Here is a 113,233-nt window from a genome sequence, read left to right as displayed (position 1 = left end):
ATCGACACGTTCAATATCCGCCACGACAGCGCCTATCCCGATCAGGTGACCCGCACGACCCCGCGCGCCGCACTGACGCTGCGCATGCCAATGACCCGCCGCGAGGCGTCGGGCGCAACCCAGTTGCTGGAACCCATCGCGCAGATCGGGTGGACGCATGTCTCCGACAATGATGTTCCTATCGACGAAAGTACGTTTCAGGAGTTTGACCAGGGTAACCTGCTATCCCTGTCCCGATTCCCTGCCGAGGACAGGCGCGAAGATGGGGTCAGCGGCGTTGTTGGGGTGAATTGGGCGCGTTATGGCTCCAGGGGCTGGCAAGCGCGTGCCACGATCGGTCAGGTCTTTCGTGCGGATGCTGATCCCGACTTTAACCTTACATCGGGCCTTCAGGGCACATCGTCCGATGTGTTGATCGCCGGACAACTTGAAACGCCCAACGGGTGGTCTCTGGCCGGACGAGGTTTGGTGAACGGAGATTTCAGCTTTGCCAAGGCCGAGCTGCGTGCTGCATGGCAAAAGGAAACAACGGCCCTCAGCGGAAGCTATGTCTGGCAAGAACCCGATCCCGCAGAAAATGTCGACGATGAGATTTCTGAGATCTGGTTGCGCGGGCGGTACGACATCGATCAGAACTGGCAAACCCGTGCTCAGGCGCGGTATGACCTGAGCGAATCTGAACCGATCAGATATGGGTTGGGTATCACGTACCGGAACGAGTGTGTTCAGGTTAACATGTCGGTCAGCAGGCGCTATACCTCGTCATCAAGTATTGAGCCTTCGACCGAATTCGGCTTTACCGTAGCTCTGACAGGATATTCTGTCGAAGGTGGCGGCAAACAGTACAAGAGAAGATGCAGTTGATAACAGGTTTTTCACGTTTCTTTCGTTCCAGCCATATCGGGCTGGTTGCTCCGGCACTGGTTGCAGTTTCGATTGCCATAGCACCTGTAAAGGCAGTGGCGCAGAACCTGTTCTCGCCTGCCATAAAGGTTAATCAAGACATCGTGACCTGGTATGAGCTGGAACAGCGCCTGCAATTCCTGTCGATTCTGGGTGTTCCCGGCGCAACCGAGGAAGACGTGCGCAAAGCTCTGATAGACGACCGCCTGCGCAAACAGGCGATGCGCGACGCTGGAATCGTGGTCGCCCCCGAAGACGTTCAGGTTGGAATTGACCAATTTGCAGCCCGCGGTCAGCTTTCGAGCGACGAATTCCTGCAGCTTCTGGCGGATGCCGGTGTTGACCGTGAGACAGTTCGGGATTTCATCAAGGATCAGATTTCCTGGCGTGAATTCGTCAGCGCGCGTTTTCTGTCGCAGGCGAGACCATCGGAAGACGAGATCAATCGCGCACTTGGACAATCTGGAAGTGGCGGCCTGCAAGTTCTTCTTTCGGAAATCATTATTCCTGTGAACCAACAAAACCTGCCACAGGTTCAACTGCTGGCCGAAGAGATCGCCTTGATCGAGGGCTATGATTCCTTTTCAACCGCCGCAACACAGTACTCGGCGGCCGGAACTCGCACCAATGGGGGGCGCCTTGACTGGTTGAACTTGACCGATCTGCCCCCGGCGCTGCAGCCGGTCATCATCGGGCTCAAAAATGGTGACGTCACCCAGCCCATTCCTCTGCCCAATGCCGTTGCACTGTTTCAGATGCGCGGTTTGCGTGAGACCGCTGCGAGTACGCCCACCTATTCCGAGATCGACTATGCTGTCTATTACATGCCCGGTGGTCGTAGTGCGGAAACACTGGCCGCAGCCGAAAAGCTGAAAGAAGAAATAGACACTTGCGATGATCTGTACGGTATCGTGCAAAACAAGCCAGCAGAAGTCTTAGAGCGGAATGTCAGCAAACCGTCGGAAATCCCGCGCGATATCGCATTGGAACTGGCCAAACTGGACCTGAACGAAGTTTCAACCACGTTGACCCGCAACAACGGCCAAACACTGGCTTTTGTGATGTTGTGCACACGTACCCGCAACCTTGGCGAAGAGACAACGCGTGCAGATGTCGCCAATGCTCTGACCCAGCAAAGGCTGCAAACACTTGCAGAAAGCCTGTTGGGGCAAATGCGTGCCGACGCAACTATTGTTGAACAATGAAGCCAATCGCGCTCAGCTGCGGCGATCCGGCCGGAATTGGGCCCGAGATCGCCGCAAAAGCCTGGGCCAGCCTTAGAACTGCCTGCCCTTTCTTCTATATTGGCGATGCCGCGCATTTGCCGCCCGAGACACCGTCGGTACAGATCAGCGACGCCTCTCAGGCGGTCGAGATTTGTGGCTCTGCCCTGCCCGTACTGCAACTGGACTTTCCAGCCCTTAACCGGCCTGGGCACCCTAATCCAGCCAACGCCAGATCAGTTGTCACTGCCATTGAAACCGGCGTGGCGCTGGTTCAGTCCGGTTCTGCATCGGCGCTATGTACCGCACCGATCCACAAGAAAGCACTTATCGACGGGGCAGGTTTCTCATTCCCCGGCCATACTGAATTTCTGGGCGCCTTGGCTGGGTCCCAACGTGTTGTGATGATGCTGGCGAGCGACCAGCTGCGCGTTGTACCAGCAACCATCCACATCCCGCTCTCACGCGTTCCTTGCGAGCTTACGCCCGAGCTTTTGCGGGAAACCATCGAAATCACCGCCCAGGGACTACAATCACAGTTCGGTATTGCCACCCCGCGGATAGCCGTCGCGGGCCTCAACCCGCATGCCGGTGAAGGCGGCAAGATGGGGCAAGAAGAACTGGACTGGATTGCGCCGCTGATCACAGAGCTGCCCCGCAAAGAGTATACCGTAACCGGCCCGCACCCCGCGGATACATTGTTCCACGCCGCAGCGCGCGCGCGCTATGACGCCGCCATCGCCATGTATCACGATCAGGCTCTGATTCCGATCAAGACGCTGGATTTCGATCGCGGTGTGAACGTCACACTAGGCCTTCCATTTATCCGAACCTCACCCGATCACGGGACTGCACTGGACATTGCGGGGCAAGGCCTTGCAAACCCGACCAGCCTGATCGAAGCGCTGAAACTTGCCCAGCAGATGGCACAAAGCTCTTGATCCTTCAGCGGGCTGTAAATATCCCGGCCAGAGGTAAAAATTCTCTGGCGCTCTCCTATCAAACCGCGCCACGGTGATCGGATCATGAGCACTATCGACAACCTTCCCCCTCTGCGCGAGGTTATCGCCTCGCATCAACTCTCGGCTCGCAAGTCGCTAGGCCAGAACTTTTTGTTGGATCTGAACCTGACCGCCAAGATCGCGCGGCAGGCCGGAGATCTTGCGGAATGCGATGTTCTGGAAATCGGCCCCGGCCCCGGCGGGCTGACCCGTGGGCTACTTTCAGAAGGTGCGCGCAAGGTTGTTGCAGTTGAAAAGGACACCCGCTGTATCGCTGCCCTAAACGACATCGCCGCCGCCTATCCCGGCAAGCTTGAGGTCATCAACGGTGACGCGCTTGAGATTGATCCGCTTACGCATCTGACCCCTCCGATCCGTGTGGCGGCGAACCTGCCCTATAACGTCGGCACCGAATTGCTGGTCCGCTGGCTGACCCCGCCGCAATGGCCTCCGTTCTGGCAAAGCCTGACCCTGATGTTTCAGCGCGAAGTGGCGGAACGGATCGTCGCCCAGCCCGGCGGAAAAGCCTATGGCCGCTTGGCCATCCTTGCCCAATGGCGGGCCGACGCGCGCATCGCCATGTCACTGCCACCCGGCGCGTTCACCCCGCCCCCCAAGGTTTCAAGCGCTGTGGTCCACCTGACCGCCCTGCCGCAACCACGATATCCGGCTGACTCTGCCACCCTGTCCCGCGTGGTTGCCGCCGCATTTAATCAGCGCCGCAAGATGCTGCGGGCTTCACTGAAAGGCGTCGCACCCGATATCGAAGACCGCCTGATAGCCGCCGGGATCAAACCCACCGAACGTGCGGAACAAGTGCCTTTAGAAGCGTTCTGCGCATTGGCCCGCGAAGTCAAAAGATCCTGAAAAAAACCCTGCAGTCTAACAGATCGCAGGGTTTTTCTTTTCTATACTGGCTGATTTACTCTGCCGCTTCAGGCGTATCACCGTTGCCGGAGGGCGTGTCCTCAGTCGCAGCAGGTGCGGCTTTGGGCTTGCGCGCCCGAGGCCGACGGGCCGGTTTTTCTTTTTTCTCGGCCTCTTCAGGGCTTTTGCTTTCAGGCGTTTCTACAAGCCCGGATTCCGGAGCAGCTGCGTCAGCGGCAAACCCCATCACATCAGGTTGAGGTGCCTCAGCGGGATCCGACTGGCGGACGGTTTCGCGTTCCTGACGCTCGGCACGCTCACGATCTCGTTCAGCCTGGCGTTCGCGATTCTGACGCTCTTGCTCCTCACGGCGTGCATCCATTTCACGCTGAGCTTCGCTAAGCAAACGCAGGTAATGTTCGGCGTGCTGCTGAAAGTTTTCGGCAGCTACACGGTCGTTAGACAACTGAGCATCGCGTGCAAGCTGATTATATTTATCAATAATCTGTTGCGGCGTGCCACGCACTTTGCCCTCTGGGCCCGAACTGTCGAAAACTCGGTTTACGACGTTGCCGCCAGAAGGACGATTGCGGTTATTCTTTGCCCGAGAGCGGGATTTGGAAGATCTCATCTACTTTAGTCAGCCTTGTCGTTCGCTGCCGATCAGTTCGCGTCTTGCACTGCTCAAGGGCTTAGCTATGACACGATGTCGGCTTTTTTGGGCTTGGCGTCAGGGGCCCGCTGTAACAGCGTCAACCTCTCTGACTACACCTGAGTAAACACGTCCAGAGCGTGCAGACAAGAGGTTTGTCCCAATTTTTGTACCTTTTTTATATCAATCGGCGCATTTCGGCCTCAGAACGTTCCGTCATGAAGGCATTCTGGCGAAAACGACGCGGTCGCGACCATCCAGATCGGGAATGATCCGTACGTCTACCAATCCTGCTGCGTCGAACAAAGATGCGACGCTCTGCCCTTGCTCAGGTCCGATTTCGACAAGTAACCGACCATGAGGCAATAGAAAATCCGGGGCGGCGGCAGCAATCCTGCGGTAGGCCCCCAAGCCGTCACCTTCGTCTGTCAATGCCATCCGCGGCTCATGGTCCCGCACTTCAGGTGCCAGGGTGTCCATTTCCGGAAGGGAAATATAGGGCGGGTTTGAAACAATCAGGTCAAATTTTGCTTCAATGTTTCCAAACCAATCGGATTGCTTAATTTCGATCCGGTTCTGAACATCGTGTTGCACGGCATTTGCACTGGCCTGTAGGCAGGCCGCCTCGCTCAGATCCACACCAATACCCGATGCACTGGTGCGTTCGGCCAGCAATGTGATCAGGATGCACCCCGATCCAACCCCCAGATCGAGGACATAGTCAAAGGGTTCGCTCAGCGCGGCCTCGATCAGAACCTCTGTTTCCGGGCGTGGATCCAGCACGTCCCGGCTAACTTTGAACCGACGGCCGTAAAACTCACGTTCCCCCAACAGGTGAGAAACGGGCACACGAATGGCCCGAAGCGAGATCAGTTGCTCGTATCGTTCAGCAATATCCGGTAAAAGCTCTTCGGGTGTAATCAGTGTCACGCGACTTGCTTCGATCCGGGCGGCGTGGGCGAGTAGAACCCGCGCATCCCGCGCCGGATCAGCCACACCAGCCGCACGCAATCTTGCCGTAGCGGCCACCATGGCCTGAGCCGCTGTCTGGCCGCCGGTCATTGCGCCATCTCGGCCAGGAGACGCGCCTGATCATCCGCGGTCAATGCGTCGATTACCTCATCCAGATCGCCCTGCATCACCTGATCCAACTTGTACAGCGTCAGATTGATCCTGTGGTCCGTCATGCGGCCTTGCGGGAAATTATAGGTCCTGATCCGTTCCGACCGGTCGCCAGACCCGACCTGGTTCGCCCGATCTGCCGAGCGTTCGCTGTCAATCCGCTGACGCTCCTGATCATAGAGTCGGGTCTTCAGAACCTGCATCGCGATCTCGCGATTGCGGTGTTGGGATTTCTCGGAGCTGGTCACCACAAGCCCGGTGGGCAAGTGTGTAATCCGCACGGCCGAATCGGTGGTGTTCACGTGCTGCCCACCCGCACCCGAGCTGCGCATCGTGTCGATACGGATATCATTGGCGTCGATCTGAATATCGACATCCTCGGCCTCGGGCAGAACCGCCACGGTCGCCGCCGAGGTATGAATGCGCCCGCCACTTTCGGTCTCCGGCACCCGCTGCACCCGGTGAACGCCAGATTCGTATTTCAAACGGGCAAAGACGTTGTCGCCTTTGATATGGGCAACCACCTCTTTGATGCCGCCCAGATCGGACGCCTGCTCTTCGAGGATCTCGAATTTCCAGCCGCGCGCTTCGGAATACCGCTGATACATGCGCAGCAGGTCGCCTGCAAAAAGCGCGGCCTCATCACCGCCGGTTCCAGGGCGGATTTCCAACATGGCCGGGCGCGCATCAGCGGCATCTCTAGGCAACAAGGCCAGTTGCAGGGCATGTTCGGCACCGGGGATGCGCGCCTGCAGCTCGGGGATTTCCTCTTCGGCCAGCTCCCTCATATCGGGATCGGCCAGCATCACCTCGGCCTCGGCAAGGTCAGTGACCAGCTGGCGCCATGCCATGATCTGATCGACCACGGGCTTGAGGTCCGAATATTCCTTGGCCAGCACAGCAATATCGCCGCCCAAAGCACCATCTGCCATGGCTGCTTCGAGGTATTGGAATCGCTGAGCTATCTGTTCAAGGCGTTCTTCGGGGATCATCCGGGCGGTGTCTCTTAATCCGGGGCTATGGTCAAGGGCTGTCCGTATGCTAAGCTGCCCCGCATGAGACGGTTGGTTCTGGTTCTATCGCTTTTTGCGACGCCCGTGATGGCCGATGTCGTCGGTCCCGGCGGCAAGGTACAGGACTGCTATTGCACTGACAAATCCGGGTCACGCGTTGAATTGGGCGAGATGATCTGCCTGCAGGTCGACGGTCGCATTTTCACTGCACAATGTCAGATGTCACTGAACGTTCCGATGTGGCGCGAGGTACAGGAAGGATGCCTGTCCTCAGCGCTGCATCCGCGCGAGCCAGCCATCAACGCGGTTTCGGTTTACCCCAAAATCTGAGCGACCAAAGCGCAACCTGCCATAGATGCGCAGTGTATCGCCGTTCTGCTGGGCGGTTGTGTAATCTGGAAAACCTATCACTTTGGTACGGGTGATATAGGTGACCATCCCGTCATCAACTGACCCGGCCAGAACCTTTGTACGTGGTGAGGCCATTGCGATTTCGTTCAACTGCGCCAACCCGTCCGGCCCCGTTTCAAGTACTCGCACGACGCCACCACGGAGGTCCCTGTTCGCGTCGCCGACGGGGGTATTGTGCCAGATGGCGGGATCAGACGGCGCAAGCCGTATATACGCCCCCACAAGGACAATCAGACCCGCAATCAGCCACAGCGTCATTTTCATCTTTTCACTCTGTTAGATTGCGGAACCATATGCAGTTCCGCATAGCAAACAAGAGACTGCCGTGATCCCTACCGTGACGTCACGCCTGGCAATATGCACAGCAGTTCAAACAGCAGATTGGCAGCGGTCAGCGCCGTATTGCCAGAGGGATCATACGGCGGAGAAACCTCGACCAGATCACACCCAACCACATTTGTCCCGCCCAGGGCATGGATCAGTTGCAGCGCCTGCGGTGTGGTTAACCCGGCGATCTCGGGCGTGCCGGTTCCGGGGGCGAAAGACGGGTCCAGACTGTCAATGTCATAGGTGATATAGACCGGATGATCCCCGATCTCATTGCGTATCTGCGCGCCCATGACCGTCAGGTTCTGCTGCCAAAGCTCCCATGCGGGGTATTGGCGAAAGCCCCACCCTTTGGCCTCGGTAAAGTCCGATGCCGCATAGCCAGAGCCTCGGATGCCGATCTGAAAGGTTTTGTCCGGCACGATCAGCCCTTCTTCATAGGCGCGCCGGAAAACGGTGCCGTGGGTTTCCTTTTCGCCAAACATCTCATCATTTACATCCGCATGGGCATCCACATGGACCAGCGCCACAGGCCCGTGTTTCGCAGCTATAGCCCGCAGGATCGGCAAGGTGATCGAGTGATCGCCCCCCATCGCCACAGGTGTCACACCCTGCGCCAGAATCGCGTCATAGCTCTCCTTGATGATCCTCAGACTGTCGGACAGCGAAAAGGTGTTGATCGCCAGATCTCCGATATCCGCGATTTGCAAGCTGTCGAAGGGGGCCGCAAAGGTGGCCATATTGTAAGGCCGCAGCATCGCACTTTCGCTGCGGATCTGTTTCGGTCCGAACCGTGTCCCCGACCGCCAAGAGGTGCCGATATCCATCGGTATGCCTATTACGGCCACATCCAATCCGGCCAATGTATCCGCCTGCGGCAGGCGCATGAACGTGTTTGGGCCGGAAAAACGCGCCAGATCGTTACCGCTGATTGGTTGGTTGAATTGTGTCATGCCGTTATGTCTTCCGTCCTGCCTGCTGCTAACCTGATACCGGAAAGATGGCTAACCAAAGGTTAAGGCTTCAGCTTGTTCCATCCCAGCAGGCAAATGATTTGGGTCGCCACATGTGCGCCTGCAATCGCTGTCGCACCTGAGGTGTCATAGGGCGGCGAAACCTCGACCACGTCCCCGCCTTTGATGTTAATCCCAGCAATGTCGCGCAGGATGATCTGGGCCTGAATCGAACTCAGTCCACCCCAGACCGGCGTTCCCGTGCCAGGCGCAAAGGCCGGGTCCAGACCGTCGATATCGAAGCTCAGGTAAACCGGGTTGTCACCAAGAATGCCTTTGATCTTTTGCGCCACGGCGGCGGGACCGGACTCGTACACCTCCCGAGCGTCAATGATGTTGACCCCCAAAGTATCTTCGTTCGTCGTACGAATACCCACTTGAACGGAACGCTTAGGGTCCACAATCCCTGATTTGACCGCCTTGTAGAACATGGTCCCATGATCCACGCGGGACATGTCGTCGTCAGCCCATGTATCCGTATGCGCATCAAATTGCAGCAAGGACATCGGCCCGTATTTCTCGGCATAGGCCTTCAGGATCGGAAAGCTGATATAGTGGTCCCCACCAAGCGTCACCGAGGCCACGTCAGCGTTGAGAATTGTGCGAATGTGGTCCGTCAATGTGTCCGGAAAGGCAGGTATATTGGCGTAGTCATAAGCCATGTCCCCATAATCCACGATTGCCAATTCGCTTAGCGCATCAAACGGCCAGCCATAAGGCTCATCCGGGGATTGCAACGTGCTGGCCTCGCGGATGGCGCGTGGCCCAAGACGCGTACCGGGGCGGTTCGTCACCGCCTGATCAAATGGCACGCCGGTTACGGCGATATCAATCCCGGTCAGATCCTTGGTATACAAGCGGCGCAAAAATGACATCGCCCCCCCGAAAGTATTCTCGTACGAGACGCCTTTCAGTTCAGGATTGGTAAACGCCTCGTCGACGAAATTCTTTGAATCTTCCAGTGCCATGTCTTTCTCCTGTCAGCCCAAAGGCTGGGCCTTTTCGACGATCCGCGCAAAGAAAGACGCCCCAACCGGCGCGATGTCGTCGTTGAAGTTGTATTTCGGATGATGCAATCCGGCCCCCTCGCCTTGCCCCAGAAACAGGTAAGCGCCGGGGCGCGACTGCAGCATGTATGAAAAATCCTCGGCCCCCATCATCGCGTCGACATTGGTCATCACGCGATCTGCACCGGCAACATCACGCGCGATTTCTGCGGCAAAATCAGTCTTGTCGGCGTCATTGATTGTTGCAGGATAGTTGACCTCATAGTCCAGCCGCGCTTCGACACCATAGGATTGGGCTTGTCCTTGTACGATCTGTTCCATCCGCTCCATCACCATTTTCTGCACAGTCGGATCAAAAGTGCGCACAGTGCCGTTGATAAAGGCGGTATCGGGGATCACGTTGTTCACGGTGCCGGTATGGATTTGCGTGACCGAGATCACCAGACTGTCCAAAGCATAGTTGTTACGACTGACGATGGTCTGAATCGCCTGGGCGATACCGCAGGTCGCCATCACCGGATCCCGGGTTTCATGCGGCATGGCACCATGGCCACCAAGGCCCTGAATGTGAACTTCGAACGTATCAACAGCAGCCATGATCGGCCCGGGGGTTGTCTGAAAGGATCCTTCGGGAATTCCAGGCGCATTGTGCAATGCATAGATTTGGGAAATGTCGAACCGGTCCATAATCCCCTCTTCGACCATGACGCCCGCGCCACCGCCCTCTTCTTCGGCCGGTTGAAAGATCAGCGCCACGCGGCCACGAAAGTTCCGCGTTTCCGCCAGATAGCGTGCCGCGCCCAACAGCATCGTGGTGTGCCCGTCATGGCCACAGGCATGCATGTTCCCCGGCTTGGTCGATTGGTAGGCGACCCCTGTTTCCTCGGGGATCGGCAGAGCATCCATATCGGCGCGCAAACCAATCGTCGGCCCCTCACCCTGCCCGTTGATGATCGCAACGATCCCCGTGGTGGCGATGCCCTCATGCAGCTCGTCGACACCGAACTCACGCAGCCGGTCGGCAACAAATGCCGCGGTTTCGTGGCATTCAAAGGCAAGCTCGGGGATCGTATGCAGATGCTGGCGCCATGCGGCCATATCGGCAGAGAAATCGGCAATTCGGTTGACGACGGGCATCTGGGGTGGACTCCTGATCGGGACTGCGGAATGGATGCATCTGACACCGGAACGAAAGGGTTCGCAATGGCCGAAAATCCTCTGATCTATGACAGCGATGCGGGTATCGAGCGCCTTTTGGAAATCATGCGCCGTCTGCGCGACCCTCGAACCGGCTGCCCATGGGATATCGAGCAGGATTTCGGCACGGTCGCTCCTTATACGATCGAAGAGGCTTATGAGGTCGCTGATGCCATCGAACGTGAGGCTTATGATGAGCTGAAGGGCGAACTTGGGGATCTGCTGTTCCAGTCTGTCTTTCATGCACAAATGGCCGAAGAAGCCGGGCATTTCACCTTTCAGGACGTGGTGCGCACCATGTCGGACAAGATGGTCGCCCGGCACCCGCATGTCTTTGGCGACGAACCCCGCGACAAATCGGCAGAGCAGCAAACACTGGACTGGGAAGCCATCAAAGCGGCCGAACGTGCTGGTAAAGAACAACAAGGCGCGTTGGACGGTGTCGCCGCCAACCTGCCCGCCCTGCTGCGTGCTCTCAAATTGCAGAAACGTGCCGCCCGCGTTGGATTCGACTGGCCCGATGCCAGCCATGTGCTGGCCAAGATTACCGAAGAGGCTGCCGAGCTCGAAGAGGCACGCGACCGCATGGATGCGGATGCGTTAGAGGATGAGTTCGGCGATCTGCTATTCGTTATGGTCAATTTGGGCCGCCATCTTGGGGTCGAGCCCGAAACCGCCCTGCGCCGGACCAACGCCAAGTTCACCCGCCGGTTCGAACAGGTCGAGTCGCGCCTGGCTGCACGGGGAAAAACCCCAACGGAAAGCACGTTGGAAGAGATGGACGCGCTTTGGGACGAGGTGAAGATCGAAGAACATCGGGCCAATGGCAAACTCCCGCCGGCAAAGGCCAAGGCCGGAACGTAAAACCGCTAGACAAGCTCTCGGACACTTGCGAGTGTCCCACCTTCACGACCTCCGGAGACGATCATGCCCGCTCGCAAAATCATAATAGACACCGATCCGGGACAGGACGATGCCGTCGCCATTCTGCTGGCGCTTGCCAGCCCCGACGAAATTGAGGTTTTGGGCATTACCGCAGTCGCTGGCAACGTACCCTTAGAGCTAACCGCCAAAAACGCGCGTATTGTCTGCGAATTAGCTGGCCATACCCAGACCCCCGTCTATGCCGGATGCGACCGCCCATTAGAGCGCCCCCTGATCACAGCAGAGCATGTGCATGGCAAAACTGGCTTGGATGGGCCGGTTCTGCCGGATCCGCAGATGCCGCTGTCCGAAGGACATGCCGTCGATTTCATCATCGACACGTTGCGCGCGCAAGAACCAGGCTCCGTTACGCTCTGTCCCCTTGGGCCATTGACCAACATCGCCACAGCGTTCCGCAAAGCGCCTGACATCGTGGACCGGGTTCAAGAGATCGTTTTGATGGGAGGGGCATATTTCGAAGTTGGAAACATCACCCCAACCGCCGAATTTAACATTTACGTCGATCCAGAAGCCGCTGATATTGTGTTCAAATCTGGACGCCCCATTGTGGTGATGTCGCTTGATGTCACGCATAAAGCTCTGGTGACCAAGACGCGCAACGATGCCTTCCGTGCAATAGGAAACAAGGCCGGTGTCGCGGTGGCCGAGATGACCGATTTCTTTGAAAGGTTCGACAAGAACAAATACGGCTCGGAAGGTGCTCCGTTACACGACCCTTGCGTGACAGCCTATCTTATCAAACCCGAACTGTTTACCGGGCGGCTGGTGAATGTCGAGGTAGAGACCCAATCAAAGCTGACCTTGGGCATGACCGTTGCCGATTGGTGGGGTGTTACCGACAGAAAACCCAACGCCCTGTTTATCGGAGAAATTGACGCTGGCGGGTTTTTTGAACTGCTCACGGATCGGCTGGCCCGACTATGAGCGCCGCACTTCGCCTTGCCCGCCCCGAGGATCTGGAACGTCTGGTTGGTTTGGTCGCCGCCTTTCACGCCGAAGAAGGCATTACCCAGGATGCCGATCAGACGCGCAATGCGCTTGCCCCTCTTCTCGAGGGAATACCTTTTGGGTGCATCTACCTGATTGGCCCCGGTCGCGCACCCTTGGGCTATGTCATCCTGACCTTTGGGTGGTCGGTTGAATTCGGCGGCATGGATGGATTCGTGGATGAGATCTATATTCGTCCCGCCGTGCGAGGGCGTGGAATTGCCTCTGAAGTCTTGCTGGATTTGCCCAAGGCGTTGGCAAACGCGGGGCTCACAGCTTTGCATCTTGAAGTCGATCGTACAAACGAGACTGCGCAGAAACTGTATCTACGTACAGGTTTCAAGCCTCGTGACCGCTATATGCTGATGAGCAAAACCCTTTGATCCATTTCTGTGTGGCTGAACAACAAGGCCACCCGCGAAAGATTGACAGACCCTACCGGGCCTCACCGCGACGGATGTAAACCGGAGCTTCAAGGTTTGCCACCGGATCGTCAGGGGACACTGCCGTGCCGGTGATCGGATATGTTCCAGGCTCTGAGCAAGCAACCAGAAATACAGTGCTGAGTGCAGACGCTACCAGAAGAAGTTTCGAACCATTCATAGTGTTCCCCTTATCTGTTATTTCAATATGATACGAATGCGCACTACAGAACAAAAAGGAAAAAGTTCACACATCAGGGCCGCCAGCGCAGGACCCCTATATAAGCCATTAATATATCTAGATAATACTATTCATAACCTCCCAAGTTTCTTCTGACCCAATCATGCTAAAGTGCCGGTTTGAGATTTAGACATGGGCAAAACCTGCAATCCAACACAATAAAGCCCGGCCCATTTCCACAGGCCAGGCAATCAAAATTCAGGCTTACAGGTTTCAGCGCTTGAGGATTGAGGCCCCTGCGTATTCGGCAATCTCACCCAGAGATTCTTCGATACGGATCAGTTGATTATACTTGGCTAACCGATCTGACCGTGCCAGTGATCCGGTTTTGATCTGACCGCAATTCGTGGCCACTGCCAGATCGGCAATCGTGGCATCTTCGGTCTCGCCCGAGCGGTGCGACATCACATTGGTATAGCGTGCGCGATGGGCCATATCGACGGCGCGCAGCGTCTCGGTCAGCGATCCGATCTGGTTCACCTTGACCAGCATCGAGTTGGCACAGCCGCGTTCAATCCCTTCCGCAAGTCGCACGGGGTTGGTGACGAACAGATCGTCGCCCACCAGTTGCACCTTGTCGCCGATGGCGTCGGTCAGGGCCTTCCAGCCGTCCCAATCATCCTCGGACATACCGTCTTCGATTGAGATGATCGGATAGTCGTTGACCAGCGCCGCCAGATAGTCGGCATTTTCTTCCGAGGTCAGGCTCTTGCCCTCACCGGACAAGACGTATTTGCCATCTTTGTAATATTCGGTCGCGGCGCAGTCCAAAGCCAGATGGATTTCCTCACCCGGCTTGTAGCCCGCCTTTTCGATGGATTTCAGAATGAAATCCAGTGCCTCGCGCGTACTGGCGATGTTGGGGGCAAAGCCGCCCTCGTCGCCGACACCTGTGGCAAGACCTGCCGACGACAGCTCTTTCTTCAGAGTGTGGAACACCTCGGACCCCATGCGCACCGCGTCGCGGATATTCGCGGCCGAGGTCGGCATGATCATAAATTCCTGAATGTCGATCGGGTTGTCGGCATGTTCGCCACCGTTGATGATGTTCATCATCGGCACGGGCAGGATACGGGCCGAGGTGCCGCCGACATAGCGAAACAGCGGCTGTGTGGTGAAATCCGCTGCCGCCTTGGCCGTTGCCAGCGAAACGCCCAGGATGGCGTTTGCGCCCAGACGGCCTTTGTTCTCGGTGCCGTCCAGTTCGATCATAGTCTGGTCGATCGCCACCTGCTCGGTCGCGTCGAACCCAACCAGTTCTTCGGCGATCTCACCATTTACGGCGGCAACCGCTTCGAGCACGCCCTTGCCCATATAGCGCGATTTGTCGCCATCACGCTTTTCGACCGCCTCATAGGCGCCGGTCGAGGCACCCGACGGGACGGCGGCACGGCCCATGGTGCCGTCTTCCAGGATCACGTCCACTTCGACGGTCGGGTTGCCCCGGCTGTCCAGAATTTCGCGTGCATGGATGTCGATGATGGTGCTCATGAGGCCCGTCCCTGTGGCTGCAATCAGTTGCCAGCCTCATATCAGTATAGGGCAAAAAGTAAACCACTCACGTTATCGCTAACACAGGTCTGAGAGCGTGTTTGCGCAAACCTGCGACGATCCGTCAGGCCGCGACAGCCAGTGACCGCGCCAGACGCCGTTCGCGCAGGAAGGTATAGAGCCCCGACCCCAGGATCAGCGATGCACCGGCAACCGTCATCATATCCGGGCGTTCCCCGAACATCAGCATTCCGGCCGCGATAGAAAACACCAGCCGGGTGTATCGGAACGGGGTCAGGGCCGAAGCATCGCCAATCCGCATTGCGCTGACAATCCCGTAATACCCCAGAACACCAAATCCAATCGCGCCCAGGAACGGCCCGAATTGCGCCTGGTTCAGTGCAACGACCGGCTGGCCGGCCATTGAGATCAGCACAAGACCGGCAATGGTAACCGCTCCATAGGCCTGCATCGCAACTACTGCCGAGGCCACACGCACATCCAGCCTGCGTGTGATCAGATCGCGGGCGGCAATAGCCACAACGCTGGCCACGACGAAAAGGGTTTCTGGCTGGAACCCGTCCAACCCCGGTCGGATGATCAAGAGAACACCGATGAAACCGACGCCGATTGCGCTCCATCGCCGCCATCCAACCTGCTCGCCCAGGAACAACGCCGCCCCCATTGTAACGACCAAAGGCATTGCCTGAAACACCGCGGCAACCGTTGACAAATCGACCAGAGACAGCGCGGTCACAAAAGCCACGGCCCCGAACCCCTCGCAGAGCGCACGTATCAGGGGCAAAGTCTGCCACGCGGCAGCATCAAAGATGCGTTTGCGTGTGAACACCGCCATACCAACAAAGACCAGACCACAGGAAAGGCCCAAAAGAACCATGATCTGTCCTGTTGGCACTGTGACCGACAGGTGCTTGATGAACATATCTTCAAGTGCAAAGGCCGCCATTGCGCCGACGACCAGCAAAATGCCGTTCACGTTGTTCATAGTTTTGTCCGTAGAATATTGCGGCGCGTTCAGCCGGTCATATCCAAGCAAAAGCCGATGCTGGGCGGTCAGGCAAGCAATATCCGCCTGGGAATCATGAATTCCCGTGCGCAGGCCGTTCGTTTTTTGTGATGGATCAGTCGTGGTCTAGCGGAACGCCATACAGTTCCAGCCGGTGCCCTTTCAGCTTGTAGCCCAGCTTAGCTGCAATCTTTTCCTGTAGCGCTTCGATTTCAGGGTCTACAAATTCGATGACTTCACCTGACTGCATGTCGATCAAGTGATCATGATGGTCCCGTTCGGCATCCTCGTACCGCGCGCGACCATCACCGAATTCCAGACGCTCTAGAATCCCGGCCTCTTCGAACAGTTTGACGGTCCGATAGACGGTGGCGATGGAAATACCAGAATCAACCTGCGAGGCGCGCGAATAGAGCTCTTCGACATCGGGATGATCATCGCTTTGTTGCAGCACCTGTGCAATCGTGCGGCGCTGTCCTGTCATACGCAGGCCTTTGGCTTCGCAACGGGCGATGATCGTGTCGGACATAGGAACCCTCGGCATATATTCGGTTCTCTGTATTAAACCGTATGCGTGATCGGCGCTACAGGGGATTTACCGGCTAAGCTACAAGGCGTAGATCGGCCCAGATTGGCAAGTGATCCGAGGCGATATGCGCGGGTCGCACCGAATGCACGCCATGCAAAACAGCCTCAAGCCCCGCGCCGAGCGCGATCCGATCCAGCGCGCCCAGCGGCTGTGCCGCTGGAAAGCTGGGGAATGGTGGAAGAAAGTGCATATCCGGGGCCAGGTGATCCAGAACCGGCTGTCGGGACCATTCATTGAAATCCCCCGCCCAGACAGTTGGCAAATCCTCAAGATTCGCATCGCACCGTCTGAGGTGGGTGATTTGCTGACGGCGTGAGGCGGGCAAGAGCCCCAGATGCATGCCCATCACCCGAAGCGGACCGATTGGTGTGTCAAACTCGACCCTGACAGCTCCACGCGGTTCCAGCCCCGGTAATTCGTGATGCCCGGTCTGCCGGACACGGATCGCATCACCCCGCCAGATCACTGCATTCCCATGCCACCCCAAGCTGCCAGCCCCACCCAAATCAACGATCTGCCATCCCGCTTCGTCCAGCATGAAATGCGGCAGGGCCGCAGGGCGCGGAGGCAATCGTTTGTCGGCCTCTTGCAAGACGACAATATCTGCCTGCAGGCTTTCGATGACCTGAAGAATCCTCTGGGGCTGTCGACGCAGATCCAGTCCGACACATTTCTGAATATTATAGCTGGCGATGCGCAGGATTGCGGTCTGAGACATGGGTTCCTGAAAGTCCGTTTGAGATCGCAGGATTGCGCTGCTCATCGTTGATTGCAAGCCGGCTTCACCAAAGCAAGCGCATGGCGAAACACCGACGTAGCTGACTGCGAAAACAGGTGTGAGGAACTCATGTACCGCAGAAGGTCGCCTGAACAACCTCATCCTGTGCCGGTGGCCGTGTCAGATCCAAAGCGCCGGGTTGATCCTCATAGGGCCGGGACAGCACATTGTTCAGCCGGTGGAATGGGTCAAAATCCCCCTGCACCGCCGCCTGGATCATCTGTTCGACCCGGTGGTTGCGCGGGATAAAGGCCGGATTGGCCTTGTTAATCACCTCAGCAGGTTTTTTTTCACGAGACAGCCGCGACCGCCAACCGTCTGCCCATTGATCAAAGGCCTGCGGATCGGTGAATTGATCCCGCGCCTGATCGCCGCCCAGCGCCCGGAAGGTATTGGTGAAATCCGCCTGGTTCTGCGCCATGCAATTCAGCAAGTCCGAGATCATCTCAAGATCGCCGTCTTCCTGCGTCACAAGACCGATCTTGGCCCGGAACTTTGTAAGCCAGTGCTGCTGTATCAGGTCGGGCATCGCATGGACGATCTCGGTAGCCTCAGCAACGGCGGCCTCTTTATCCTCGAACTGCTGGATCAGCGCGGTCGCCAGCTGCGCTGCATTCCAAACGGCGATTTCGGGCTGGTTGGAATAGGCATAGCGACCCATGCGGTCGATCGAACTGTAGACGGTATTGGGATGATAGTTATCCATGAAGGCGCAAGGGCCGTAATCAATGGTTTCGCCTGAGATCGAGCAGTTGTCAGTATTCATCACCCCATGGATGAATCCCACACTCATCCATGCGGCAATCAACTGCGATTGTGCGTCGACAACAGCGCGCAAAAGACCCATCGGGCCGTCGGCCTGCGGGTAATGTCGCTGGATGGCATAATCTGTCAGTCGACGCAGACTGTCCAACTGTCCACGCGCGGCGAAGATCTGAAAGCTACCTACGCGCAGGTGGCTTTGTGCGACACGGGTCAGGATCGCACCAGGCATTGGACCTTCTCGAAAAATGGCCTCGCCAGTCTCAACGGCGGCCAGCGCCCTTGTGGTCGGGATGCCCAGTGCGTGCATCGCCTCGGACACCACATACTCGCGCAGCACCGGACCCAGCCATGCACGTCCGTCACCCTGTCGGGAAAACGGCGTCGGGCCTGATCCCTTCAACTGGATATCCCGTCGAACGCCATCCGTCCCAACTGTCTCGCCCAGCAAAACCGCGCGCCCGTCCCCAAGCTGGGGGTTATAATTTCCGAACTGATGCCCTGAATAGAGCTGTGCAATCGGTTCTGCCCCCTCTGGCAGGGCGTTGCCGGAAAAGGCCTCGGCCATTTCATGCACCTCGCCGGGCGTGATTCTCAGAATCTGCGCAAGATCGGAGTTGAAAGCAATCAAGCGAGGCGCACGAACCGGCACCGGCGCTTGCCGCGCATAAAAGCTGTTTGGCAAACGGGCGTAACTGTTGTCGAAGGGGATCATCAGAGTCATGTTCCAAACATATTCCTGATCGGGACGAATACCATAGCGGATCGTCCAATCCCGTGCATAATCGCCCTGAAACGACCGAGGCCCCATGACCGCACAAGAGATCATTCAACATCTGAATCTGCAACGCCACCCCGAAGGCGGCTGGTTCCGAGAAACCTGGCGCGCCGATAACCAGGAGAGCCGCGCCACCGGGACCTGCATCTATTTCCTGCTGCCCGAGGGTGAGGCCAGCCATTGGCACCGCGTCGATGCGACCGAGATCTGGCTGTATCACGCGGGGGCGCCCTTGGTGCTGTCGCTCAGCGCAACCGAAACTGGCCCGGCGACCGACCACATGCTGACCCCGGACCTGTCGCAAGGCGCGCCACAACTGATCGTGCCCAAGGATCACTGGCAGGCCGCGCGCAGCACCGGGGCCTACACGCTGGTCTCTTGCACCGTGTCCCCGGGGTTTGAGTTTGACGGGTTCGAGCTCGCCGCTCCAGGGTTCGACATCCCCCGAGGCTGACCGATGGATCACCGCGCCCTCATCGCATCACTCCCGGCCGAGGCCAAAGACCGGCTGCAGATGCGGTCTGACGCGGCGGGTCTGAGGCACTTGGTGCTGTATCTATTGGTGTTGTTCACAACCAGCACAGGCATCGCCGTGCAAATCCCGCTCTGGCCGCTGCTGATCCTGCCGCAAGGCGTGCTGCTGGTGTTTCTGTTCACCCTCAGCCATGAATGCACCCACAAAACGCCGTTTAGGACCGGCTGGATGAATGACGCGGTTGGGCATCTTGTCTCAATCCCAATCGCCCTGCCCTTTACCTGGTTTCGATACTATCACCTTGCGCATCACAAATGGACCAGCCACCTGGACAAAGATCCAGAGCTGGGTGGTAAACCGCGCCCCGACAGCTGGCCCGGCCTGATGATCTATCTGAGTGGTTGGCCTTATTGGTCTGGGATGACGAGCGTTCTGATCAGTAACGCAATGGGCCGGATCGAGGCGCCCTATTTGCCGCATCGCCAACATAAGGCCATGCGGATTGAGGCCCGTGTCCTGCTGGCCATTTACGCGCTTGCAGGGGCAAGCCTGCTGGTGTCTCCTTTGGTGGTCAGCTTATGGCTGTTGCCGGTCTTGGTGGCACAGCCCGTTCTTCGGCTGTACCTGCTTGCGGAACACGGCCTCTGCCCGCCGGTGGCGAATATGCTTGAAAACTCGCGCACTACGTTCACCAACCGATTGGTCCGATTTCTGGCCTGGAACAGGCCCTATCACGCAGAACACCACGCCTTTCCAAACGTGCCGTTTCACCAGCTGCCAACGCTGCATGACTGGACCAAAGCACATCTGAAATCGACTTCTGAGGGGTATTCAGAATTTACGTCAGACTACGTTCGCTCGATGGAACGCTGACCATCCCGCCCCCGACCAGTGCCTTGACCCCGGTGGTGCCGGGGCAAGAGGTCGGCAGCCCGCGCGCGACACGGACAGCAAGATAGGCAAAGGCCTGTGCTTCCAGCATATCTCCATCCAGACCAACCGCTTCGACCGGCTCCACCGGACAATCCAGCGAAACGCGCAGCATCTCCATCAGGACCGGGTTATGCCGTCCCCCTCCTGTCACCAACACACGCGACGGTGGTTCCGGGCAATGCTCGATCCCTTGCGCAACTCCGGCGGCGCACATGCCGGTAAGCGTGGCAACTGCATCAGCATCTGATAATTCCTGGACTAGGCGGATCATCTCGGCAAAGTCGTTCCGGTCCAGCGATTTCGGCGGCATCCTGTTAAAGAAGGGCTCTGCAAGAAACAACTCAAGCGCCCCGGCCTCGACCCTGCCGCCGCGCGCAATCGCGCCGTCGCGATCCATGGGCAGACCCAGACGTTCCTGCATCAGATCATCAACCGGTGCATTGGCCGGACCGGTGTCAAAAGCCAACAGCGCACCTGGTATTTCAGGGCCATCAAACCTGGGATCTACATAGGTCAGGTTCCCGACCCCGCCCAGGTTCAGAAAACAAAGCGGTTGGTTGGCCTCAATCCACTTGGCACAGGCAAAGTGGTAAAAGGGCGCAAGCGGAGCGCCCTCGCCCCCCATCGCCACATCATCGCTGCGGAAATCCCAAACGACGGGGACACCCAAGGCCTGCGTCAGGCCATCGCCGTCACCCACCTGCAACGTACCGCGCCCGCTTGGTTCATGCGCTAGGGTCTGACCGTGAAATCCGATCAGGTCAATCTCATCGAAGTCGGCCAGTATTTCGGCATGGGCAAGCGTGACCAATTCCGCCGCGGTATCCACATCATGGCCATGCCACTGCCCCAATGCAGCACGAAGCGTTTTCCGCTCTGCATCTGAATAGGCGCGGTATCCGGTGGGCCCAAAGCCAAGAATTCTGTAACCGTCCGTTTTGATCACCGCCGCGTCCACGCCATCCAGCGAGGTCCCCGACATTGCACCCAATGCAGTCAATACGCCTGATTTGCTAATTGCCCGACCCACGCCAGCCCTCTTTCGCCTGTTCGCGCCCGTTCTGTCGTCGCGTTGCCCACAACCTGCACGTTAACGCAAACCCAAGGCAAGCCAGATCACATAAGCCGCGTGTTTTTCTTGGATAAGGTGCCTTTTCCTTGTCATCCCCACCGCCTATACACTGCCCCGCAACATTAACCCAAAGGGCACGATATGACCTACCACCCCAAATCGGATTTCATCGCCACGATGATCGAGCGCGGCTTTCTGGCTGACTGCACCGATTATCAGGGCCTTGACGAGGCGCTGATCAGCGGGTGTCAGTCGGCGTATATCGGGTTTGATGCAACGGCAAAGTCCCTACATGTGGGCAGCCTGATCCAGATCATGATGCTTCGCTGGTTCCAGAAAACAGGTCATAAGCCGATCACCCTGATGGGCGGCGGCACCACGAAGGTGGGCGATCCGTCCTTCCGGTCAGATGAGCGCCCCCTACTGGGCCCGGACCAGATCAACGCCAATATCGCAGGCATCAGAAAGGTGTTTGCCGCCTATATCGACTATGATAGCGGCGCAGAAAACGCAGCACTGATGCTGAACAACGAAGAGTGGCTGGACGACCTAAATTACCTCGACTTCCTGCGCGACATCGGCCGGCATTTCTCGGTCAACCGGATGTTGGCCTTTGAATCGGTGAAATCCCGGCTGGACCGCGAGCAATCGCTGTCCTTCCTCGAATTCAATTACATGATCCTGCAGGCCTATGACTTCCTTGAACTGAACCGTCGCTATGGCTGTGTCCTACAGCTTGGCGGTAGCGATCAGTGGGGCAATATCGTCAACGGTATCGACCTGACCCGTCGCGTGTTGGATAACGAGATTTATGGCCTGACCTCACCCCTGCTGACCACCAGCGATGGCAAGAAGATGGGCAAATCGCAAGACGGTGCGGTCTGGCTGAATGCCGAGATGCGCTCACCCTATGAGTTCTGGCAGTTTTGGCGCAACACCACCGACGCGGATGTCGGCCGGTTCCTGAAGCTGTACACCGAACTGCCTGTGGATGAGTGTGACCGCCTTGGCGCATTGCAGGGGTCCGAGATCAACGAGGCCAAGATCCGCCTGGCAAACGAGGTCACCTCCTTGCTGCACGGGGCCCAGGCTGCGGCAAACGCCGAGGCCACCGCTCGCGAAGTGTTCGAAAAAGGTGGCGTCGGGGACGATCTGCCGACCCTAACGGTCGGCGAAGCAGACTTGCCGATATCCATCGTGCAACTGATCGTACAGTCTGGCCTGGCGAAATCTGGCAAAGAGGCCAAGCGCCTGATTGCAGAAAACGGCGCCAAACTGGACGACGCTTCATTAACAGACGCGGGACTGATGATCGACGCAGGCGCCTTGTCCTCGCCCATCAAACTGAGTGCGGGCAAGAAGAGGCACGCGCTGGTTCAGTTGGGATAACTAAGACCTCTGAAAGAAAAACGGCCACCTAATTGGGTGGCCGTTTCTGTTTCGGTACGGACATATCTGCCAAGTGTGGGCTTATCCCTTGCCCCCTTTGCCGCCGCCATGTCCATGACCGCCGCCACCATTACCGTGGCCGCCGCCATTCCCTTGGCCGCCGCCGCCGTTACCGTGGCCTCCGCCGTGGCCGTTGTTACCTCCACCGTTTCCGGTGCCGGGGCCAGAGCCGCCGTTATTGCCCCCGCCATTGCCGGGGTTCCCAGCGTTTCCATTGCCATTTCCGGGGCCGTTCCCGCCTTTACCTGGACCATTGCCCCCTTTGCCGGGACCATTGCCATTTCCGGGTTTGCCGGGGCCATCGCCACCACCATTGCCGGGATCATCACCTGGGTTGTCGTCACCGGGATCATCCCCACCACCGTTACCCGGATCATCGCCCGGGTTATCGCCACCCGGATCATCTCCGCCGCCGTTGCCGGGACCGTTACCGCCTGACCCTCCGGACCCGGTTCCACCGCCGCCAACCGGCGTGAGCGGTGAACTTGGGTCCGAGCTGCGGTCTTCACCTGCATTTGCCGCGCTTACGATCGATGCTGTCGGAAAGTCGGTCAACAAGGCAGCCAACCCCGGGCATTGCGCGGATGTGTTTTGCAATGTGGTTTCGAAATCCGCACGTTTCTGCAAGCGCTCTAGAAAGCTGGGGGTTACCTGCGTGCACTCACACATGGTCGCATAATCGCCGCTGTTTGCAGCATCCCGCGCCGTTTTCCAGTTGCAGACCTCTGGTGCAGCGGCCGCACTTCCAGCCGCCATAATCCCCAGAAACGGAGCGGCTACCAAAGCGGAAAGCCCTGATTTGGTTCCAATTCGCATAGTTTGTCCTCCTCAAATGCGCCACCCAGACGCTCGATTGCGTTCAGTGTCGATTTGAGATTCCAACATTAAGAACGCCTGAAGCTGACCTGAGAAAGCCTTGAGGAAGGGCCGCCTGCCCGACGCCCCCCTATGGACACTGTCCCTTGGCTGATATTAAATGAACGTATGTTCATATCTTTTGGAAGGAGATCCAGATGCACCTGTCGACCACCGCAGCCATTGTCACCGGAGGCGCCTCGGGGCTGGGTGAGGCAACGGCCCGCTTTTTTGCAGAAAACAATGCACAGGTAACCATTCTGGACCGGGATGCAGACCGAGGCAGCCAGGTCGCAACAGAAATTGGCGGGCATTTCGCCCAGACGGATGTAACCGATGAAACATCCGTGGCCGCGGCCATCGCCCATGCCCGCAAGAAGATGGGAGCAATCAACGCGGCAGTGAATTGCGCCGGGATCGCGGTTGGCATGAAAACCGTAGGCAGGGATGGCCCGCACCCGCTTGATGCATTTCAGCGCACGATCGACATCAACCTTGTGGGTACATTCAACGTTTCACGCCTTGCAGCCGCGGAAATGGCAAAGAACGACCCAGAACCGGATGGCGCGCGCGGTGTCATCATCAATACAGCCTCAATCGCGGCCTTTGATGGGCAAAAGGGTCAGGCTGCCTATGCGGCTTCGAAAGGTGGTGTGGTAGGTATGACCCTGCCCATGGCACGGGATCTGGCCTCGTCCGGAATCCGCGTGATGACCATCGCACCCGGAATCTTTATGACTCCGATGCTGGCCGGTCTGCCCGAAGAGGTGCAGCAACAACTGGCCTCTGACGTTCCCAACCCTGTGCGCCTTGGCGACCCCCGCGAATACGGGCGACTGGCCGGGTTCATCGTCGAAATGGGTTATCTGAACGGCGAGGTCATCCGTATCGACGGCGCGCTGCGAATGCGCTGAGCGTGGCTGATCACCTACCGATGAAAACGGCTCACTCAAATGAACTGTGGTCGGATAGCCGGCCACAGCGCGAAAGCTGATCTAGGCGCCCTCGGCCTTTTCCTCGAGGATCAGCCACTCTTCCTCGGCTGCGGCCAGCTTTTCTTGCCGCTCGACCAAAGCCTCGGTCGCTTTCTGAAACTTAACAGGTTCACGGCTGAAAAGCTCAGGATCGGACATCAGCTCTTCAAGCTTTCCGATTTCCGCCTCAAGCCGCTCAATCTCGGCAGGCAATTTCTCAAGACGGTGTTTCTCTGAGAATGATAGCCCCAGTTTCGGTTGCGCCTCATGCTTTACCTTTGGCTTGTAAGATTTTGTTTTTACTTCTTTCTTATCAGACACCTCGCCGCGCTGAGCGAGGTAGTCCGACCACCCCCCGGCATAGACGGTTGCACGGCCGTTACCCTCCATCGCGATGGTCGTTGCGGCCACACGGTCCAAGAAATCCCGGTCGTGACTGACCAGCAAAACGGTGCCGTCATAATCGTCCAGCAGTTCCTGCAACAGATCCAGTGTTTCCACATCCAGATCGTTGGTCGGCTCGTCCAATACCAGCAGGTTCGACTGTTTGGCCATCAGCTTTGCCAGCAGCAAACGGGCTTTTTCCCCACCTGACAGTGACTTAACGGCTGCTCTGGCCTGCCCCTCGTCAAACAGAAACTCCTTGAGGTAGCCGACCACATGCTTGGGTTGGCCACCGACCATCACCTGATCCGCCTTGCCGGAAACACGCATCTCGGGGTCGCCGGTCAGGCTGTCCCAAAGGCTCATTTCAGGGTCGAGCTGCGCGCGGGTCTGGTCGAAAACCGCAATCTCAAGATTGGTGCCCAGCGTGACCGACCCCTCATCCGGGTTCTCTTGTCCCAACAACATTTTCAGTAATGTTGTCTTGCCGACGCCGTTTGGGCCAACAAAGGCCACGCGGTCGCCCCGCTGTACCAACAGGTCAAAGTCGCGCACGATCTGATGATCACCAAAAGACTTGGATAGGCCTTTGGCTTCAAACACTTTTCGCCCTGATTTTGGTCCAGCCTCAAGGGTCATCGCGGCCGAACCCTGACGTTTTATCTGTGCGGCTTTTTCAGATCGAAGGTCCTGCAAGGCGCGGACCCGACCCTGGTTGCGCTTGCGACGGGCGCTGATGCCTTCGACGGCCCATCGCGCCTCGGACTTGATCAGACGGTTCAGCTTATGGCGTTGCTGGTCCTCTTCCTCCCAGATCTTGTCGCGCCAAGCCTCGAATGCCGTAAACCCTTGCTCCTGCCGTCGGACCGCCCCACGATCGATCCATAGCGTCGCGCGGGTCAAAGCGCGCAGAAAGGCACGGTCGTGTGAGATCAGCACATAGGCCGTCCGTGTCGATCCTAGCTCACGCTCGAGCCAGGCGATGGCTTCGATATCAAGATGGTTGGTCGGCTCGTCCAGCAGCATCAAATCCGGGGCTTCGGCCATCAGCTTGGCCAGCGCGGCACGGCGGCGTTCACCGCCCGAGGCCGTCTCAACAGCGCGCGCCGGGTCGAATTTCAGCCCTTCGCCTGCGCGTTCGACTTTGTAAAGCTCACCCGGCTCTAACCCGCTGGAGGCATAGTCGCCGAGCGTAGAAAACCCTTCCATTCCGGGGTCTTGCTCCATGTAACCGACTGACTTACCCGGGGGAATTACAATCTCGCCCTTGTCCGCTTCCACCAAACCGGCCATCACCTTCATCAAGGTTGACTTGCCGGATCCGTTCCGCCCAACCAGAGCGACGCGGTCGCCTGGTTGAACCACCAGATCAAGGTCTGAAAAAACCGGATCGCCCCCGAAAGTCAGGGAAATGCCGGACATCTGCAATAAAGGAATTCTTGCCATGCCCGCCAGCTACCCCCGCAGCGTCGAGCCGTCAACGGCGATTACCCGGCAACGGCCCGCAGCAAACGTTTACGTGCGGGCGGAATCGCGCAGATTTCGAGGCCGGTAAAGACATGCAAAGTGTTCATGTGACGGTCAACGACTGCGTGGTCACTGACCCAGCCGCCCATCATCAGGTAAGTACGCAGCAAAGGGGGCATGCGCATCATGGCTTTTTTGGCATCCGGGCGCCGACGCAATCTCGCGGCGAACCGGAAAACATCTGGGGCCTTGACCCGTGGCAACCAGCGTTTCGGGGCCAGATGGCGATGTTTCAACATCGCAAAAGCATCAAGATATTCCGCCGTGTCTGTACCCGCAAACGATGAGCAGCCAAACAGCATCTCAACATTATTCTGATCGACAAATGCAGTCATCGCCCCCCAGGCAACACGCAGAATGTCTGGGTCGTTTCGACCAGGATGCACGCAAAAGCGCCCCATCTCGACCATACGCCCCTTAAACCCTTCAAGTGCCGAGAGGTCATAGAACTGGGCGGAATAGCTTTGGCCAATCTCGGCCCCGCGCTCCATCATCAACATGCGAAAGCAGCACACGAGTTTACCGTTGGCACGCATATCCTCGACCAGAATATGCGTACAACGGCTGTCGAACTCATCCTGATCAGGCTGATCAGTCCCGAAAGCCAGTGTTCGAAGACACTGCGCCGCCGCAACATCCTGCGGTGTTTGCGCCTGACGCGCACGGTACCGGCCCTTGCCGAGCAATAGTGCCATGGTCGCATCCTCCTGGGTTGCTGACCTGTTTCGTCTTGCAGGGTCAATAACACAGGATTTGTGACCGCCCTGTGAAGTTGACAAGACGTGACTATGAATTAGTTGGTCGCGCCAGGAATGTTTGCCGGGTTGAAGTTGCCGATATTGCCAAGCAGCTGCCGCAGGAACCCACGGTTCTGAACTGAGGATTCGGTAATACGACGATCCAGCGTCACGACGGTTCCATCCTCAAGGCCAAAGCGTTCAATATTGCGCACAACACCCCGGTCATCGAAGCTGATCGCCACAAGCTCGCGCGAGACGATTTTCGGTCGTTTCGGACCATAATGACGAACGCGTGATGTCACATAATAAAAGCCGGAATCGCGAACGACGCCTGAAGTACTGGGCGCGCCAACGGATTCGAGTACGCTTTCACGTGTATCTACACCCACCTGAATTTCGGCCAGGTCCTCGGCTGTGGGGACATATCCGTGTTTCTTGAAGACCGGAGCACACGCACCAGCAGCGGTCAGACAGGCCGCAAATACGAGCGTTCTGGACGCTGGTTTCAACCTGCTCATAACTTTCAACATTCACACCCTCTTGCCTTGGGACCGTGCGGCCCCTATCCGATTACATCAAACCGCCACCCCGGTTCAACACACGAAAGGGCCACGTATGAGCAACCAGACATCTTTAAGGGTCGCCGACCTGCCTCAGAACGCACCGACGCCCTTTGAAATTCGCCCTGACGCACAGGAGTTGGATGTCTTAAAGAACGAGTTGAGCCTGCTTGGGCTACGTAAGCTGAGTTTTGTCGGCGAGGTGCGTGCGCATGGAAAGCGTGATTGGGCGCTTTCAGGAAAACTGGGGGCAACCGTGATTCAACCCTGTGTCGTGACGCTGACACCGGTTACCACGCGGATCGACATTCCGGTGACCCGGATGTTTCTGTCAGATTGGACAAACCCTGACGAGGAAGAGTTCGAAATCCCGGAAGGTGACGAATCTGAGCCGCTAGGGACCGAAATCGTTCTGACCGAGGTCATGTCCGAAGCGCTGGCGCTTGCCCTGCCCCAGTATCCCCGGAAAGAAGGTGCCGAATTGGAACAGGCGGGCTTTACCGAACCCGGCAAACAGGCAATAACGGATGAAGATGTCAAACCCTTTGCGGGCTTGGCCGGGCTGCGCGATGCACTGAAAAAAGACGAGTGACACGGGCCTGAAATCCTGTCATAGCAGGCGCTCAGAAAAATCGCTTGAACATGCTGAGAATCGCAGTATTTTCGCGCGCTCATCGGAATTTGGGTTGGACATCGCGGGGCCCGTCCCCTAAACGCGCGTCAAACCACGAGAAAAACGAAGAATGAAACCTGGCCCGCAGCGAATCTGCCGGCCCTTAGTAGACAAAGGTTGAGACCATGGCTGTCCAACAGAACAAAGTTTCCAAGTCGCGTCGCAACAACCGCCGCGCGCACGACGCTCTGGTTGCTGCAAACCCGAACGAATGCGCCAACTGTGGTGAGCTGAAGCGCCCGCACCACGTCTGCGCGTCCTGCGGCCACTATGATGACCGCGAAGTCGTCGCTCAGGCCGACGAAATCGACCTGGACGAAGACGCGGCCTAAGCCCTAAAAGCGCAGGCCAAGCATGACAGAACAGCCCACGCACGCCGGACGGATTACCATCTCGGTTGACGCAATGGGCGGAGATTCGGGGCCCGCTGCTGTTGTGGCGGGGATCGCCAAATCGGCGGATAAGAACCCCGATATCGCGTTCATCTTGCACGGGCCTGAGGCCATGTTGCGCAAACTTGTCGCAAAACGGCGTGTCCTGAACGGGCGCGTCGTTTTTCGTGATTGTCCCGATGTGGTCACGATGGAGGACAAGCCCAGCCAGGTCGTCCGGCACGGTAAGCAAACTTCGATGTGGTCCACACTGGAGTCAGTACGTCAGGGTGAAGCCCATGGCGCGGTCTCCTGTGGCAACACCGGCGCATTGATGGCCCTGTCGATGATGCGTCTACGTAAGCTGCCGGGGGTAAACCGCCCGGCAATCGCTATTTTGTGGCCCTCGCGCAATCCGCAGGGTTTCAATGTAATGCTGGACGTAGGCGCCGATGTGCGCGCGGACGCCAAGGACCTGCTGCAATATGCTTTGATGGGTGCCTCTTATGCCCGAAACGGCATGGCGTTGGAACGTCCACGGATCGGCCTTTTGAATGTGGGCACCGAGGAACATAAAGGGCGCGCCGAGCTAAAAGAAGCGCATGGCATGATCTCGGATTTTGCGGATCAGGCCAGCTTTGACTTTGTGGGTTTTGTCGAAGGCAGCGACATCCCGGGAGACAAAGCCGATGTCATTATAACAGACGGGTTTACAGGCAACGTCGCCATCAAGACCGGAGAAGGCACAGCCAGCCTGATCGGAGATCTTCTGCGCGAGGCGTTCAAATATTCTCCGCTCTCACGACTGGCCTCGATCCTTGCAATCACATCTTTGCAGCGGTTGAAGAAACGAATTGATCCTCGGCGCGTGAATGGTGGGGTTTTCCTTGGCCTGAACGGAACCGTCGTCAAATCACATGGTGGTGCAGACTCGACCGGCGTGTCAGCCGCTGTAAAGCTGGCCTTTACCTTGGCCGAGTCCGGCTTCGCCGAAAAATTGGCAGCACGGGTTGCATCGACAGCCGAGCTTGCACAAGATGCCGCAGACACGCCGTCGAAGGCCGGTGAATAACAAAAAAGGCAGTACCCCAGCATGGCAGGCCGTTCAATTATAGTTGGTGTCGGGCACTATTTGCCAGAGCGCATCGTCCCGAATTCCGAGTTCGAAGAAACGCTCGATACGTCTGATGAGTGGATACGGACACGTTCCGGGATCGAACGCCGGCATTTTGCAGCGGAAGACGAAACCACTTCGATTATGGCCACAAAGGCTGCCAGTGCCGCACTGGCCGATGCGGGTCTGGAGGCAGATGATATTGATGCGATTATTCTTGCAACATCGACCGCTGACCTGACGTTTCCCTCTGCCGCAACAATGGTTCAATCGCAGCTTGGCATGACCAAAGGCTTCGCCTTTGACGTACAGGCGGTTTGCGCCGGATTCGTCTATGCCATGACCAATGCCAATGCGCTGATCGTGTCAGGCCAGGCCAAACGCGTGCTGGTCATCGGCGCCGAGACGTTCTCTCGTATCATGGACTGGACCGACCGGTCGACCTGCGTGTTGTTCGGCGACGGCGCCGGAGCGATAATCCTTGAACAGCATGAGGGCGCGGGAACCTCGGACGATCGGGGCATTCTGGCAACCGACCTGAACTCGGACGGGCGCTATAAGGACCTGCTCTATGTGGATGGAGGCGTCTCGACCCAGTCCACAGGCTATCTGCGGATGAAAGGAAACCAGCTGTTTCGGCAGGCAGTTGAACGTCTGACCTCTACCGCAGAAACCTGTCTAGAGAAGGCAGGGCTAAGCCATGAAGATGTGGATTGGATCGTACCGCATCAGGCAAACATTAGAATCATTCAGGGCACAGCCAAGAAATTGGGCGTTCCTATGGAACACGTTGTCGTTACCCTGCAGGACCACGGAAATACCTCGGCCGCATCGATTCCCTTGGCAATGTCTGTTGCTAAACAGCGTGGGCAGTTCAAACAGGGTGATCTGCTGGTCACAGAGGCAATCGGAGGTGGATTGGCCTGGGGCTCAGTCCTCTTGCGGTGGTAACAAGCGCAATTCAGCTTACACACTCGCCCGCAATTCATTGATATTGACAGCGAATTTGCCCTGACCCTATGCTCTGATAGCAACAGGGGAATTGGCATGAGCGACAAAACACTGACCCGAATGGATCTGAGCGAGGCCGTATTTCGTGAAGTTGGCCTTTCACGCAATGAAAGCGCGCAACTGGTCGAGAGCGTTCTGAACCATATGTCCGACGCCTTGGTGCGCGGCGAACAGGTGAAGATCTCGTCTTTTGGAACGTTCAGTGTTCGGGACAAGACAGCTCGTATCGGCCGCAATCCCAAGACAGGCGAAGAGGTTCCAATTCAGCCTCGCCGTGTTCTCACCTTCCGCCCGTCGCATCTGATGAAAGATCGCGTCGCCGCAGGGAACCGCAAATAAGATCAGGACGGCACGAATATGAGCAAGTCCCCAGACGCCTTTCGCACCATCAGTGAAGTTGCGGACTGGTTGGGTGTGCAGCCGCATGTTCTGCGATTCTGGGAAAGCCGCTTCAATCAGGTGAAACCGGTAAAACGGGCCGGTGGGCGCCGATATTATCGCCCCAACGATATGCGCCTGTTGGGCGGCATCAAGAAGCTTTTGCATGAGGATGGGATCACCATCAAAGGCGTACAGCGCATCTTGCGTGAACAGGGCGTGGCGCATGTTTCTTCAGTGTCCCAGGGCCTGGATGAAATGGCGATTCTTGAACCCGCACCCGATGCAAATGTCGTAGTGCCATTCACGGCCAAGCCAGCCCCCCCGCATGAGCAGATACATCTAGATCTTGGCGACGCGCAAAAACCCGAACCGACCCCTGCCCCCGCTCCGCCAAAAGCTGAGCCTGCGGCCCAAGCCCAGCCGTCTTATCCCGACGCCTCGCCCTTGTTGGGTGGGATCGCGACATTGGCCTGGACCCGGGACGCATTCGATGACCAGTTGCTCAGCCAGATCGCGCCCATCGCGCAAGAGCTGCGCAGCGTGTTGAACCGAATAGAAAACCGATCGGCGGGATAAGAAAAAAGGCGATGATTTCCTCTTGCCCCCGCCGGGAAAGTCTTTATGAACACCTCAACGTCGGGCTATGGCGCAGCCTGGTAGCGCGTCCGTCTGGGGGACGGAAGGTCGCAGGTTCGAGTCCTGCTAGCCCGACCAAATCACACCGACGTTTATGGCACACAGGCCAGATCCCGCTCTGGCATCAGGGGGGATCGGAATGACCGGCGTATGCCCGAACCAGCAGATAGAGGCGATGATCGCGCGCGGTGAGATTACCGCAAGTCCAGAGGCCATCCCCGCCCAGATTCAACCCGCCAGCCTTGATTTGCGTTTAGGTACAGTTGCTTACCGGGTACGTGCCTCGTTTCTGGCAGGCGAAGGTCGCACCGTAGCCGAACGTTTGTCGGAATTTGAGATGCACCGCATCGATATCTCTGAAGGTGCTGTGCTGGAAAAGGGCTGTGTCTATCTAGTGCCGTTGATGGAATCGCTGGCCCTGCCCCAGGGGCTGAGCGCGGCCGCCAATGCAAAAAGCTCGACCGGGCGGCTGGATCTTCTGACGCGCACGATCACCGATGGCGGGACCGAGTTTGACCGGGTGCCTGCAGGCTATACCGGCCCTTTGTATGCCGAGATCTGCCCCCGCTCATTCTCGGTTCTGGTGCGTCCGGGAATGCGGCTGAACCAAATCAGGTTCCGGCAGGGACAGGCCGTGCTGAGCGATACCGATCTAAGCGCCCTGCACGCCGAATCCCCGCTGGTCGATGGCCCCGCTGTCATTCAAGACGGGCTCGGGTTCTCGGTGGACCTGCGGCTGCCCGACACTGATTTGGTGGGCTACCGCGCCAAACCTCATACCGGTGTCATTGATCTGGACCGGATTGGCGAATACGACCCGCAGGAATATTGGGAAGAGGTGCGTACCACCGATGGGCGCATCATCCTCGACCCCGGTGCGTTTTACATTCTGGTCAGCCGCGAGGCGGTGCATATCCCGCCGATGTATGCGGCTGAAATGGCCCCCTATCTGGCGATGGTCGGGGAATTCCGGGTGCACTATGCCGGTTTCTTCGATCCCGGTTTTGGCCATGCCGCCGCAGGTGGCGAAGGATCACGCGGAGTGTTGGAAGTCCGCTGTCACGAGGCCCCATTTGTGTTGGAGCACGGCCAAGTCGTCGGACGGCTGGTGTACGAGCGGATGTCAGAAATGCCCACGCAGCTTTATGGTGCGGGCATCGCCTCGAACTATCAGGGACAAGGATTGAAACTGTCCAAGCATTTCAAAACGGTAACCTGATCAGAACCGGATAAACCGGCGCATCTGATTGGCCACTCGCTGGGCTTGACGCATGTTCTGACGATGGCGGTTTCCGTCAGCCTGCAACTGATCAGAGGCACCTGAGCTCTCGTGCGGCGGCTGCTCTTGCCCCGACTTCTGGCCCACGCGGCTGGCCATGTCGAACCCCTTGTCCACCCCTTTGGTGACAAGCCGCCGCATGACCTGTCGCACAATCATGTCAATGATACGATTGGCATTCATTGCTCAACTCCGATTTCCAGGCTTCTAAATAGTCGATTTGTGCGGCAACAAAAGGGCCACGTGATCACTCGTCCTCGAACAGTTCGGTTTGATCTTCGTCTTCCTGCCCCTCTCCCAGTGGGATCGTTCCCGGAGGCGGTCTGTTCTCCAGCAAACCGGCAGCGCGCAATTCTTTCAACCCCGGTAAATCGCGGGCGTTCTCCAGCCCAAAGTGATCCAGAAACTGCGGAGTCACCACGAAAGTCACCGGACGGCCCGGCGTCATGCGACGACGACCCAGTCTGATCCACTCCATCTCCAACAGTTGGTCGATGGTCCCGCGCGAGACCGATACGCCGCGAATTTCTTCGATCTCGGCACGTGTACAGGGTTGGTGATATGCCACAATCGCCAGCGTTTCGATCGCGGCCCGGCTGAGCTTGCGGGTCTCAACCGTTTCTTTTTGCATCAGAAAACCCAAGTCTGGGGCAGTGCGAATGGCCCAGGATTCACCAACCTGAACCACACGAACACCACGCCCTTCATAGCGTTTCTTAAGCATTTCCACCGCCTGTGACGCGTCGCTGCCATGGGGCATCCGCACTTCAAGATCGGCAATCGTCACCGGCTCGGCACTGGCGAATAACACGGCCTCAACCATGCGTTCCTGCTCGGCCATAGGCGGGGCTTCGAACAGGGTGCCGGTACCTTCTTCCTGAGGCGCGTCAGTCACGGGATTGGGTCCTCTTGCGTAGTTGTATCGGAGCAAAAGTTTCGCTCTGCTGTATTTCCATATGCCCTTCTTTCACCAACTCAAGTGAGGCCGCAAAAGTAGCCGCCGTCGCGGACCGCCTGCGCACCGGATCGGCATCCCAGCCTTCGGGCAGATAGGTCTCCATATCCGTCCAGGCTCCTGCAAAGCCGATCAGCGGGCGCATACGTTCCAGCGCCTGTTCCATCGTGAATACGGCGTCACGGTCCATGACAAAGGGGCGGAATTCATCACGGGTGCGAATGCGGGCATAGCCCTGCATCAGGTCCAGCAGAGTGGCGGAATAGGTCACGGTGCGGATGCGCGTGACATCCTCGCCCTGCCCGCGTTTGAAGAAATCGCGCCCCAGCTGATCGCGCCCCATCAAACGGGCGGCGGCATCACGCATGGCCTGAAGCCGCTCTAGCTGAAACGCCAGATGCGCGGCCAGTTCTTCGCCAGAGGGGCCTTCGTCATTCGGATCCGGAGGCAGCAGCAAGCGCGATTTCAGAAAGGCCAGCCATGCCGCCATCACCAGATAGTCGGCGGCCAGTTCGATCCGCAGCGCCCGTGCCTTTTCAACAAAGGACAAGTATTGCTGCGCCAGCGCCAGAACCGATATTTTGCGCAGATCAACCTTTTGCGTGCGGGACAGCATCAGCAGCACATCGAGCGGACCTTCAAACCCGTCGACGTCTACGATCAATGCCTCTGCCGCAAGGCGATCCGCGACCGAGACGGGGTCTTCGCTAAAAAGATTATCCGACATACACCTGCCCGCCCATTAGGCGAGAAAGTTCGGCTTCGGCGGCTTGGATGTCAAGTTCCTGCGGGGCTTTGCGCATCGCCAACGCGCGTTCAGCGCGTTTCTGTGCCTGATCGGACATGTTTCCGGCAGCGCTCAGCACTTTGGTGCGGTCCTCAAATGAACCGTTGCAGTACAAAACCACATCGCACCCGGCGGCCAGCGCCCGAGTTCCAATCTCTTCCGGACTTCCGCTGAGGGCCTTCATCGAAATATCGTCCGTCATAATCAGCCCGCCAAACCCGATCGTTTTGCGGATCAGGCTGATCATGGTCCGAGAAATCGTAGCAGGTTGAGGGTCAATCCGGTCATAGACCAGATGCGCCGTCATCCCCATTGGCAGATCGTTCAAATCCCGAAACGGGCCGAAATCTGCTTCGGTCAGCTCCTCTTGCGTCAGATCGACATGGGGCAGGTCATGATGGCTGTCCAGCGTGGACAAACCATGACCCGGCATGTGTTTGAGCACCGGCAATACACCGCCATCCAAATGCCCCTCGGCAGCCGCACGACCGATCCGAGAAACTATTTTGGGATCAGATCCATAGCAGCGGTTTCTAAGGAACGGATGCGTCTCGTTCCGGGCCAGATCCACCATGGGGGCGCAGTTGCTGTCGATCCCAAGCTCGAACAGTTCATTCGCAATCAGGCGATAGCGCAGATACATAGCACGTTCGGCCTGCTCTCCGCTCTGGGCCACGTGATCCAACGGCGGCATCCATTCCCGTGCCAGCGGTGTGCGCAGTCGTTGCACGCGTCCACCCTCTTGATCAACAGTGATCGGGCAGTTACGCCCCACAGCCTCGCGGAAATCGTCGCATAGGGCGCGCACCTGGTCCGCAGACTCGATATTGCGGGCAAAAAGAATGAACCCGAATGGGTTCATCTCTTGGAACAGTTTTTTCTCGTCAGACGTCAGGCGCAGACCTTCAGCGTCCGTAATGACTGCGCCGAAATTCACCGCGCGGCAACCGGAATGCAATCAGCGCCTTCGGCCTGCAAAGCGGCACAGAATTGGCGCGAGTCGCTCAGATCGTCAAACCCCAGAACCCGAAGACGATAGAAGGTTCGCCCACCGCTTGAGGTTTTCTGTATAACACGCTGTTTTCCATCCATATAATCCCCGAATCGTCCATTCATGCGATCCCATTCCGAGCGCGCGACGTCCGAATTTTCATAGGCGCCAAGCTGGGCCATACGGGTGCCCTTGGTCAGAGTTTCAGGATCCACATCCAAGCCGACCGCAGCTTTGACCGCCGCGTTGATCGCGTCTTCGGTAGTGCTGTTTGACGTAATCGCGCTGCGCACACCACCAGCTGGACGCAGGACCGGGCGCAGCGACCGGCGCACACCTGGCAAAGCTGCCAGTTCTGGGTCCGGTTGCGATGCAGCCAGATCGGCCGGATCAATAGCAGGCTCTTCCTCGGGGATGGTCAAAGAGGCCAACTGAAAACTTTGCTCGCCAACCTGATCGGAATTTTCCGCCTCTCCCGCCAGTTCAGCAACCAGTGTATCAACCGCGCCCTGGCGCATCTGTGTGGCCGTCCGGTCAGAGACGTTTTCCTGGATCACATGTACGGCAGGTATCGGTTGCAACGGTGCCACCGGAGTATCTTCATCTGTCAGGGAAACCGGGCGCGGTGCAAGGATCAGCCGATCAGCAGGCGGCGCTGCTGTGCCCACTGCCGCAACCGTGTTCACGGCCAAACCCTGATGATCCGCAGGGGTGCCACCCGGGCTATCCGGCTGAATACGCATTGGTCCATCTAAGGACCGAACAACCGGTACGCCACTGACATCGCGCATTACCAAATTGTAACCCCAAACACCGATGCCAGCGACCAGCGCCAAAGATGCAACAGCACCCAGAGCACTAACAATACGACCCAAACCCGCGGAATGGGGCGTTTCGTCATATCCGTGCAAGTCATTAGGGAAGTCATACCCATCCTGAGGATGAGCTTGATTCGTATAATGCATCTGCTCGGGGCGCATTTGCCCCGGGTAATCGTAACTTGCCATGTCCGCCTCACCGCCCGTTTAGCGCCGAAAATAAGGCGCGCGGGTCATTTCTTGCCTACCTCGTACCGGCGGTTCGGACGGTGTTGTTCACCGCATCTCCTGCGCCGGGGTAACGCCAAGAATACCCAAGCCTGCTGAAATCACAACAGAAACGGACCGGGCCAGTGCGATTTTTGACTGGCTTGTGGCAACATCGCCATCCTGAATAAACCGCAGCTGGGTTTCATCGTTGCCCTTGTTCCAAAGCGCGTGGAAATCCCCTGCAAGTTCATACAGATAGAAGGCAACGCGGTGGGGTTCATTGGTACGTGCGGCGATCTCAACCAGACGCGGCCATTCGGCCAGCTTCTTGGCAACAGTCAGCTCAGAGGCATGGTCGATCTTACCCAGATCGGCGCTTTTAAGCGCTGGGTCCTGCGCGTCGATCCCGGCCTCAGCTGCACGGCGCAGAACACTCATCACGCGGGCATGGGCATATTGGACGTAGAAAACGGGGTTCTCGCGGCTTTGTTCCAACACCTTGTCAAAGTCAAAATCCAGGGCAGCGTCATTCTTGCGGGTCAGCATCACGAAGCGGGTCACATCCGGGCCAACCTGATCGACCACATCACGCAATGTGACGAAGTTCCCTGCCCGCTTGGACATCTTGAACGGCTCGCCGTTCTTCCACAGTTTCACCAACTGGGTTAGCTTGATATCCAGCGGTACCTTGCCGTCGGACAGAGCGGATACTGCGGCCTTCATCCGTTTGACATAGCCACCGTGGTCAGCGCCGAACACATCGATCAACGCGTCAAACCCACGGGTCACTTTGTCATAGTGATAGGCGATATCCGGGGCAAAATAGGTCCAGCTCCCGTCCGATTTCTTGACCGGGCGATCCACGTCGTCGCCATGCTCGGTCGATTTGAACAGGGTCTGCTCACGTGGTTCCCAATCTTCGGGCTTTTTGCCCTTGGGCGGTTCCAGCACGCCCTCATAGATCAGGCCCTTGTCGGTCAGGGATTGCAACGCAGCTTCAATCCGACCCGTGCCATAGAGCGACTTTTCCGAGAAGAACACATCCATCTCAACGCCCAGCGCCTTCAGGTCGGCACGGATCAGGTCCATCATCGCTTCTGTCGAAAACTCGCGCAGATCCTCCAGCCAGTCGCTTTCCGGCTTGTCGATCAGGCTGTCACCGTATTTCTCTTTCAACGCCTCGCCAATCGGGATCAGATAGTCGCCAGGATACAGGCCCTCGGCGATCTCGGGGCTCAGCCCGTTGGCCTCGCGGTACCGTTCATAGGCCGAGCGCGCCAGCACATCGACCTGCGCACCGCCATCGTTGATATAGTATTCACGGGTCACGATATGGCCGGAATAGGCCAGCAAGCTTGCCAGCGCATCGCCAAACACCGCGCCCCGCGTATGACCCACATGCAAGGGGCCGGTCGGGTTGGCCGAGACGTATTCCACGTTCACCTTCTGCCCATGCCCCATGGTCGAGCGGCCATAATCCGTGCCCTGTTGCAGCACCGCAGCCAGAACACCCTGCCAGACTGATGGCGCCAACCGCAGGTTCAAGAACCCCGGCCCGGCAACCTCTGCACTTGTGATCCGATCATCCTCTGCCAGCTTTCCAGCCAGCGCATCGGCAATGTCGCGCGGCTTCATCTTGGCGGGCTTTGCCAGCACCATCGCCGCATTCGTTGCCATATCGCCATGCGCCGCATCACGTGGAGGCTCGACCGCCACGTTGTCAAAGCTCAACCCTTCGGGCAGCACGCCTTCGGACTGCATCTGTGCCAACGCGTCCAGCACGAGGCTGCGGATCTCGGAAAACAGGTTCATTTCGAATGTCCTTTTGCTTGCCCGGCGGTTTACCACGCAACACCGCAAGGTCAATGGAGGCATTCAATTTGCGCTTGGATAAAGACCCCTCCCCGCTAAGGTCTGTCAGATACACCTAAACGGAGAATCCCATGCGTTTTGCCCTGCCCCTTGGTCTGATCTTGTCGACCGCCCTTCCGGCTTTTGCTGAAATGCCTGCCCCGCAAGGCCATGTGCTGGTCACCCTTGGCGGCGCGGTTGGGGAAACCAACCTGCCAGCGCGCGGCGAGAATGACGGCGGCTTGCTGGGATATCTGGAGGTCACCCATGACGGGGCAGCTGGCTTTGACGCGACATTGCTGGATAGTTTGGATCAGGTCGAGATCACAATTCCCTACGGCCCCGAGGACAACCAGCGCGACATCACCTTTAGCGGCCCGCTTTTGTCTGATGTGATGGTCATGGCCGGTGCCGAAGGTAAAACGGCCAAACCAATGGCAATGGACGGGTACCAGGCAGAAATTCCCTGGCAAAGCATTTCGACCTATCAGCCCATCCTTGCGACCCACGCCGACGGCGCCCCCATGGGGATCGGAGGATATGGCCCAACGATGATCGTTTTCCCGCCAACCGACGAAGCTGAGGCAGCACAGGATCAGGCAGGTCAACAGGTATGGGCCTTGGCCTATATCGGAGTCGAATGATCTGCTGATATCGGGCGCCCTGTCAATCTTTCATGATCCTGTAGCGCAAACCTGTCGGTCATCCCGGCGATATAGTCCGATACGATCCGGGCTAAGGCAGTCTCATCCTCAGCCTCTTCAATGTCCGCGTGCCAGCGCGCGGGCATCTGCTTAGGATCGCCAAGGTAGATTGGAAACAAATCCTCGACCACTTTGCTGACCTCGGCGCGCACCGTCATCACCGACGGCGCCCTGTACATCCGCGAAAACAGGAAAGCGCGAATTTCCTTCAGTTGCGCCCAAAGGCCTGTTGAGAACTGAATGACCGGATAGCCAAGATGCCGGATCTCTTCGACGCTCTGGGCACCGGACCCTGCGATCAGAGCCCGAGACGTGTCGATCACGTCCGACACCATAACCCCAAACACCCGCCGCAATGCCTCATGCCGACGGCGATAGGGGTCGAGGCCCGGGTACTTGCGATCCACCTCCGCATAACAGTCGCCCACGATCGGCAGTCGCTGAATGTCCTCGTCGCTGAACAACTCCGCCCTCAGCCCGTCCAACAGGTCATGATTGTTATAGGCGATGTCGTCAGACAAGGCCGCCACCTGCGCCTCTGCGCTTGCGTGCGTGTGCAGTTCAAGATTAAACGCCGCATTGCACTCCGCCAGCGCCCAAGGCAGTTCCCCTTCCACCGGTCCGTTATGTTTTGCAATGCCTTCCAGGGTTTCCCACGTAAGGTTGCACCCATCGAACTCGGCATAATGACGCTCAAGCCGGGTCACGATCCGGATGGCCTGCGCGTTATGATCGAACCCACCATACGGCTGCATGATCTCGTGCAAAGCATCCTCGCCAGTATGTCCGAACGGCGTGTGGCCAAGATCATGAGCCAGGGCAACCGCTTCGGTCAGTTCTGGATTCAAACCCAAGGCCCCGGCAATCGTCCGCGCCACCTGCGCGACCTCAATCGAATGGGTCAACCGGGTCCGATAGCTATCCCCTTCGTGCTCAACAAAAACTTGGGTCTTGTGCTTGAGCCGCCGAAAGGCGCTGGCATGAATGATCCGATCCCGGTCGCGCTGAAAGCATGACCGGAAACTGCTTTCTTCCTCTGGCACCAACCGCCCTCTTGCGCGGTCGGGATTCGAGGCAAAACCTGCTCTGTCCAACGGTCTGTCCTTGTCGCCTGTCCTTGGGCTTTCTATATGGTAGAGTGGTTAAGAAATAAACCTTTGGAGTTTGGCATGAATCTGCCCCCGACAGTTACAGAACGCGCCTTTGACCGCCTTGCCGAGATCGGCGCGGCCGATCAGGGTCAAGCCCTGCGTGTCGCTGTCGAAGGCGGCGGGTGTTCGGGCTTTCAGTACGAAATTGCATTGGACAAACCCAAAGACGACGATTTGGTTCTTGAGGGTAAGGGGCAGAAGGTCATTGTCGACGCAATCTCACTGCCGTTTCTTGAAAATGCGGTGATTGATTTCACGCAAGAACTGATCGGCGCACGCTTTGTGATCGAAAACCCAAACGCCACCTCCTCCTGCGGCTGCGGCACTTCGTTTTCAATGTGATCACCCGTGGGGGTTTCACCCCCACACCCCCAAGGTGTATCTAGCCGGATGAAGCAGGGATCCGCTCTCCGATTTCTAGACCGGAGAGCTTCACTTGGCGCGGTCATCGGCGCCTCCGCCTGTACCGCCAGCTGATTTTCGGAGATTCTGGTTAACGGTCCGTTTCTTCATCTGGCTAAAAATACCTCGGAGCGCGAGGCAGCGCCTCGCAAACCCGTTCTCCGCCTTGCCGTTGGGCACGTTCTGAGCGATAGGTTGCCAAGGACTGTCGGAGGGCCGCGCATGAAAATCGCCACATTCAACATCAACGGCATCAAGGCGCGGGCCGAAGCATTGCCGCGTTGGCTGGATGATGCACAACCCGATGTTGTGCTGCTGCAAGAGATCAAGTCTGTCGACGATAACTTCCCCAGAGAGATCTTTGAGGCGCGCGGGTACAACGTGGAAACGCACGGTCAGAAAAGCTTTAACGGCGTTGCCATTCTGTCGAAGCTACCGCTTGAGGATGTCTCACGTGGGTTGCCCGGTGATGATGAGGACGAACAGGCCCGCTGGATCGAGGCCACGGTCGTCGGCAAACAGGCGCTGCGTATCTGTGGGCTCTATCTGCCAAACGGCAACCCCACCCCAGGGCCAAAATACGACTACAAACTTGCCTGGATGGAGCGGCTCTATCATCGGGCCCGCGACCTGATGAACAGTGAAGAACCCGCTCTGATGGCAGGTGATTACAACATCATTCCCCAGGCCGAAGACGCAGCGCGTCCCGATGCCTGGCGCGAGGATGCATTGTTTCGCCCTGAAAGTCGGGCCGCATTTCGGAAAATTCTGAATCTCGGCTTCACCGAGGCCTTTCGCGCTGGCACGCAAGGTCCGGAACATTATTCATTCTGGGATTATCAAGCGGGTGCGTGGAACCGAAATGACGGGATTCGTATTGATCATTTCCTTCTGACCCCTCAGGCCGCTGACCTGTTGCGCGATTGCAAAATCGATTCCGAAATTCGGGGGCACGAAAAACCGTCAGATCATGTTCCGGTTTGGGTCGATCTCGATCTGTAATCGGCTAAGCCGTGGCATCGAACTCATAGATCCAATCATATTTTCGGCCCAACCGCGATCCAATTGCCATCAACGCCAGTTGCGCCCCGACACGCATAGGGCCACGTAGATGGAAGTTGCGCGCGTTGGCTCCAGCGGCAGCGACCACCCGAGTTGCCCGCTGGCGACGGGTCGCTTCATAGGCGGCCAGTGCTTGCGAAACGCCGGATTGTTCTTCGAAAGACCGCCCCAGAGTCCAGGCATCTTCTAGTGCAAGGCAAGCACCTTGGGCCATGAAAGGCAGCGTCGGATGAGCTGCGTCGCCCAAAAGCGCCACACGCCCATTCTGCCAGCATTCAGCAACAGGGCGCAGGAACAATGCCCAGATATTCGGGTCCTGAACCTCTTGCAAAATCTCTTTGACCAAGCCGCCAAAACCTGCAAATCGCACCTTCAGCTCTTCGGGGTCACCGCGCAGACGCCAGCCTTCTTCCTGCCAGTCAGACCGCTCTTCGATTGCCACGATGTTCATCAAGGTCTGATCGCGCAAAGGATACGTTACTACATGCCGTCCCGGCCCCATGGTTAGCACAGCGCAAGGGTTCTTGTTGCGTCGGTCCCATGGAATCGTCGCGCGCCAGGCAACCTGATGTGTGAATTTCGGTGTTTCCCTGCCAGTCAGGTCAGCACGAATTGCACTTTGGCCGCCGTCCGCGGCGACTGCACAATCAACCCGAAATCTCGCCCCCGTATCGAGGGTAATTTCGGCCTCGGACGGGTGCTTTCGCACCCGTTCCACACGCGCACCAAGGTGAAACTCTACCCCTTTTTGAACCGCCGCTTTGTAGAGAAGATCAAGCAGGTCAGCGCGATGGTAATAATAGGTAGGCCCGGCAGAGGGTGGCACGATTTTGCAGACTAGCCGCCCTGCCCGGTAATCACGAAGGACCGTTCCATGGGACAAAAGCCCAGCCTCGGGCGTGTCCGCAACAACCTTCAGCGCACGCAGCACAGCCATCCCGTTGGCGCTGATCTGAAGGCCCGCGCCAACCTCGGTCAATTCTGATGCCTGCTCAAACACGGTCACCACGGCGCCGCGCTGTCGCAGGGTCAAAGCAGCCGCGAGGCCGCCAATGCCACCTCCGACTATGCCGAATTTCGATCCGCTGATGTTCATGTCACCGGCTTAACGCAAAAACGCCGGAGCAAAAGGCCCCGGCGTCTATGTTATCAGATTTTCCCAGCGATCAATCGTCGCGGTGGACCTTTTCGCGACGCTCATGCCGTTCCTGCGCCTCAAGCGTCATGGTCGCGATTGGGCGAGCATCCAAACGTTTCAGCGAAATCGGATCACCGGTCATCTCGCAATAGCCGTACTCGCCTTCATCAATCCGGCGCATAGCAGAATCGATCTTGGCAACCAGCTTGCGCTGACGATCGCGGGTGCGCAGTTCTAGCGCGCGATCGGTTTCTTCGCTTGCGCGGTCAGCGACATCCGGAATGTTACGGGTATTGTCCTGCAGCCCTTCGATCGTATCGCGGCTGCCAGCCATTAGTTCGTTTTTCCAATCCAGCAGCTTGCGACGAAAATACTCTAGCTGCCTGTCATTCATAAATGGTTCGTCTTCAGCTGGACGGTAATCTTCAGGCAGAAAAACTTCCTGCTTCATTTTTGCTCCCTCGGTGTGGCCTGCAACGCCGGTCACTCTCTCATTACCTGACATGCGGCAATCCCCTTCTGCGGAGCGTTTATCTGACAGCGCAGTAATTGTCACTATGCAAACGTCGCCCCGGCGCCGCGCCATTGCGCTTGATCTAAATACGTCCAACCAAACAACAAAACCTTGTTTTTCTGTGAAAATTAACTGACCATTTCAGGGCAACGCCAAAAAGACGGCACCGGATGTTAGCGCACGAATCAACCAAAAGCATTGTAGTTACTCGGCAATCTCCCTTCATGCGACGCAGCGACCTGGCTTGTCAAAATTTCTGCTGCGCGGTAACCCCAAGGGCGCATTTCGCGCGACACTTGATGAGGGGCCAATGACCGCACGTTTCCAAGGAACAGCCGAATACGTCGCCACAGACGATCTGACCATTGCGGTAAATGCCGCGGTGACGCTGGAACGTCCCTTGCTGGTCAAAGGTGAGCCGGGAACTGGCAAGACCGAGTTGGCCAAGCAGGTGGCCGGAGCGTTGGGGCTGCGGATGATAGAGTGGAACGTGAAATCCACCACCCGCGCGCAGCAGGGACTGTATGAATACGATGCCGTCAGTCGTCTGCGAGACAGCCAGTTGGGTGAAGAGCGCGTGCACGACGTGTCGAACTATATCCGCAAGGGTAAATTGTGGCAGGCCTTTGAAACCAATGAAAAGGTTGTGTTGTTGATCGACGAGATCGACAAGGCCGATATCGAGTTTCCGAACGATCTGCTGCAAGAGCTCGATAAGATGGAGTTCCACGTCTACGAGACCAGCGAAACGATCCGCGCCAAGAACCGTCCGATCGTCATCATCACATCGAACAATGAAAAGGAACTGCCCGACGCCTTCCTGCGCCGGTGTTTCTTTCACTATATCCGGTTCCCTGATGAGGCCACGATGCGCCGCATCGTCGAGGTCCATCATCCGGGCATCAAAGATGCACTTTTGACAACGGCTCTGACCCAGTTCTATGAGATTCGCGAAACTCAGGGCCTGAAGAAAAAGCCATCAACCTCAGAGGTGCTGGACTGGCTCAAGCTGCTGCTGGCCGAGGACCTGACCGCCGAAGACCTCAAGCGCGATGGCGCCAATGCCCTGCCCAAACTGCACGGTGCGCTGCTTAAGAATGAACAGGACGTGCACCTGTTCGAACGCCTAGCATTCATGGCCCGCAACAAACGCTGAGCCGGTAAACCCTCGGTGATCGCCGCTTGCCTTAGCAAGTCTCGGATGCAAGCATTGGTCTCAGGTTGCCCGGCTTGTCCGGGCAATTTACCATCAGACCCAACGGGACTCAGCAATGCCAGAAACAGTAACAATTCGAGCCTTGCATCCGACTGATCGCGAGGACTGGGCGGATATGTGGCGGGACTATCTGGCGTTTTATGAAACGACGGTTCCGGATTCCGTCTATGACAGCACATTCTCGCGACTGCTGGGGGATGATCCGAACGATTTTTCTTGTTTCGTCGCGCAGGCCGACGGGGGGCTTGTGGGTTTGACCCACTTTCTGTTCCACCGCCATGCCTGGAAGGAAGAAAGCGTGTGCTACTTGCAGGACCTATTCGCCCGGCCCGAGGCGCGCGGCATGGGGGTCGGTCGCGCTTTGATTCAGGCCGTTTACGACGAAGCGGACCGGCAAGGTGCACCGTCTGTCTATTGGCTGACGCAGGATTTCAACCATACCGCGCGAAAGCTCTATGACAGGATCGGCAAACAGACACCTTTCATCAAGTATCAGCGCCCATGACGCGATGGGTCGCAATCTTGATCAGCTTTGTCCTGACTGCATGTGCCACGATTGAGCCTGCCGAAAGCCCACCCGAGATTGTGGACGTCGAACCACCCCTGCCCCCCGCCAAGTCCTTTACGCGTGCATACCCCTCGCCTCCGGCGCGGTCGAATGAAAACATTGCAGCGGATTTCATCTCTCTGCATTTCGCACTGGAAGGGGGTACGGAACTGCCTGTTTTTACCCGGTTCGAAACCCCGATCACGGTGCGGTTGACAGGGGCTGCGACGGCCTCGCTTCAAAAGGATCTGGGCCGCCTGCTGACCCGTCTGCGCACCGAGGCCGGGATAGACATCAAACAGATCAGGGACGGTCAGGCCAACATCACGATCGCGGCGGTCAGTCAAAAAGAGATTCAGGCCATCCTGCCTCAGGCTGCATGTTTCGTGGTGCCCAATGCCTCAAGCCTTGAGGAGTACCGCCGGGATCGGTTCAAACAGAAAAGCAGCTGGACCAAACTGAGCAGCCGTGAGCGACTGGGCATCTTCATTCCCGCAGATGCAAGTCCGCAGGAAAAACGTGACTGCCTGCACGAAGAGATCGCACAGGCGCTTGGCCCGCTGAATGACCTGTATCGCCTTCCGGACTCGGTATTCAACGATGACAATATCCACACGGTTCTGACCGGGTTCGACATGTTGATCCTGAAGGCCGCATATTCATCCCAACTGCACAGCGGTATGACACGTGAACAGGTCGAAACGGCCATACCCGAAATTCTCTCGCGTCTGAATCCGCGCGGTGATGCGGTGCCGGTACAGCCCATGTCGGAAACTCCACGAGCCTGGATTTCAGCAATTCAGAAATCCTTGCAATCCAGTCGCAGCCAGCAATCGCGCATGAGGCAGGCCCGCAAGGCAGCCCGAATTGGCAAGGAACAAGGTTGGACCGATCACCGGCGCGCTTACCCTCATTACCTGATGGGCCGAATGGAACAGTTCGATGATCCGCATGAAGCGTTGCGCCAATATGATATTGCCCTGCAGTTTCTGCGCGCTACACCGGGCACGGAATTGCATCGATCCTACATCACGACCCAACTGGGCGCCTTTGCGCTTTCGCAAGGCAATGGGCCAGAGTTCCTGCCCGAAATCGACGACGCTATTAACGTGATGACACGGGCCGAGAACGCCTCGCAGCTTGCAACGTTATTGTTGCTGAAAGCCGAGGTCCTGAATGAAGTCGGCCGTTCCGCAGAGGCACGTTCCGTCAGACTGGACAGTCTGAGATGGGCACGATACGGCTTTGGTTCGGATGTAGTGGCCCGGTCGCTTATGCAGGACGTCGCAGAAGGACCAGTCAATTAACGGGGGCGATTAACGCATGATAGTGGTTCTGGGACTGGCGGTGCTGGGTGCGCTCCTTGGGGCGCTGACCGCGCGCAAACGCAACGGCAGCGGCGCCGATATCGCGCAATATGCAGCCGGATATGGAATCGCCTTTGCGCTGGTCGGGCTAATCCTGTCCTTGGTTCTGGTTCGCTTTGTGGTGTAGCCCATGTTTGTTCCCTTTTTCGAAAACCTTCGCAAAGCCGGTATCCCCGTATCCCTGCGGGAATATCTGACCTTTCTGGAGGGTATGAAAAAGGGACTGGCAACCTATGATGTCGAGGCGTTCTATTACCTCGCCCGCGTGTCGATGGTGAAGGATGAACGCAATATCGACAAGTTCGACCGCGCTTTTGCCACCAGCTTTGAAGGGCTGGAACAGATCGGGTTCGAACAGGTCCTCGAAGCCGTCGACATCCCTGCCGAATGGCTGGCGAAGATGGCGGAAAAGCACCTCAGCGAAGAGGAAAAAGCCGAGATCGAGGCCCTTGGCGGGTTCGACAAGCTGATGGAGACGCTGAAAGAGCGGCTCAAGGATCAACAAGGCCGCCACCAAGGTGGCAACAAGTGGATCGGTACGGCTGGAACGTCGCCCTTCGGAGCCTACGGGTACAACCCGGAAGGTGTGCGGATCGGCCAGAAGGAAAGCCGTCATCAGCGCGCGGTCAAGGTTTGGGACAAGCGTGAATTCAAGAACCTAGACGATACGGTCGAGCTGGGCACGCGCAACATCAAGGTCGCGTTGAAGCGCCTGCGCCGCTGGGCCCGCGAGGGTGCGGCGGAAGAGCTTGATCTGGACGGCACCATCCGCGCCACAGCCGAGCATGGATATCTAGACGTCAAAACCCGGCCCGAACGGCACAATGCCGTCAAAGTGCTGTTGTTTCTGGACGTCGGAGGCTCAATGGACCCACATATCAAAGTGGTTGAAGAGCTGTTCTCGGCCGCAAGAACCGAATTCAAGCATCTGGAATATTACTACTTCCACAACTGCCTGTACGAAGGTGTCTGGCGTGACAACATCCGCCGCTGGGACCAGCAGACGCCGACCCATGAGGTGCTGCGCACCTATGGTCCCGATTACAAATGCATCTTCGTCGGCGACGCCTCGATGAGCCCTTATGAGGTCGCCTATCCCGGCGGTGCCAATGAACATTGGAACCAGGAGGCTGGCCAGATCTGGCTGCAGCGGGCACGCGACCAATGGGCATCCAACCTGTGGATTAACCCAGTGCCTGAGAAGTATTGGGAATATACCCACTCAATCGGAATGATCCGCGAGATTTTTCAGGATCGGATGGTGCCGATGACTCTGGCCGGGCTGGAAAAAGGAATGCGCGAGCTGACGCGATAACGCCAGCCCGCGGATCAGGTTCTGCCGAGGCCGGGATTACCCGGCGATGGCCTGAATGCCCAGAAACAGAACACCCGACAACACAGCCGCCGCGGGCACGGTAATAATCCAGGCTGCTATGATCGTCATAAAGTGCGAGCGGCGCACCAGCTTGCGCCGGCGGCGTTCTTCCGGTGCCAGAACCGTCCGCTCAGGCACTGTAATGCGGGCTTTACGCAGCCGTCTTTCAGCATCCCATTCCCGGAAGAAGCCGACGCCAAAGACGGCACCCACTGCAATATGGGTCGAGCTTACGGGAAGACCCAGCCAACTGGCCACGATAACGGTGATGGCTGCGGACAGCGCAACGCAATAGGCACGCATCGGGTTAAGTTTGGTTATTTGGCTGCCAACCATTCGGATCAGTTTTGGCCCAAACAGGAACAGGCCAAACGAAATGCCAAAGGCGCCGATGATCATGACCCAATAGGGAATACTAATCGCCTGGGTGAAATCACCCGAGGCAGAGGCTTGCACGATGGCCGCCAAAGGCCCAACGGCATTGGCCACATCATTGGCCCCATGGGCAAAGCTCAGCAATGCGGCGGATACGATCAGAGGGATGCCGAACAATACTTTGAGGGATTTATTGCGGTTCTCCAGACCTTCGGATTGATGCCGAATAACCGGAATCATCACGGCCCAGACCAGCCCACCACAGGCGGCCCCGATCAACAAAGCCGTGCCGAGGTCGATTTTGACGATCTTCTTGAGCCCCTTCAGCGCCAGATAGCTGGCAAAAGCCGCTGCCATGATACCAACCAGCATCGGCACCCATTTTCGGGCCGCTGCGATCTTGTCGTCCTGATAGATAATCCGCGACTTGATGAACCAGAGAAATCCTGCGGCGACCAGACCGCCAAGCATCGGCGAGATAACCCAGCTGGCCGCGATCTTGCTCATCGTCCCCCAGCTCACTGCGCCAAAACCGGCTGCGGCGATCCCCGCCCCCATGACGCCTCCGACAACCGAGTGGGTCGTGGACACAGGCGCTCCGACCCAGGTCGCCAGGTTGACCCAAAGCGCCGAAGACAACAAAGCCGCCATCATCGCCCAGATGAATACAGTCTGCGTTCCCATGCTTTCAGGAGCGATAATGCCCTTCGCGATCGTGGAAACAACGTCACCTCCAGCGATCAGCGCGCCGGCACTTTCGAATATGGCAGCAATCGCGATGGCGCCCCCCATGGTCAACGCATTGGCCCCGACCGCCGGTCCCATATTGTTGGCAACATCATTGGCCCCGATATTCAGCGCCATATATGCCCCAAACATTGCCGCAAGAACTACGATCAGCGTGTTGTTGCCTTGTCCGAACAGGAAGGCTGCCACAAGACCTGCGACAACGATAAAAGAAAGCGCGATGCCAGACCCGACAAATGGGCGACCCACCTGGGAGGTTGCCACTTCTAGCCGAGAAAAGCGTCTAAGGTCGCGGTCAAGCGTTTCCAGGTGACGGGCTTCGTGGTCATTGTTGGACATTGTGTGTTCTCCGACGAGTTCCCGTGCGGATAAGGCGGCAGGCGGCGTTTTTCAACAGTTAGAATCCTAATGAACCCAGTTTCCACTGCGTCATGGTAGCTTGGAGACCTTTCAGGCCCACGGAAACGCTGATGCCTTGCCCTTGTGTCTGCTTATCCCCATATCAGAACCATGCTCCGAATTACTCCGATTCTTCTGGCGGTTCTGTATGCCGTGGTGATGTACCGGATCTCGGTCTGGCGCACTCATCGCGAGCTTGACCTGAAATCGACCGAACTGGCCGATCCCGCCCTCAAGCGTATGACTGACCGGCTGGCGGCGGCGCTGGGGATCGAGAGGGTTCCGGTCTATATATATGAAATCGACCCGGTGAACGGGCTTGCGGCGCCGGATGGACGAATATTCATCACACGCGGGTTTTATCGCAAGTTCCTCAATGGCGAGGTTTCCGCCGAAGAGATGGCGAGCGTCATCGCACATGAACTGGGGCATGTGGCCTTGGGTCATGCACGGCGACGGATGATTGATTTTTCTGGACAGAATGCGTTGCGGACAGCCTTGATGCTGCTTCTGAGCCGGTTCATCCCATTCATCGGTGCGATGATTGCAAACGCGCTGACTGCGCTTTTGGCGTCGCGCCTGTCACGTGGGGATGAATATGAAGCAGATGAATATGCCGCCGCCCTGCTAACCAAAGCCGGAATCGGCATCGGCCCGCAAAAGTCTCTGTTTCACAAACTTGAGGATTTGACGCAGCAACGCGCGGGCGTTGTACCCGCCTGGTTGATGAGCCATCCCAAAACGGATGAGCGGATTGCGGCGCTGGAAGTGCTTGAGCAGCGTTGGGCGCGTGGCTGAGGCTCGGCGGCGAGAGGCCAGCCTCTCGCGCTCTCCGAGGTAATTTTAGCCAGATGAAGCAGGGATCCCACTTAGCTGGCGAGCGCTTTGCCCAGACGCGGCAGGCGGGCTTTTTTCATCAATCCACGCAAAGTCCATGTATCGCCTGACAGACGGTTTGCTTCGGCCAGTACCTGCTGTGCAAGCTGGTCCAGCCCTTGCGGGTCGTTATACCAGAAACCATACAGCAGACTGTCAGGGTCACGCCGCTCAAGCCCTTCTTCTGCAAGAATATTTCTGGGGAAATCCTTGGCGTTGACCGTGACGATGATATCCGCTGACGCGGCTACTGCAGTGGCCAAAACGTGGATATCTGCTGCGTCCGGCAGCCAGAGCCGAGCCTGCAGACCATCATTGGCTGGGCGTTCTGCCTTGGGCCATTTGACCTGCGTCAGGGCAATCTCGGCACGGGCCTGCGCCTCGCCCTCGGGGCCCAGCTTGCGTGCGGCGCGGGCCCATTCCTCGAGGATGCGCGCCGACCATATAGGGGTGAAATGACCTAGTCGGGCGGTGCCCAACAGCATCTCACGCATCACCGTTGGATAGATGACGCAGGTATCGAGTACAGCCTTCATAATCGGTAGAACACGGCCTTGAGGTAACCGCTTTCAGCCAGCTGCGGCAGTTGCGGGTGATCGGGCCCGGCAAAGCCCGTATGGATCAGTTGGGCTGAGCGCCCGGCGCGCCCGATACCACGGGATGAGGCGTCGCGGAAGCGGCCCAGATCAGCAGCGTGCGAGCAAGAGCATAAGCCCAGATATCCGCCCGGCTTGACCAATGTGGCGGCCAATCGCGCAATGCGTTCATAGGCCCGCAGCCCTGCATCCAGCGCCTGCCTTGATGGTGCAAAGGCGGGAGGATCACAGATAACGACGTCAAATTTAGCGCCTTCGTCGTTCAACTGAGCCAACACATCAAAGGCATCGCCTTGGCGCGTGTCGAATTGATCGGCAAAGCCAGAAGCCTCGGCCCCTTTTGCGGCCAACTCCAATGCCGCGGCCGACCCGTCGACCGACAGCGCCTGTCCGGCACCACCCGCCAGCATCGCCAACCCGAAGCCTCCGACATGGCTGAAGACATCCAGAACCTGAGCCTTGGGTTGAACCAGCTGCGCAGCAAAGGCGTGATTGGGGCGTTGGTCATAGAACAGGCCTGTTTTCTGACCGCCCGCCAAATCCGCCATATAGGTTGCACCGTTCATCAACACGGGCAAAGGCGCATCTGGGACAGTGCCGCGCAAGGTCAGGTTGACATCATCCAACCCTTCCAGACCGCGTGTCCGGCCCGAGGCGTTTTTCAGCACGGTCGTCACGCCGGTCACAGCGACCAGCGCGTCGGTCAACATGTCGAGATACGCCTCGGCCCAGGCGGCGTTTGGCTGGATCACACAGGCCTCACCGAACCGGTCGATGATGACACCCGGAAAGCCATCCGCCTCGGCATGGATCAGGCGGTAAAAGGGCGAGTCAAACAGGCGTTCGCGCATATCAAGCGCGCGGCGCAGACGGGTTTCGAACCAATCGGCCGTCAGCTCGGCGTCAGGATTGCGGTCCAGCACACGGCACATGATTTTCGATTCAGGATTGACCGCCACCAGAGCGATCGGCGCGCGATTTTCATCCTCGAGTACCGCCAAAGCGCCAGCGCGGATTTTGCGCGTGCGCCGGTCGGTGACGATGTCATTGGCATAGACCCAAGGGAAGCCATGGCGCAGGCCGCGCGCATTGGCTTTGGGTTTCAGGCGGATACGGGGGCGGTCGGCAGATTGGGTCATGCCGCCCTCATAGTCGCGAACGCGCCGATGGGAAAGCCCTAGCGGTTGCGAGACCGCCAGCCGCCGCGCCGTTTCGGGGCTTGCGCCGATTGCAACCCTTCGGTCAGCACCTGTGTCATCGGGTGATCGGCCTCATCTTTGGCATAGATGGCATGCAGGTCAGACAGGGCCTGTTTCTGATCTCGGTCCGCCGGAAGGCTTAGCGCCCAGTCCAAAAAGATGCTGCGGCACTCGGGCAATGTGATGCCGTCGATGCGATAGGCCTCGCGGATCAGACCTTTGTGATCGTTGGGATCATCATTGCGCGGCATCTTTGTCCTCCTGAATCACGCTGCCGATGATCTCGGCGGCGATATCGTAGCTTTCCTGCAACGCGGCCTGCAACTGTTCGACCTGCTCGTACCCGGTGGCCCGACACAGGAAGGCGGAACCGCCCTCGCCGATCTTGTCTGCCTCGATCACCTTGCCTGACAACAGCCGTGCAGCGCATTGCACGGACCAGCATAGATCGTAGCAATCCTTTAACGTTTGCGCCTGTGCGACATCCAAAAGCTTGGCTGCGACTGCGCCGTCCAACCCTGCATGTACATCGCGCTTTGCAACACCGGACAGCAGGGCGCCTGTCTCGGCCATCAGCTCTATGTCCATCATGCGCCCGGCCCCATTCTTGGCATCCCAAATACCGGCGGGGGATTTCGCAGCTGCAAGTCGCGCGCGCATCTCGGCCACTTCGCGCAGCACCTGCGCCTGATCGCGGGGGCGCGAGACAAGCTCTGATCGAAAGCTCTCGATATCGCCCGCCAATGAGGGCTCACCGGCGACGGGATTTGCGCGCGTGAGGGCAAGGTGTTCCCACACCCAGGCCTCATTTTGCTGATAGTTCGTGAAGCTGGCCCAACTGGTCGCCACCGGCCCCTGATTGCCCGAGGGACGCAGCCGCATGTCGACCTCATAAAGTCGCCCCTGCGACATTGGAGCCGACAGCGCCGTGATCAGTGCCTGCGTGAACCGGGCATAGTAGGTCCGCGTGGCAAGAGGCCGTGGGCCCTCGGACATGTCCTGATCCAGCGGGTCGTAGATCACGATCATATCAAGGTCAGATTGCGAGTTGATCCGCCCTGCCCCCAGGGATCCCATGCCCAACACAGCGGCACCGCGACCAGGTGCGGGCCCGTGTTTGCTGGTGAACTGGTCCACAACACATGGCAGGATCGCAACGATCACCGCGCTTGCAAGTTCGGCATATTGCTGCCCGGCCTGCACGCCGTCGATCAACCCGCGCAGATGGTGAACGCCGATCCGGAAATGCCATTCCTTGCACCAGCGCCGCGCCAGATCAAGCTGGCTTTCGTAGTCCTGCTCCTGCGAGAGTTCACGCTCCAATTCGCCCTGCAACACCGTCCGGCCCGGCCAGTCGTCAAAGAAGCTGCCGCCAATCACTGCATCAAAGACCGAGGCGTTGTGCGACAAATGCGCTGCCAATGCATGCGACGTGCCTACGATATCGACAAGCAGGTCGATAAGCTGCGGGTTGGCCTCGAACAGAGAAAACAGCTGCACGCCTGCAGGCAACCCGCGAAGGAACCCGTCCAGTGCCAGCAGCGCCTCATCCGGTTGGGCGGTTTTGGCAAGACGCGTCAGCAGCTCGGGTTTCAGCCGTTCGAAAATCCGCGCCCCGCGCTGAGAACGCAGTGATGGGTAGGTCGTCCAGCGCGCCAATATGCTTTCGTCAAATTCAACTTCTGGCAAAGGTGCACGGGCTGTCGGGCCGGGGGCGAAAAAACCTTCGGTCAACTCATGAACCTCGGTCAGCCGCCGTTTCAGATCCGCAGTCAGATCGGCGCTATCAATCCCCATCAGGCATGCAATCCGCTCAATCCCGTCCGAGGATTGCGGAATCTTATGGGTCTGCGCATCATGGATCATCTGAATGCGGTGTTCGACTTCGCGATGCGCGCGGTAGTGATCGGTAAGCTTTTCAGCCACGTCCTCGGGCACCCACCCTTTGCCGGCCAAAGCCGCCAATCCCGGTACAGTGCCACGCACGCGCAGGTCCGTATCGCGACCTCCGGCAATCAACTGTCGGGTCTGAGTGAAGAATTCGATCTCACGTATCCCGCCTTGCCCTAGTTTCATATCATGACCCGGAATGGTCAGCGCACCGCCTGTCCCTTTGTTTTCGCGGATACGCAAGCGCATGTCATGGGCATCCTGAATAGCGGCGAAGTCCAGATGCCTTCGCCAGATGAAGGGGCGGAGCGTATCCAGGAAACGCTGCCCCGCAGCAATATCGCCAGCGCAGGGGCGCGCTTTGATATATGCGGCGCGCTCCCAAGTGCGGCCCAGACTTTCATAGTACCGTTCGGCAGCTTCCGCAGCCAGACAAACTGGCGTCACCGCAGGGTCAGGCCGCAGCCTTAGATCCGTGCGAAATACATATCCATCCGCTGTCTTGTCACTGAGTGTGGCGCAGAAATTCCGTGTCGCCCGGACCATCCCTTGCCGCGCTTCATAGAAATCGTCCGGATCATAGCGCGTTTCGTCAAACAAAACGATCAGGTCGATATCAGAGCTGTAGTTCAACTCATGCGCACCCATCTTGCCCATGGCCAATATGATCATCCCCGCGGCAGAGGCGACATCATCTTCGGTCATCCCCGGCAATTTACCTCGCCGGATCAAGGTTGCAATCTCGGCCTTGGCGGCAACATCCGCTACCATGGCCCCGAAATCGGTTAGTGCCCCTGTAACTTTTTCCAACGGCCACGCCCCTGCCAGATCCGCCAGGGCGGTCAACAGCGCCAAACGCCTCTTGGCCTGCCTCAGCCCCGGCCTGAGTTGATCCGAAGGCAAGGTCCTTGCGGTTTCCATAATGGATGCAAGCATCGCGTCCGGTTGTGCCAAAGCTTGCGGTAACCAGTCGGCTTCCAGATCAATCAGGCCTTTGAGATAGGGGCTGGAGCCCGCAGCCCCCGCGATCAGTTCCCCCTGCTCAGGTGTAATGCCACCCACTGCTTCGCGCGCTTCGGAACCAAGTGAATGATCAAAGGCGCGCGGTACACGGTTGACGGCAAGAAGTCCTGTCATTTCATCTCCGATGACGTGGTTTTAGTATTTCTGTGGCCAAATTTCTAACCCGACATTGCAACAATCTGGCGCTTAACTCAAAATAGCGCCGCAGCAGACAACCCAGTCAATGTTTGAAAGAAACCGTGGTGCGTTAGACTGAAATTGCGCTTGTTCAGATGTCAGGTCAACCATCCGAAATTCAGAAATGTAAATCATTTTCACATTGACCTCTTGTAACTGGGTTTGGTGCCCCCATCTATTCAATGTGAAAACAATTTACATCTAACCCGGAGAGCACCAATGACCGCATTGACCGAACACGCCGTCCCTGAAAACCCGGGATGGCTCAGCCGCGCAGAAGCCTGGCTTGACGATAAAGGCAAAGGGGCCTGGATCGCAGCCATGGTCCTTGGCTTTATCTTTTTCTGGCCCGTCGGCCTGGCCCTTCTGGCCTACATGATCTGGAGCAAACGTATGTTCAACAAATCCTGCAGCCGTCGCAAATCCTGGCACAGCCACATGAGCGCAATGAAACCCTCGGGCAACAGCGCATTCGACGCCTACAAGTCCGACACTCTGGCTCGGCTGGAGCGTGAGCAACAGGAATTCGAAGCGTTCCTGCATCGCCTGCGCGAAGCGAAAGACAAGGCCGAATTCGACCAGTTCATGGATGAACGCGTCCGCGAGAACCGCGAAAGCGATGAAACCGGCGATAACGCCTGATCGACCTTGCCCTGTTCCGACAATCGGGACAGGGTATTTGAAACATCTACCGGAATGACCCGTATGCACTCCTTGCCAGACCCGAACCGACAGCCCGAGTTTTACCAGTCCGTCACGACCAAACGGTTCCTGGCCTGGCTGTTCGATATCGCCTTTATTTCGCTGCTTTGTACCGTCGTCATCGTCCTGACCCTCGGGCTAGGCGTACTGATACTCGCCCTGATTTATGCGGTGGTCAGTTTTGTCTATCGCGTCGTCACAATCGCCAACGGCTCGGCCACTCTGGGTATGCGTTTCATGGGGGTCGAACTGCGCGACGCTTTTGGTGAACGAATGGACACAGGTAAAGCGGTCGCACACACAGCCGGTTATTTTGTCAGCATGGCATTTCCGGTGCTGCAAATCATTTCAGTCATCATGATGCTAACCGGCGCGCGCGGCCAGGGCCTGACCGACACCCTTCTCGGCACGGTTATGATTAACCGTCGCGCTTAAAAGACTGTCGCGTGAATCACTTGGCGGCTCCGGGAACGGTTGTTATCATCCCGTTTCAGGAACCATAGGACATTCATGCGACACACGCTGCCAATCGCGCCGCAATTCTACGTTACGGCCCCTCAGCCTTGCCCTTATCTTGAGGGCAAGATGGAGCGTAAGCTGTTCACAGCGCTGCAGGGCGAAGGCGCGAATCAACTGAATGACTCCCTTTCCCAGCAAGGGTTTCGACGGTCTCAGAACGTCCTATACCGCCCTTCCTGCACCGATTGCGCCGCGTGTTTGTCCGCGCGGATTGACGTTTCGGCCTTTCAACCCAGCAAAAGTCAGAAACGCGCGGTCAGGCGGAACTCACATCTGCGACGCCGGGCGAATTCCCCATGGGCTACCGACGAACAGTATGACCTGTTCCGCACCTATCTTGACACCCGACATGCGGATGGCGGCATGGCGGATATGGACGTCTTCGAATTTGCAGCCATGATCGAAGAGACCCCCATACGCAGCCGAGTGGTCGAATATTCAGACCCGGAATCCGGCAATCTGATCGCTGTCAGTTTGACCGATGTCTTGGATGACGGGCTGAGCATGGTCTATTCATTCTATTGCCCGGAACAGCCCCAGAATTCACTGGGCACGTACATGATTTTGGATCACATCGACATCGCACGCGAGGCGGGTCTGCCCTATATTTATCTTGGCTACTGGGTGCCTGGCAGCCCGAAAATGGGATACAAATCCCGCTTTGCAGGGCTGGAAGTGTACAGTCAGGGCGAATGGAAACGGGTCAAGGATCCCTATGACATTGCACATGACGGCCACCACCCGCTGTCCACCGCCCCCATCGCCGAACAGGTTGCCAGCATCCAACTGCCTGATCGTCACCCGACCAAAGGCTGAAACCTGATGCAACAAAGCCTCCACGCCGTTACGCTTGTCGTGCCGGACTACGATGATGCCGTCGCCTTTTTCACGCATACACTCAGCTTTTCCCTGACGCAGGACATCGACTTGGGCGCTGGAAAAAGATGGGTCCGCGTAAGCCCACCCGGATCCACCGGGGGCTCACTTCTACTCGCCAGGGCCGTCGATGCAGATCAGAGAACCGCAATCGGCAACCAGACAGGTGGTCGGGTCGGCTTCTTTCTGGAAACAGACAATTTCGACCGCGACTATAAGGACATGCTGGCCAAAGGCGTCCATTTCGAAGAAGCCCCGCGCCATGAACCCTATGGGACCGTAGCAGTCTGGCAGGACCCGTTCGGCAACCGCTGGGATCTGATCCAATTCACCTGATCCGCATCTTCATCTGGCCAAAAAATACCTCGGGGTTGAATTGGCCGCAGGCCAAGAAGGGGCTGGCCCCTTCTACCTACAAACAAAGCAAAGGGGGCCCGCTGGCCCCCTTTTCATTTGAACACCTGATCTTTGATCAATTCGGGATCAGATCCGGCACGATGGTCACAATCGCAGGGAAGAACCAAAGGATTCCGATACCGACCACCTGGATCAGCACAAACGGTACAATCCCACGATAGATATGGCCGGTAGTCACTTCTTTCGGCGCGACCCCGCGCAGATAGAACAGCGCAAATCCAAAAGGTGGCGTCAGGAACGAGGTCTGCAGGTTCACCGCCACCATGATCGTCACCCATTTCGGATCAAAAGACCCGCCATAGATTACCGGGCCCACAATCGGGATCACGATGTAGATGATTTCCAGGAAATCCAGTACGAACCCAAGGAAGAACAGCACCAGCATCACGATCAGGAAGACTGTGAATTCATTGTCAAAGCTCTTGAGGAACTGCTGGATATAGTGCTCACCGCCGAACGAGATCACCACCAGATTCAACAGCTGTGACCCGATCAAAATGGTGAACACCATTGAGGTCACCTTGGCGGTTTCCCGCACCACCGGGGTCAGTACGCCGCTGGAATACAGAACCCAACAGCCGAACAGCAAACCAAACAGGGCATACAGATAGGCCGCATAGGCTATGATGAAGGCAATCCAGGTTTCGGCCGAGGCGCTGCTCTGATTGATGCGCAGATCAAAATTGACCCCCATCAACAGGGCAATGACCACGGCGAAGGTGGCCCAAATGATGACCTTGCCGGACCGCTCCTGGTCTTGCAGCTTACGATAGGCCGCCAGCATGATCGCACCACCCGCGCCCAGTGCCGCCGCCGGGGTCGGGTTGGTCACCCCGCCCAGGATCGACCCCAGCACTGCGATGATCAGAACCAGCGGTGGAAAGACCACCCGGATCAGATCATTGGTGGCACAGCGCGCCGCAGCCTCTTTGCAGCCATAGATGGCCAAGGCAAAGGGCAACGCCAGCATCACAAAGGTCAACCCTGACGAGGTTGTTGGCGACACGAACAGAATATCGACAAGCAACATCAGGATCAGACCAATGGCCCCAAGGATCAGCGGCTGTGGCGACCGAGACGGCGCGATGCCCCGACCCATCACAATGGTCAGACCCAGCAACAGAACCATCACCGCAACACCCGTTCCAATCGGAGCAGCGTTGGCAATCTTCTCCTGCTGCGCGGTGGCAAGCTCTTCCTCGGTCAGACGAGTTGATTCTGCGGCACCACCTGCGTCATCAATGGCCGTTTGCTCGGCCACGGCCTGATCCCAAGCGGATTGACCATGCAGCTCGATCATCGAGGCTTTGCAGGTTTCGGAAACGTTGGTCCGCAGCGATGCGCCCTGCCCGATATCGGAGAAGGCCGAGACCGAGACGTTCTGGCTGCCGATGACCCCTAGATTGCCCAGCAGAACCGTACCCACGATCAACGCGACAGGTGCACCCAGCAACCAGGTGAAACCTTCTGAACGGGTAATGGGCTCTCCGCTGCCGCCGGTCATGGGCACCGCAGGCGCCTTATGCGGGTTGAGCAGCGCATAGCCAAAGGCATAAAGCGCATATAGCAGCGCCAGCATGATCCCTGGCAGCAAGGCGGCCTGGAACAAAGTACCAACCGATACGACCGCAGGCTGACCTAGATAGGTCAGCGCGTCTGTACACCCGGCATCAACCGCGCGCGTCTCTTGCGCGGTGGAATACAAGTCACCGGCCAGCGTTCCCAGCAAAACAATCACGATCGAGGGCGGAATGATCTGCCCCAGCGTTCCCGAAGCCGCGATGACACCCGTCGCCAATTCAGGCGAATAGTTGTTGCGCAGCATGGTTGGCAGCGCCAGCAAGCCCATGGTCACCACAGTCGCGCCCACGATCCCGGTTGAGGCCGCAAGAAACGCCCCCACAACCACAATCGAGACGGCCAGACCACCCGGCAACGGTCCAAAGACGCGCGCCATTGTGGTCAGCAGATCATTGGCGATCTTCGACCGTTCAAGCGTGATGCCCATCAGCACGAACATCAAAACCGCCAGAAGGGTTTCGATAGACTGACCGGCCAGAACCCGCTCGTTCATGCGATTCACGATGAACGACACGTTGCGGTCCAGCGCGGTTTCCCAGCCCGAGACAAAAACAGGCTCGGCAATCCTTGGTAAGTCCGGGAAGCGGAACACTGATATGGTATCGGGTTTAACCCCCGTGCTGACCAGATCCTGATACGCCGCAGAGCCGGTGTCGATCGCCTGGTGAATCAGCAAACCTGCGCTGTCCAATGCGGCGATGATGCCGAATGAGATCACTCCTGCCCCGCCGATGGCGAAGGCCACCGGAAAACCGGATAGAATACCTCCGAAGAGGCAGAAAAATACGATAATGAGGCCTATCTCGACGCCATCAAGTCCGAATAGCATTGTCTGGTTCTCCGTCCCTAATGCGCGCCTTCGTAGGCTTCTTCACCCTCGCCAAGGCTGTCCTTGTCGAGGTATTTTCCAACACTTTCCGGGCCTTCCACATATTCCAGATACGAGCGGTACAGGAATGCAATCGCGTGCAGGAACACCATCGCTGCGAAGGCGATCAGCAAGATCTTGAACAGGAAATAGCCGTTGAATCCGTTGGGGCTGAACCCGATGGTTTCCACGTTCCAGCGCAGCGCGCGGGACTTGGCCACCAGCCGGTCCAAAGTATCACTGGCCGAGGGCTTCGGCACGATCAGATGCCGCCACATGAAGTACCAGCCATACATCCAGGTCAGCACCGCCATCGGCATCATGAACAGTATGGCACCACACATGTCGACCACACGTTTGGCGCGGTGGCTGATGCCGGCATAGATCAGGTCAACGCGGACATGGCCGCCCTGTACAAAGGTGTAGGTGCAGCACAGGCACACGACCATGGCGTTATACAGTTTCAGCTCTTCCGCGAACCAGCTGATATCCATCTGAAACGGGATACCCAGCCCAAAGGACATATCCGGGCGGGTAAAGACCCGCTGCATGAACACGATGATGATCTGCTGAACCACCATCAAAAGGCCTGCCCAGGCGAAGAAACGCCCCGTCGTGTTGGCAAAGCCTTCAAGCCCGCGCACCATCGCCCACATGAAGTTGCGGTAGTAAAGACCAATGGCCGTCAACACCAGAAACAGCGTGAAAACCACAAAGAAGAACTCGACCGACCCGCCGTAATAGACAAAGCGCATGACTGCTTCTTTGTCCGACCAGTCTAGCCAGAGTTGCGGATGCGTGATGGCGTATCCGAAATTAATGAAGGCTTCGGCAATGTTCTGAATGAACCATATCAGTCCATTCCACAGGGCGCCGAAGAACGAGATACCGTTTTCGTCCTGCATGTTGTCCCCAGGTCGCGTCAGTTGCACATTTGAGAGTTACAGTTTGTCCGACCGTCAGATGCGCAACGGGAATGGCTCCCCCGACATGCGGGGGAACCGATTTCAAAGATCGAAGTGACTTAGCCGCGAACGCGGTCGCGCTGCGAGGTGTAGACACCCGACGACAGATTGTTCCAGGCCGAAGACGCGGCCATGGATTCCATCGCGCTGTCGTGGATGCGCTTGAACAGCTCGTCGCCCATGTTCTCGTCCAGGACTTCCTGGCTTGCGGCACCAAACGCGTCCCAAACGCTGTCCGGGAACTCCATGACCTTGACGCCACCAGCCTGCAGACGCTGCAGCGCCGCGCCGTTGTTGGCCAGGAATTGCGCCAGGTTCCACTGATGGCATTCACCTGCGGCGATCTCGATGATCTTCTGCTGCGAGGCAGACAGGCTGTCATAGACCTCGCGGTTGGTTGCCAGCGAAAGACCCGCACCCGGCTCATGGAAGCCCGCGGTGTAGTATGTCTTGGTGATTTCCTGGAAACCGGCTTTTTCGTCAGCCCACGGACCGATCCACTCGGTTCCGTCGATCGCGCCGGATGACAGCGCCTGATACACTTCGGAGCCCGGAATGTTCTGCACGGATGCGCCCAGTTTACCCAGAGCTTTACCGCCCAGCCCCGGCATGCGGAACTTCAGGCCGTTGAAATCTTCGGGGCTGTTGATCTCTTTCGAGTACCAGCCACCCGCCTGCGCACCGGTGTTACCAGCCAGGAAGGATTTCAGGCCAAAGATTTCGCCCAGCTCGTCATGCAGTTCCATACCACCGGCATGGTAGTACCAGTTCACCAGTTCCTGGGCGGTCATACCAAACGGAACAGCGGTAAAGAATGCATAGCCCGGATGCTGACCCACAAAATAATAGTCTGCCGCGTGGTACATGTCGGCCTGACCGGATGATACCGCGTCAAACACTTCGAACGCGCCAACCAGCTCACCGGCTGCTTTGATCTCAACGTTCAGGTTGCCGTCCGACATGGTGGTGATGCTGTCGGCGCAACGCTGCGCGCTGTCGAACACACCTGCAAGGCCACGGCCCCAGGATGTGACCATGGTCAGCGTGCGCTTGCCCTGTGCATAGGCCGGTGCCGCCAGCGTGGTCGCTGCAGCAGCCGAGCCGCCCAGTGCGGATGTTTTCAGAAATGAACGACGGTCCATATGAGTGATCCTCCCCTTCATAATCATGACCCGGATTGTCCGGGCCTGTCGTATTCAACAGCGGCAAGACTAGTCACAAGGAAGTGAAAGGGAATACCTACTACTGCGTAGAAACGCGGCTTTCTGCGCGAATTGCACAGGCAATAACGGTCCAATCATAGCAATACAGGGATTTTTGGTGCCGTTTTCCCGCCAGAGGCCCAATCTTTTTGCAATTCTGCTGTGGCTTGCGTATCGATTCGTCCATGCAAAGACTTCGACAACTGGTCTCGTTGACCTATGCTCAAAAGCTGTCGCTGGTGGCGGCGATCCCGCTGGTCGTGGCGGTGGCCGCGATTGCGGTGATGGTTGCCTATGAGGCGCGCGCCACTGCCGAGCGCGAAATTGAAGCACTGGAACGCTCTTTGATTCAGGCCAAGAAGGAAGAGCTGCGCAACTATGTGACTCAGGCGCGCAATGGGTTTGCCTATATCTACGGGCGCGCGGCTCCGGATGACACCGCCGCCAAAACTCAGGTCGCGCAAATCCTGTCGGCCATGATCTATGGGCAGGACGGGTTCTTTTTCGTCTATGACTATGACGGCACCAATCTGGTCAGCCCCCGTCAGACTGAGTTCATCAACCGAAATTGGGAGGGTCTGACCGACAGCGACGGCACACCGGTGGTGAATGAGTTCATTCGCCTTGCTCGTCAGGGTGCGGGTTGGCACAGCTTTATGTGGCAAAAGCCCTCGACCGGGGAAGAAGCGCAGATGATCGCCTATGTCGTCGGCCTTCAGGATTGGCGCTGGGTTGTGGGCACCGGCGTGTTCATCGACGACATCGTTGCCGCCGTTGCCAGCGCCCGGGCCGAGGTTGAAGCGCGCGTGCAGCGTACCTTTATGTATATCGGCGCCATTGTTCTGGCCGCTGTTCTGATCGTCTTTGCCTCGGGCATGCTGTTGAACATCCGCGAAAGACGTCTGGCCGATGCCAAGCTGAAACAGCTGACCCAACGGGTGTTCGACGCACAAGAGGAAGAGCGCGGCCGTGTGGCACGCGAGCTTCATGACGGGATCAGCCAGATCCTTGTGGGCGTGCGCTTTGCGTTGGACAACGCCCGCCGTCGCCTGTCGCGCGGCGATGATGTGGGCGCGCATGATCCACTGGACAAGGGGATCGAGCATCTGGGAACCGCCATCAGCGAGGTCCGCCGCATCAGTCGCGACTTGCGCCCCGGCGTGCTGGACGATTTGGGCCTCGGCCCCGCGCTTGAGGCTCTGACAGATGATTTCCGCGAGAGAACCGGGATCGAGACCGATTTCTCGACCGTTGTTTTCCGCAACCGGCTGGATCAGGATAGCAAGATCGCCCTCTACCGCATCGCCCAAGAGGCCCTGACCAATATCGAACGCCATTCCGGAGCCACCCATGTCACCATCGATCTGCGCGGGCACAAGAAAGGCGCGACCATGCGAATAACCGACAATGGCCGCGGTTTGCGCAACTCTCCGGGTCGGGGCAGTACCGGGATTGGGTTGCGCAATATGCAGGAACGGATCGAGCAACTTGACGGATCGCTGCGTATTCTGTCATCACGCGGCCACCGCAGCGGCACAGTGATCGAGGTCAGCCTGCCACTCAGCCACCTGTTGCCGCCGCAGGAAGACGCAACTCCGAACCGAAAGGCCGGTACATGAGCGACCAGACGATCCGGGTCCTGATTGTCGACGATCATCCAATGGTGGCCGAGGGGATCCAGTCGATCCTCGAAAGCTATGACGACATCACCGTGGTCGGGACACTCAGCAGCGGAAAGAAAGCGGTTGACCAGGTTGCCGATCTGAAGCCTGACGTCATCCTGATGGACCTGAACATGCCCGGGCTAAGTGGCCTGAGCGCAACCGAGATCATCCTTGAACGCATACCGGACACCTGCATTCTGATCCTGTCCATGCATGACAGCCCCGAATATATTTCGACTGCTCTCAGCCATGGTGCAAAAGGGTACGTGCTCAAGGACGTCCCAACGGATGAAATCAAAAAGGCCATCGACGCCGTCATGCGGGGTGAACAATATTTGTGCACGGGCGCAAGCGGTTCCCTCAAACCCAAAGGCGACACAACGCGCGAGGCCTTGACCGGGCGCGAGCAGACGATCTTGCTGGAGCTGGCACAAGGGAAATCGAACAAGGAAGTCGCCCAAACACTTGATATCTCAGTGCGAACGGTCGAAACCCATCGCAAGAACATCAAACGAAAATTGGGCATATCCTCAACTGCCGGCCTGACCCGCTATGCGCTGGAGCACGGCGTTCTACAGGGCACCAGCCCAGGGTTCTGATCCCGTAGCGCGGCACGCGCTGCTCGGCCTAGCCGCCGCAGGCAGGCGGGCAACGGGCGAGAGCACTCTTAGTTACCGTCAATCCAGAAGGGCGTCGCGCCGGACTCCTTCCTTGTCATGGTGATGCTGAAGAACACGCCCATACAACTGACGGGTCCGTTCCACCCCACCGCACATGCCTTCGGTTTCGACAAAAGAAAAGATCCCGACATATCGTCTGCGCTCTCCTTTCACGGGAGCGACCCGGTGCAAGGAATAGCGCCCTTTGAAAATCTGCAGATCCCCTGGATTCAACACCAACTGGTGCACCCGTGTCCGATCACCGTCCAGAACCGCAGAAACGGCCGCGAAATTCTCAACCTCGGCGCTTCGTAGGTTGGGGGCATATTCGAATTCACCACCGAATTCTCCATTCTGAATGGCCAGCGTCACGGTGTAGTTGTTGGTGTCAAAATGCCAGGGAAACCCCTGCCCTTCTTCGACCACGTTGATGATGACATCAGCCAAAGGATCATCGTAGCGAAAGAACCGGTCTTCGGACTCGTTCAATGCCGTTCGAATGAAAGGTAAAAAACCAGCGAACTCATAAATACGTCGCAGCGGTCCGGATTTGGAAAAACTGTCCGCTGGCACAAAGGCATTCGACCGATCATAAAATCGACGCACCGGATGGCTTGGCGCCAATGCCGGGTCGTCTTTGGTGAAATACGGATTCGTTCGGCTAAATGACCTATGTGCACCAACGGCAGTCTTATCGGCTTCTTTCAGCAAACGCGCCACGCCATCCTCGTGTACGAAACCTGGAAGAACAGCACAGCCGTCCCGATCCAGCTCGCGCCTCAGATCACCTATCAGCTGCTCATATGCCCATGAACCGGGGCGGTCTATCGGGTATCGCCCGAGATCAACCAGATCCTGTAACATGTTCGGCCTCCCTCGCCACTGCAATTAAGTCCAGCGTGACTCAGCCTAAAATCACGATCATGCCCGTTTCGGACATCGGCATGACGCATTTCGACACTTCCGTGCCACTCGCCAAGCATTGCAAAGGGGTGAAAATCCCGAAAGTTCCGAACATGCGTCAAAATGCGCAATAAAATGTCGCAAAATACCACCCAGAAGTTAGAAAATTGGTGCAATTGCCTGTTGACGCCCCTTTCCACCGCCCATAATGTCCAACCCACGCAAAAAGGAGCCTCTGGCGATGAGAACGCTAGTCGTAATCGTAGGAACCACGCGCATGGGCCGGTAACGGTAAACCATAATCGAACCCATGCGCCTCCGAAAATCTCGGGGGCTTTTTTTATGCGAAACGCAAGACACATGTCGCCAATGGAGCAAAGCAGATGACACGTGAGATGACCGGCGCAAAGATGGTAGTTCAGGCCCTTAAGGATCAGGGCGTGGACACGGTATTCGGATACCCCGGCGGCGCCGTGCTACCGATCTATGACGAGATCTTTCTGCAAAACGACATTCGCCACATTCTGGTGCGTCACGAACAGGGTGCGGTTCACGCCGCCGAAGGCTATGCCCGCTCGACCGGCAAGCCCGGCGTTGCGCTTGTGACCTCGGGCCCCGGCGCTACCAATGCGGTGACCGGGCTGACCGATGCGCTTCTGGACTCGATCCCGATTGTTGTTCTGACCGGACAGGTTCCAACCTTCATGATCGGCTCGGACGCCTTTCAGGAGGCTGATACTATTGGCATCACCCGCCCCTGCACCAAACATAACTGGCTGGTAAAGGACACGAATTCGCTGTCCGATACCTTGCACGAGGCGTTCCATGTCGCCACCTCGGGCCGTCCTGGTCCGGTTCTGGTCGATATCCCCAAAGACGTTCAGTTCGCAACCGGTGACTATAGCGCCCCAAAGCCCTCGACCTCGCACTACCAACCGATAGTGAAGGGCGATCTGGAAGAGATCACCGAGTTGGTTGCTGCGATTGAGACCGCCAAGAAACCCGTCTTTTACACCGGCGGCGGCGTCATCAATTCGGGCCCGGCAGCCAGCCAGTTGCTGCGGGAACTGGTAGACGCAACAGATTTCCCGATCACTTCGACCCTGATGGGTCTGGGCGCCTATCCGGCGTCGGGCAAAAACTGGCTTGGTATGCTGGGCATGCACGGGTTGTATGAGGCCAATCTGGCGATGCATGATTGCGATCTGATGATCAATATCGGCGCTCGTTTTGATGACCGCATCACTGGACGGATCGACGCGTTCTCGCCCGATTCCAAAAAAGCGCATATCGACATCGACCCGTCTTCGATCAACAAGGTGATCCGCGTTGATATCCCGATTGTTGGCGATGTGGCCCACGTGCTTGAGGACATCCTCAAGGTCTGGAAATCGCGCGGTCGCAAGACCAACACCGCAGCTATTGCGAAATGGCAGGAACAGATCGGCGAATGGCGCAAGGTGAACTGCCTTGCCTATACCAACAGCGAAAAGACCATCAAACCGCAATACGCGCTGCAACGCCTTGAAGAACTGACCAAAAAACATGACCGTTACATCACGACCGAGGTTGGCCAACACCAGATGTGGGCCGCTCAATACCTTGGCTTCGAAGATCCCAACCGCTGGATGACCTCAGGTGGTCTGGGCACGATGGGTTACGGATTCCCGGCCTCGATCGGTGTTCAGATGGCACATCCCGACGCGCTGGTGATCAACGTGGCTGGTGAGGCCTCGTGGCTGATGAACATGCAGGAAATGGGCACTGCTACGCAGTATCGCCTGCCGGTGAAACAGTTCATCCTGAACAACGAACGCTTGGGCATGGTGCGCCAGTGGCAGGAACTGCTGCATGGCGAACGGTATTCGCATTCCTGGTCCGAAGCGCTGCCTGATTTCGTCAAGCTCGCCGAGGCGTTTGGCGCCAAGGGTATCTTGTGTTCTGACCCCGCCGATCTGGACGATGCGATCATGGAGATGATCAACTATGACGGCCCCGTGATCTTCGACTGTCTGGTCGAAAAGCACGAGAACTGCTTCCCCATGATCCCGTCGGGCAAGGCCCATAACGAGATGCTGCTGGGCGAGGCCGAGACGCAGGGCGTAATCGATAGCAAAGGTTCGGTTCTGGTATGACAGCGCAGATGATCAGTTTTGACGCAACGCGCTTCCAGCCTACGCCGGACGAGTTGAACGAAGAAGCTGATGATTTCATCAATCCGGATGTGTTTGGCAAGGAACTCAGCATCTTTCTGAGTAAAGAGCTTGCCGCATCCGGGTTTGAGGTTTCCTTCGCCTGTGCCGAGGACTGGGGATGGTATCACGAAATTGATCATGACGAGCCGTTTGCCCTGGTTTTCGGCTGCTCAAACTATGGTGATGGCCATCTGGTTCAGTTCTCACCAAAGACCGAGCATGTGAGAAAGATGTTCAAGAAATACCACGCAGCCCCCAAGGTGGATGCATTGCGTGGCGCAATTTGGAAAATTCTGGAGAATGCCGAAGGTGTATCGAACCTTCGCTACGAAGAGGACTAGCTCAGCATGTCTGCCCTACATATCAAAAAAGGCTCCACCCGCCATTCGGCCTATAACCTACGACCCACGTTTTCCGACGTGCAGGAACGCCATACCATTGCAGTTCTGGTCGAGAATGAACCGGGGGTTCTAGCCCGCGTCATCGGCCTGTTCTCGGGCCGTGGTTATAACATCGAAAGCCTGACCGTGGCCGAGGTTGACCATACCGGCCACCTCAGTCGCATCACCATCGTCACCACCGGCACACCGCAGGTGATCGAACAGATCAAGGCGCAGCTGGGCCGGATCGTATCGGTACGCGACGTGCATGACCTGACGGTCGAAGGCGCGTCGGTCGAGCGGGAATTGGCCATCATCAAGGTGGTCGGCGACGGCGACAAGCGGGTCGAGGCGCTGCGTCTGGCCGATATTTTCCGTGCCAATGTCGTGGACAGCACGTTGAATTCGTTCATTTTTGAGATCACTGGCGCACCTGACAAGATCGACGCCTTTGCCGATCTCATGCGCCCGCTGGGTCTGATCGAAATCGCCCGAACCGGCGTTGCAGCCCTGTTGCGCGGCGATTGACCAAAACTGCCCCGCCGGCGCATCCAGTTGGCGGCGGGGTATCGGCAATACCCAATTTGCAAGATCACAATACGCCAAACGTGAACATCAACGTCACATTTGCCTAAAAAGTTTAAGCTAAATCAGAATTAACCTATTGCGTCTGTGCATCATCGCGTTAGCCTTCAAGGGTAGCGCGGCGTTGGGATGCGTCCGCTGGGTCATCTGTACGATTTCAGACAGCGCCTGGTTTGTTGGCCAGTTGTGTCGCGGTTATTCGGAATACACACAAGTACCGGGACGAAAATGACGAACGACAGCCGCAGCCCCGACGACCTACGCAGGATGTTCGGCGCCAATCTGCGAACTCTTGCTGGACAATATAATTCAGTTTCTGAGCTGTGCCGCCAGCTTGGAGTGAACCGAACTCAGTTCAATCGCTATCTTGGCGGCGAAAGCTTTCCCCGACCCGATGTCCTTGACCGAATATGCCGCTTTTTTGATGTTGATGCTCGGATTTTGCTCCATCCCTTGGATCAGATTGACCAACCGTCCAAGCACCCGGCTGCGGTCGCCCTGACCGAGTTTCTGGGGTCCACCCCAGCCACCCTGACTGAAATACTGTTTCCCGGCGGATTCTATTATGCGACCGAGACAGAGCTTGATGGAACAAAACCCCTGAGACACAGGCTTTTTCACGCCCGGAGGTTACCGCAATGTACTTTGGTTAGAGGGTTTGAACCAATTTCCGAGACACCCGGAGCATCAGTCGCAGAGCGCGAAGTCCAGGGTATCGTGGCCTGTGCCGGGCGGCAGATTTATATGCTCATGTCCTGTCGTGCGTCTCAGAAAAGCAGGATCTATCTGGTGACACGTGGAATTGAAAATCAAACAAACTGTTGGCGCGGTGTCGCAATTTGCCTGTCAAAAACTACAGCTACCGCAACGACGACACGGCGGATATTGCTCAGACATCTAGGGGACGACACCTCGACAGTCCTGGCCGCCGCGCGCATTGCACGCCGACCAGAAGCCATGGCCCGCGCTTGACGACGATCCTGCCGTGTTAACCCGCACTTTCCCCGCCCTGAGAGATCAGCCAGTAAAGGTGCCAACTGGCGTGCCCCAATAGCGGCAGTACGATCAACAAGCCGAAAAACCAGGGAATCATTGCGGCAAACGTCAGAACCGCAATCAGCGCGCCCCACCCCAGCATCAATCTGCGGTTTGCGGCCACATAGCTATAGCTGGCAATCATTGCGGTCACAAAATCCAGCTCTCGGTCCAAAAGCATCGGAATTGAAAGCACCGTGATCATGTAGAGGATGGTCACAAAAATCGCGCCAACAGCTGTTCCAACCGCCAACATCGTCAACCCGTTTGATGTAAGGAACACCTCAAGGGACGAAGACACATTGGTCATGGTCGATAGCCCCATAAAAAGGGCAAAGATCATGTGGCCAAGAAAGAACCAGAACAGAAACATCACAACGATGATGGCGCAGATCGAAGGTAACTGACGGCGGCTTTGACCCAGGATTACGCCAAATATGGCCCGAGAATCCAAACCTTCACCCTCTTGAATGCGCCGCGATACCTCATACAGCCCCACCATGGCAAAGGGGCCCAGCATCGGGAAACCGATTGCGGCCAAAATCAGCCAATAGGTCGTTCCGGTCGTGAGAGTGACCCAAACCATCAGCCAGCCCATCAATACATAGAACCCGGAAAAGAGCAGCCCAAAGAGCGGAGCGCGGCGAAAATCGCTCCAGCCTCGCCTTAGGGCCTCGTGCAGCATTTCGACATCTACCCGCCCCATGTTCGGAACACCAAACTGTTTGTCCATGGCTTTTATCCTTCGTATCCGGTCGATTTTCACGCGGGTCGTTTTTGCGGCCAACTGGTGGCAGAATGATATGCGGATCCGATGGACAAAATACGAGAATCCGCTCCGCGCGGACCGAAGATCTGCATCCCCATCGGCAAGCCTTCGGATCCAAATCCAACAGGAACCGAGAGGCAAGGCAGTCCGATCAGGCTGACCGGCACCACGACCTGCATCCAACGGTGATAGGTATCCATCCGGGTGCCGTTGATTTCGGTGGGAAATGCAAGCTGCAAGTCGAATGGCCAGACCTGGGCCGACGGCAGGATAAGCGCATCATAGTCCTGGAAAACTTCGGTCGCACGTCGGAACCACTCGGTTCGCACAACACTGGCACGATGGACCTGCATCGCTGTCAGCGCCAGACCACGGTCCAGTTCCCATTGCGCAGTATCCTTCAGTGACGCGCGGTGTTCTGTCAGAGACGCAAGACCGGCGGCCACGCTCCACGAACGCAATGTAATCCAGCTATTCCACATCTGGTCTGCGTCAAAGGGCGGTGTGAGGGGTTCGACCTTGGCCCCGAGTTGAGTGAACACCTCGAGCGCGTCACGGCAAATCTCGCGGATACCAGGTTCGAATGGAAAGGCTCCGCCCCAGTCATCCAACCACCCGATACGCATTCCGGTCAGATCAGCGGGTTGGACCGGAGACACGCTTTCCCCCGGATGACCCAAAGGTTGAGACAGATGAGTGCCGCTGATCACATCAAGCAATAGACCAATATCTTCGGGGCTCCGCGCCATCGGGCCCAATGTAGAAAGCTGGTGCAAGTACCCGTCACCGTCGGGTTCGTTTGGCACCCGCCCCCAACTGGGCCTGAAGCCGTAGACGTTGTTCCATGCCGCAGGGTTGCGCAGGCTGCCCATCATGTCAGACCCATCGGCCAGCGCCACCATGCCAGACGCCAGCGCGACTGCAGCCCCGCCGGATGAACCGCCGCAGGTACGCTCGGGGTCATATGGATTGCATGTCACGCCATATACTGGATTGAACGTATGTGAGCCCAACCCGAATTCCGGGGTATTGGTTTTACCGATCAGGATTGCCCCGGCCTCTTTCATCCGCTGGGCTAACAGATCGTCTGTTTCCGGAATGAACCCATTCAGGATTGGTGATCCTTGGGACGAAACGACGCCCGCAACATTCACCAAGTCTTTGACGGCAATCGGCAGACCATGCAGCGGACCACGGTTTGGTCCGGCATCAACAGCACGGGCCTCGGCCATCAAATCATCAGGATCACGCATCGCCACGATTGCATTCAGGCGCTCGTTCACTGCGCCGATCCGCTCTAGCGTCAGTTGCATCAGCTCAGCCGCCGATAAACGCCCAGAGGACAATGCACTCAACAATTCGGCAGCTGTTATTTGGCCTAGATCCATCCCTGGGCTCCACCTTTTTGGTCAGCCTAGCCGGAGCGTATCCTCATTTAAACCCTCAGTTTGAATGCATCTTTTTAGCAAAGACCACCCGAGGTCACTTGGATCGAGTCTCAAAATGCAAATTGCTGTCGTGCCCAAGAAAGTGTTTTACGCACAAAAGGATGGAAAGGACGCTTAACACAAGCCAGATCCCGCCCCACATCATGGTCGTGCCGCCGAATTCTTGAGCCAGCATGTAGGCATCCGAGCGGACACCCGAGCGCCGGATCGTGTCATCAAAGATATCATAAGGCACATAGATCACGCTGGTCAGCCCGATCACGCGTAAAGCCAGATCACAGATCGGCCGACTTAGATAGAACGCCATGCCGATCATTACCGCCCCAACACCTGCACAAAACGCCATGGCAAAGGGATCGCGGACATAAAGCGCTGTTACCAACAGCATCACGCCGCCAAATCCACCCAGCACCGCTCGGTCCCAATGCGTGCGCAATGCTATCAGCAACAACCCCATCCCTAGCGCCAGCGACCCGAGATAACCGGCGGACAGGCTGAAGAACCTTTGCCCACCACGCGCTGTGACAAGACCACCCTGCTGCGGTGAGATCGAGAAGCTCTCGACCGAACCACCGGTTAGGACGACGGTTATCGCGTGCGACAGCTCGTGCAGGAAAACGATGAGTATCTTCAGAGGCACCACAATCGGCGTAGACCAGAACACAAACACCAAAGCGACAAGCGCAATCAGTTGCCAATGTCCTTTGATCAGCTTCATCATGGGCATCGAACGCGCTACTATCAGCCTTCGCCCTGCGCTTCGGAGCGGCTTTTTCCGGCCACGTTCAAGGCCAGTGTGGCGGCCATGAACCCGTCAAGATCCCCATCCAAAACCCCCTTGGTATCCGAGGTTTCATAGTTGGTCCTCAGGTCCTTCACCATCTGGTAAGGCTGCAGAACATACGACCGGATCTGGTTGCCCCAGCCCGCATCGCCCTTTGCCTCGTGGGCTGCGTTGATGTCAGCATTGCGGCGGTCCAGCTCTTGCTGGTACAGGCGGGATTTCAGCGCTTTCATCGCAATATCACGGTTCTGGTGCTGGGATTTCACGGATGATGTAACAACGATCCCGGTCGGGATATGCGTGATCCGCACGGCCGAGTCTGTCGTGTTCACGTGCTGGCCTCCTGCCCCCGAGGACCGGTAGGTGTCGATGCGAATCTCGGACGGGTTGACCTCGATCTCGATATTGTCGTCCACCACCGGGTAAACCCAGACCGAACTGAACGATGTATGCCGTTTGGCCGCCGAGTCATAAGGTGAAATTCGCACCAGCCGATGCACGCCGCTTTCCGATTTCAGCCAGCCATAGGCGTTGTGGCCAGAAATTTTGTACGCTGCGGATTTAATACCCGCCTCTTCGCCCGAGGTCTCGGATTGCAACTCGACCGTATAGCCCTTTTTCTCGGCCCAGCGGACATACATCCGCGCCAGCATCGAAGCCCAGTCGCAGCTTTCGGTGCCGCCTGCGCCCGAATTGATCTCGAGGAAGGTGTCGTTGCCGTCGGCCTCTCCGTCCAGCAGAGCCTCAAGCTCTTTCTTGGCGGCTTTGGCCTTCAGCTTTCTGATCGCCTCTTCTGCGTCGGTGACGACCTCTTCGTCCTCTTCCATCTCGCCCAGTTCGATCAATTCCATATTGTCGCTGAGGTCGGTTTTGATGGATTCATAGATTTCAATAGCATCGACCAGCATCTGCCGCTCGCGCATCAGTTTCTGCGCATTCTCGGGGTTGTCCCACAGGTTGGGATCCTCGACCCGCGCATTGAATTCCTCAAGGCGGTGAGGTGCGGTTTCATAGTCCATGCGCTGCGCCAGCAGCTCTAGCGACTTTTCGATTTCCACCACGGTATTCTGGGTCTCGGCGCGCATGGTTACGTCCCAACTTGCTCAATCAGGCCTGCGTGATAGCAAGAGCGTGGGGCCACCACAAGACAGCGGAGACCTGAATGCATATTGTTCCGGCTGATATCATGGATTGCTGGGGATTATGCCGTGCCACGCTGATTGCCGAAGCTCAGCATGCGATAGTCTGGAAAGTACATGCGCAGGATCATGGGCCGGCTGCGCTAAAGCTGTATCACCGCGCAGATCGCGGGAATGAGGCGGCGGCGACCCGGCTTTTGTCGCTCTGGCGGGATCGTGGCGCGGTTGCCATTTATGCCGAAGCGGGCAAAGCCGTATTGATGGAGTGGTTGGAGGGTCCGACACTGGGTGACATCGCGCGTGACGGAAACGCTGAAAGCGCGCTGCAGGTTTTCTCGGATATGGCCCACCGCCTTCACCAAAAGCCCACGGTTGCCCCGATGCGCTACAACGCGATGTGATCCGCGCAACGGAACTGGCATCAAACCTTCTGACGAGCCAACCGCAGGTGGTGCCGCTGCATGGTGACCTTCACACCGATAACGTAATTCAGACGTCTTCAGGGGCACGGGTAATTGATGCAAAGGGGTATCTGGGCGATCCTGCTTTTGAACTTGCAAACGCATTGCGGCACCCCAAAGGCATGCCTGGTCTGGTTCGCAGCCGCGACCAGATCGAACGCTGCCTCCAGCTTTACTCCGGAGCGTTAGGTGTGTCGCGGAAACGTCTTGCCCAATGGGCCGCTGCAAAATGTGCGCTATCCGTCATGTGCCGCGGCCATGGGATAGTTTCAACAGCGCCCGAGGCAACGCTCTTGAACCGTTTGTTGCGCGCGGCGGATCAGTAAAGCCCGCCGCCCTGCAAATCGCCCTGGCTGGCATTTGGGCCAACGGTGATGGTGTCGCCGGTCGACGTGGTCACCTGACGACCCGAACTGTTGACCTCTTCAAACAGCGGCAGGTCGGAACCCATCGCAAAACCACCGTCATAGATGCGGTCGATAAAGCCGTCGGCGCCATCGCGGAAATACTCGGCCACGACAAAATCTCCGGACGCATCAGAGGGCAAGCGTGCACCGCTGAATCGGTCGATTTTGATAAAGTGACCACCCGGTGGCACCTCGAACGGACCTCCCCCGTATTTCTCGACAGCTGTCTCCATGAAGCTTTGGAACACGGGACCGCACAAAGTGCCGCCATAAGCGCCCCGGCCCATCGGGCGCGGACGGTCGTAGCCGATATAGCAGCCAGCAACGATGTTCGAAGTAAAGCCGATGAACCAGGCGTCTTTGGATTCATTGGTTGTCCCGGTCTTACCTGCGGTCGGCACCGGCAGATTGACAACACGGGATGCCGTGCCACGATCCACGACACCTTTCATCATCGACGTCAGCTGATAAGCGGTGATCGCATCCATGACCTGACTGCGGTTGGTCTCGATCGTGGGGGATTCATCAGGTTCCAGCCAGGCCGAATTACAATCCAGGCACTGGCGGTCATCGTGGCGATAGATTGTCTTGCCGAACCGATCCTGAATACGGTCAACCAGAGTGGGTTCAACCCGCTCGCCGCCATTTGCGAACATCGCATAGGCCGCAACCATCTTGTACAGCGTCGTCTCTTCGGACCCCAGCGAGTTGGCCAGGAAAGCACCCATCCGGTCATAAACGCCAAAGCGTTCCGCGTATCCGGCAACCACGGGCATCGTGACTTCTTGCGCCAGACGGATGGTCATCAGGTTCCGCGACTGTTCAATCCCGGTACGCAATGGCGTCGGCCCGTAGAATTTGTTGGTCGAATTCTTGGGTCGCCACAGGCCCTGCGGTGTGTTCACTTCGATCGGAGCGTCGACCACAATGGTCGCAGGGCTATACCCGCTGTCCAACGCAGCAGCATAAACGAAAGGCTTAAAGCTTGACCCGGGTTGACGCTGCGCTTGCGTGGCACGGTTGAACACAGAATCCTGATACGAGAATCCGCCCTGCATCGCCAAAACCCGGCCCGAGTTCACGTCCATCGCAACAAAGCCGCCCTGAACCTCGGGGACCTGACGGGCCGACCATTGGCCTTCTTCCCCGGCCATCACCAGAATGACGTCACCGCGTTTGAAGTTGTCGAAGAAGCTGCCCTGCATCCACTTGATGTCCGAGCGCGGGATGATGCCGTCAGCCGGACCATTTTCAATGCCGACGGTCAGGGCCTGCTCACCGACATCCAGTACTACGGCGGGATACCACTGCGTAGGCAGAACCACATCACGGGGGATTTCCAAAATCGCCAAGGCCTCACGCCACTGCACCTCATCCGCCAGTATTTCTTCGGCGATCACTTCGTCGGTCCCGTGCCATTTTCCACGAGACCGGTCGTATTTCTGCAGCGCCTCGCGCAGGGCGTGCGCGGCTTTGACTTGCATTTCCTCGTCCACAGAGGCGCGGACAGTAAAACCACCTGTGAAGAACTCGCCCTCGCCGAAATCTTCGCTCAGCTGGCGGCGGATTTCGTCGGTGAAGTAATCCCGCGGCGGTAAGGCGGTGCGGAAACTTTCGAAATCACCATTCTGGACAGACCGCAAAGGCATCTCGACCTCGGCCTCATAGGTCGCCGTGTCGATATAACCGTTTTGGTTCATCTCGCGCAGCACATAATTGCGCCGGTTCACAAGGCGTTCTTTCTGCCGAACCGGGTGATAATCCGACGGCGCCTTGGGCATAGCCGCCAAAGTGGCGGCCTCATGCGGAGCCAATTCCTGAAGGGTCTTATTGAAATAGGTTTGCGCGGCTGCGGTTACACCATACGAGTTCTGGCCCAGAAAAATCTCGTTCATGTACAGTTCTAGGATCTGTTCCTTATCCAGCGTATTCTCAAGCCGTGTGGCCAGGATGATCTCTTTGATCTTGCGCTCGGCCCGACGGTCCCCCGACAACAGGAAGTTCTTCATTACCTGCTGTGTGATCGTCGATGCACCCCGTACATTCTCGCCCTTGGATTTCACTGCCTCGACACCAGCGGCAATAATCCCGCGCGGATCATAGCCCTTATGATTATAGAAATTTTTGTCTTCGGCCGAAATAAAGGCCTGCTTAACCAGTTCGGGGATTTCTTCTGACGGGGTGAACAGACGGCGTTCCTGCGCAAATTCGTCGATCAGCTGACCCTCGCCAGAATAAATTCGGCTGATCGTGGGCGGTTTGTACTGCGCCAGGGATTCGTGACTGGGCAGGTCGCGCCCATACATCCAGAACACCGCGCCGATAACCAGCGCAGCCATAAAAATACCCAGGGTCACGAGGCTGAATATCGCCCCGAAAATCGAAAGAATGAAACGGATCACGTTACTGCCTTTTGCTCGCGGTGCCGCCTATATAGTGTCGCACCTGTGCAGGGTCAAAACACCATGGCCAATAATAGCCGGTTTGCGCCACGGGGTCACTGTCCAATCAGGGATCGTTTTACCATATCGTCCTGGCGCCATTTCTCTAGCCCATCCCGAATACCGCGCGCCATTCCCATGCGCCATTCCTGATTTCGTATGTTTTTCAAATCTCTAGGGCTGGAAAGGAAGCCAAGCTCAATCAGAACGGAAGGAATATCCGCTGCCTTCAGAACCGAAAATGAGGCTGTGCGAATTGGCTTGTTGTTCATCGGACCACCCTGTTGCGTCATTCCATTCGCCAGCATTTGTGCCAACGCATCCGTACGCGGCCTGGTTTCCTGACGCGCAAGGTCCAGCAGAACATCTGCAACCTGATCATCCGCACCGCTCAGATCGACGCCCGAAATCAAATCACTGCGGTCGTGCCGCTCAGCCAGTTTGTGGCTTGCCACATCCGAGGCATCTTGAGACAGCGTATAAACGGCCGCGCCATGAGCCCGCCCTTCTGTCAGAATGTCGGCATGTAAAGAGATGAACACATCTGCACCTGCACGGTGTGCCAATGCAATACGACGTTCAAGAGAAACGAACTGATCATCGGTCCGCGTCATCTCAACCTCGTATCCGCCCGTGCGCAATAGCATCTCGCGCAGCTCTCGGGCAAAGGTCAGCATCAGCGTTTTCTCATCATCACCGTCAACTTCGGCGCCGGGATCAATTCCTCCATGCCCGGGGTCCAACATGACACGCAAAGTTCCGTTGCCCTGCCCCACCGGAGCGACCGATGTCTCTGCTGGTTCGGGCAAATCCCAGCCGGTTTGCCGGGGCGTTCCGGCGCTGGCTGCGAAACTGTCGAAATCTGTCCCTTGCAGCCCAAGCGTCAAATGCGCGGCCCCAGTCGCAGAGTCCACTCGCATATCCGCCGTCTCAACCGCCAGAGGCGCGCCCAGTTCGAGTACCATGCGGGACCAGCCCGGTACATAAGAGCCGAACTGCACACCGCTGATACGGCCAGTCTGTAGAAAGCGGTCACGATCAAGACCGGTCCAGTCTACCTCCTGGAAATCCAGGATCATCCGATACGGGTCGCGCAGGGTAAAAACGCGATAAGGCACCCCCTGGCTAAGCCCAAGCTGGATGCGTACACCGGACCGCCCGTCATCAACAATCGAACTTTGGTCTGGCAAAACACGGGCGAGTGCGCTGAAATCCTGCGCAACTGCGGCACTGCCTAGCGCCCAGATCAGCGCGATGGCGTAGATAATTCTGCTCATGGCCTCAAGTTTTCCCGAGATCGTTTGAAGCGCAGCCTACCCGACCCGCACTTGGATGTGAACGCTTTAGGCTTGGGTTGAAATCAAGCCCCGATCAGTCATGAGACGCTGAAGTCGCCGAAGCCCCTCTTCGATATCCCCAGTCGAGCGGGCATAGGAAAAACGGATGGTGCCGTGCCCACGCAGAGGATCGAAATCCAGCCCCGGAGTGACCGCCACGCCGACCTTATCCAAAATCTCAGCCGCAAAGGCACGGCTGTCGTCGGTCAGGTCAGACACATCGGCGTAAACATAGAATGCTCCATCAGGTGGCGCGATATTGGTGAAACCGGCTTTGGGCAGACCATCCAGCATCAGCGCGCGGTTCCGCCGATAGACATCCAGATTTGCCTGCAATTCCTCATCACACTCCATCGCCGCCAGCGCCGCCACCTGGCTGGCATGGGGCGCGCAGATAAACATGTTCTGCGCGATCCGTTCGACAACGCGCACCTGATCCTCGGGCACAACCATCCAGCCCACACGCCAACCTGTCATAGAGAAATACTTAGAGAATGAGTTGATCACATAGCACTCATCTGTCAGCTCCAGCGCGGTGACGGCTTTGGCTTCGTATTCCAGACCATGATAAATCTCGTCACTGATGAAAGACGCGCCCTGGCTGTGTGCGGCGTCGATCAGCGCACCCATCGCGGCATGGTTCAGCATGGTTCCTGTCGGGTTGGCGGGCGAGGCCACCATCAGCCCCTGCAAATTTAGCCCGGCGAAATCGGCTGGCACCGGCTGCAGGCGGTGTTCCGGAGCGGTGGGCAGATCAACCGCGACCAGCCCCAGGGCCCGCAATATCTGCCGATATGACGGATAGCCGGGGGCCCCGATACCCACGCGATCCCCGCCGTCGAACAGCGCGGTAAACGCCAGCAGGAATCCGCCTGACGAACCGGGGGTTATCACCACCCGTTCGGGATTGAGATCGACATTATACCACTCGCCATACATCTGCGCGATCCGGCGGCGCAGTGCTGGCAGACCCAATGCAACGGTATATCCCAGCGGGCCTTGTTCCATTGCCTTAGCCAATGCCTCGGTCGCCCCTTTGGGTGCGCCGGTTCCAGGCTGGCCGACCTCCATGTGGATGATGTGACGGCCGGCTTCTTCAGCTTTGCGGGCAGCCTCCATCACGTCCATCACGATGAACGGATCGATCCCGGACCGGGTTGAGTTTCGCATGGCCATCTCCCATGTTGCAATCATGGCTTTTGAACGCGTATCCAGGCTGGCGTCAATCCCGGCCCTGTTGCTGTTTGCAGTGACTTGGCTCGTAGGAGCTGTTCAGGCCCAAAGCCTGATCCGTGATCCAGATATTGAACACGGTCTGCGAGAGCTGGCCTTTCCCGTTCTGCGCGCCGCCGGTCTAAATACCAACCGGGTCCAGATACTGGTGGTCAATGACAGCACGTTCAATGCCTTCGTTTTGGATTACAATGCGATCTATCTGAACTATGGGCTAATCCTTTCAGTCGAAAGCCCCGAGATGTTGCAGGCGGTTATCGCACATGAGGCGGCCCATATCGCCAACGGGCATTTATCGCGCCGTTACGAAAACCTGAATGCAGCACGGCAAAAAGCCGGGCTTGGGACGGCTTTGGCTCTGATTGCTGCAGCTGCTGGCGGCGGCGAGGCCGCATTCGGAATTGCAGCCGGTACTAATTCGGCAGCCCTGCGCAGCTTTCTTGGCCACACCCGCGCTGAAGAGTCCTCGGCGGATCGCAGCGCAGCAAGCTATCTACGTTGGGCCGGTATCTCGCCCAGTGGCATGGTGTCTCTGCACCGTAAATTCGCGGGGCAAGAGCTGTTAAACACGGTCAACCAGGACCCATACATGCGATCACACCCCACCAGCCGCGAGAGGTTGCGCGCCGCCGAGGCGTTTCTGGAAGAGTTCGGCGATAAAGCCAAACCCAGCCAGAATGCCGATTACTGGTTCGCAAGGGCGAAAGGTAAACTATCGGCCTTCATCCGCTCGCCCACATGGACGATGCGGCGCGCCAAAGAAGAAACCGCCCAGGACATACGACTGATGCGCGAGGCAGCAGCCCACCATCAAAACCGTGATCTGACCAAAGCGCGCGCTGCGATTGATGGTGCATTGGCAATCCGGCCCAATGACCCCTATTACTATGACCTCAAAGGCCAGATCATGCTTGAAAACCGTCAAGTGGCTGATGCGGTAGCAGCATATGGCAAAGCCGTTGAATTGGCGCCGAATAACCCACTTATCCTGGCCGGATACGGGCGGTCCCTGTTGGTTCAAGGTAAGACAGTGGAAGCCTTGGCCATTCTTGAAAAAGCGCGGGCCAGAGATTTTCGTAACGCAAGATTGATGCAAGACCTGGGTGCAGCTTATGCCAAAACAGGCAATACTGGCATGGCATCGGCGGTTACAGCCGAAAGATATGCCCTGCAGGGCCGTTTGGATGACGCCGGTATTCACGCGAAACGCGCGGTTGCGCAGTTGCCGGTCGGATCACCGGGTTGGCAACGGGCCCAAGATGTGTTGATTGCGTTTGAACAAGCAAACAAGAGTAATTCGAAAAGGAAACGGAAATGATCCTCAGACACGCTGCACCAGCCCTTCTGGGGCTTTCCCTGATCGCAGGATCGGCGCAGGCCCTGGACCTGAGCCAACTGACCGACGCCGAAAAACAACAATTCGGAGAGCAGGTACGCGAATACCTTCTGGAAAACCCCGAAGTCATCATCGAAGCGATCAATATTCTGGAACAACGCAACGCCGTTGAAGAAGCGCAGGCGGATAAAGAGCTTGTCGCCAGCAATGCTGATGAGCTTTTCAACGACGGGTACAGCTGGGTGGGCGGCAATCCGGACGGGGATATCACGTTGGTTGAGTTTATGGACTATCGCTGCGGATATTGCCGCCGTGCGGTTCCCGAAGTGGCCAGCCTGCTGGCCGAGGATGGCAATATTCGGCTTGTGATCAAAGAGTTTCCGATCCTCGGAGACGCGTCGATGATCTCATCCCGCTTTGCCGTTGCCGCCAAACATGTTGCCGGGGACGATGCCTATAAGCAGGTTCACGATGCCCTGCTCGAATTCACCGGGGAACCATCGCCGGTTACTTTGCGCCGTATCTCGGACGGGCTGGGCTTGGACAGTGACGCGATTCTGGCGGCAATGGACAGCGAACAGGTCACCGAGGAAATCCAAAAGACCCGTGAATTGGCGCAGCGGATGCAGATTTCGGGCACGCCTTCGTTTGTGCTGGGCAGCGAAATGCTGCGCGGGTACCTGAAAGCAGATCAGATGCAGCAAATTGCGAACGCCGTTCGCGCCGAGCAAGGCTGATTTGGCAGGCCGGTTCCACAACAGGAGCCGGCCTTTCCGTCAGGGCATCGGGTCGCCAGCAAGGTGGCTTAGATATTCCTCTAGATTAGACCAGCCATCGCCGTCCCGGTCCGCCCAGACATCAGAGGGATCATTCGGGTCCAGGCCAGTCCGCCCTGTTTCCCAAGTATCAGACATTCCGTCCCGGTCAGTATCAACTGCCGCGTGAACAATGGGCAAATCCGGCCAACCGCCCACCTCGCCCGGATCGTTTATCCGATGTCCATCACAGCCGCGGACGTTTTCGATCACCATCGCATCCAGACTGTCCAAAGCTTGGTCATCCCCGTGCCGGGCCCCCACGGTTCCAAGAACGGTTTCGTATGTCGTGCTCACCTCGGCAGGTTCAACCGACAGCGGCTGGTGAGGTTCAGCCACAAGGAATTCGACCGCCGCATCATCCGCAATCTTGCCCTTCACTGATCTGTCGCATAGCAGCTCAATACGGCTGTCCAGATGCAGGTTATCTTGTTCGAAAACCGAGATGCTGAACCCTTTGTCCGCGCCATAAGGGAACACCTCAAATGCGGCGGGGGGCGGCCTGTTCCGTGTACTGGGGCCCGGCAGGACCACGTTTCCCACATAGGCGATCCATGTGTCGCCGTAATGGTTCCAGAACTCACCGAATTGCGAGGTCGCGTCGTAGAACACGTTGTTAATAATGTCGACTTGCCCAGATGGTGACGACTGGATGTCTGGATTTCTGTCGCGGTTATGGGCAAACAGGTTTTGATACAGGGTGACCCGCCCACATTGCCTTGCCGTTCCATCATCGGAACACAGCAGAGCTCCTTTTGAATGCTTTCCCTTTGTATGGGTGGACTTATCCAGAGCCAGGGCTGAGATGCTGCGGGCAATCGTGATATCTTCGCTTGGCAGGTTTTCCGTTCCAACGCCCAGATTCTCATCCGTGGCAAATTGGATCGAGACACGGTCAACGTAGATATTCGAACTGCTCTCTATGGAAAGCCCGTCCACGTTCGACGAGGGCTTGTAACTGGGTCCGGGCCGAAACTTGAGGTTCCGCAGCAAAACGTCCTGCGCCTCAAAAATCATCAGGGGTGAATCCAGAACCTTGCCAAGTTTGATCTGCACCCCCTGTCCCGGTGCGGTCTGTCCGGCGATATAGGTGTTCGAAGCCACTTTCATCTGGGTGTCTACAGTGATCGTCCCTGAAATATCGAAAACGCAAACCCGTCCGGAGCCGTCATTTTCGACGCACTCACGCAGGCTGCCCGGGCCGGTATCGTCCAGGGTTGTGATATGAAACACTTCGCCGCCACGCCAACCCGTAGCGTTCTGCCCATATCCCACCGCACCGGGAAATGCGGGCTGATCGGCCACTACGCTATCTGCCACCATGAAACCCGAACACCCGGCGATAACTACACCCAGGCCGAAGGCTTTCAAGTTACGGCGCATTGCATAAGCCCCCTGTAAGAGTTCGGACCGCAAAGACCGAGGGCCGAAGAGGCAGGAGACAATCTATTCTTCAAACGATCACTTACTGGCATACGACTAAGAAACCCTTGAAACAAAAACAACAAATCTAAGCGGGAATGAAAATCTCATTCCTAACAATAATGTGGACCAACAGCGTCGCGTTTTCAATGAGGTGTCTGGGATTGGGGTCCACCAGATACACGCGGCCAATAAAGTGCAGGCCCTATGAATTGACCCTGCATGCCTGCCGAACTGGTCATTCAACGGCCAATCAAGCTGGATAATTACTCAGCGGCTTCCTGCGCAGCGTCCAATTCAGCGGCCTTCTTCTCGACCTCTTCAACAATGTGGTCGACCATCCGATCGTTGGACATCTTGTGGCTGGCCTTGCCCGCCAGATACACCATACCCGATCCGGCACCGCCGCCGGTAAAGCCGACATCGGTCATCAGCGCTTCGCCCGGGCCGTTCACGACACAGCCGATGATCGAAAGGCTCATTGGTGTTTTGATATGTTCAAGACGCTGTTCCAACGCCTCGACTGTTTTGATCACATCGAACCCCTGCCGCGCACAAGAGGGGCATGAGATGATATTAACCCCGCGATGGCGCAAGCCCAGAGATTTCAGGATCTCGAACCCTACCTTGACCTCTTCGACAGGATCCGCAGACAGGCTGACGCGGATCGTGTCGCCAATGCCCATCCACAGCAGATTGCCCAGACCAATCGCCGATTTAATGGTGCCCGAAACCAGTCCTCCGGCCTCGGTAATACCCAGATGGATGGGGGCGTCCGTGGCCTCGGCGATGCCCTGATAGGCAGCTGCCGACAGGAAGACATCGCTGGCTTTCACGCTGATCTTGAATTCGTGGAAATCGTTGTCCTGAAGAATACGGATATGCTCTAGCCCGCTTTCAACCATCGCTTCGGGGCAAGGCTCGCCGTATTTCTCGAGCAGATGCTTTTCCAGGCTTCCCGCATTCACCCCGATCCGGATCGAGCAATTATGGTCACGCGCGGCCTGAATGACCTCTTTCACCCGACTTTCATTGCCAATGTTGCCAGGGTTGATCCGCAAGCATGCTGCGCCTGCCTCGGCCGCTTCGATCCCACGGCGATAGTGAAAGTGGATATCCGCCACGATAGGTACCGGACTTTCGCGCACGATCTCTTTCAGCGCCTTGGACGAGGCCTCATCCGGGACCGAAACGCGCACGATATCCGCACCCGCCTCTGCGGCGGCCTGCACCTGAGCCACAGTCGCCGCCACATCCGTCGTCAGCGTGTTGGTCATCGTCTGCACCGCAATCGGAGCGTCACCTCCGACGGGGACGTTTCCAACCATGATCTGACGAGATTTGCGGCGGTAGATATTGCGCCATGGGCGCACGTGATTAAGGGACATGTGGACGGGTCCAAGACTGTCTGAGTTGGTCTTTAAATAGTCAGCCTAACTGGCCACTGCAATGGCCAGATCATTCTGTCGGTGCGGCAGAGCTTTGCGCCTGAAGTTCCGCCACCAGTTGCTTGAGGGCGACGTTTTGCTCGGCCTCAAGATCAGCTACCGTATAGCGTTCGGAAACCGCATCCTTGGACAGAACGACACCTTTAGCGACAGTTCCTGGTGCTCCGACCGGGCCGAAATGGTCACCATTCATCGAGAAATAGACAGATCCAGCGGCACCTGCACGTAGGTTAGGCGGTTCTTCTGTCAGCGGTACCTCGAATGTACTGCCCTGTTCGACGGTTCCAAGCGTACCCTCGAAGATGATACTTCCATCCGCAGCGGTGACCCGCATCCACGCCGGATCAACGGCGACGATTTTCAGGGTCGTATCAATCTGTTCAACCACCTGCGGCAATGCCGGGCGAAGAACCGTATGGACTTCGGCAACCTCAACCTTGGGCGGCTCAGGCGGCTGGAAGGTGCCAACGGTACGCGGGTCCAGTGTAGAAATCGGTGCATCACGGGCAACGAGCACCGGCAAATCCAGGGCCTGTGGGCGATACAGCCTATCCAGAGCCTCAGCCGAGGGGGTGTCGATCAGCGCGACTTGATCTTCGGTGGTGCCTCGCGCCGCCTCAAGCGGGTCCAAATCAGACAAGACAACCGGAGCCTGTTCAACCGGGCTTACCTGCACTTGCTGAATCCGGTTCAGGACGGACCATCCGCCATATCCAATACCGCCGATCACAGCCAACAGAACCAGAGACGACCCGATAGCACGCGGCTCTATCTGGCTGACCAACGATTCCCGTCCGGGAATATAGGGAGTGTTTGGCGAGATAAACGGATCGCGCCCCATCGGACCGCGAGCCGGCAAGCTGCCCGAGGTCTTTCGAACCACCGACGCCTCGGCCGACATGCCATGCGCGACCTCAAACCCGCTTTCCTTACAAAACGCAAAGAAAGTTTCGTCGGGGTTCATCCCCAGATAGCGGGCGTAAGAGCGCACATACCCAGCGATAAATCCGGGCGTATCGAAGGCGTCCGGGTCGGCATCTTCTATGGCTGCAATGTAGTTGGCTTTGATCCGCAGTTCGCGCTGCACATCCAGTAGGGATTTGCCCATTGTTGCGCGTTCACCACGCATCATGTCGCCCAGCCGCACCTCATAGTCGTCAAAGCCCTTGGGCCTGACGTCAGTGTCGCCTTCGGATCCGCGCTGTGATCTGCGCCCAATCATCCCTGCTGCCCCATTCTGCCTGTGCGTGTTTCACGCCGTGGTCGAATCATTAAAAGAATGATTCGCGCCGTAGTTTTGTTAGCGTAATTTTAGCACGCGGCATACGAATTGCACACTTTAGCGTTAGGTTAACCGGTAAGTTCGGCGCGATTTAGCGCACAATGTGACCAAAGTTCGTCCATCGCCTGGATCAAACGGTTCATTTCGTCAGGTCCATGAACCGGGGACGGTGTGAAACGCAGGCGTTCTGTTCCACGCGGAACAGTGGGGAAATTGATGGGCTGGACGTAGATTCCATAGTCATCCAGCAGCATATCGCTGAGTTTCTTCGTGTGCACGGGGTTGCCGACAATCACGGGCACAATGTGGCTGCCGTGATCAATCAGTGGCAGGCCCATCCCCTTGAGCCGAAGCTTGAGGATCTTTGCTTGCGTCTGATGCTGCTCTCGCAATTCGGACGCAGTTTTGAGGTAGGCAACCGAAGCTGCGGCACCCGCAGCAACGGCAGGTGGCAGGGACGTCGTAAAGATGAAGCCCGGAGCATAAGACCGCACAGCGTCGCACATTTTAGTGCTGGCCGCGATATAGCCCCCCATGACGCCATAGGCTTTGGCCAATGTGCCGTTGATGATGTCGATCCGATGGGCCAGACGATCACGCTCGGTCACGCCACCGCCGCGCGGTCCGTACATGCCAACGGCGTGGACCTCATCAATATAGGTCAGCGCACCAAATTCATCGGCCAGATCACATATCTCTTCAATCGGGCCAAAATCGCCGTCCATCGAATACACCGACTCAAAGGCGATCAGTTTGGGCGTTGTGGGATCATCCGCTTCAAGCAGTTCGCGCAGATGGGCGACGTCATTGTGACGGAAGATCCGCTTGGACCCGCCGTTGCGGCGCACCCCTTCGATCATCGAAGCATGGTTCAATGCGTCAGAATAAATGATCAGACCAGGAAACAGTTTCGGCAAAGTGCTGAGTGTCGCGTCATTTGCGATATAGGCGCTGGTGAACAGCAACGCAGCGTCTTTGCCGTGTAGATCGGCCAGCTCGGCCTCAAGCCGTTTGTGGTAAACCGTGGTGCCCGAAATGTTGCGGGTTCCACCTGATCCGGCGCCTGCGGCACCCACGGCCTCGTGCATTGCCTCCAGCACCACAGGGTGTTGCCCCATGCCAAGATAGTCGTTGCCGCACCAGACAGTGATATCTTGCTGTGATCCATCGAGGCGCGTGCGCACCGCATGCGGGAAATGACCATTGCGACGTTCGATATCAATGAAGGTCCGGTACCGTCCTTCGTCATGCAGCCTTGCGATCGCTGAATCGAGCTGAGCAGTATAATCCACCGGTTTCTCCTTAGTTGCCCGACCGATATTACGGCGACCGAACGTCTTCTTCTGCGCAGGATACGAATCTGCACCAGAGCATTTCCCACTGCCTGCTTGATACCGCAAGCACAGTGAAAGCTCATTTGATTTGCATCAAATATCCGCTCTGACCCTGACCGACAAGTAAAGTTACGCCCCCTGGACGCGAGGAAACGACGCAGGCACAGCACATTATCTCATCCGGGTTTCCGATATTATACCAGATTCCTGTCCTTGCGGGCTAGACGGCAAAAGTGGCGCTGATAGGGTTCCGGAAAATCCAAATCAAGCAGGAGCCCTCTCATGTCGCTGGACGCTGTTCTGAACCGCATCGACGCCGATCTGCCAACCTCAATCGACCGCCTGATGGAACTGCTCCGCATTCCGTCAATTTCAACCGATCCGGCCTTTGACCAACAGGTCAACCAGGCAGCTGACTGGCTGGTATCTGACCTGAAAAGCATAGGAATTCAGGCTGAAAAACGTGAAACCACCGGACATCCCATGGTGGTGGGCCACATAGGTGAGGACAACAGCGCGCCCCATGTTCTTTTCTACGGCCATTATGACGTGCAACCCGTTGACCCGCTGAACCAGTGGAACCGGGATCCGTTCGATCCGGCCATTGAAGAAACCGAAAATGGGCCGGTGATCCGGGGTCGAGGCTCTTCGGACGACAAGGGACAGTTGATGACCTTCGTCGAAGCGTGCCGCGCATGGAAGGCCGTCCATGGCACCCTGCCCTGCCGCATCACCTTCTTCTTCGAAGGCGAAGAAGAATCCGGTTCGCCGTCGCTGGTCCCGTTCCTGCGTGAAAACGTGGCCGAGTTGAAAGCGGATCTGGCATTGGTATGCGACACTTCGATGGTGTCGCGTGGGGTGCCATCAATCGCGTCACAGCTGCGCGGGATGCTCAAGGACGAATTCACCATCATCGGTCCGCGGATCGACCTGCACTCGGGCCATTACGGCGGACCGGGGCTAAACCCGCTGCGAGAGCTGTCCAGGATCGTCGCCTCGTTCTATGACGACGAAACCGGTCGCGTCGCTGTCGAAGGCTTTTATGACGGGGTTCATGAGGTCCCGGCCGAACAGTTGCGCCAATGGGAAAACTGCGGGTTCGATGAGGCGGATTATCTGAACTCGGTGGGGTATTCTCAGCCACATGGCGAAAAAGGATATTCGACATTGCAGCAACAATGGGCGCGCCCGACGCTTGAGGTAAACGGGCTTTGGGGCGGTTATAACGGCGCCGGTTCGAAGACGGTCATTCCCTCACAGGCGCATTGCAAGATCACCTGCCGTCTGGTGGGTGACATGAACCCTGACGCCTTGCGTGACCAGATTCGCAAGCATGTAGAAGACCGCCTGTCACCCGACGCGAAAGTACAGTGGGACAACGATCTTGAAGGCGCGCCCGCATCCGTCATGAATATCAACCGCCCCGAATTCGAAGCCGCCCGAGGCGCATTGTCCGATGAATGGGGGCGCGAAGCCGTCTTTACCGGAATGGGCGGGTCAATCCCTGTCGTTGGCTACTTCGACACGGAACTTGGCATGGATTCCATGCTTGTGGGCTTTGCCAATGATGATGACGCAATTCACTCACCGAATGAGAAATATGACGTCAAAAGCTTTCACAAAGGCATCCGGTCCTGGGCGCGCATTCTCGACGCTTTGACCCGATAACCAAATCCGGGAATCAAAAGGCCAGATGAAGCTTGGTTCGCTGCTTCATCTGGCCAAAGATACTTTTGGTAATGTGCCGCAGATCGGCAGAGGTACCCCCTGCCCTGAGTTACATATGGATCACACGCCCGTAAGCGTCCAAAACGCTTTCATGCATCATCTCGGACAAAGTCGGATGCGGGAACACTGTGTTCATCAGATCCTCTTCGGTGGTTTCAAGCTGCCGCCCGACCACATACCCCTGAATTAACTCAGTGACTTCCGCGCCAATCATGTGGGCGCCCAACAGCTCTCCGGTTTTGGCGTCGAAGACTGTTTTGACCAGCCCTTCGGGCTCTCCAAGCGCGATTGCCTTGCCGTTGCCGATGAAGGGAAAACGGCCGACCTTGATGTCATAGCCAAGCTCTTTCGCCTTTGCCTCGGAATAGCCGACCGACGCAACCTGCGGATGGCAATAGGTGCAGCCCGCGATGCTTTCGGGTTTGACCGGATGGGCATGTTTACCGGCGATCAGATCGGCCACCATGACACCCTCATGGCTTGCTTTATGCGCCAGCCAAGGCGCTCCGGCAATGTCACCGATGGCGTATAGGCCATCGACACCGGTGCGACAGAATTCGTCAGTCACAACATGGGTCCGGTCGATTTTGACACCCAGCGCTTCTAGCCCCAGATTTTCAATATTGCCAACGATGCCAACTGCAGAAATCACGGTGTCAAAGTCGTGCTTTTCAACCTTTCCCTTCACCTCGATATGCGCAGTGACTTTACCCTTAGCGCGGTCCAACTGCTTGACCATCGCCTTTTCCATGATCTTCATGCCCTGTTTGATAAAGGCTTTCTTGGCGAAGGCGCTGATCTCGGCATCCTCGACGGGCAGAACGCGGTCCATGACTTCAACCACCGTCGTATCTGCACCGAGCGTGTTGTAGAAGCTAGCGAACTCGATCCCGATTGCACCCGACCCGATGACCAGCAATTTCTTTGGCATCCGCGGCGGCTGCAGGGCGTGTTTGTAAGTCCAAACCAGATCACCATCCGCTTCCAGCCCGGGAAGCTCGCGGGCGCGCGCGCCGGTTGCCAGAACAATGTTCTTGGCTGTCAACTCTTCGCTGCCCTTGTCGGTCTTGACGTAGACCTTGCCCTTGGCCGGAATCGTCGCCTCGCCCATGACAACCGTCACTTTGTTCTTTTTCAGCAGGTGACCGATACCGCCCGAAAGTTGCCCGGCGACACCGCGCGATCGCTTGACCACAGCATCCAGATCATATCCGATCTTCTCGGCCTTCAGCCCAAAATCCTTTGCGCGCTCCATCAGGTGAAACACTTCTGAAGACCGCAGCAGCGCTTTGGTTGGGATGCAGCCCCAGTTAAGACATATCCCCCCGAGATGTTCGCGCTCGACCACGGCGGTTTTCAAACCAAGCTGTGCTGCGCGAATGGCTGCGACATACCCGCCAGGACCAGCGCCGATTACGATCAGATCAAAAGATTGTGCTGCCATGTTTCCCTCTCGGAGCAGGTCATTTCCAAATTAGTTTACCATTAAACTAATACCAGTCACCCTTCAACACTTAGTCCCCGCGACAAAAGCTACGCAAGGTAAACCCATACGGATTGCAGAGGTTCGAGCCTATACCGCACCCGTTCGAAACGCTAGAAGATAGCTAAGTATCCCAGTTGCTCCATTCTAAATCCATTTACGCGAAAGGCATAACATGGCTAAAACGCTGAAAGATCTGGTCCTCGCCCTAATCAACGCCACGCTTATCCTGGTGGCCTTGTGTTTGTTTTTGGGCTGGAAGCTGACCACAACAGCGCAGTCCCTGATGTCTGATTTTTCACAGAAGGTTCAGATCGTCGCCCCTTTGCGCGAAGAGGTTCAAGGGGTGCGCAGTGAATTGGCAGCACTTCGCTCTGAACTCGCGACAATACAAGTCAATGGCGCGCTTGCCGACACCGCCACCGCCCAACGGGTCTCGCAAACGCTCGACCGCCTGAGCCAAATCGAAGATACGCTGCAGGCGGCGCAGTCTCGTATCGTTGCGGTTGCCGAAACGCCTGACGCCTTTATCAGCACCGCAATAGAAAAAACGGCCGACACTGTGGCCGACCGTATTATCACAATCAAAGGTTGTTCGGTCGAAGGCTAACCTGCGGCCTGAAGCTCTCGGACGGTGGATCCGTACCCGCCCATGTTTACATAGGCGGCCTCATGTTCGGTCATGGGGCGCGACAATGCTTCGTTACGATAGGGGAAACGGCCGAACTTTCGGATCACCTCCCTATGCGCCCTTGCATGCAGCAGGTTGGTTGACTTGGATTCGTCGATATTCTGGCACATCAGGCGTACACAACGCTCTTGGTCACACAGATTTTCCGAGTGCATCAGTGGAAGATAAAAGAACTGCCGCGCGGGTTCGTCAATCTTCAGATCCCAGCCCTTGTCGATGGCGCATTTCGCTGCCGACAAGGCCGCCTTGTCGGTGGCGAACGCCTTACCACTGCCGCGGAACATATTTCTAGGAAACTGGTCCATCAGAATGATATAGGCCAGTGCCCCGCTGGGGTATGTCAGCCAGAGAGAGAACTTTCCCTCATTAGCAATTTCCCATGTGGAAAGAAATTTTTCGCGGATCTCTGCGTCTAGCGCTTCATCCTCAATATACCAACCATCTGGACCCACTTGATCCAGCCAAAAACTCAATACTTCTTCAGGCCCTACCATTGCCTTGCTCCGTCGTTTTGCCCTCCCCAGGGACGTAACGTCATTTAAGGCTGATTTACAGATTTGTGACAGTAAAAATTTGCAACACTTGCGACATAATTTCGTGTCCTAGGCTACATCTTGCGTTTCCTGATCGGCTTCGGCGGCTTCGATAGCCACCTCTTGCGCCAATTCGAACGCCACCGGCGAGGCCGTTGGGTAAAGCGGAGACATCGTGCCCGTCTCGTCCACAGGAATCGCCGCACGCTGTGTCATGCGATACATCGCATAGACCGCAGTGGCTGCAAGCAGTGCAAAGATGATCAGGAAAAAGCCCGACGGTCCGAACACGTCATCGCCCATCAACCACCCGGTAATCAGCGGGCCGGCAATGGCGCCCATTCCATTGATGAAGACCAGTCCGCCAGAGGCCGCCGCCATATCCTCATGCTCCAGAAAGTCATTCGTATGCGCAATCAGCAGCGAATACAGTGGGTTAGACATGCCTCCGATCACAAAGGCCGAGGCCAGAAGGAACGGAAATGAGGTCGACCCGAACATCATCGCAGTGGCCGCCCCGCAAGCACCAATGATACCCGCCAGCATGATCAGGAACCGGCGATCCATCCGGTCCGAGAACCAACCCAGCGGATATTGCAGCAGAATTGCTCCGATATAGAAGGCGGCCACGAAGGTCGAAATCTCAACCAGTGTCAGCCCAGCGCGCGCGCCATATACCGCCGCCATACCAAACTGGGCCGAGAACACACCGCCCAGCAGGAACATGCCGACGCAGCCCAGTGGTGATTTCCCCATCAGATCACGCAATGTCATGGGCTTGGTCGTGTCAAATGCCGGTGTCGGTGAAATCGACAGCAGAATCGGAGCAAAGGAAACCGAAACCAGAATGGATGCGATCACAAAGGTTTCGTAACCAGCAGGATCGCCAACCAGCATAAGCCCCTGAGCAGTGATGATCCCAGTCATCTGTACGATCATATAAAGGGAAAGCGCCTGGCCCCGGTTCTCGTTATTGGCCGCGTTGTTCAACCAGCTTTCAGCGGTGACATACACGCCCGAGAAACAAAACCCGATCACGACACGCCCCAAAGCCCACGCGACTGGCTCGGTCAACATCGGATACATGATCATCACGGCCGAAATAAATGAAGCGAGCGCAGCAAAGACCCGCACATGCCCCACCCGCCGGATCATCTCCGGTGCAAGGCGAGAACCTCCTAGGAAACCTACGAAATAAGCTGACATCACAACAGACATCTGAAGGGTCGAAAACCCTTCGATCTCGCCTCGGACGCCCAGGATTGTGCCCTGTAGGCCATTGCCAATCATAAGCAGGCCCATTCCAAGAAGAAGTGACCAAGCGCTGGTAATGACCTGAAGCATAGAGGCCTCCGAGATTGCTAACCTGAACTAGAGATTCGTTTTAATATCAAAAACGGCTTTGAACCCGCTTGTCTACGACATCGAAACGCAACGATCCCGACAACACGCCGCTCAAGGGATCAAAAGCGACCCATCCCCATATGAAAAGAACCGATAGTTCTGCGCAATCGCGTGCTCATAAACCTCTTGCATCCGATCCTGCCCCATCAAAGCTGAAACCAACATCAGCAGCGTGGATTTCGGCAGATGGAAATTGGTGATCAGCGCATCCGTGACGTGAAACTGAAAGCCGGGATAGATGAAGATGTCAGTATCGCCCTCCCAGGGTACGATCTGTCCACTGCGGGCAGCGCTTTCGATCAATCGCAGCGCGGTTGTGCCCACCGGAATGACACGGCCACCTATGGCTTTGGTTTCACGAATTTCACTGACGGCTTCCGCACTGACCCTGCCCCATTCTGCATGCATCTTATGGGTCGTCACATCCTCGACCTTGACTGGCAGAAATGTTCCGGCACCGACATGAAGCGTAACGTAGGAAACAGAAACGCCGCGCGCGGTAAGCGCTTGCATCAGCGCTTTGTCAAAATGCAGCGACGCGGTGGGCGCTGCCACTGCCCCGGAGTTGCGCGCCCAGATCGTCTGGTAATCCGTCTTGTCCTGCGCATCGGCAGGGCGCTTGGCGGCAATATAGGGCGGCAGCGGCATGGCGCCGGCCTGTTCCAGCGCAGCATCGAAATCCTGCCCCGTAAGGTTAAACCGCAGAAAGGCCTGCCCGTCCGCCACCCTATCCAACTCAGCGCTCAGTTGATCCGAAAACCGGATCACCTCACCTGTCTTGACCTTCTTGAGAGGCTTGATCAACGCCGCCCAGGTGCCGTCTGCCTGCGGATCAAGCAACGTCGCTTCGATCGACGCAGACACCGGCCCTTGCGCACTGTCGCGATGACGCCGCCCGCTGAGGCGTGCCGGGATGACCCGCGTATCATTCAACACCAGCCGGTCACCGGGTCGCAGCCAATCTGGCAGGTCAAAGACATGCGCATCCGAGATTGCATCGCCCTCGGCCACAAGCAAACGCGCCGAAGACCGCGGGTTGGCAGGCCGGGTGGCAATCAAATTCTCGGGCAGGTGGAAATCGAAATCGCTGAGTTTCATGGGCGCGCCTTACAGGGTCGTATCAGATTCGGCTATATCCCTGTTCAGTTGTCTTTTGGCGGCGATCCAAAGGTGCGCTTGGGCTCATCCGGCTTGGCTTTCTGTGCATTTGGCCCATCCTGAACCTTCGGCGCGGGCTCCCTTAGAAGGTTGCGCAAGAACAATGGCGCAAGCCCTGACAGAGGGTTGACCGAGACAGAGGGTGATTTCAAAGGGCCGGTCAGAGTATAATTGAACGCGATCACACCTTCACCTTTTTTGGTGAAGACACTTCCAATCGCATTCACCAGATAGATTGGGGAAATCGCGCCACGCAAGTTCAGCATTTCGCTAACCGTGTCGATTGTCCCGTCGAAGGACAATCCCATCGAAGGACCGACGGCGCTGCCGCTCAGAACCTTGATTTCGGTCGGCGTAATCCGCATTCGGCTTTCGATGCTCGAGAAAAAGATGCCTTGCCCAGCCATTTCATCCACAAGCCCAACAAGGCTGATTGCGTTCAGCAAGGCAGCCATGGCCGGGGCGTCATGAATTCGGGTGTTCACGATCTTCATGATGACATCGAAGTTCCCGGCCCCGCCGACCGGTTCCAGTTGCAGGTCCAGTTTGCCTCCGCGCGCCTGGGTTATCATTTTGGCCGATCTCAGAACGTCGCCTGCATCACCAGAGGTCAGATTGACAGCGCTGCGCCCTCCGCGCGGGGTCACCTGTCCGCGCACAGCAGCACCGCCGTTTACATTCGCCGTGAACGCACCGCTGACACCGCCAGTTGTCGCAAATTTTCCCTTGAACCCGGTCAGGGCGATCGTCTCTGTAATCTGGAGGCGATCCAATACTACATCCAGCTCGGGCCCCTGCCCGGAACCACCGCCACCACCTTCGGAGGATCCAAAGGTCGCGCCCCCCAGATTCATCACGCCCCCTAAAACCCTGATGTCGGGCAAAGCTGACCCCCGTGAAATCAGCTCCGCCGGAACCGCTAGCCAGTTCCCCAGCTCGAAGGAGCTGAACTCAACACGATCGAAAGCACCATTTTTGAAATTAATGGAGGCCAGGCTTCGCAACCCCGCCGCATCCAGCCGAAGTGTATCCACGCGCATCTGATCGCCCAGCGTTGCCTCGACATCCATCGACCCCTTGGTACCAGCGCCTTTGCGCCACCCGAGCTCGGGAATGGACAGCACAACGCCTTCCAGATCCGATGCCGCCGTCAGTTTCGGGGGGCGGCCAGCACCGATGCCCAAGGTTATGTCGGCAACGCCTTTTCCGGTCAGCATACCCTTTGGTAACCCGGCACGCAGCTCGGTCACCAACCGGGGCGAAATCTCGATCTGCCCTTTCAGTTCACTGGGTTTCGGTTCTCGACCCCCAATAGGCTGGCGCCAGGTTGCCTGCAGGGGCACGTCGCCGAAATATCCGTCGCCGCCGACTTCGACAGCGGATTGGTCACCTGAAATAGTCAACTGAGGCGCGCTGACGACAAAACCTTTGACCAAGCGATCACTGTGCACATCACCAATCTTACCAGTAAAGTGAAACTGGGTTTCATCGAACTTCAGCCCCTTCTTCATCGGCAGAGATAAGGTGCCTGACAGTTCCACATCGCCAGAGGCCACATCCACGGGCAAATTTGCCTTTGTCATCAGCTGCAGAGGGGGACGATCCATCAAAGACAAGGCGGCCGTTGCCGAGCCCTTGGCCTTGACGCGCACAATCGCCGGCGAAAGCTTTTTGATCGACGTATCCGGAATAATGAAGGATGTTCCTGACCCGTCTATCGGGCCGCCCTGATCGGCAATGACAACCGCTTTCTCGGCTGTCACGGTAAACCGTTGGTTGATCAGGCTGGCCTGCCCCTGAGCGTCCTGGACCGGAGGTAAAGTTTTGGCAAAGCGGATTTTGGCGTCGTCGAACCCGAAGTCCAAGTAAATGTCCGGCTTGGTGTCCGGCTTCAACCGTAATGCAAAATCGACATCCGAGAGCCGGCCTTCATATAAATTGTCGGACACCCATTTACGCGGCTTTTCGGCAAGTAATTGGGGCCAGTATCTCAGCAACTGGCCTGACTCCAACTCGTCCAGATGAGCCTCGAGGTACCCCGACCAACCTTCGGCTTCACCAATCAGATTTCCCCTAGCACGCAGCGTTAGGTTTTCGTCTTCAACCGTCATCTGTCCGAGGCGCAACTCGAACGGGGCCAGCTTCATCTTCAGATCAAGGTCGGCACGCGCCAACTTGAGGGGTTCCGGAAACAGCCCAGCCGGGTTGATGTCGATGCTGCTGAGACGGAGTTGAGAGGTCAGGCTTTCCAGCAGTCCATTCTCGATACCTCTCAAAAAGGCCCTTCCCTCGGCCTGAACGGACCCCCAGGCAGAGACCACAGAAACCTCGTCGAAATCCAGCTCCTGCCGACTTGGGTCATAGCTGAAATAAGCCCTGGCGGATTCAAACGGGATCGGTTTTGTCTCTTGGTTGGCTTGCACCGCGCCTGCCGCAAGGTTCAGGGTCGCAAATAACGGCCCCAGCGCCGCGTTGCCATCAACACTGCCGCGCACCGCGCCCGAGATCGGAGCGTCAAGGACCTGTAACCATGACAAGGCAAGGCTTTGACTTGCAATATCCTCGGCAGGCAGGTCGGTTATGGCAAAGCCAAAGCTTGCCTGGGGCGTTCCAAGTACGCTGGTATAATTTACCTCAATCGAACTGGCATAATCGCGCCCTGTCAGAACAGAGAACCCGGTGGACATGCGCATTTCGTCACCGGTACGGATGATCGAAATATGTCCGCCGTCGAAAACCCAGGCGCGCGACAGGCGCAAATCCTGATAGTCCAGCGTCAACGACTCAAGCTCGACCGACCGCAGGCCCGACAGCAGCGGTGACAAAAAGACATCGTCAGATTCCTCGATCAACTCGATCAATGTCCGCGCCCGCTGAACCGGCGCACTGCCAGAACCGACTGTCAACGAAAGCGCCCCGTCCAATCCGCGGGTCAATGCGATTTGGGCATCGCGCAGGGTAATCGTGCGCGGGCGGATTTTCCCCCGTAGCAGCCACCGCATCGACAACCGGGTGCGCATATCCGCCACTTGCGCGATCTGTTGTCCCGCCGCGTCGCTTATGGTCACATCCGTCAGTCGCAAACGTGGCAACCAGTTTTCGTTGACAATAAAGCTGGCATCGCCAAAGCGGATCTTGATCCCCCCAAGGCTTTGATCCAGCCGTTTTTCGGCCTGGGCCCGCATCCAGTCTGGCGCGTGCAGCTGTTTGCCAATCAGAAAGAACCAGCCGCCAAAGGCCAGCAGGCAAAGCAACAGGAAGGTTCCGACGATCCCCCACGCAGCGATGCGGCGGCGTGACCGACGGCGGCGGGGCTTCCCGTCCGGGCCTTCTTGTGTATCTTCTTGCCGCGCCAAATTCCGACCCACGCCCTATTACCTGCTTGCACCAAACCATGATGTCAGGCAGCACTTAAAAACCTTTAGCGGAGTTTCCAATGCCCGACGTTACAGACATCGCCCCCGGTTTCACTTTGCCCCGCGACGGCGGTGGTGAGGTTACGCTGTCAGACCTGCAAGGCAGCGCCGTCGTTTTGTTTTTCTATCCCCGTGATGATACGCCGGGCTGCACCAAGGAATCCATCGGTTTCTCGGAACAACTTCAAGCCTTTGCTGATGCCGGCGCCCAGGTTTTCGGCATCTCGCGCGACACGGTGGCTAAGCATGACAAATTCGTCGCCAAACACGGTCTTACGACGCCACTTTTGTCCGACGAAGGCTCGACCGTTTGCGAGGATTACGGTGTGTGGGTTGAGAAGAACATGTACGGGCGCAAGTCAATGGGGATCGAGCGTTCAACCTTTCTGATTGACGCCGACGGTAAGATCGCTCGCATCTGGCGAAAGGTCAAAGTGCCCGGCCATGTGGAAGAGGTACTGGAAGCCGTGCGCACGCTGTAACCCTCTTCACCGCGGTCGTCATCCGGATTATTACCCGAACAAATCTTGAAAGCGGAGATATCCCGGTGTCGAAAACACTGACCCAAATGGCGACCGAAGTTCTGACCACAGCAGACGGGCGCGAAAAGACCGCCCTGTCCAAGCGCCATGCCGCAGCTTGGTTTGCGGCGCGATCAGGGGACGCTCCTGAGATTGAAGTGGGCACCGCAACACCGCCGTTGAATCCCGCCCGACCGGACAAACCAGATTTGCTGTCCCCCCGGGATGTCCCAAGGCGCCGCCCCGGCTCCGAGGCTGGGCGCATCGCCCTGCTACACGCGGTCGCCCATATCGAACTGAACGCGGTTGATCTGCATTGGGATATCATCGCCCGATTTGGCCATGTCCCTATGCCTATCGGTTTCTACGACGACTGGGTCAAATGCGCCGAAGAGGAATCGCGCCACTTCGAAATGGTCTGTGATTGCCTGGAACAGATGGGCAGTCATTACGGCGCCCTGCCCGCCCATGCGGGTATGTGGCGCGCTGCCGAAGATACAGCAGAAGATTTGATGGGCCGTTTGGCCGTAGTGCCGATGGTGCTTGAGGCGCGGGGTCTGGATGTGACCCCCGGCATGATTGACATCTTCCGCAAGGCCAAGGCTGAACAGGCCATTGCAGCGCTCGAGGTGATCTACGCCGAAGAAGTCGGGCATGTTGCTTACGGGTCCAAGTGGTTCCATTTCCTTTGCGGACGCGAGAACGCTGACCCAAAGGGTATCTTTCACGATCTGGTCCGGCGCTATTTTCATGGCGTTCTTAAACCGCCCTTCAACGAAGAAAAGCGGGCCGAAGCCGGGTTACCGCCGGATTTCTATTGGCCGCTGACCGAAGGCCTGCCGCCGCCCGGCTCTGCCCGCTAGGACGGCATGCACGGTCATAGCGGTCTTTGAATCATCCTCCAGTTGATGTAATCGGCAATTTCTCGCCGAGAATTGGCGGGATTAACCCTGTTTGTTGTGTGAACTAGTTAACAAACTTGCCCAAATCGGACGTCCCCTCTATTCAGTTGCCCCAAGGGACGGAGACCACTCACAACCGATCCCGAATTTGGGGATCGAGAGGTAAGGCGCGTGCGAGCACGTCTGGCAATCAAACTACATTCGCTGCTTGAGCAGCACTTCCCGGAACGCCGGGTCTTTCTGAAATCTGACAATGACACACGGTTCATCCGGCTCAGCTCAGAGACACAGATCTTTGCAGTTGCTGGTGTTGCCCTGTTTGTTGGCTGGACTGCGGTCACTACGGCAATCCTGTTGATGGACAGCATCGGATCAGGCAACTTCCGAGAACAGGCCAAGCGCGATCAGGCGACATATCAGGAGCGGCTGAATATTCTGTCAGCAGAGCGTGACGTGCGCGCTCATGAGGCTCTGATGGCTCAGGACCGGTTCAACGCCGCGCTTGAACAGATCTCTGCGATGCAATCCGAGCTGCTGGCGTCCGAAAACAGCCGCCGTGAGTTGGAAACGGGGATCGAGGTAATCCAGTCCACCCTGCGCACCACCATGAAACAACGGGAATCTGCCCGTCAGGAGCTTGCGGCGCTGCAACAATCAGATTCCGATGATGGGCTCACGTTGGCAAACACTGCCAGCCCCGAACAGATGGAATTTATGACCGTTGCTCTGACCCGCACCGCGCAGGAGCGTGATCAGATCGCAGCCGACGCCCGGAACGCACTGGATCAGCGGGACGATCTCGAGCTTGAGATCCGGCTGATGCAGGAACGCAGCGACGAGATTTTCCGTCAGCTAGAAGAAGCAATGATCATCTCGGTTGAACCGCTCGACAAGATGTTCCGACAGGCAGGTATGCCAACTGACCGTATCATTGAAGAAGTACGGCGTGGCTATAGCGGCATGGGTGGCCCCCTCACCCCAATTTCCTTCAGCACGCGCGGTGAGGACCTGACCCCCGACGAGATCCGCGCGAACACTCTGTTGCAACAGATGGACCAGCTGAACCTCTATCGTATCGCAGCAGAAAAGGCCCCGTTTGCCAGCCCGGTGAAAGCGGCTGTCCGCTTTACCAGTGGCTTCGGCACGCGCCGTGACCCAAAAACGGGCGGTCGCCGCATGCATAACGGTTCCGATTTCGCCGGCGCACATGGAACTGATATCTTTGCGACCGCCGACGGCGTAGTCACCCATGCGGGCTGGCAATCGGGTTTCGGACGTCTGGTCAAAATCCGGCACGCCTTCGGAATTGAGACACTTTACGCTCATAACACCAAGTTACGGGTTAAGGTTGGCCAAAGGGTCTCGCGCGGGGATCATATTGCTGATATGGGTAACACCGGACGGTCGACCGGAACGCACCTGCACTATGAGGTCCGCGTAAACGGAAAACCTGTTAACCCAATGACTTACATCAAGGCTGCAAGAAATGTTTTCTAAGAGCAAAATCAACGAGCCCGGAACCAATGCCCCAGAGGCCGCCAAGCCTGCTGCTCCGGCCACTCCGGCAACCCCTGCACCGACGGAAACCAAGGCCAGCACCGCGCCCAAACCCAAGCCACCTGCATCGGTCCTGTCTTCGGATCTGCACATCACCGGCAACCTGAAAACCTCGGGTGACATTCAGGTCGAAGGTACGGTGGAAGGTGACATTCGTGCGCATCTGCTGACCATCGGTGAAACGGCGACCATCAAGGGCGAAGTCACTGCAGATGACGTTGTCATCAACGGCCGTATCGTTGGCCGCGTGCGTGGCCTGAAAGTGCGCCTGACCTCGACCGCACGGGTCGAAGGCGACATCATTCACAAGACAATCGCCATCGAAAGCGGCGCGCATTTCGAAGGCTCCGTTCAGCGTCAGGACGATCCTCTGAACCCTGGCCGCAGCGGAAAACCGGGCGCTAACCCGGCTGCTGACGTCAAACAGTAATCCTGACAGACTGACAGGAAACAAACGCCGCGGGACAGCCTGCGGCGTTTTCTTTTGCAATTCTGACCGAAGTGCTTTCACTGATCAGGTTGGTTCCAGGTCGCATTGGCCTCGATCACTTCTGCGACCATCAGCGCCTTTTCGGACAAATCTGGTGGCGTGCCATCATCAAAGGCAAGCTGCTGCATTCTTCGATACATGACTTCAGACGTGTAAAAATCAAATGCAGCCGTGCCGTCGGGGCTTTCCCAGAAGGCCGTGATCCAAACCGAGGGCGCATACCCGTAACACCAGTCCTGCCAGAACCGTTCTGCCAAAGTCGCCGTTTTAACTGCGGCTACTTGCGCCAAAAGGCTATCCATTGGCCAACCCCCGAGGCGAAACATGCAGAGCGTATCGTCCAGACATTCTTCTGAGCCCCCTTCGATCGCCTTCAGAAGAAAGCGTTTCTGAAAATTGTCCAGGACACGCCACTCCTCCGACGACCAGTTCCGGGCCTGTCCCGTCGGATACCGGCTCAGGCTGACCTCGATCCCGACAGAGCTTACCTCTTCGCCACAGGCCAAGACCTCTAGCACACGCGGCAAAAGATAGGCCCAGGTATTCTTGGCAATCCCTTCCGGATCACTCGCTGCAAAATACCAGTCCTGAAGATAGTGCAACGGCAGTTCCTGAATGGGCGGGTGAAAGAAATCAGCCTCGATATCCGATTCCATGCAGCACCCTTCGCAGACCTCGATACCGCTTGGCTTTGGACGTTTAAAAACGCGATAAGCATCCTGAATAAGCGGGAAGAACGGATCATCCGGCAATAACTTGGCCTTAACCGGCTTATTCGTCTTTGACGTCATCGTAGGCTGAACCCATATTTCCATGCCACACCCATAGGTCTATCTGCCCCCTTTTGACGTGGCAAGCGCGCCCAAATACCCCTTCATTCTCCGCCGAATTTCTATGTGTGATGAGTAGCTTCGATATTTCTGCGTTTTGGATTACACTACAGCCCATTGGTTTTCGGAGGACTTTTCATGTCAACAAAACTCATGGCTGAATTTTTCGGTACATTCTGGTTGGTGCTTGGCGGTTGCGGCAGCGCTGTTTTAGCGGCTGGCGTCGCGGATGTCGGTATCGGCTGGTTGGGCGTATCTTTCGCCTTTGGCCTAACAGTGCTGACTATGGCATTTGCCGTTGGCCACATTTCAGGCGGGCATTTCAATCCGGCAGTCAGTCTGGGTTTAATGATCGGCGGACGGTTCCCGGCTAAGGACCTGCTGCCCTATTGGATTGCTCAGGTCATCGGAGCGATTGCAGCAGCGGCTGTTCTGTATCTGATCGTCAGCGGCGCACCAGATTTCGCCGGGGTTGGAGGCTTTGCGTCCAATGGCTATGGCGAGGCTTCACCCATGGGCTATTCGATGATGTCCGCCTTGGTGATCGAGATCGTGCTGACGGCATTTTTCATCCTGATCATTCTGGGCGCGACCTCAAGCGGTGCTCCGGCAGGGTTCGCGCCGATTGCCATCGGTCTGGCGCTGACGCTGATCCACCTGATCTCGATCCCGGTGACCAACACATCTGTCAACCCGGCACGGTCAACCGGTGTTGCCCTGTTTGCCGATGGGCCGGCGTTGACTCAGCTATGGTTGTTCTGGGTTGCCCCGCTGATAGGCGGCGCGATTGGTGCGCTGATCTGGAAGGCCATGTCTGACGACTGATCCAAGCGCACGCTTACAAAAAGACCCCGGCACCTGACCAGGCACCGGGGTCCGTTTATCTATTCGGTCACGGTGACCTTTTTCATCGCATCCGGCTGGCCGATTACGGCTCCGTTCGGGCCTTCGCCCCGCTTGATCGCATCAACAACGTCCATACCGTCAGTGACCTGACCGACAACCGTATACTGACCGTTCAGGAACGGCCCAGGTTCAAACATTATGAAGAATTGCGAGTTGGCACTGTCGGGATTCTGCGCCCGGGCCATGCCAATAACACCACGATCAAAGTTATAGTCCGAGAACTCAGCTGGCAGATCCGGCCGATCCGAACCACCAGTACCGGCACGACGCATATCGCCACCGACCCGACCGTGTTCAACGTCACCGGTCTGAGCCATGAAGCCGTCGATCACGCGGTGAAACACCACGCCATCATACTGACCAGCAGCGGCAAGGGCGCTAATTTGTTCAACATGCTTGGGGGCAATATCGTCAAACAGATCAACGGTTACGGTGCCATTGGCCCCCTCGCCCTCAATCTCGATCTCAAGGCCCGTGGCCAGTGCAGGACCAGCCAGCAGGACAAATGCGGCGGCCAGCTTATACATCGGCAGCCACCTTAACGCTGATCATACGATCCGGGCTTGCGGGAGGCTCGCCCCGAACGATGGCGTCCACATGCTCCATCCCGTCGATGACACGGCCATAGACCGTGTATTGGCCGTTCAGGAAATGGTTGTCGCTAAAGTTGATGAAAAACTGCGAATTGGCCGAGTCCGGATTCTGCGACCGAGCCGCGCCTAACGTGCCGCGATCATGCGGCAGTTTCGAAAACTCTGCCGGAACATTCGGCAGCGATGACCCGCCTGTGCCTGCACTGCGCAGGTTGAATCCGTCTTCCATATCGCCGTGCTGCACGTCACCGGTTTGCGCCATGAAACCGTCGATCACACGGTGAAATGCCACGTTGTCATATTCACCGCTGCGCGCCAGTTCCTTCATCCGAGCGCTATGCTGCGGGGCCACATCTGGCAGCAGCTCGATGACGACATTGCCGCCCTTCAGCTCGATGATGATTGTGTTTTCGGGATCCTTGATCTCGGCCATGTGGCCCTCCTGTCGTTTATCTTGCGCAAATACCTATGCGCCACGCACGCGAAAGCCAAGTGACGCATTGACCTGAGGGCAAAATGCAGGAAAAGAACCGCCTAGATCGGTTGCCAAACACGAGGATCGCGCGATGGGCTGGAAAACACTGGACGATATGGACCTGAACGGTAAGCGCGTGCTGGTGCGCGTGGATATCAATGTGCCCGTGGTGGATGGGGTCGTGACCGACGCTACCCGGATTCAGCGCATCGTACCCACAGTACGCGATATTCTCGCTGCAGGTGGCAAGCCTATCCTTTTGGCCCATTTCGGACGCCCGGGCGGAGAGCGGCGCGAAAGCCTGTCGCTGAAACAACTTATCCCCACATTGGAAAGCGCCTTTGGTGCGCAGGTTCTGTTCGCAGCCGATTGCGTCGGAACCGAGGCCGAGCTTGTCGCAGACACCCTGCAAGCCGGGCAAGTATTGCTGTTGGAAAACACCCGTTTTCATGCCGCGGAAACCAAGAATGACCCCGATCTGGCCGCAGGCATGGCCAAGCTGGGAGAGGTCTATTGCAACGACGCCTTTTCCGCTGCGCACCGCGCCCACAGCTCAACCGAAGCTATCGCTCGTCTGCTGCCTGCCTGCGCTGGTCGGCTGATGCAGGCCGAGCTGCAGGCACTAGAAAGCGCCCTTGGCGCGCCCGAGCGTCCGGTAACAGCAGTGGTCGGTGGGGCAAAAGTGTCAACCAAGCTGGAGCTGCTGGGCAACCTGATCGACAAGGTGGATCACCTGATCATCGGCGGTGGCATGGCCAACACCTTTCTGGTGGCACAAGATATCAGTGTCGGCAAATCGCTGGCCGAAATCGCGATGAAAGACACTGCCGCAGAGATTCTTGCCAAGGCGGAAAACTCTGGTTGCCAGATCGTTTTGCCGTGTGACGTGGTTGTTGCAAAAGCCTTCCAGGCCAATGCGCCGCATCAGGTTTTGCCCGCAGACCAATGCCCCGAAGACGGCATGATCCTGGATGCAGGCCCCGAGAGTGTCGCCGCTATCACTGAAGTCATCAGCCAAAGCCGAACCCTGATCTGGAACGGCCCTTTGGGCGCCTTTGAACTGGAACCGTTCGATGCCGCAACGAATGCGGCCGCACTGAAAGCTGCCGCGCTCAGCCGTTCGGGCCAGTTGGTCTCGGTCGCGGGCGGTGGTGATACCGTAGCCGCCCTGAACGCGTCCGGCGCGGCGCGGGATTTCACCTATATCTCGACAGCAGGCGGCGCATTCCTGGAATGGATGGAAGGAAAAACCCTGCCCGGCGTCGCAGCGCTGGAACAATAAATTCAGCTGCACGGGTAATTTTGCGAATCGGGGGATTCACAAGCCGAATCACCTGTGACATAGTGCAGTCAGATGCCAAGCATAATGGCACGACATTGAGGCAGACTTCATACGGCGGTAAACAGAGTGTCCCGTTCCCATCGGCCCGGTTTGGGCTCAGTTGCTTTTTTCTCGGTGGCTTTCATGCTGGGTGTGTATTTCACCTTTGCTGCCGTCCAGGGAGACTATGGCCTGTTTCGACGGGTCGAGATTGCAGCGGAACGGGATGCTCTGTCGCGCGACCTTGCAGCGTTGAGCACCGAAATCGCCGAAATGGAAAATCTGACCCGCAGGCTTTCAGACACCTATCTTGACCTCGATTTACTGGATCAGCAGGCGCGCTCGATCCTTGGTATGATCCGCTCGGATGAGATTGTCATCCGCTGAGCGGGACCAAATTTCTTCGTCGGAAATCCCTGCTGTGGTAACGCATACGTCCCTACCTGAACGGTTTTCCGCGTGTCAAACCACAGCGCAATATTTCCACTCGCCAGAAAGCCTCAAATGTTCTATTAGATAGTTTAACGCTAAACTATCTTGCCGAGAGGGGGAGATCGCCACAATGGCTGCGCGAAAAACCACAAAGAAACCAAACGTTTCTGCGGAAGAACTCAAGACCTATTACCGTGAAATGTTGCTGATCCGCCGATTCGAAGAAAAGGCTGGCCAGCTATACGGCATGGGTCTGATCGGTGGTTTCTGCCACCTGTATATCGGTCAAGAGGCAGTTGTTGTGGGACTGGAAGCAGCCGCCGAAGAAGGTGACAAGCGGATCACCTCTTATCGCGATCATGGGCATATGCTGGCCTGCGGCATGGATCCGGGCGGCGTAATGGCAGAACTGACCGGGCGCGAGGGCGGATTGTCCAAGGGCAAAGGCGGTTCGATGCATATGTTCTCGAAAGAGAAGCATTTCTATGGCGGTCACGGCATCGTCGGGGCGCAGGTTCCTCTGGGTGCCGGTCTGGCCTTTGCCGACAAGTATCAGGAAAACGGCCGCGTCACCTTCACCTATTTCGGGGACGGCGCCGCAAACCAGGGGCAGGTCTATGAGACCTTCAACATGGCCGCGATCTGGGAACTGCCGGTGATCTTTGTGATCGAGAACAACCAATACGCCATGGGGACGTCCCAGGCGCGCTCGACCTCAACCAAGGACATCTATCACCGGGGCGAGGCGTTCGGCATCCCTGGCGAGATCGTCAACGGAATGGATGTGCTAGCGGTCAAAGAGGCCAGCGAAAAGGCCGTCGCCCATTGCCGCGCAGGCAAAGGTCCGTACATTCTGGAAATCAAAACCTATCGCTATCGCGGACACTCGATGTCCGACCCGGCCAAGTACCGCACCCGCGAAGAGGTTCAGAAGGTGCGCGAACAAAGCGACCCGATCGAACATGTCCGCGAGCTGCTGCTTTCCGGCAAACACGCGACCGAGGATGACCTGAAGGCGATCGACAAAGAGATCAAGGAGATCGTCAATCAAGCCGCTGAATTCTCGAAAGAAAGCCCCGAGCCGTCGCTGGACGAGCTTTGGACAGATATCTACGCCTGAGAGGACGATTAAGACATGGCAACCGAAATTCTCATGCCCGCCCTTTCCCCCACGATGGAAGAGGGCACCCTGGCCAAATGGCTGGTCAAGGAAGGCGACACCGTATCAAGCGGCGATATCATGGCCGAAATCGAAACAGATAAGGCCACGATGGAGTTTGAAGCCGTTGATGAAGGGATCATGGGCAAGATCCTGATCGCTGAAGGCACCGAAGGGGTCAAAGTAAATACCCCTATCGCCATCCTCGTCGAAGAAGGCGAAGACGCCTCCGCCCTGCCCGCGGCTGCACCCGCAGCCGCAGCGACGACCGAAGCGGCCCCTGCTGCGGTTGAGGCCCCTGCTCCTGTCTCTGCCCCAGCCGCACCTAAGGTAGATCTGTCCCCAGATTGGCCAGCTGATGCCGAGATGAAGTCCGAAACCGTGCGTGAAGCCCTGCGCGACGCCATGGCCGAAGAAATGCGCAATGACGGTGACGTCTACCTGATGGGTGAAGAAGTCGCGGAATATCAGGGCGCTTATAAAATCTCGCAAGGTTTGCTGGATGAGTTTGGCGCCAAGCGTGTAATCGACACCCCGATCACCGAACATGGTTTTGCCGGGATCGCAGTTGGTTCGGCCTTTGGCGGGTTGAAACCGATTGTCGAGTTCATGACTTTCAACTTCGCCATGCAGGCGATTGACCAGATCATCAACTCGGCCGCGAAGACGCTCTATATGTCCGGCGGTCAGATGGGCTGTCCCATCGTGTTCCGGGGTCCGAACGGTGCCGCCGCACGCGTGGCAGCCCAGCACAGTCAGGACTATGCGGCCTGGTATATGCAGATCCCCGGCCTCAAGGTCGTCATGCCCTATTCAGCGGCCGACGCCAAAGGCTTGCTGAAATCCGCGATCCGTGACCCGAACCCGGTGATCTTCCTGGAAAACGAAATCCTCTATGGCCGCTCATTCGAAGTACCGCAGGTGGATGACCTGAGCATTCCGTTGGGCAAGGCCCGCATCTGGCGCGAGGGCACAGACGTGACCATCGTCAGCTTTGGGATCGGCATGCAGTTCGCACTGGAAGCCGCCGATAAACTGGCCGAGGACGGCATCAGCGCCGAAGTGATCGACCTGCGCACCATCCGCCCGATGGACACAGGCGCAATCATCAATTCGGTGATGAAAACCAACCGTCTTGTGACCGTCGAAGAAGGCTGGCCGCAAGGCTCGGTCGGCAGCTACATTTCATCGGTGGTGATGCAGGAAGCGTTTGATTACCTCGACGCGCCTGTCATCAACTGCACCGGCAAGGATGTTCCGATGCCCTACGCAGCGAACCTCGAAAAACTGGCGCTGGTGACCACCGACGAGGTGATCGCAGCCGTCAAACAAGTGACCTACCGGTAAGGGAGCAACAGACAGATGCCCACCGAAATTCTGATGCCCGCCCTGTCGCCGACCATGGAGGAAGGCACGCTTGCCAAATGGCTGGTCAAGGAGGGCGACACCGTCTCCTCTGGAGATCTGCTCGCCGAAATCGAAACCGACAAGGCCACGATGGAGTTCGAGGCCGTTGACGAAGGCACAATCGGCAAAATCCTGATCCCTGAAGGAACCGAAGGGGTCAAGGTCAACACCGCCATCGCGGTTTTGCTGGAAGAAGGCGAAAGCGCTGATGATATCAGTGCAACGCCTGCAGCGGCTCCGGCGGCGGCGCCAGCCGCCACGGGCAACGAGGCCTCCGCTCCAGCGGCGTCCGAAGCGCCCGTCCCCGCCCCGGCAGCGCCGGTCAAGGCAGATGGCGGTCGTATCTTCGCCTCGCCCCTGGCTCGTCGCATCGCTGCGCAAAAAGGTCTCGACCTAGCACAAATCAGTGGATCCGGCCCACATGGGCGTATCGTCAAGGCGGATGTCGAAAGCGCAACCGCAGCCCCTGCTGTGGCGGCTGCCCCGGTACAGGCCGCAGCAGCACCCGCAGCCTCAGCTACGCCAACCGGCCCCTCGACGGATATGGTTATGCGGATGTACGAATCCCGCGATTACGAAGAGGTCAAGCTGGACGGGATGCGCAAAACCATCGCCGCGCGCTTGACCGAGGCCAAACAAACCATCCCGCATTTCTATCTACGCCGGGATATCAAGCTGGACGCACTGCTGAAATTCCGCGGTCAGTTGAATAAGCAACTTGAGGCCCGTGGCGTCAAACTCAGCGTCAATGACTTCATCATCAAGGCCCTGGCCAATGCGCTGCAACAGGTACCCGAATGCAACGCCGTCTGGGCGGGAGATCGGGTTCTGCAGCTGAAACCCTCGGACGTGGCCGTTGCCGTCGCGATCGAAGGTGGCCTGTTCACGCCGGTCCTGCAAGACGCCGACACCAAGTCGCTGTCAGCGCTTTCAACCGAGATGAAGGACCTGGCTGCCCGTGCCCGCGAACGCAAGCTGGCCCCACATGAGTATCAGGGCGGCACATTTGCGGTCTCGAACCTGGGCATGTTCGGCATCGACAATTTCGACGCTATCGTGAACCCACCGCATGCGGGCATTCTGGCCGTCGGCACTGGCGCAAAGAAACCAGTTGTTGGTGACGATGGCGAACTGACGGTTGCAACAGTCATGTCGGTTACGATGTCGGTCGATCACCGGGTCATCGACGGTGCCCTCGGTGCGCAGCTGCTGCAGGCGATCGTCGACAATCTAGAAAACCCGATGGTCATGCTAGCCTGATATCTGGCTAAAAAAAGGCCGCCCTCTACTGGGCGGCCTTTTTCTTTAAGAACCTTCAGATCTAGTGATCTTTGCCCAGCATATGATCCATCGAGATCGAGGGCTGGTCACATCCTGCTTCACCGACGATCTTGGCCGGAATACCGGCAACAGTTTTGCATGGTGGCACCTCTTGCAGCACCACCGAACCGGCGGCAATCCGGCTACAATGGCCCACTTTGATATTGCCCAAGACTTTGGCGCCGGCGCCGATCAAAACGCCATCACCAATCTTGGGGTGACGTTGCTCCTCTTCTTTTCCGGTCCCTCCCAGCGTGACCGAATGCAACATCGAAACATTGTCGCCAACGATGGCCGTTTCACCGATCACGATGGAATGAGCATGGTCGATCATGATCCCCTTACCGATTTTGGCAGCCGGGTGAATGTCGATGCCGAAGATTTCGGAGGACCGCATCTGGAAGAAATAGGCCAGATCATATCGCCCCTTGAGCCATAGCCAATGGGCGACGCGGTAGGCCTGCATCGCTTGATAACCCTTGAAATACAGAATCGGTTGCAGAAGACGGTGGCAGGCCGGGTCCCTCTCGTAGACCGCCATCAGGTCTGCGCGGGCGGCCTCAATCAAATGGGGATCGTCAGCATAAGCTTCGTCCACGATCTCGCGCAGAACCATCATCGACATTTCGTTCGAGCATAGTTTAGCGGAAACGCGATAGGACAATGCTCTGGTCAGGCTGCGATGATGCAGAATACAGGCGTGCACCAATCCACCCATCAGTGGTTCATTCTCGACCGCTGCCTGAGCCTCGGTCGTGATGCGATCCCAAACGGGATCTACAGGTGTGACATGACTGCGCTTTTCCAACATGGCTTTTGATCCTTTGCTGCGCCTAGAATGCCATTTAGTGGCTAAAACGCCAAACGCAAACCCGTGATCGGCAAAGCAACGAAAATGAATGAGGCTGACCTGAAGCAAATCAACGAGAAAATCCGTGCCAGGATGGACGAATTGGAGCGCCAGTCGCAGGCCGGGAAAGATGCGCAATCTGTTGTTGAACTGGATCAACAATCTATCGGTCGTCTGAGCCGGATGGATGCGTTACAGAACCAGGCCATGGCCAAGGCGCACCAAGTCAATCGGGACCTGGAATACCGACGCCTTTTGGCCGCGCTGAAGCGGATTGAAAGTCAAGAATACGGATTCTGCGAAGATTGCGGCGAGCCGATTCCAAATGGCCGACTTGAATTGGACCTCGCCGCAACCAGATGTGTCAGCTGTGCTTCTGGTTGATGCGGAACCGGATCAAATGACGCAGCACCGTCTCAAAACACCGGCAATACTGCAGATCATCGAATGAGGGTTCGGCGGCAAGGCGCCGGTTTCGCGCCGCAGCCATTAACGAACCGTTGCCGAACAACGGGTGTAGCCGCCCTGTTTTACTTACATGGCCATCAGCCGTTTCAGCTTCGGCAATCATACGTCGGCATAAACGGTCACGCTGATCGGGCGGCGCGTTCAACAAAACACGCGCCGCCGTGCTGACATCTCCGTGCAATACGGGCCGCACCGCGCCTATCCGACCTGCAGCCTGACAGGCAATCCAGGTCCGTAAGCCGCAGATATCTGCGAAACCGAAACCTCAAAAGACCCTGTAACAGTATCCGTGGCCTTCATGGATGACGTATAGTGCCAATCCGGCTGGGCAACGACCTCTTCGCGGATCAGGCTACCATTCTGCCGGACCTGAACAAGGTAGGCTTCGGTTTCTTCATTCAACGGCACATCCAGCCCGGACCAGTCATCGCCATCCAGACGTGTCCGCCGCACCCATGAGAACACGTCCCTCGAGCTGGATTGCTGCACGCGAAGATGAGAGGGGGCATAGGGCCGCAAACCATTGCCTTCAAGGGCCTCGACCAGATGCTCGTAAGAGGGATCTTCGTACCCTCTGGTTGCAGGGCCGATGCGGTAATGTTTGGTCAGGCCACGTTCCGACCGCAACAACCCTGTCTGGAAGACACGTTCGTCCAACAACACGAACATTGATCCTTCGGGCCAGAGATCGGGCATGATCGCATCTGTCCCCAGCTGACCGCGCAACCGCCCAGACACGGAGTAGACACCTGTCGATTGCAAAGCCGCATCCGCGAATTGGAACACCTCCCAGTTGTCCGGCGTTCCGTCGCCAATCGCCGCAAGATTTGCCCCGCTTAACAAGGCAGACCGTGGACGGGACTCCAGGACGCCATCTACAAGATTGACACGTAAGGCATCGCCTTCATCCCAAAGTCCGGTACTGGCCCTTCGCATCGGGCTTTCGGTGAAGCCTATTATGGCCTGCCCTGTTATCACCTGTTGCAACGCGTAATCCTCATCGCTTGATGCGGCATACACCGCAACGCTTCCTGGCCAAGGGTCTGCTGCAACCGCAAGATATGGCGCATGCGGCACTTCGGAACCGGTGATCAGAGGCAGGTCCAAGAATACCGGCAGCACCGGCACCGGAGCGACAAATGGCTTCGCTGTAACTTCATCAGCGGGGGCATCTGGCGGTGTGTAAACGCCGGGCTCGATCCTGACAGCCTCGGCCAGTTGCATTTCGGCCTGTTCAAGCCTGTCAATGCGATAGCGCGCGTCCTGCCCACCACTGACCAGCCGCACAACATCCCCTGCCCCGACATTCAAAAGCGAAGGCGGTAATGCAAACCTAGCCGTTTCACGCGAGACACGCGCCTCACTCAGCCAGCGTTCCACCGTTTGACGCCCCTCGGCCCGCGTCATGGACAACGGCATCTCATTTACCGATACCGAATGGGTTTCATCATCAGGCAACACAGCCTCTTCCGAGGCTATTTCATGGTCAGCATCAGACTGAACAAAGCGCAGCCTGACACGGCCAGACATTTCCGCCTCAGCCTCGCGGCGATATTCCACGTGTCCGTCAATGTCCGAAGTGATGGCCAACTGCTCTTCATTCAGGGTCAGGGCACGTGCGCCATCCCGCATCTGAAAGATCAGCTTTCCTTCGCGTTCAAGCGCATCGAAACCATACCGCAGCATGAGCGGTTGCAATGCCGAACGGGCATCCGAAACCTGTTCAACCGCATAGCCCTGAACGGAACCGTAAAGGCCCGAGACATCAATCTCGGTAACACCGGCAGCATGGCAAAGCTCGGTTACAACAGAGGCCAGCGTT

General features: G+C 57.4%; 113 protein-coding genes and 1 tRNA gene (2 of these 114 only partly in view). 56 read left to right on the top strand and 58 right to left on the bottom strand.

The annotated features are described in order from the left end of the window. The 4 genes from AC2FH9_RS09430 to rsmA all read left to right on the top strand — a co-directional run. A protein-coding gene (locus AC2FH9_RS09430; protein WP_496871310.1) for an LPS-assembly protein LptD crosses the window boundary here: on the top strand, positions 1-864 show its end. 1,299 nt of this gene lie to the left of the window's left edge; the window shows 864 of its 2,163 coding nt (coding positions 1,300-2,163); its start codon lies off the left edge, out of view; it ends in the stop codon at positions 862-864. Continuing rightward, positions 855-2,108, top strand: a complete 1,254-nt coding sequence (locus AC2FH9_RS09425) for a peptidylprolyl isomerase (RefSeq protein WP_281971985.1) — start codon at positions 855-857, stop codon at positions 2,106-2,108. The genes AC2FH9_RS09430 and AC2FH9_RS09425 overlap by 10 nt, the downstream gene beginning before the upstream one ends. Beyond that, complete coding sequence (gene pdxA, locus AC2FH9_RS09420; RefSeq protein ID WP_496871308.1) at positions 2,105-3,067, top strand: 4-hydroxythreonine-4-phosphate dehydrogenase PdxA; 963 nt, start codon at positions 2,105-2,107, stop codon at positions 3,065-3,067. Before AC2FH9_RS09425 ends, pdxA begins: the two co-directional genes overlap by 4 nt. Positions 3,068-3,151: 84 nt before the next feature. After that, positions 3,152-3,994, top strand: coding sequence for a 16S rRNA (adenine(1518)-N(6)/adenine(1519)-N(6))-dimethyltransferase RsmA (rsmA, locus tag AC2FH9_RS09415; protein WP_281994514.1), 843 nt, complete (start codon positions 3,152-3,154; stop codon positions 3,992-3,994). Positions 3,995-4,049: 55 nt separating this feature from the next. Here the strand turns inward: rsmA and AC2FH9_RS09410 are convergent, their stop codons facing one another. The 3 genes from AC2FH9_RS09410 to prfA form a co-directional block, all read right to left on the bottom strand. After that, positions 4,050-4,625 carry a DUF4167 domain-containing protein gene (locus AC2FH9_RS09410; protein WP_281971982.1) on the bottom strand — a complete coding sequence of 192 codons (576 nt, stop codon included), beginning with the start codon at positions 4,623-4,625 and terminating at the stop codon, positions 4,050-4,052. Positions 4,626-4,862: 237 nt separating this feature from the next. Further along, positions 4,863-5,708: a peptide chain release factor N(5)-glutamine methyltransferase gene (gene prmC, locus AC2FH9_RS09405; protein ID WP_496871305.1), complete on the bottom strand. Its 846-nt coding sequence runs from the start codon at positions 5,706-5,708 to the stop codon at positions 4,863-4,865. Then, the gene (gene prfA, locus AC2FH9_RS09400; protein WP_496871303.1) at positions 5,705-6,760 is read right to left on the bottom strand and encodes a peptide chain release factor 1; all 1,056 of its coding nucleotides are present in this window, start codon (positions 6,758-6,760) and stop codon (positions 5,705-5,707) included. Before prfA ends, prmC begins: the two co-directional genes overlap by 4 nt. A 63-nt stretch (positions 6,761-6,823) precedes the next feature. Between prfA and AC2FH9_RS09395 the strand changes: the two genes are divergently transcribed. Continuing rightward, on the top strand, positions 6,824-7,111 hold the full coding sequence (locus AC2FH9_RS09395) for a hypothetical protein (RefSeq protein ID WP_496749622.1): 288 nt from the start codon (positions 6,824-6,826) through the stop codon (positions 7,109-7,111). Here the strand turns inward: AC2FH9_RS09395 and AC2FH9_RS09390 are convergent. From AC2FH9_RS09390 to AC2FH9_RS09375, 4 genes are all read right to left on the bottom strand, one after another. Next, positions 7,052-7,456, bottom strand: coding sequence for a DUF1499 domain-containing protein (locus tag AC2FH9_RS09390; RefSeq protein ID WP_496749621.1), 405 nt, complete (start codon positions 7,454-7,456; stop codon positions 7,052-7,054). The genes AC2FH9_RS09395 and AC2FH9_RS09390 overlap by 60 nt on opposite strands. A gap of 68 nt (positions 7,457-7,524) precedes the next feature. Further along, positions 7,525-8,472 carry an agmatinase gene (gene speB / locus AC2FH9_RS09385; RefSeq protein WP_281971979.1) on the bottom strand — a complete coding sequence of 316 codons (948 nt, stop codon included), beginning with the start codon at positions 8,470-8,472 and terminating at the stop codon, positions 7,525-7,527. A gap of 62 nt (positions 8,473-8,534) precedes the next feature. Next, a complete protein-coding gene (speB, locus tag AC2FH9_RS09380) occupies positions 8,535-9,500 on the bottom strand; it encodes an agmatinase (protein ID WP_142633391.1) in 966 nt (321 codons plus the stop codon). A 12-nt stretch (positions 9,501-9,512) separates the two neighbouring features. After that, a complete protein-coding gene (locus tag AC2FH9_RS09375) occupies positions 9,513-10,676 on the bottom strand; it encodes a M20 aminoacylase family protein (RefSeq protein ID WP_496871301.1) in 1,164 nt (387 codons plus the stop codon). Positions 10,677-10,742: 66 nt separating this feature from the next. Here AC2FH9_RS09375 and mazG point away from each other — a divergent pair, with 66 nt between their 5' ends. The 3 genes from mazG to AC2FH9_RS09360 all read left to right on the top strand — a co-directional run bounded on the left by mazG (position 10,743) and on the right by AC2FH9_RS09360 (position 13,051). Continuing rightward, complete coding sequence (gene mazG, locus AC2FH9_RS09370; protein WP_496871382.1) at positions 10,743-11,600, top strand: nucleoside triphosphate pyrophosphohydrolase; 858 nt, start codon at positions 10,743-10,745, stop codon at positions 11,598-11,600. A 63-nt stretch (positions 11,601-11,663) separates the two neighbouring features. Then, the gene (locus AC2FH9_RS09365; RefSeq protein WP_496871300.1) at positions 11,664-12,605 is read left to right on the top strand and encodes a nucleoside hydrolase; all 942 of its coding nucleotides are present in this window, start codon (positions 11,664-11,666) and stop codon (positions 12,603-12,605) included. Then, positions 12,602-13,051, top strand: a complete 450-nt coding sequence (locus AC2FH9_RS09360; RefSeq protein WP_496691118.1) for a GNAT family N-acetyltransferase — start codon at positions 12,602-12,604, stop codon at positions 13,049-13,051. The genes AC2FH9_RS09365 and AC2FH9_RS09360 overlap by 4 nt, the downstream gene beginning before the upstream one ends. Before the next feature lie 52 nt (positions 13,052-13,103). On the opposite strand, the gene AC2FH9_RS09355 is transcribed toward AC2FH9_RS09360, so the two are convergent. From AC2FH9_RS09355 to AC2FH9_RS09330, 6 genes are all read right to left on the bottom strand, one after another. Then, on the bottom strand, positions 13,104-13,271 hold the full coding sequence (locus tag AC2FH9_RS09355; protein WP_185956604.1) for a hypothetical protein: 168 nt from the start codon (positions 13,269-13,271) through the stop codon (positions 13,104-13,106). A 273-nt stretch (positions 13,272-13,544) separates the two neighbouring features. After that, on the bottom strand, positions 13,545-14,822 hold the full coding sequence (gene eno / locus AC2FH9_RS09350; protein ID WP_496871299.1) for a phosphopyruvate hydratase: 1,278 nt from the start codon (positions 14,820-14,822) through the stop codon (positions 13,545-13,547). A 124-nt stretch (positions 14,823-14,946) separates the two neighbouring features. Continuing rightward, positions 14,947-15,828, bottom strand: a complete 882-nt coding sequence (locus tag AC2FH9_RS09345; RefSeq protein WP_496691116.1) for a DMT family transporter — start codon at positions 15,826-15,828, stop codon at positions 14,947-14,949. A gap of 136 nt (positions 15,829-15,964) precedes the next feature. Then, positions 15,965-16,378 carry a Fur family transcriptional regulator gene (locus AC2FH9_RS09340; RefSeq protein WP_142633379.1) on the bottom strand — a complete coding sequence of 138 codons (414 nt, stop codon included), beginning with the start codon at positions 16,376-16,378 and terminating at the stop codon, positions 15,965-15,967. A 73-nt stretch (positions 16,379-16,451) separates the two neighbouring features. Then, on the bottom strand, positions 16,452-17,156 hold the full coding sequence (locus AC2FH9_RS09335; RefSeq protein WP_142635102.1) for an endonuclease/exonuclease/phosphatase family protein: 705 nt from the start codon (positions 17,154-17,156) through the stop codon (positions 16,452-16,454). A 127-nt stretch (positions 17,157-17,283) separates the two neighbouring features. Further along, positions 17,284-18,702 carry a protein adenylyltransferase SelO gene (locus AC2FH9_RS09330; RefSeq protein ID WP_496822832.1) on the bottom strand — a complete coding sequence of 473 codons (1,419 nt, stop codon included), beginning with the start codon at positions 18,700-18,702 and terminating at the stop codon, positions 17,284-17,286. Between the two features lie 85 nt (positions 18,703-18,787). Between AC2FH9_RS09330 and AC2FH9_RS09325 the strand changes: the two genes are divergently transcribed. Then, positions 18,788-19,210 (top strand): cupin domain-containing protein, encoded by a 423-nt coding sequence (locus AC2FH9_RS09325; RefSeq protein WP_496749614.1) that lies wholly within the window; start codon positions 18,788-18,790, stop codon positions 19,208-19,210. Positions 19,211-19,213: 3 nt separating this feature from the next. After that, entirely contained in the window at positions 19,214-20,104 is an 891-nt protein-coding gene (locus AC2FH9_RS09320; protein ID WP_496871298.1) for a fatty acid desaturase, read from the top strand. Here the strand turns inward: AC2FH9_RS09320 and AC2FH9_RS09315 are convergent. After that, the gene (locus AC2FH9_RS09315) at positions 20,070-21,146 is read right to left on the bottom strand and encodes an anhydro-N-acetylmuramic acid kinase (RefSeq protein WP_496871297.1); all 1,077 of its coding nucleotides are present in this window, start codon (positions 21,144-21,146) and stop codon (positions 20,070-20,072) included. The two genes, AC2FH9_RS09320 and AC2FH9_RS09315, sit on opposite strands and share 35 nt — an antisense overlap. A gap of 231 nt (positions 21,147-21,377) precedes the next feature. Here AC2FH9_RS09315 and tyrS point away from each other — a divergent pair, with 231 nt between their 5' ends. Beyond that, positions 21,378-22,625, top strand: a complete 1,248-nt coding sequence (gene tyrS / locus AC2FH9_RS09310; RefSeq protein ID WP_496871296.1) for a tyrosine--tRNA ligase — start codon at positions 21,378-21,380, stop codon at positions 22,623-22,625. A gap of 81 nt (positions 22,626-22,706) precedes the next feature. On the opposite strand, the gene AC2FH9_RS09305 is transcribed toward tyrS, so the two are convergent. Beyond that, positions 22,707-23,501 (bottom strand): hypothetical protein, encoded by a 795-nt coding sequence (locus AC2FH9_RS09305; RefSeq protein WP_496871295.1) that lies wholly within the window; start codon positions 23,499-23,501, stop codon positions 22,707-22,709. 197 nt (positions 23,502-23,698) lie between these two features. Between AC2FH9_RS09305 and AC2FH9_RS09300 the strand changes: the two genes are divergently transcribed. Further along, positions 23,699-24,454: a 3-hydroxyacyl-CoA dehydrogenase gene (locus tag AC2FH9_RS09300; protein ID WP_271947465.1), complete on the top strand. Its 756-nt coding sequence runs from the start codon at positions 23,699-23,701 to the stop codon at positions 24,452-24,454. An 81-nt stretch (positions 24,455-24,535) separates the two neighbouring features. Here the strand turns inward: AC2FH9_RS09300 and AC2FH9_RS09295 are convergent, their stop codons facing one another. The 3 genes from AC2FH9_RS09295 to AC2FH9_RS09285 form a co-directional block, all read right to left on the bottom strand. After that, the gene (locus AC2FH9_RS09295; RefSeq protein ID WP_496749606.1) at positions 24,536-26,344 is read right to left on the bottom strand and encodes an ABC-F family ATP-binding cassette domain-containing protein; all 1,809 of its coding nucleotides are present in this window, start codon (positions 26,342-26,344) and stop codon (positions 24,536-24,538) included. Between the two features lie 41 nt (positions 26,345-26,385). Further along, positions 26,386-27,120, bottom strand: a complete 735-nt coding sequence (locus AC2FH9_RS09290) for a GNAT family N-acetyltransferase (protein ID WP_496871294.1) — start codon at positions 27,118-27,120, stop codon at positions 26,386-26,388. A 98-nt stretch (positions 27,121-27,218) separates the two neighbouring features. Beyond that, entirely contained in the window at positions 27,219-27,695 is a 477-nt protein-coding gene (locus AC2FH9_RS09285; RefSeq protein ID WP_271947471.1) for an outer membrane protein assembly factor BamE, read from the bottom strand. 85 nt (positions 27,696-27,780) lie between these two features. Here AC2FH9_RS09285 and AC2FH9_RS09280 point away from each other — a divergent pair, with 85 nt between their 5' ends. The 8 genes from AC2FH9_RS09280 (at position 27,781) to AC2FH9_RS09245 (ending at position 33,130) form a co-directional block, all read left to right on the top strand. Then, complete coding sequence (locus tag AC2FH9_RS09280) at positions 27,781-28,317, top strand: YceD family protein (protein WP_281994501.1); 537 nt, start codon at positions 27,781-27,783, stop codon at positions 28,315-28,317. 206 nt (positions 28,318-28,523) lie between these two features. Further along, a complete protein-coding gene (rpmF, locus tag AC2FH9_RS09275) occupies positions 28,524-28,730 on the top strand; it encodes a 50S ribosomal protein L32 (protein ID WP_037316137.1) in 207 nt (68 codons plus the stop codon). A 22-nt stretch (positions 28,731-28,752) separates the two neighbouring features. Beyond that, positions 28,753-29,841, top strand: a complete 1,089-nt coding sequence (plsX, locus tag AC2FH9_RS09270; RefSeq protein WP_142633356.1) for a phosphate acyltransferase PlsX — start codon at positions 28,753-28,755, stop codon at positions 29,839-29,841. A gap of 21 nt (positions 29,842-29,862) precedes the next feature. Further along, positions 29,863-30,834 carry a beta-ketoacyl-ACP synthase III gene (locus AC2FH9_RS09265; RefSeq protein WP_496871293.1) on the top strand — a complete coding sequence of 324 codons (972 nt, stop codon included), beginning with the start codon at positions 29,863-29,865 and terminating at the stop codon, positions 30,832-30,834. Positions 30,835-30,930: 96 nt separating this feature from the next. Continuing rightward, positions 30,931-31,233: an integration host factor subunit alpha gene (ihfA, locus tag AC2FH9_RS09260; RefSeq protein ID WP_037316145.1), complete on the top strand. Its 303-nt coding sequence runs from the start codon at positions 30,931-30,933 to the stop codon at positions 31,231-31,233. 18 nt (positions 31,234-31,251) lie between these two features. Further along, positions 31,252-31,851, top strand: coding sequence for a MerR family transcriptional regulator (locus AC2FH9_RS09255; protein WP_496871292.1), 600 nt, complete (start codon positions 31,252-31,254; stop codon positions 31,849-31,851). Positions 31,852-31,912: 61 nt separating this feature from the next. Then, a tRNA-Pro gene (locus AC2FH9_RS09250) sits at positions 31,913-31,989 on the top strand. Positions 31,990-32,050: 61 nt separating this feature from the next. After that, the gene (locus tag AC2FH9_RS09245) at positions 32,051-33,130 is read left to right on the top strand and encodes a 2'-deoxycytidine 5'-triphosphate deaminase (RefSeq protein ID WP_496749602.1); all 1,080 of its coding nucleotides are present in this window, start codon (positions 32,051-32,053) and stop codon (positions 33,128-33,130) included. Here the strand turns inward: AC2FH9_RS09245 and AC2FH9_RS09240 are convergent, their stop codons facing one another. From AC2FH9_RS09240 to argS, 6 genes are all read right to left on the bottom strand, one after another. Beyond that, entirely contained in the window at positions 33,131-33,373 is a 243-nt protein-coding gene (locus AC2FH9_RS09240) for a hypothetical protein (RefSeq protein WP_496749600.1), read from the bottom strand. A 64-nt stretch (positions 33,374-33,437) separates the two neighbouring features. Next, positions 33,438-34,085 (bottom strand): SMC-Scp complex subunit ScpB, encoded by a 648-nt coding sequence (gene scpB, locus AC2FH9_RS09235; protein ID WP_496871291.1) that lies wholly within the window; start codon positions 34,083-34,085, stop codon positions 33,438-33,440. Then, positions 34,078-34,872, bottom strand: a complete 795-nt coding sequence (locus tag AC2FH9_RS09230; RefSeq protein ID WP_142633343.1) for a segregation and condensation protein A — start codon at positions 34,870-34,872, stop codon at positions 34,078-34,080. The genes scpB and AC2FH9_RS09230 overlap by 8 nt, the downstream gene beginning before the upstream one ends. Beyond that, positions 34,862-35,869 carry a beta-N-acetylhexosaminidase gene (gene nagZ / locus AC2FH9_RS09225; protein ID WP_496871290.1) on the bottom strand — a complete coding sequence of 336 codons (1,008 nt, stop codon included), beginning with the start codon at positions 35,867-35,869 and terminating at the stop codon, positions 34,862-34,864. The genes AC2FH9_RS09230 and nagZ overlap by 11 nt, the downstream gene beginning before the upstream one ends. Beyond that, a complete protein-coding gene (locus AC2FH9_RS09220; protein WP_496871289.1) occupies positions 35,866-36,930 on the bottom strand; it encodes an SPOR domain-containing protein in 1,065 nt (354 codons plus the stop codon). Before AC2FH9_RS09220 ends, nagZ begins: the two co-directional genes overlap by 4 nt. 87 nt (positions 36,931-37,017) lie before the next feature. After that, positions 37,018-38,763, bottom strand: a complete 1,746-nt coding sequence (gene argS / locus AC2FH9_RS09215; protein WP_496700500.1) for an arginine--tRNA ligase — start codon at positions 38,761-38,763, stop codon at positions 37,018-37,020. A gap of 131 nt (positions 38,764-38,894) precedes the next feature. On the opposite strand from argS, the gene AC2FH9_RS09210 reads away from it, so the two are divergent. Beyond that, the gene (locus AC2FH9_RS09210) at positions 38,895-39,446 is read left to right on the top strand and encodes a putative pterin-binding protein (RefSeq protein ID WP_496749594.1); all 552 of its coding nucleotides are present in this window, start codon (positions 38,895-38,897) and stop codon (positions 39,444-39,446) included. Here AC2FH9_RS09210 and AC2FH9_RS09205 read toward each other — a convergent pair. Beyond that, entirely contained in the window at positions 39,428-40,600 is a 1,173-nt protein-coding gene (locus tag AC2FH9_RS09205; protein WP_496871288.1) for a deoxyguanosinetriphosphate triphosphohydrolase, read from the bottom strand. The two genes, AC2FH9_RS09210 and AC2FH9_RS09205, sit on opposite strands and share 19 nt — an antisense overlap. Positions 40,601-40,675: 75 nt before the next feature. Between AC2FH9_RS09205 and AC2FH9_RS09200 the strand changes: the two genes are divergently transcribed. After that, the gene (locus AC2FH9_RS09200) at positions 40,676-40,999 is read left to right on the top strand and encodes a HesB/IscA family protein (protein ID WP_142633331.1); all 324 of its coding nucleotides are present in this window, start codon (positions 40,676-40,678) and stop codon (positions 40,997-40,999) included. Positions 41,000-41,281: 282 nt separating this feature from the next. Continuing rightward, on the top strand, positions 41,282-42,061 hold the full coding sequence (gene xth, locus AC2FH9_RS09195) for an exodeoxyribonuclease III (protein ID WP_496749591.1): 780 nt from the start codon (positions 41,282-41,284) through the stop codon (positions 42,059-42,061). Between the two features lie 4 nt (positions 42,062-42,065). On the opposite strand, the gene AC2FH9_RS09190 is transcribed toward xth, so the two are convergent. Next, complete coding sequence (locus tag AC2FH9_RS09190; RefSeq protein WP_496871287.1) at positions 42,066-43,217, bottom strand: FAD-dependent monooxygenase; 1,152 nt, start codon at positions 43,215-43,217, stop codon at positions 42,066-42,068. A 70-nt stretch (positions 43,218-43,287) separates the two neighbouring features. Further along, positions 43,288-43,710 (bottom strand): RNA polymerase-binding protein DksA, encoded by a 423-nt coding sequence (dksA, locus tag AC2FH9_RS09185; protein WP_142633326.1) that lies wholly within the window; start codon positions 43,708-43,710, stop codon positions 43,288-43,290. 373 nt (positions 43,711-44,083) lie between these two features. On the opposite strand from dksA, the gene AC2FH9_RS09180 reads away from it, so the two are divergent. From AC2FH9_RS09180 to AC2FH9_RS09160, 5 genes are all read left to right on the top strand, one after another. Then, a complete protein-coding gene (locus tag AC2FH9_RS09180; protein ID WP_142633324.1) occupies positions 44,084-44,929 on the top strand; it encodes an AAA family ATPase in 846 nt (281 codons plus the stop codon). A gap of 115 nt (positions 44,930-45,044) precedes the next feature. Next, on the top strand, positions 45,045-45,494 hold the full coding sequence (locus AC2FH9_RS09175; RefSeq protein WP_496688347.1) for a GNAT family N-acetyltransferase: 450 nt from the start codon (positions 45,045-45,047) through the stop codon (positions 45,492-45,494). After that, positions 45,491-46,843 carry a DUF2927 domain-containing protein gene (locus AC2FH9_RS09170; protein ID WP_496871286.1) on the top strand — a complete coding sequence of 451 codons (1,353 nt, stop codon included), beginning with the start codon at positions 45,491-45,493 and terminating at the stop codon, positions 46,841-46,843. Before AC2FH9_RS09175 ends, AC2FH9_RS09170 begins: the two co-directional genes overlap by 4 nt. A 16-nt stretch (positions 46,844-46,859) precedes the next feature. Next, positions 46,860-47,030: a hypothetical protein gene (locus AC2FH9_RS09165; protein WP_185956603.1), complete on the top strand. Its 171-nt coding sequence runs from the start codon at positions 46,860-46,862 to the stop codon at positions 47,028-47,030. Between the two features lie 3 nt (positions 47,031-47,033). After that, positions 47,034-48,218 carry a vWA domain-containing protein gene (locus tag AC2FH9_RS09160; RefSeq protein WP_496871285.1) on the top strand — a complete coding sequence of 395 codons (1,185 nt, stop codon included), beginning with the start codon at positions 47,034-47,036 and terminating at the stop codon, positions 48,216-48,218. A gap of 36 nt (positions 48,219-48,254) precedes the next feature. Here the strand turns inward: AC2FH9_RS09160 and AC2FH9_RS09155 are convergent, their stop codons facing one another. Next, the gene (locus tag AC2FH9_RS09155) at positions 48,255-49,739 is read right to left on the bottom strand and encodes an inorganic phosphate transporter (RefSeq protein WP_496749585.1); all 1,485 of its coding nucleotides are present in this window, start codon (positions 49,737-49,739) and stop codon (positions 48,255-48,257) included. A 171-nt stretch (positions 49,740-49,910) separates the two neighbouring features. On the opposite strand from AC2FH9_RS09155, the gene AC2FH9_RS09150 reads away from it, so the two are divergent. Then, entirely contained in the window at positions 49,911-50,597 is a 687-nt protein-coding gene (locus AC2FH9_RS09150; RefSeq protein ID WP_142633315.1) for a M48 family metallopeptidase, read from the top strand. A 71-nt stretch (positions 50,598-50,668) separates the two neighbouring features. On the opposite strand, the gene AC2FH9_RS09145 is transcribed toward AC2FH9_RS09150, so the two are convergent. Genes AC2FH9_RS09145 through AC2FH9_RS09130 form a run of 4 tightly spaced genes read right to left on the bottom strand, consistent with a single transcriptional unit; the run spans position 50,669 to position 55,497 of the window. Beyond that, positions 50,669-51,211, bottom strand: a complete 543-nt coding sequence (locus AC2FH9_RS09145; RefSeq protein ID WP_496700506.1) for an RSP_2648 family PIN domain-containing protein — start codon at positions 51,209-51,211, stop codon at positions 50,669-50,671. Then, positions 51,208-52,410, bottom strand: a complete 1,203-nt coding sequence (locus tag AC2FH9_RS09140; RefSeq protein ID WP_496871284.1) for an RSP_2647 family RNA methyltransferase — start codon at positions 52,408-52,410, stop codon at positions 51,208-51,210. Before AC2FH9_RS09140 ends, AC2FH9_RS09145 begins: the two co-directional genes overlap by 4 nt. A gap of 38 nt (positions 52,411-52,448) precedes the next feature. After that, positions 52,449-52,721, bottom strand: a complete 273-nt coding sequence (locus tag AC2FH9_RS09135) for a hypothetical protein (RefSeq protein ID WP_496871283.1) — start codon at positions 52,719-52,721, stop codon at positions 52,449-52,451. Beyond that, entirely contained in the window at positions 52,708-55,497 is a 2,790-nt protein-coding gene (locus AC2FH9_RS09130; protein ID WP_496871282.1) for a [protein-PII] uridylyltransferase family protein, read from the bottom strand. Before AC2FH9_RS09130 ends, AC2FH9_RS09135 begins: the two co-directional genes overlap by 14 nt. A gap of 282 nt (positions 55,498-55,779) precedes the next feature. Between AC2FH9_RS09130 and AC2FH9_RS09125 the strand changes: the two genes are divergently transcribed. From AC2FH9_RS09125 to AC2FH9_RS09110, 4 genes are all read left to right on the top strand, one after another. Continuing rightward, positions 55,780-56,202 carry a DUF2852 domain-containing protein gene (locus tag AC2FH9_RS09125; RefSeq protein WP_142633305.1) on the top strand — a complete coding sequence of 141 codons (423 nt, stop codon included), beginning with the start codon at positions 55,780-55,782 and terminating at the stop codon, positions 56,200-56,202. Between the two features lie 63 nt (positions 56,203-56,265). Continuing rightward, entirely contained in the window at positions 56,266-56,697 is a 432-nt protein-coding gene (locus AC2FH9_RS09120; RefSeq protein WP_496871380.1) for an RDD family protein, read from the top strand. 75 nt (positions 56,698-56,772) lie between these two features. Further along, complete coding sequence (locus AC2FH9_RS09115; protein WP_496695750.1) at positions 56,773-57,597, top strand: arginyltransferase; 825 nt, start codon at positions 56,773-56,775, stop codon at positions 57,595-57,597. Positions 57,598-57,603: 6 nt separating this feature from the next. Next, complete coding sequence (locus AC2FH9_RS09110) at positions 57,604-57,993, top strand: VOC family protein (RefSeq protein ID WP_496871281.1); 390 nt, start codon at positions 57,604-57,606, stop codon at positions 57,991-57,993. Positions 57,994-58,129: 136 nt separating this feature from the next. Here the strand turns inward: AC2FH9_RS09110 and AC2FH9_RS09105 are convergent, their stop codons facing one another. The 3 genes from AC2FH9_RS09105 to AC2FH9_RS09095 form a co-directional block, all read right to left on the bottom strand. Next, the gene (locus AC2FH9_RS09105; RefSeq protein ID WP_271947524.1) at positions 58,130-60,484 is read right to left on the bottom strand and encodes a TRAP transporter large permease; all 2,355 of its coding nucleotides are present in this window, start codon (positions 60,482-60,484) and stop codon (positions 58,130-58,132) included. 17 nt (positions 60,485-60,501) lie between these two features. Next, on the bottom strand, positions 60,502-61,428 hold the full coding sequence (locus tag AC2FH9_RS09100; RefSeq protein ID WP_271947526.1) for a TRAP transporter small permease subunit: 927 nt from the start codon (positions 61,426-61,428) through the stop codon (positions 60,502-60,504). A 119-nt stretch (positions 61,429-61,547) separates the two neighbouring features. After that, positions 61,548-62,630, bottom strand: a complete 1,083-nt coding sequence (locus tag AC2FH9_RS09095) for a TRAP transporter substrate-binding protein (protein ID WP_142633295.1) — start codon at positions 62,628-62,630, stop codon at positions 61,548-61,550. 245 nt (positions 62,631-62,875) lie between these two features. Between AC2FH9_RS09095 and AC2FH9_RS09090 the strand changes: the two genes are divergently transcribed. Together AC2FH9_RS09090 and AC2FH9_RS09085 are read left to right on the top strand one after the other, a co-directional pair. Then, positions 62,876-64,309 carry a cache domain-containing protein gene (locus AC2FH9_RS09090; protein WP_142633292.1) on the top strand — a complete coding sequence of 478 codons (1,434 nt, stop codon included), beginning with the start codon at positions 62,876-62,878 and terminating at the stop codon, positions 64,307-64,309. Further along, a complete protein-coding gene (locus AC2FH9_RS09085) occupies positions 64,306-64,953 on the top strand; it encodes a response regulator transcription factor (RefSeq protein ID WP_142633290.1) in 648 nt (215 codons plus the stop codon). Before AC2FH9_RS09090 ends, AC2FH9_RS09085 begins: the two co-directional genes overlap by 4 nt. A gap of 78 nt (positions 64,954-65,031) precedes the next feature. Here the strand turns inward: AC2FH9_RS09085 and AC2FH9_RS09080 are convergent, their stop codons facing one another. Next, entirely contained in the window at positions 65,032-65,877 is an 846-nt protein-coding gene (locus AC2FH9_RS09080; RefSeq protein WP_496871280.1) for a HalD/BesD family halogenase, read from the bottom strand. A 422-nt stretch (positions 65,878-66,299) separates the two neighbouring features. On the opposite strand from AC2FH9_RS09080, the gene AC2FH9_RS09075 reads away from it, so the two are divergent. The 4 genes from AC2FH9_RS09075 (at position 66,300) to AC2FH9_RS09060 (ending at position 70,048) form a co-directional block, all read left to right on the top strand. After that, a complete protein-coding gene (locus AC2FH9_RS09075) occupies positions 66,300-68,051 on the top strand; it encodes an acetolactate synthase 3 large subunit (RefSeq protein WP_271947532.1) in 1,752 nt (583 codons plus the stop codon). An 8-nt stretch (positions 68,052-68,059) separates the two neighbouring features. Continuing rightward, positions 68,060-68,452 (top strand): hypothetical protein, encoded by a 393-nt coding sequence (locus AC2FH9_RS09070; RefSeq protein WP_496691088.1) that lies wholly within the window; start codon positions 68,060-68,062, stop codon positions 68,450-68,452. A 6-nt stretch (positions 68,453-68,458) separates the two neighbouring features. Continuing rightward, positions 68,459-69,019 (top strand): acetolactate synthase small subunit, encoded by a 561-nt coding sequence (ilvN, locus tag AC2FH9_RS09065; RefSeq protein ID WP_142633282.1) that lies wholly within the window; start codon positions 68,459-68,461, stop codon positions 69,017-69,019. 186 nt (positions 69,020-69,205) lie between these two features. Continuing rightward, entirely contained in the window at positions 69,206-70,048 is an 843-nt protein-coding gene (locus AC2FH9_RS09060) for a helix-turn-helix domain-containing protein (RefSeq protein ID WP_496691086.1), read from the top strand. Positions 70,049-70,064: 16 nt separating this feature from the next. Here AC2FH9_RS09060 and AC2FH9_RS09055 read toward each other — a convergent pair whose 3' ends face one another. The 4 genes from AC2FH9_RS09055 to prfB all read right to left on the bottom strand — a co-directional run bounded on the left by AC2FH9_RS09055 (position 70,065) and on the right by prfB (position 74,197). Continuing rightward, on the bottom strand, positions 70,065-70,844 hold the full coding sequence (locus AC2FH9_RS09055) for a DUF2189 domain-containing protein (RefSeq protein WP_496695758.1): 780 nt from the start codon (positions 70,842-70,844) through the stop codon (positions 70,065-70,067). A 29-nt stretch (positions 70,845-70,873) separates the two neighbouring features. After that, entirely contained in the window at positions 70,874-72,268 is a 1,395-nt protein-coding gene (locus tag AC2FH9_RS09050; RefSeq protein ID WP_496871279.1) for an amidase, read from the bottom strand. 94 nt (positions 72,269-72,362) lie between these two features. Further along, positions 72,363-73,055 (bottom strand): M50 family metallopeptidase, encoded by a 693-nt coding sequence (locus AC2FH9_RS09045; RefSeq protein WP_496871278.1) that lies wholly within the window; start codon positions 73,053-73,055, stop codon positions 72,363-72,365. A gap of 14 nt (positions 73,056-73,069) precedes the next feature. Further along, a complete protein-coding gene (gene prfB / locus AC2FH9_RS09040) occupies positions 73,070-74,197 on the bottom strand; it encodes a peptide chain release factor 2 (protein WP_496871277.1) in 1,128 nt (375 codons plus the stop codon). A 77-nt stretch (positions 74,198-74,274) separates the two neighbouring features. Here prfB and AC2FH9_RS09035 point away from each other — a divergent pair, with 77 nt between their 5' ends. Both AC2FH9_RS09035 and AC2FH9_RS09030 read left to right on the top strand, forming a co-directional pair. Beyond that, a complete protein-coding gene (locus AC2FH9_RS09035; protein ID WP_496871276.1) occupies positions 74,275-74,652 on the top strand; it encodes an aminoglycoside phosphotransferase family protein in 378 nt (125 codons plus the stop codon). Then, on the top strand, positions 74,649-75,038 hold the full coding sequence (locus AC2FH9_RS09030; protein WP_496792496.1) for an aminoglycoside phosphotransferase family protein: 390 nt from the start codon (positions 74,649-74,651) through the stop codon (positions 75,036-75,038). The genes AC2FH9_RS09035 and AC2FH9_RS09030 overlap by 4 nt, the downstream gene beginning before the upstream one ends. Here the strand turns inward: AC2FH9_RS09030 and AC2FH9_RS09025 are convergent. The 3 genes from AC2FH9_RS09025 to AC2FH9_RS09015 form a co-directional block, all read right to left on the bottom strand. Continuing rightward, positions 75,032-77,521 (bottom strand): penicillin-binding protein 1A, encoded by a 2,490-nt coding sequence (locus AC2FH9_RS09025; RefSeq protein WP_496701263.1) that lies wholly within the window; start codon positions 77,519-77,521, stop codon positions 75,032-75,034. The two genes, AC2FH9_RS09030 and AC2FH9_RS09025, sit on opposite strands and share 7 nt — an antisense overlap. Positions 77,522-77,616: 95 nt before the next feature. Continuing rightward, a complete protein-coding gene (locus AC2FH9_RS09020; RefSeq protein WP_496871275.1) occupies positions 77,617-78,837 on the bottom strand; it encodes an N-acetylmuramoyl-L-alanine amidase in 1,221 nt (406 codons plus the stop codon). Positions 78,838-78,903: 66 nt separating this feature from the next. Beyond that, the gene (locus AC2FH9_RS09015) at positions 78,904-80,067 is read right to left on the bottom strand and encodes a pyridoxal phosphate-dependent aminotransferase (RefSeq protein WP_496871274.1); all 1,164 of its coding nucleotides are present in this window, start codon (positions 80,065-80,067) and stop codon (positions 78,904-78,906) included. On the opposite strand from AC2FH9_RS09015, the gene AC2FH9_RS09010 reads away from it, so the two are divergent. Together AC2FH9_RS09010 and AC2FH9_RS09005 are read left to right on the top strand one after the other, a co-directional pair. Further along, complete coding sequence (locus tag AC2FH9_RS09010) at positions 80,066-81,448, top strand: M48 family metalloprotease (RefSeq protein ID WP_496688382.1); 1,383 nt, start codon at positions 80,066-80,068, stop codon at positions 81,446-81,448. The two genes, AC2FH9_RS09015 and AC2FH9_RS09010, sit on opposite strands and share 2 nt — an antisense overlap. Beyond that, positions 81,445-82,203 carry a DsbA family protein gene (locus AC2FH9_RS09005; RefSeq protein WP_142633258.1) on the top strand — a complete coding sequence of 253 codons (759 nt, stop codon included), beginning with the start codon at positions 81,445-81,447 and terminating at the stop codon, positions 82,201-82,203. The genes AC2FH9_RS09010 and AC2FH9_RS09005 overlap by 4 nt, the downstream gene beginning before the upstream one ends. A 39-nt stretch (positions 82,204-82,242) precedes the next feature. Here the strand turns inward: AC2FH9_RS09005 and AC2FH9_RS09000 are convergent, their stop codons facing one another. From AC2FH9_RS09000 to hemA, 4 genes are all read right to left on the bottom strand, one after another. Next, complete coding sequence (locus tag AC2FH9_RS09000; RefSeq protein WP_282027355.1) at positions 82,243-83,664, bottom strand: pectate lyase family protein; 1,422 nt, start codon at positions 83,662-83,664, stop codon at positions 82,243-82,245. Between the two features lie 305 nt (positions 83,665-83,969). Continuing rightward, positions 83,970-85,091: a flavodoxin-dependent (E)-4-hydroxy-3-methylbut-2-enyl-diphosphate synthase gene (gene ispG / locus AC2FH9_RS08995; protein WP_496871273.1), complete on the bottom strand. Its 1,122-nt coding sequence runs from the start codon at positions 85,089-85,091 to the stop codon at positions 83,970-83,972. A gap of 70 nt (positions 85,092-85,161) precedes the next feature. Beyond that, positions 85,162-86,373 carry a helix-turn-helix domain-containing protein gene (locus AC2FH9_RS08990; protein ID WP_142633252.1) on the bottom strand — a complete coding sequence of 404 codons (1,212 nt, stop codon included), beginning with the start codon at positions 86,371-86,373 and terminating at the stop codon, positions 85,162-85,164. A 128-nt stretch (positions 86,374-86,501) separates the two neighbouring features. Then, positions 86,502-87,725 carry a 5-aminolevulinate synthase gene (hemA, locus tag AC2FH9_RS08985; RefSeq protein ID WP_496871272.1) on the bottom strand — a complete coding sequence of 408 codons (1,224 nt, stop codon included), beginning with the start codon at positions 87,723-87,725 and terminating at the stop codon, positions 86,502-86,504. Between the two features lie 324 nt (positions 87,726-88,049). Between hemA and AC2FH9_RS08980 the strand changes: the two genes are divergently transcribed. Then, positions 88,050-89,435 carry a M20/M25/M40 family metallo-hydrolase gene (locus tag AC2FH9_RS08980; RefSeq protein ID WP_496691075.1) on the top strand — a complete coding sequence of 462 codons (1,386 nt, stop codon included), beginning with the start codon at positions 88,050-88,052 and terminating at the stop codon, positions 89,433-89,435. A 109-nt stretch (positions 89,436-89,544) separates the two neighbouring features. Here the strand turns inward: AC2FH9_RS08980 and lpdA are convergent, their stop codons facing one another. After that, positions 89,545-90,939, bottom strand: coding sequence for a dihydrolipoyl dehydrogenase (gene lpdA, locus AC2FH9_RS08975; RefSeq protein WP_496871271.1), 1,395 nt, complete (start codon positions 90,937-90,939; stop codon positions 89,545-89,547). A gap of 214 nt (positions 90,940-91,153) precedes the next feature. On the opposite strand from lpdA, the gene AC2FH9_RS08970 reads away from it, so the two are divergent. Then, positions 91,154-91,588 (top strand): hypothetical protein, encoded by a 435-nt coding sequence (locus AC2FH9_RS08970; RefSeq protein ID WP_496871270.1) that lies wholly within the window; start codon positions 91,154-91,156, stop codon positions 91,586-91,588. Here AC2FH9_RS08970 and AC2FH9_RS08965 read toward each other — a convergent pair. From AC2FH9_RS08965 to AC2FH9_RS08950, 4 genes are all read right to left on the bottom strand, one after another. Next, entirely contained in the window at positions 91,585-92,163 is a 579-nt protein-coding gene (locus tag AC2FH9_RS08965) for a DUF924 family protein (protein ID WP_142633241.1), read from the bottom strand. The genes AC2FH9_RS08970 and AC2FH9_RS08965 overlap by 4 nt on opposite strands. 108 nt (positions 92,164-92,271) lie before the next feature. Beyond that, entirely contained in the window at positions 92,272-93,546 is a 1,275-nt protein-coding gene (locus AC2FH9_RS08960) for an MFS transporter (RefSeq protein ID WP_496693406.1), read from the bottom strand. A gap of 111 nt (positions 93,547-93,657) precedes the next feature. Continuing rightward, positions 93,658-94,704: a tRNA preQ1(34) S-adenosylmethionine ribosyltransferase-isomerase QueA gene (queA, locus tag AC2FH9_RS08955; RefSeq protein WP_496871269.1), complete on the bottom strand. Its 1,047-nt coding sequence runs from the start codon at positions 94,702-94,704 to the stop codon at positions 93,658-93,660. 44 nt (positions 94,705-94,748) lie between these two features. Next, positions 94,749-98,132: a YhdP family protein gene (locus AC2FH9_RS08950; protein WP_496871268.1), complete on the bottom strand. Its 3,384-nt coding sequence runs from the start codon at positions 98,130-98,132 to the stop codon at positions 94,749-94,751. A 68-nt stretch (positions 98,133-98,200) separates the two neighbouring features. Between AC2FH9_RS08950 and AC2FH9_RS08945 the strand changes: the two genes are divergently transcribed. From AC2FH9_RS08945 to AC2FH9_RS08930, 4 genes are all read left to right on the top strand, one after another. Further along, positions 98,201-98,662: a peroxiredoxin gene (locus tag AC2FH9_RS08945; RefSeq protein ID WP_496871267.1), complete on the top strand. Its 462-nt coding sequence runs from the start codon at positions 98,201-98,203 to the stop codon at positions 98,660-98,662. An 86-nt stretch (positions 98,663-98,748) separates the two neighbouring features. Continuing rightward, complete coding sequence (locus AC2FH9_RS08940) at positions 98,749-99,564, top strand: ferritin-like domain-containing protein (RefSeq protein ID WP_496871378.1); 816 nt, start codon at positions 98,749-98,751, stop codon at positions 99,562-99,564. Positions 99,565-99,774: 210 nt separating this feature from the next. Then, on the top strand, positions 99,775-101,100 hold the full coding sequence (locus AC2FH9_RS08935; RefSeq protein WP_496749555.1) for a DUF5930 domain-containing protein: 1,326 nt from the start codon (positions 99,775-99,777) through the stop codon (positions 101,098-101,100). Then, positions 101,090-101,590, top strand: coding sequence for a bactofilin family protein (locus AC2FH9_RS08930; protein WP_271947570.1), 501 nt, complete (start codon positions 101,090-101,092; stop codon positions 101,588-101,590). Before AC2FH9_RS08935 ends, AC2FH9_RS08930 begins: the two co-directional genes overlap by 11 nt. A 77-nt stretch (positions 101,591-101,667) precedes the next feature. On the opposite strand, the gene AC2FH9_RS08925 is transcribed toward AC2FH9_RS08930, so the two are convergent. Continuing rightward, positions 101,668-102,441, bottom strand: a complete 774-nt coding sequence (locus AC2FH9_RS08925) for a hypothetical protein (RefSeq protein ID WP_496871266.1) — start codon at positions 102,439-102,441, stop codon at positions 101,668-101,670. A 177-nt stretch (positions 102,442-102,618) separates the two neighbouring features. Here AC2FH9_RS08925 and aqpZ point away from each other — a divergent pair, with 177 nt between their 5' ends. Beyond that, positions 102,619-103,305, top strand: coding sequence for an aquaporin Z (gene aqpZ / locus AC2FH9_RS08920; RefSeq protein ID WP_282021819.1), 687 nt, complete (start codon positions 102,619-102,621; stop codon positions 103,303-103,305). Positions 103,306-103,364: 59 nt separating this feature from the next. Here the strand turns inward: aqpZ and AC2FH9_RS08915 are convergent, their stop codons facing one another. Both AC2FH9_RS08915 and AC2FH9_RS08910 read right to left on the bottom strand, forming a co-directional pair. Next, entirely contained in the window at positions 103,365-103,913 is a 549-nt protein-coding gene (locus AC2FH9_RS08915) for a peptidylprolyl isomerase (protein WP_496871265.1), read from the bottom strand. Further along, entirely contained in the window at positions 103,906-104,412 is a 507-nt protein-coding gene (locus AC2FH9_RS08910; protein WP_271947577.1) for a peptidylprolyl isomerase, read from the bottom strand. Before AC2FH9_RS08910 ends, AC2FH9_RS08915 begins: the two co-directional genes overlap by 8 nt. Positions 104,413-104,545: 133 nt before the next feature. On the opposite strand from AC2FH9_RS08910, the gene AC2FH9_RS08905 reads away from it, so the two are divergent. From AC2FH9_RS08905 to AC2FH9_RS08885, 5 genes are all read left to right on the top strand, one after another. Continuing rightward, positions 104,546-105,736, top strand: a complete 1,191-nt coding sequence (locus AC2FH9_RS08905; RefSeq protein ID WP_496871264.1) for a phosphoglycerate kinase — start codon at positions 104,546-104,548, stop codon at positions 105,734-105,736. Between the two features lie 126 nt (positions 105,737-105,862). Continuing rightward, positions 105,863-106,162, top strand: a complete 300-nt coding sequence (locus AC2FH9_RS08900) for an FtsB family cell division protein (RefSeq protein WP_185956602.1) — start codon at positions 105,863-105,865, stop codon at positions 106,160-106,162. Between the two features lie 175 nt (positions 106,163-106,337). After that, entirely contained in the window at positions 106,338-107,327 is a 990-nt protein-coding gene (gene pdhA / locus AC2FH9_RS08895) for a pyruvate dehydrogenase (acetyl-transferring) E1 component subunit alpha (RefSeq protein ID WP_142633213.1), read from the top strand. Between the two features lie 15 nt (positions 107,328-107,342). After that, positions 107,343-108,713: a pyruvate dehydrogenase complex E1 component subunit beta gene (locus tag AC2FH9_RS08890; protein ID WP_496688402.1), complete on the top strand. Its 1,371-nt coding sequence runs from the start codon at positions 107,343-107,345 to the stop codon at positions 108,711-108,713. 15 nt (positions 108,714-108,728) lie between these two features. After that, complete coding sequence (locus tag AC2FH9_RS08885) at positions 108,729-110,033, top strand: pyruvate dehydrogenase complex dihydrolipoamide acetyltransferase (protein WP_496712869.1); 1,305 nt, start codon at positions 108,729-108,731, stop codon at positions 110,031-110,033. 61 nt (positions 110,034-110,094) lie between these two features. Here AC2FH9_RS08885 and cysE read toward each other — a convergent pair whose 3' ends face one another. Continuing rightward, the gene (gene cysE / locus AC2FH9_RS08880) at positions 110,095-110,904 is read right to left on the bottom strand and encodes a serine O-acetyltransferase (protein ID WP_142633207.1); all 810 of its coding nucleotides are present in this window, start codon (positions 110,902-110,904) and stop codon (positions 110,095-110,097) included. 63 nt (positions 110,905-110,967) lie between these two features. On the opposite strand from cysE, the gene AC2FH9_RS08875 reads away from it, so the two are divergent. Continuing rightward, positions 110,968-111,327 carry a TraR/DksA family transcriptional regulator gene (locus AC2FH9_RS08875; RefSeq protein ID WP_496871263.1) on the top strand — a complete coding sequence of 120 codons (360 nt, stop codon included), beginning with the start codon at positions 110,968-110,970 and terminating at the stop codon, positions 111,325-111,327. Here the strand turns inward: AC2FH9_RS08875 and AC2FH9_RS08870 are convergent. Beyond that, positions 111,308-111,604, bottom strand: a complete 297-nt coding sequence (locus tag AC2FH9_RS08870; protein ID WP_496691065.1) for a DUF7742 family protein — start codon at positions 111,602-111,604, stop codon at positions 111,308-111,310. The genes AC2FH9_RS08875 and AC2FH9_RS08870 overlap by 20 nt on opposite strands. Before the next feature lie 5 nt (positions 111,605-111,609). After that, positions 111,610-113,233: the final stretch of a baseplate multidomain protein megatron gene (locus tag AC2FH9_RS08865; protein ID WP_496871262.1), read on the bottom strand. Its footprint extends 2,339 nt past the window's final position; only the last 1,624 of its 3,963 coding nucleotides appear in the window; its start codon lies beyond the right edge, outside the window; the stop codon is at positions 111,610-111,612.

The organism is Ruegeria sp. CDSC081 (assembly GCF_059610485.1).
Note: the sequence above shows the minus strand (reverse complement) of the source record. Positions and strands in the feature narration are given on the sequence as shown.

Coding starts and splice junctions, on each gene's coding strand:
- AC2FH9_RS08890 (WP_496688402.1), top strand. CDS start 107,343: ATGGCAACCGAAATTCTCATGCCCGCCCTTTCCCCCACGATGGAAGAG.
- xth (WP_496749591.1), top strand. CDS start 41,282: ATGAAAATCGCCACATTCAACATCAACGGCATCAAGGCGCGGGCCGAA.
- AC2FH9_RS09395 (WP_496749622.1), top strand. CDS start 6,824: ATGAGACGGTTGGTTCTGGTTCTATCGCTTTTTGCGACGCCCGTGATG.
- AC2FH9_RS09285 (WP_271947471.1), bottom strand. CDS start 27,695: ATGTTGAAAGTTATGAGCAGGTTGAAACCAGCGTCCAGAACGCTCGTA.
- AC2FH9_RS08940 (WP_496871378.1), top strand. CDS start 98,749: ATGGCGACCGAAGTTCTGACCACAGCAGACGGGCGCGAAAAGACCGCC.
- rpmF (WP_037316137.1), top strand. CDS start 28,524: ATGGCTGTCCAACAGAACAAAGTTTCCAAGTCGCGTCGCAACAACCGC.
- AC2FH9_RS09060 (WP_496691086.1), top strand. CDS start 69,206: ATGCGTCCGCTGGGTCATCTGTACGATTTCAGACAGCGCCTGGTTTGT.
- AC2FH9_RS09140 (WP_496871284.1), bottom strand. CDS start 52,410: ATGACCCAATCTGCCGACCGCCCCCGTATCCGCCTGAAACCCAAAGCC.
- AC2FH9_RS09210 (WP_496749594.1), top strand. CDS start 38,895: ATGCGTTTTGCCCTGCCCCTTGGTCTGATCTTGTCGACCGCCCTTCCG.
- AC2FH9_RS09175 (WP_496688347.1), top strand. CDS start 45,045: ATGCCAGAAACAGTAACAATTCGAGCCTTGCATCCGACTGATCGCGAG.
- AC2FH9_RS09090 (WP_142633292.1), top strand. CDS start 62,876: ATGCAAAGACTTCGACAACTGGTCTCGTTGACCTATGCTCAAAAGCTG.
- AC2FH9_RS09410 (WP_281971982.1), bottom strand. CDS start 4,625: ATGAGATCTTCCAAATCCCGCTCTCGGGCAAAGAATAACCGCAATCGT.
- AC2FH9_RS09150 (WP_142633315.1), top strand. CDS start 49,911: ATGCTCCGAATTACTCCGATTCTTCTGGCGGTTCTGTATGCCGTGGTG.
- AC2FH9_RS09330 (WP_496822832.1), bottom strand. CDS start 18,702: ATGACTCTGATGATCCCCTTCGACAACAGTTACGCCCGTTTGCCAAAC.
- AC2FH9_RS09300 (WP_271947465.1), top strand. CDS start 23,699: ATGCACCTGTCGACCACCGCAGCCATTGTCACCGGAGGCGCCTCGGGG.
- pdhA (WP_142633213.1), top strand. CDS start 106,338: ATGGCTGCGCGAAAAACCACAAAGAAACCAAACGTTTCTGCGGAAGAA.
- AC2FH9_RS08905 (WP_496871264.1), top strand. CDS start 104,546: ATGGGCTGGAAAACACTGGACGATATGGACCTGAACGGTAAGCGCGTG.
- AC2FH9_RS09145 (WP_496700506.1), bottom strand. CDS start 51,211: ATGAAGGCTGTACTCGATACCTGCGTCATCTATCCAACGGTGATGCGT.
- AC2FH9_RS09125 (WP_142633305.1), top strand. CDS start 55,780: ATGACCGCATTGACCGAACACGCCGTCCCTGAAAACCCGGGATGGCTC.
- AC2FH9_RS09120 (WP_496871380.1), top strand. CDS start 56,266: ATGCACTCCTTGCCAGACCCGAACCGACAGCCCGAGTTTTACCAGTCC.
- AC2FH9_RS09315 (WP_496871297.1), bottom strand. CDS start 21,146: ATGTCGGGGACCTCGCTGGATGGCGTGGACGCGGCGGTGATCAAAACG.
- AC2FH9_RS09280 (WP_281994501.1), top strand. CDS start 27,781: ATGAGCAACCAGACATCTTTAAGGGTCGCCGACCTGCCTCAGAACGCA.
- AC2FH9_RS09015 (WP_496871274.1), bottom strand. CDS start 80,067: ATGCGAAACTCAACCCGGTCCGGGATCGATCCGTTCATCGTGATGGAC.
- AC2FH9_RS09365 (WP_496871300.1), top strand. CDS start 11,664: ATGCCCGCTCGCAAAATCATAATAGACACCGATCCGGGACAGGACGAT.
- AC2FH9_RS09155 (WP_496749585.1), bottom strand. CDS start 49,739: ATGTCCAACAATGACCACGAAGCCCGTCACCTGGAAACGCTTGACCGC.
- AC2FH9_RS08990 (WP_142633252.1), bottom strand. CDS start 86,373: ATGATTGGGCGCAGATCACAGCGCGGATCCGAAGGCGACACTGACGTC.
- ilvN (WP_142633282.1), top strand. CDS start 68,459: ATGTCTGCCCTACATATCAAAAAAGGCTCCACCCGCCATTCGGCCTAT.
- plsX (WP_142633356.1), top strand. CDS start 28,753: ATGACAGAACAGCCCACGCACGCCGGACGGATTACCATCTCGGTTGAC.
- AC2FH9_RS08945 (WP_496871267.1), top strand. CDS start 98,201: ATGCCCGACGTTACAGACATCGCCCCCGGTTTCACTTTGCCCCGCGAC.
- AC2FH9_RS09290 (WP_496871294.1), bottom strand. CDS start 27,120: ATGGCACTATTGCTCGGCAAGGGCCGGTACCGTGCGCGTCAGGCGCAA.
- AC2FH9_RS09180 (WP_142633324.1), top strand. CDS start 44,084: ATGACCGCACGTTTCCAAGGAACAGCCGAATACGTCGCCACAGACGAT.
- tyrS (WP_496871296.1), top strand. CDS start 21,378: ATGACCTACCACCCCAAATCGGATTTCATCGCCACGATGATCGAGCGC.
- ihfA (WP_037316145.1), top strand. CDS start 30,931: ATGAGCGACAAAACACTGACCCGAATGGATCTGAGCGAGGCCGTATTT.
- AC2FH9_RS09355 (WP_185956604.1), bottom strand. CDS start 13,271: ATGAATGGTTCGAAACTTCTTCTGGTAGCGTCTGCACTCAGCACTGTA.
- prfB (WP_496871277.1), bottom strand. CDS start 74,197: ATGCGCGCCGAGACCCAGAATACCGTGGTGGAAATCGAAAAGTCGCTA.
- mazG (WP_496871382.1), top strand. CDS start 10,743: ATGGCCGAAAATCCTCTGATCTATGACAGCGATGCGGGTATCGAGCGC.
- AC2FH9_RS09110 (WP_496871281.1), top strand. CDS start 57,604: ATGCAACAAAGCCTCCACGCCGTTACGCTTGTCGTGCCGGACTACGAT.
- AC2FH9_RS08930 (WP_271947570.1), top strand. CDS start 101,090: ATGTTTTCTAAGAGCAAAATCAACGAGCCCGGAACCAATGCCCCAGAG.
- argS (WP_496700500.1), bottom strand. CDS start 38,763: ATGAACCTGTTTTCCGAGATCCGCAGCCTCGTGCTGGACGCGTTGGCA.
- pdxA (WP_496871308.1), top strand. CDS start 2,105: ATGAAGCCAATCGCGCTCAGCTGCGGCGATCCGGCCGGAATTGGGCCC.
- AC2FH9_RS09345 (WP_496691116.1), bottom strand. CDS start 15,828: ATGAACAACGTGAACGGCATTTTGCTGGTCGTCGGCGCAATGGCGGCC.
- AC2FH9_RS08885 (WP_496712869.1), top strand. CDS start 108,729: ATGCCCACCGAAATTCTGATGCCCGCCCTGTCGCCGACCATGGAGGAA.
- speB (WP_281971979.1), bottom strand. CDS start 8,472: ATGACACAATTCAACCAACCAATCAGCGGTAACGATCTGGCGCGTTTT.
- AC2FH9_RS09055 (WP_496695758.1), bottom strand. CDS start 70,844: ATGGACAAACAGTTTGGTGTTCCGAACATGGGGCGGGTAGATGTCGAA.
- AC2FH9_RS09295 (WP_496749606.1), bottom strand. CDS start 26,344: ATGGCAAGAATTCCTTTATTGCAGATGTCCGGCATTTCCCTGACTTTC.
- AC2FH9_RS09240 (WP_496749600.1), bottom strand. CDS start 33,373: ATGAATGCCAATCGTATCATTGACATGATTGTGCGACAGGTCATGCGG.
- aqpZ (WP_282021819.1), top strand. CDS start 102,619: ATGTCAACAAAACTCATGGCTGAATTTTTCGGTACATTCTGGTTGGTG.
- AC2FH9_RS09130 (WP_496871282.1), bottom strand. CDS start 55,497: ATGACAGGACTTCTTGCCGTCAACCGTGTACCGCGCGCCTTTGATCAT.
- AC2FH9_RS09160 (WP_496871285.1), top strand. CDS start 47,034: ATGTTTGTTCCCTTTTTCGAAAACCTTCGCAAAGCCGGTATCCCCGTA.
- AC2FH9_RS09105 (WP_271947524.1), bottom strand. CDS start 60,484: ATGCTATTCGGACTTGATGGCGTCGAGATAGGCCTCATTATCGTATTT.
- AC2FH9_RS09135 (WP_496871283.1), bottom strand. CDS start 52,721: ATGCCGCGCAATGATGATCCCAACGATCACAAAGGTCTGATCCGCGAG.
- AC2FH9_RS09100 (WP_271947526.1), bottom strand. CDS start 61,428: ATGCAGGACGAAAACGGTATCTCGTTCTTCGGCGCCCTGTGGAATGGA.
- AC2FH9_RS09255 (WP_496871292.1), top strand. CDS start 31,252: ATGAGCAAGTCCCCAGACGCCTTTCGCACCATCAGTGAAGTTGCGGAC.
- AC2FH9_RS08925 (WP_496871266.1), bottom strand. CDS start 102,441: ATGACGTCAAAGACGAATAAGCCGGTTAAGGCCAAGTTATTGCCGGAT.
- AC2FH9_RS08970 (WP_496871270.1), top strand. CDS start 91,154: ATGGCTAAAACGCTGAAAGATCTGGTCCTCGCCCTAATCAACGCCACG.
- AC2FH9_RS08960 (WP_496693406.1), bottom strand. CDS start 93,546: ATGCTTCAGGTCATTACCAGCGCTTGGTCACTTCTTCTTGGAATGGGC.
- AC2FH9_RS09190 (WP_496871287.1), bottom strand. CDS start 43,217: ATGAACATCAGCGGATCGAAATTCGGCATAGTCGGAGGTGGCATTGGC.
- cysE (WP_142633207.1), bottom strand. CDS start 110,904: ATGTTGGAAAAGCGCAGTCATGTCACACCTGTAGATCCCGTTTGGGAT.
- AC2FH9_RS09080 (WP_496871280.1), bottom strand. CDS start 65,877: ATGTTACAGGATCTGGTTGATCTCGGGCGATACCCGATAGACCGCCCC.
- AC2FH9_RS09335 (WP_142635102.1), bottom strand. CDS start 17,156: ATGTCTCAGACCGCAATCCTGCGCATCGCCAGCTATAATATTCAGAAA.
- AC2FH9_RS09320 (WP_496871298.1), top strand. CDS start 19,214: ATGGATCACCGCGCCCTCATCGCATCACTCCCGGCCGAGGCCAAAGAC.
- ispG (WP_496871273.1), bottom strand. CDS start 85,091: ATGTCCCTTAATCACGTGCGCCCATGGCGCAATATCTACCGCCGCAAA.
- lpdA (WP_496871271.1), bottom strand. CDS start 90,939: ATGGCAGCACAATCTTTTGATCTGATCGTAATCGGCGCTGGTCCTGGC.
- AC2FH9_RS09095 (WP_142633295.1), bottom strand. CDS start 62,630: ATGGACCGTCGTTCATTTCTGAAAACATCCGCACTGGGCGGCTCGGCT.
- AC2FH9_RS09360 (WP_496691118.1), top strand. CDS start 12,602: ATGAGCGCCGCACTTCGCCTTGCCCGCCCCGAGGATCTGGAACGTCTG.
- AC2FH9_RS09340 (WP_142633379.1), bottom strand. CDS start 16,378: ATGTCCGACACGATCATCGCCCGTTGCGAAGCCAAAGGCCTGCGTATG.
- AC2FH9_RS09075 (WP_271947532.1), top strand. CDS start 66,300: ATGACACGTGAGATGACCGGCGCAAAGATGGTAGTTCAGGCCCTTAAG.
- AC2FH9_RS09265 (WP_496871293.1), top strand. CDS start 29,863: ATGGCAGGCCGTTCAATTATAGTTGGTGTCGGGCACTATTTGCCAGAG.
- AC2FH9_RS09070 (WP_496691088.1), top strand. CDS start 68,060: ATGATCAGTTTTGACGCAACGCGCTTCCAGCCTACGCCGGACGAGTTG.
- AC2FH9_RS08980 (WP_496691075.1), top strand. CDS start 88,050: ATGTCGCTGGACGCTGTTCTGAACCGCATCGACGCCGATCTGCCAACC.
- AC2FH9_RS09165 (WP_185956603.1), top strand. CDS start 46,860: ATGATAGTGGTTCTGGGACTGGCGGTGCTGGGTGCGCTCCTTGGGGCG.
- AC2FH9_RS09035 (WP_496871276.1), top strand. CDS start 74,275: ATGCATATTGTTCCGGCTGATATCATGGATTGCTGGGGATTATGCCGT.
- AC2FH9_RS09170 (WP_496871286.1), top strand. CDS start 45,491: ATGACGCGATGGGTCGCAATCTTGATCAGCTTTGTCCTGACTGCATGT.
- AC2FH9_RS09390 (WP_496749621.1), bottom strand. CDS start 7,456: ATGAAAATGACGCTGTGGCTGATTGCGGGTCTGATTGTCCTTGTGGGG.
- AC2FH9_RS09425 (WP_281971985.1), top strand. CDS start 855: ATGCAGTTGATAACAGGTTTTTCACGTTTCTTTCGTTCCAGCCATATC.
- AC2FH9_RS09220 (WP_496871289.1), bottom strand. CDS start 36,930: ATGGCAAGTTACGATTACCCGGGGCAAATGCGCCCCGAGCAGATGCAT.
- AC2FH9_RS09010 (WP_496688382.1), top strand. CDS start 80,066: ATGGCCATCTCCCATGTTGCAATCATGGCTTTTGAACGCGTATCCAGG.
- eno (WP_496871299.1), bottom strand. CDS start 14,822: ATGAGCACCATCATCGACATCCATGCACGCGAAATTCTGGACAGCCGG.
- AC2FH9_RS09375 (WP_496871301.1), bottom strand. CDS start 10,676: ATGCCCGTCGTCAACCGAATTGCCGATTTCTCTGCCGATATGGCCGCA.
- AC2FH9_RS08910 (WP_271947577.1), bottom strand. CDS start 104,412: ATGGCCGAGATCAAGGATCCCGAAAACACAATCATCATCGAGCTGAAG.
- AC2FH9_RS09020 (WP_496871275.1), bottom strand. CDS start 78,837: ATGAGCAGAATTATCTACGCCATCGCGCTGATCTGGGCGCTAGGCAGT.
- prfA (WP_496871303.1), bottom strand. CDS start 6,760: ATGATCCCCGAAGAACGCCTTGAACAGATAGCTCAGCGATTCCAATAC.
- AC2FH9_RS09305 (WP_496871295.1), bottom strand. CDS start 23,501: ATGCGAATTGGAACCAAATCAGGGCTTTCCGCTTTGGTAGCCGCTCCG.
- speB (WP_142633391.1), bottom strand. CDS start 9,500: ATGGCACTGGAAGATTCAAAGAATTTCGTCGACGAGGCGTTTACCAAT.
- dksA (WP_142633326.1), bottom strand. CDS start 43,710: ATGAAGCAGGAAGTTTTTCTGCCTGAAGATTACCGTCCAGCTGAAGAC.
- AC2FH9_RS09005 (WP_142633258.1), top strand. CDS start 81,445: ATGATCCTCAGACACGCTGCACCAGCCCTTCTGGGGCTTTCCCTGATC.
- AC2FH9_RS09230 (WP_142633343.1), bottom strand. CDS start 34,872: ATGTCGGATAATCTTTTTAGCGAAGACCCCGTCTCGGTCGCGGATCGC.
- AC2FH9_RS09045 (WP_496871278.1), bottom strand. CDS start 73,055: ATGCCCATGATGAAGCTGATCAAAGGACATTGGCAACTGATTGCGCTT.
- AC2FH9_RS09115 (WP_496695750.1), top strand. CDS start 56,773: ATGCGACACACGCTGCCAATCGCGCCGCAATTCTACGTTACGGCCCCT.
- prmC (WP_496871305.1), bottom strand. CDS start 5,708: ATGACCGGCGGCCAGACAGCGGCTCAGGCCATGGTGGCCGCTACGGCA.
- AC2FH9_RS08915 (WP_496871265.1), bottom strand. CDS start 103,913: ATGTATAAGCTGGCCGCCGCATTTGTCCTGCTGGCTGGTCCTGCACTG.
- AC2FH9_RS09200 (WP_142633331.1), top strand. CDS start 40,676: ATGAATCTGCCCCCGACAGTTACAGAACGCGCCTTTGACCGCCTTGCC.
- AC2FH9_RS09245 (WP_496749602.1), top strand. CDS start 32,051: ATGACCGGCGTATGCCCGAACCAGCAGATAGAGGCGATGATCGCGCGC.
- rsmA (WP_281994514.1), top strand. CDS start 3,152: ATGAGCACTATCGACAACCTTCCCCCTCTGCGCGAGGTTATCGCCTCG.
- AC2FH9_RS09085 (WP_142633290.1), top strand. CDS start 64,306: ATGAGCGACCAGACGATCCGGGTCCTGATTGTCGACGATCATCCAATG.
- AC2FH9_RS09000 (WP_282027355.1), bottom strand. CDS start 83,664: ATGCGCCGTAACTTGAAAGCCTTCGGCCTGGGTGTAGTTATCGCCGGG.
- AC2FH9_RS09325 (WP_496749614.1), top strand. CDS start 18,788: ATGACCGCACAAGAGATCATTCAACATCTGAATCTGCAACGCCACCCC.
- AC2FH9_RS09050 (WP_496871279.1), bottom strand. CDS start 72,268: ATGGATCTAGGCCAAATAACAGCTGCCGAATTGTTGAGTGCATTGTCC.
- AC2FH9_RS08965 (WP_142633241.1), bottom strand. CDS start 92,163: ATGGTAGGGCCTGAAGAAGTATTGAGTTTTTGGCTGGATCAAGTGGGT.
- queA (WP_496871269.1), bottom strand. CDS start 94,704: ATGAAACTCAGCGATTTCGATTTCCACCTGCCCGAGAATTTGATTGCC.